At 33.2% G+C, this 115,343-nt stretch carries 113 protein-coding genes and 1 other RNA gene (1 of these 114 running past the window's edge); 52 read left to right on the plus strand and 62 right to left on the minus strand.

Annotated elements, in window-relative coordinates:
- Positions 1-123 precede the first annotated feature (123 nt).
- Positions 124-630, plus strand: a complete 507-nt coding sequence (locus BUE95_RS12190) for a hypothetical protein (protein ID WP_073584923.1) — start codon at positions 124-126, stop codon at positions 628-630.
- A 179-nt stretch (positions 631-809) separates the two neighbouring features.
- Here the strand turns inward: BUE95_RS12190 and BUE95_RS13695 are convergent, their stop codons facing one another.
- Positions 810-950 carry a hypothetical protein gene (locus tag BUE95_RS13695; protein WP_159433520.1) on the minus strand — a complete coding sequence of 47 codons (141 nt, stop codon included), beginning with the start codon at positions 948-950 and terminating at the stop codon, positions 810-812.
- A 140-nt stretch (positions 951-1,090) separates the two neighbouring features.
- Between BUE95_RS13695 and BUE95_RS12195 the strand changes: the two genes are divergently transcribed.
- The 11 genes from BUE95_RS12195 to BUE95_RS12245 all read left to right on the plus strand — a co-directional run bounded on the left by BUE95_RS12195 (position 1,091) and on the right by BUE95_RS12245 (position 12,944).
- Positions 1,091-1,645 carry a hypothetical protein gene (locus BUE95_RS12195; protein ID WP_143165300.1) on the plus strand — a complete coding sequence of 185 codons (555 nt, stop codon included), beginning with the start codon at positions 1,091-1,093 and terminating at the stop codon, positions 1,643-1,645.
- 524 nt (positions 1,646-2,169) lie between these two features.
- Positions 2,170-2,595 carry a hypothetical protein gene (locus BUE95_RS12200; protein ID WP_143165301.1) on the plus strand — a complete coding sequence of 142 codons (426 nt, stop codon included), beginning with the start codon at positions 2,170-2,172 and terminating at the stop codon, positions 2,593-2,595.
- Between the two features lie 341 nt (positions 2,596-2,936).
- The gene (gene acs / locus BUE95_RS12205; RefSeq protein WP_073584929.1) at positions 2,937-4,844 is read left to right on the plus strand and encodes an acetate--CoA ligase; all 1,908 of its coding nucleotides are present in this window, start codon (positions 2,937-2,939) and stop codon (positions 4,842-4,844) included.
- Between the two features lie 84 nt (positions 4,845-4,928).
- The gene (locus BUE95_RS12210; protein ID WP_073584931.1) at positions 4,929-7,406 is read left to right on the plus strand and encodes a zinc-dependent metalloprotease; all 2,478 of its coding nucleotides are present in this window, start codon (positions 4,929-4,931) and stop codon (positions 7,404-7,406) included.
- A 117-nt stretch (positions 7,407-7,523) separates the two neighbouring features.
- Positions 7,524-8,642, plus strand: a complete 1,119-nt coding sequence (locus BUE95_RS12215; RefSeq protein WP_073584933.1) for an NAD(P)/FAD-dependent oxidoreductase — start codon at positions 7,524-7,526, stop codon at positions 8,640-8,642.
- Between the two features lie 12 nt (positions 8,643-8,654).
- Positions 8,655-9,365, plus strand: a complete 711-nt coding sequence (locus BUE95_RS12220) for a methyltransferase domain-containing protein (protein WP_234977655.1) — start codon at positions 8,655-8,657, stop codon at positions 9,363-9,365.
- 34 nt (positions 9,366-9,399) lie between these two features.
- Positions 9,400-10,452: a type III polyketide synthase gene (locus BUE95_RS12225; RefSeq protein ID WP_073584935.1), complete on the plus strand. Its 1,053-nt coding sequence runs from the start codon at positions 9,400-9,402 to the stop codon at positions 10,450-10,452.
- A gap of 1 nt (position 10,453) precedes the next feature.
- Positions 10,454-10,876 carry a 3-hydroxyacyl-ACP dehydratase FabZ family protein gene (locus BUE95_RS12230; protein ID WP_073584937.1) on the plus strand — a complete coding sequence of 141 codons (423 nt, stop codon included), beginning with the start codon at positions 10,454-10,456 and terminating at the stop codon, positions 10,874-10,876.
- Positions 10,877-10,925: 49 nt separating this feature from the next.
- Positions 10,926-12,203: a beta-ketoacyl-[acyl-carrier-protein] synthase family protein gene (locus BUE95_RS12235; RefSeq protein ID WP_073584939.1), complete on the plus strand. Its 1,278-nt coding sequence runs from the start codon at positions 10,926-10,928 to the stop codon at positions 12,201-12,203.
- Between the two features lie 4 nt (positions 12,204-12,207).
- Positions 12,208-12,462, plus strand: coding sequence for an acyl carrier protein (locus BUE95_RS12240; RefSeq protein ID WP_073585175.1), 255 nt, complete (start codon positions 12,208-12,210; stop codon positions 12,460-12,462).
- Entirely contained in the window at positions 12,459-12,944 is a 486-nt protein-coding gene (locus BUE95_RS12245) for a 4'-phosphopantetheinyl transferase family protein (protein ID WP_073584941.1), read from the plus strand. The genes BUE95_RS12240 and BUE95_RS12245 overlap by 4 nt, the downstream gene beginning before the upstream one ends.
- Here BUE95_RS12245 and BUE95_RS12250 read toward each other — a convergent pair.
- The gene (locus tag BUE95_RS12250; protein WP_073584943.1) at positions 12,933-13,541 is read right to left on the minus strand and encodes a 3'-5' exonuclease; all 609 of its coding nucleotides are present in this window, start codon (positions 13,539-13,541) and stop codon (positions 12,933-12,935) included. The two genes, BUE95_RS12245 and BUE95_RS12250, sit on opposite strands and share 12 nt — an antisense overlap.
- Before the next feature lies 1 nt (position 13,542).
- Entirely contained in the window at positions 13,543-15,462 is a 1,920-nt protein-coding gene (locus tag BUE95_RS12255) for a DUF294 nucleotidyltransferase-like domain-containing protein (RefSeq protein WP_073584945.1), read from the minus strand.
- A 193-nt stretch (positions 15,463-15,655) separates the two neighbouring features.
- Here BUE95_RS12255 and BUE95_RS12260 point away from each other — a divergent pair, with 193 nt between their 5' ends.
- The 5 genes from BUE95_RS12260 to BUE95_RS12280 all read left to right on the plus strand — a co-directional run bounded on the left by BUE95_RS12260 (position 15,656) and on the right by BUE95_RS12280 (position 18,745).
- Positions 15,656-16,024, plus strand: coding sequence for a hypothetical protein (locus BUE95_RS12260; RefSeq protein WP_073584947.1), 369 nt, complete (start codon positions 15,656-15,658; stop codon positions 16,022-16,024).
- Positions 16,025-16,140: 116 nt separating this feature from the next.
- Positions 16,141-16,749 (plus strand): short-chain dehydrogenase, encoded by a 609-nt coding sequence (locus BUE95_RS12265; RefSeq protein WP_073584949.1) that lies wholly within the window; start codon positions 16,141-16,143, stop codon positions 16,747-16,749.
- Positions 16,746-17,030 (plus strand): DUF3817 domain-containing protein, encoded by a 285-nt coding sequence (locus tag BUE95_RS12270; RefSeq protein WP_073584951.1) that lies wholly within the window; start codon positions 16,746-16,748, stop codon positions 17,028-17,030. The genes BUE95_RS12265 and BUE95_RS12270 overlap by 4 nt, the downstream gene beginning before the upstream one ends.
- The gene (locus tag BUE95_RS12275; RefSeq protein ID WP_084530304.1) at positions 17,030-18,274 is read left to right on the plus strand and encodes a mechanosensitive ion channel family protein; all 1,245 of its coding nucleotides are present in this window, start codon (positions 17,030-17,032) and stop codon (positions 18,272-18,274) included. Before BUE95_RS12270 ends, BUE95_RS12275 begins: the two co-directional genes overlap by 1 nt.
- 84 nt (positions 18,275-18,358) lie before the next feature.
- The gene (locus BUE95_RS12280) at positions 18,359-18,745 is read left to right on the plus strand and encodes a glyoxalase (protein WP_073584953.1); all 387 of its coding nucleotides are present in this window, start codon (positions 18,359-18,361) and stop codon (positions 18,743-18,745) included.
- An 89-nt stretch (positions 18,746-18,834) separates the two neighbouring features.
- On the opposite strand, the gene BUE95_RS12285 is transcribed toward BUE95_RS12280, so the two are convergent.
- Positions 18,835-19,503: a DUF2461 domain-containing protein gene (locus tag BUE95_RS12285; RefSeq protein ID WP_073584955.1), complete on the minus strand. Its 669-nt coding sequence runs from the start codon at positions 19,501-19,503 to the stop codon at positions 18,835-18,837.
- A 73-nt stretch (positions 19,504-19,576) separates the two neighbouring features.
- Complete coding sequence (locus BUE95_RS12290; protein WP_073584957.1) at positions 19,577-19,966, minus strand: acyl-CoA thioesterase; 390 nt, start codon at positions 19,964-19,966, stop codon at positions 19,577-19,579.
- Between the two features lie 89 nt (positions 19,967-20,055).
- Between BUE95_RS12290 and BUE95_RS12295 the strand changes: the two genes are divergently transcribed.
- From BUE95_RS12295 to BUE95_RS12310, 4 genes are all read left to right on the plus strand, one after another.
- Positions 20,056-20,793 (plus strand): hypothetical protein, encoded by a 738-nt coding sequence (locus tag BUE95_RS12295; protein ID WP_073584959.1) that lies wholly within the window; start codon positions 20,056-20,058, stop codon positions 20,791-20,793.
- A 38-nt stretch (positions 20,794-20,831) separates the two neighbouring features.
- Positions 20,832-22,328, plus strand: a complete 1,497-nt coding sequence (locus BUE95_RS12300; RefSeq protein ID WP_073584961.1) for a hypothetical protein — start codon at positions 20,832-20,834, stop codon at positions 22,326-22,328.
- A 129-nt stretch (positions 22,329-22,457) separates the two neighbouring features.
- Positions 22,458-23,315, plus strand: coding sequence for a GIY-YIG nuclease family protein (locus tag BUE95_RS12305; RefSeq protein WP_073584963.1), 858 nt, complete (start codon positions 22,458-22,460; stop codon positions 23,313-23,315).
- A 25-nt stretch (positions 23,316-23,340) separates the two neighbouring features.
- Complete coding sequence (locus BUE95_RS12310; protein ID WP_073584965.1) at positions 23,341-23,916, plus strand: GldL-related protein; 576 nt, start codon at positions 23,341-23,343, stop codon at positions 23,914-23,916.
- 4 nt (positions 23,917-23,920) lie between these two features.
- Here BUE95_RS12310 and hisIE read toward each other — a convergent pair whose 3' ends face one another.
- The 26 genes from hisIE to ung all read right to left on the minus strand — a co-directional run bounded on the left by hisIE (position 23,921) and on the right by ung (position 51,682).
- Positions 23,921-24,520, minus strand: coding sequence for a bifunctional phosphoribosyl-AMP cyclohydrolase/phosphoribosyl-ATP diphosphatase HisIE (hisIE, locus tag BUE95_RS12315; protein ID WP_073585179.1), 600 nt, complete (start codon positions 24,518-24,520; stop codon positions 23,921-23,923).
- 72 nt (positions 24,521-24,592) lie between these two features.
- Positions 24,593-25,348: an imidazole glycerol phosphate synthase subunit HisF gene (gene hisF / locus BUE95_RS12320; RefSeq protein WP_073584967.1), complete on the minus strand. Its 756-nt coding sequence runs from the start codon at positions 25,346-25,348 to the stop codon at positions 24,593-24,595.
- Positions 25,349-25,648: 300 nt separating this feature from the next.
- Positions 25,649-26,374: a 1-(5-phosphoribosyl)-5-[(5-phosphoribosylamino)methylideneamino]imidazole-4-carboxamide isomerase gene (gene hisA, locus BUE95_RS12325; RefSeq protein WP_073584969.1), complete on the minus strand. Its 726-nt coding sequence runs from the start codon at positions 26,372-26,374 to the stop codon at positions 25,649-25,651.
- Positions 26,375-26,496: 122 nt separating this feature from the next.
- Entirely contained in the window at positions 26,497-27,126 is a 630-nt protein-coding gene (hisH, locus tag BUE95_RS12330) for an imidazole glycerol phosphate synthase subunit HisH (RefSeq protein WP_073584971.1), read from the minus strand.
- Positions 27,127-27,159: 33 nt separating this feature from the next.
- Complete coding sequence (hisB, locus tag BUE95_RS12335) at positions 27,160-28,299, minus strand: bifunctional histidinol-phosphatase/imidazoleglycerol-phosphate dehydratase HisB (RefSeq protein ID WP_073584973.1); 1,140 nt, start codon at positions 28,297-28,299, stop codon at positions 27,160-27,162.
- Entirely contained in the window at positions 28,271-29,332 is a 1,062-nt protein-coding gene (gene hisC / locus BUE95_RS12340) for a histidinol-phosphate transaminase (protein WP_073584975.1), read from the minus strand. The genes hisB and hisC overlap by 29 nt, the downstream gene beginning before the upstream one ends.
- A gap of 116 nt (positions 29,333-29,448) precedes the next feature.
- The gene (hisD, locus tag BUE95_RS12345; RefSeq protein WP_073585181.1) at positions 29,449-30,729 is read right to left on the minus strand and encodes a histidinol dehydrogenase; all 1,281 of its coding nucleotides are present in this window, start codon (positions 30,727-30,729) and stop codon (positions 29,449-29,451) included.
- 165 nt (positions 30,730-30,894) lie between these two features.
- On the minus strand, positions 30,895-31,752 hold the full coding sequence (hisG, locus tag BUE95_RS12350; RefSeq protein ID WP_073584977.1) for an ATP phosphoribosyltransferase: 858 nt from the start codon (positions 31,750-31,752) through the stop codon (positions 30,895-30,897).
- A 265-nt stretch (positions 31,753-32,017) separates the two neighbouring features.
- Complete coding sequence (locus BUE95_RS12355) at positions 32,018-32,518, minus strand: DUF2231 domain-containing protein (RefSeq protein WP_073584979.1); 501 nt, start codon at positions 32,516-32,518, stop codon at positions 32,018-32,020.
- 18 nt (positions 32,519-32,536) lie between these two features.
- Positions 32,537-33,238 (minus strand): VIT1/CCC1 transporter family protein, encoded by a 702-nt coding sequence (locus tag BUE95_RS12360; protein WP_073584981.1) that lies wholly within the window; start codon positions 33,236-33,238, stop codon positions 32,537-32,539.
- A gap of 32 nt (positions 33,239-33,270) precedes the next feature.
- Positions 33,271-34,383, minus strand: coding sequence for an efflux RND transporter periplasmic adaptor subunit (locus BUE95_RS12365; protein WP_073584983.1), 1,113 nt, complete (start codon positions 34,381-34,383; stop codon positions 33,271-33,273).
- Positions 34,383-38,723, minus strand: coding sequence for a CusA/CzcA family heavy metal efflux RND transporter (locus BUE95_RS12370; protein ID WP_073585183.1), 4,341 nt, complete (start codon positions 38,721-38,723; stop codon positions 34,383-34,385). The genes BUE95_RS12365 and BUE95_RS12370 overlap by 1 nt, the downstream gene beginning before the upstream one ends.
- Positions 38,724-38,811: 88 nt before the next feature.
- Positions 38,812-39,189 carry a hypothetical protein gene (locus tag BUE95_RS12375; protein ID WP_073584985.1) on the minus strand — a complete coding sequence of 126 codons (378 nt, stop codon included), beginning with the start codon at positions 39,187-39,189 and terminating at the stop codon, positions 38,812-38,814.
- A 67-nt stretch (positions 39,190-39,256) separates the two neighbouring features.
- Positions 39,257-41,167, minus strand: coding sequence for an LTA synthase family protein (locus tag BUE95_RS12380; RefSeq protein WP_234977656.1), 1,911 nt, complete (start codon positions 41,165-41,167; stop codon positions 39,257-39,259).
- A 68-nt stretch (positions 41,168-41,235) separates the two neighbouring features.
- On the minus strand, positions 41,236-41,592 hold the full coding sequence (locus tag BUE95_RS12385; protein WP_073584989.1) for a diacylglycerol kinase family protein: 357 nt from the start codon (positions 41,590-41,592) through the stop codon (positions 41,236-41,238).
- A 74-nt stretch (positions 41,593-41,666) separates the two neighbouring features.
- Positions 41,667-43,046 (minus strand): sensor histidine kinase, encoded by a 1,380-nt coding sequence (locus BUE95_RS12390; RefSeq protein ID WP_073584990.1) that lies wholly within the window; start codon positions 43,044-43,046, stop codon positions 41,667-41,669.
- Positions 43,047-43,048: 2 nt separating this feature from the next.
- A complete protein-coding gene (locus tag BUE95_RS12395; protein WP_073584992.1) occupies positions 43,049-43,933 on the minus strand; it encodes a cation diffusion facilitator family transporter in 885 nt (294 codons plus the stop codon).
- Between the two features lies 1 nt (position 43,934).
- On the minus strand, positions 43,935-44,600 hold the full coding sequence (locus BUE95_RS12400; RefSeq protein ID WP_073584994.1) for a response regulator transcription factor: 666 nt from the start codon (positions 44,598-44,600) through the stop codon (positions 43,935-43,937).
- An 11-nt stretch (positions 44,601-44,611) separates the two neighbouring features.
- Positions 44,612-45,934 carry a DUF3570 domain-containing protein gene (locus tag BUE95_RS12405; protein WP_073584996.1) on the minus strand — a complete coding sequence of 441 codons (1,323 nt, stop codon included), beginning with the start codon at positions 45,932-45,934 and terminating at the stop codon, positions 44,612-44,614.
- A 46-nt stretch (positions 45,935-45,980) separates the two neighbouring features.
- Entirely contained in the window at positions 45,981-46,190 is a 210-nt protein-coding gene (locus BUE95_RS12410) for a DUF4266 domain-containing protein (protein ID WP_073584998.1), read from the minus strand.
- A gap of 5 nt (positions 46,191-46,195) precedes the next feature.
- The gene (locus tag BUE95_RS12415; RefSeq protein WP_073585000.1) at positions 46,196-47,167 is read right to left on the minus strand and encodes an FAD:protein FMN transferase; all 972 of its coding nucleotides are present in this window, start codon (positions 47,165-47,167) and stop codon (positions 46,196-46,198) included.
- Positions 47,164-47,601: a thioredoxin family protein gene (locus BUE95_RS12420; RefSeq protein WP_073585002.1), complete on the minus strand. Its 438-nt coding sequence runs from the start codon at positions 47,599-47,601 to the stop codon at positions 47,164-47,166. Before BUE95_RS12420 ends, BUE95_RS12415 begins: the two co-directional genes overlap by 4 nt.
- Before the next feature lie 80 nt (positions 47,602-47,681).
- Positions 47,682-49,709 (minus strand): hypothetical protein, encoded by a 2,028-nt coding sequence (locus BUE95_RS12425; protein WP_073585004.1) that lies wholly within the window; start codon positions 49,707-49,709, stop codon positions 47,682-47,684.
- Positions 49,710-49,740: 31 nt separating this feature from the next.
- Positions 49,741-50,118 carry a four helix bundle protein gene (locus BUE95_RS12430; protein ID WP_073585006.1) on the minus strand — a complete coding sequence of 126 codons (378 nt, stop codon included), beginning with the start codon at positions 50,116-50,118 and terminating at the stop codon, positions 49,741-49,743.
- Between the two features lie 41 nt (positions 50,119-50,159).
- On the minus strand, positions 50,160-50,906 hold the full coding sequence (gene fabG, locus BUE95_RS12435) for a 3-oxoacyl-[acyl-carrier-protein] reductase (RefSeq protein ID WP_073585008.1): 747 nt from the start codon (positions 50,904-50,906) through the stop codon (positions 50,160-50,162).
- A 104-nt stretch (positions 50,907-51,010) separates the two neighbouring features.
- Positions 51,011-51,682: a uracil-DNA glycosylase gene (ung, locus tag BUE95_RS12440; RefSeq protein ID WP_073585010.1), complete on the minus strand. Its 672-nt coding sequence runs from the start codon at positions 51,680-51,682 to the stop codon at positions 51,011-51,013.
- A gap of 82 nt (positions 51,683-51,764) precedes the next feature.
- On the opposite strand from ung, the gene BUE95_RS12445 reads away from it, so the two are divergent.
- The 3 genes from BUE95_RS12445 (at position 51,765) to BUE95_RS13750 (ending at position 54,809) form a co-directional block, all read left to right on the plus strand.
- Positions 51,765-53,933 carry an endonuclease MutS2 gene (locus BUE95_RS12445; protein WP_073585012.1) on the plus strand — a complete coding sequence of 723 codons (2,169 nt, stop codon included), beginning with the start codon at positions 51,765-51,767 and terminating at the stop codon, positions 53,931-53,933.
- 236 nt (positions 53,934-54,169) lie between these two features.
- Positions 54,170-54,592, plus strand: a complete 423-nt coding sequence (locus tag BUE95_RS12450; protein ID WP_084530305.1) for a thiol-disulfide oxidoreductase DCC family protein — start codon at positions 54,170-54,172, stop codon at positions 54,590-54,592.
- Between the two features lie 73 nt (positions 54,593-54,665).
- The gene (locus BUE95_RS13750; protein WP_200778623.1) at positions 54,666-54,809 is read left to right on the plus strand and encodes a hypothetical protein; all 144 of its coding nucleotides are present in this window, start codon (positions 54,666-54,668) and stop codon (positions 54,807-54,809) included.
- 16 nt (positions 54,810-54,825) lie between these two features.
- On the opposite strand, the gene aroC is transcribed toward BUE95_RS13750, so the two are convergent.
- The gene (gene aroC, locus BUE95_RS12455) at positions 54,826-55,887 is read right to left on the minus strand and encodes a chorismate synthase (RefSeq protein WP_073585014.1); all 1,062 of its coding nucleotides are present in this window, start codon (positions 55,885-55,887) and stop codon (positions 54,826-54,828) included.
- Between the two features lie 19 nt (positions 55,888-55,906).
- Positions 55,907-57,073 (minus strand): proline dehydrogenase family protein, encoded by a 1,167-nt coding sequence (locus BUE95_RS12460; RefSeq protein ID WP_073585016.1) that lies wholly within the window; start codon positions 57,071-57,073, stop codon positions 55,907-55,909.
- Between the two features lie 93 nt (positions 57,074-57,166).
- On the opposite strand from BUE95_RS12460, the gene aroB reads away from it, so the two are divergent.
- The 5 genes from aroB to BUE95_RS12485 all read left to right on the plus strand — a co-directional run bounded on the left by aroB (position 57,167) and on the right by BUE95_RS12485 (position 61,366).
- The gene (gene aroB / locus BUE95_RS12465) at positions 57,167-58,234 is read left to right on the plus strand and encodes a 3-dehydroquinate synthase (RefSeq protein ID WP_073585018.1); all 1,068 of its coding nucleotides are present in this window, start codon (positions 57,167-57,169) and stop codon (positions 58,232-58,234) included.
- Positions 58,235-58,292: 58 nt separating this feature from the next.
- Positions 58,293-58,472 (plus strand): hypothetical protein, encoded by a 180-nt coding sequence (locus tag BUE95_RS13835; protein ID WP_073585020.1) that lies wholly within the window; start codon positions 58,293-58,295, stop codon positions 58,470-58,472.
- A 53-nt stretch (positions 58,473-58,525) separates the two neighbouring features.
- Positions 58,526-59,935 carry a type III PLP-dependent enzyme domain-containing protein gene (locus tag BUE95_RS12475; RefSeq protein ID WP_073585022.1) on the plus strand — a complete coding sequence of 470 codons (1,410 nt, stop codon included), beginning with the start codon at positions 58,526-58,528 and terminating at the stop codon, positions 59,933-59,935.
- Positions 59,936-59,946: 11 nt separating this feature from the next.
- Positions 59,947-60,921: a deoxyhypusine synthase family protein gene (locus BUE95_RS12480; RefSeq protein ID WP_073585024.1), complete on the plus strand. Its 975-nt coding sequence runs from the start codon at positions 59,947-59,949 to the stop codon at positions 60,919-60,921.
- 85 nt (positions 60,922-61,006) lie between these two features.
- Entirely contained in the window at positions 61,007-61,366 is a 360-nt protein-coding gene (locus tag BUE95_RS12485) for a DNA primase (protein WP_073585187.1), read from the plus strand.
- A 52-nt stretch (positions 61,367-61,418) separates the two neighbouring features.
- On the opposite strand, the gene BUE95_RS12490 is transcribed toward BUE95_RS12485, so the two are convergent.
- From BUE95_RS12490 to BUE95_RS12500, 3 genes are read right to left on the minus strand one after another with little or no spacing between them, the layout of a single operon-like run.
- On the minus strand, positions 61,419-61,928 hold the full coding sequence (locus tag BUE95_RS12490; protein ID WP_073585026.1) for a DinB family protein: 510 nt from the start codon (positions 61,926-61,928) through the stop codon (positions 61,419-61,421).
- Positions 61,929-61,974: 46 nt separating this feature from the next.
- Positions 61,975-62,454, minus strand: a complete 480-nt coding sequence (locus tag BUE95_RS12495; protein ID WP_073585028.1) for an Lrp/AsnC family transcriptional regulator — start codon at positions 62,452-62,454, stop codon at positions 61,975-61,977.
- A 57-nt stretch (positions 62,455-62,511) separates the two neighbouring features.
- Complete coding sequence (locus BUE95_RS12500; RefSeq protein WP_073585030.1) at positions 62,512-63,666, minus strand: M14 family zinc carboxypeptidase; 1,155 nt, start codon at positions 63,664-63,666, stop codon at positions 62,512-62,514.
- 300 nt (positions 63,667-63,966) lie between these two features.
- On the opposite strand from BUE95_RS12500, the gene BUE95_RS12505 reads away from it, so the two are divergent.
- Positions 63,967-64,428: a helix-turn-helix domain-containing protein gene (locus BUE95_RS12505; protein WP_073585032.1), complete on the plus strand. Its 462-nt coding sequence runs from the start codon at positions 63,967-63,969 to the stop codon at positions 64,426-64,428.
- 34 nt (positions 64,429-64,462) lie between these two features.
- Here the strand turns inward: BUE95_RS12505 and BUE95_RS12510 are convergent, their stop codons facing one another.
- Positions 64,463-65,017, minus strand: coding sequence for a 1-acyl-sn-glycerol-3-phosphate acyltransferase (locus tag BUE95_RS12510; RefSeq protein ID WP_073585034.1), 555 nt, complete (start codon positions 65,015-65,017; stop codon positions 64,463-64,465).
- Positions 65,018-65,073: 56 nt separating this feature from the next.
- Between BUE95_RS12510 and BUE95_RS12515 the strand changes: the two genes are divergently transcribed.
- Complete coding sequence (locus BUE95_RS12515; RefSeq protein ID WP_073585036.1) at positions 65,074-65,736, plus strand: spermidine synthase; 663 nt, start codon at positions 65,074-65,076, stop codon at positions 65,734-65,736.
- On the opposite strand, the gene kdsB is transcribed toward BUE95_RS12515, so the two are convergent.
- Together kdsB and BUE95_RS12525 are read right to left on the minus strand one after the other, a co-directional pair.
- Complete coding sequence (kdsB, locus tag BUE95_RS12520) at positions 65,728-66,453, minus strand: 3-deoxy-manno-octulosonate cytidylyltransferase (protein ID WP_073585038.1); 726 nt, start codon at positions 66,451-66,453, stop codon at positions 65,728-65,730. The two genes, BUE95_RS12515 and kdsB, sit on opposite strands and share 9 nt — an antisense overlap.
- Before the next feature lie 27 nt (positions 66,454-66,480).
- Positions 66,481-67,905, minus strand: a complete 1,425-nt coding sequence (locus tag BUE95_RS12525) for an ATP-dependent DNA helicase (RefSeq protein ID WP_073585040.1) — start codon at positions 67,903-67,905, stop codon at positions 66,481-66,483.
- A gap of 122 nt (positions 67,906-68,027) precedes the next feature.
- Here BUE95_RS12525 and BUE95_RS12530 point away from each other — a divergent pair, with 122 nt between their 5' ends.
- From BUE95_RS12530 to BUE95_RS12545, 4 genes are read left to right on the plus strand one after another with little or no spacing between them, the layout of a single operon-like run.
- Entirely contained in the window at positions 68,028-68,789 is a 762-nt protein-coding gene (locus BUE95_RS12530; RefSeq protein WP_084530306.1) for a hypothetical protein, read from the plus strand.
- Positions 68,773-69,585: a DUF3822 family protein gene (locus tag BUE95_RS12535; protein ID WP_073585042.1), complete on the plus strand. Its 813-nt coding sequence runs from the start codon at positions 68,773-68,775 to the stop codon at positions 69,583-69,585. Before BUE95_RS12530 ends, BUE95_RS12535 begins: the two co-directional genes overlap by 17 nt.
- The gene (gene rsmD / locus BUE95_RS12540) at positions 69,582-70,160 is read left to right on the plus strand and encodes a 16S rRNA (guanine(966)-N(2))-methyltransferase RsmD (protein WP_073585044.1); all 579 of its coding nucleotides are present in this window, start codon (positions 69,582-69,584) and stop codon (positions 70,158-70,160) included. Before BUE95_RS12535 ends, rsmD begins: the two co-directional genes overlap by 4 nt.
- Before the next feature lie 11 nt (positions 70,161-70,171).
- Positions 70,172-70,867: a DUF4328 domain-containing protein gene (locus tag BUE95_RS12545; RefSeq protein ID WP_073585046.1), complete on the plus strand. Its 696-nt coding sequence runs from the start codon at positions 70,172-70,174 to the stop codon at positions 70,865-70,867.
- On the opposite strand, the gene rnpB is transcribed toward BUE95_RS12545, so the two are convergent.
- An RNA gene (gene rnpB / locus BUE95_RS12550) (RNase P RNA component class A) lies at positions 70,865-71,185 on the minus strand. The two genes, BUE95_RS12545 and rnpB, sit on opposite strands and share 3 nt — an antisense overlap.
- Before the next feature lie 123 nt (positions 71,186-71,308).
- On the opposite strand from rnpB, the gene BUE95_RS12555 reads away from it, so the two are divergent.
- From BUE95_RS12555 to BUE95_RS12565, 3 genes are all read left to right on the plus strand, one after another.
- A complete protein-coding gene (locus BUE95_RS12555; protein ID WP_073585048.1) occupies positions 71,309-71,617 on the plus strand; it encodes a hypothetical protein in 309 nt (102 codons plus the stop codon).
- Between the two features lie 109 nt (positions 71,618-71,726).
- On the plus strand, positions 71,727-72,800 hold the full coding sequence (gene dnaX, locus BUE95_RS12560; RefSeq protein ID WP_073585050.1) for a DNA polymerase III subunit gamma/tau: 1,074 nt from the start codon (positions 71,727-71,729) through the stop codon (positions 72,798-72,800).
- 278 nt (positions 72,801-73,078) lie between these two features.
- Complete coding sequence (locus tag BUE95_RS12565) at positions 73,079-73,489, plus strand: DNA polymerase III subunit gamma/tau (protein ID WP_234977657.1); 411 nt, start codon at positions 73,079-73,081, stop codon at positions 73,487-73,489.
- A gap of 220 nt (positions 73,490-73,709) precedes the next feature.
- Here the strand turns inward: BUE95_RS12565 and BUE95_RS12570 are convergent, their stop codons facing one another.
- The 9 genes from BUE95_RS12570 to BUE95_RS12610 form a co-directional block, all read right to left on the minus strand.
- A complete protein-coding gene (locus BUE95_RS12570) occupies positions 73,710-75,248 on the minus strand; it encodes a rhomboid family intramembrane serine protease (protein ID WP_084530307.1) in 1,539 nt (512 codons plus the stop codon).
- 13 nt (positions 75,249-75,261) lie between these two features.
- Positions 75,262-75,717 carry a hypothetical protein gene (locus BUE95_RS12575; protein ID WP_073585056.1) on the minus strand — a complete coding sequence of 152 codons (456 nt, stop codon included), beginning with the start codon at positions 75,715-75,717 and terminating at the stop codon, positions 75,262-75,264.
- Positions 75,718-75,958: 241 nt separating this feature from the next.
- Positions 75,959-76,690 (minus strand): hypothetical protein, encoded by a 732-nt coding sequence (locus BUE95_RS12580; protein WP_073585058.1) that lies wholly within the window; start codon positions 76,688-76,690, stop codon positions 75,959-75,961.
- A 224-nt stretch (positions 76,691-76,914) separates the two neighbouring features.
- Positions 76,915-77,559: a hypothetical protein gene (locus tag BUE95_RS12585; RefSeq protein WP_073585060.1), complete on the minus strand. Its 645-nt coding sequence runs from the start codon at positions 77,557-77,559 to the stop codon at positions 76,915-76,917.
- A gap of 2 nt (positions 77,560-77,561) precedes the next feature.
- Positions 77,562-78,026 (minus strand): hypothetical protein, encoded by a 465-nt coding sequence (locus tag BUE95_RS12590; protein WP_073585062.1) that lies wholly within the window; start codon positions 78,024-78,026, stop codon positions 77,562-77,564.
- Positions 78,027-78,121: 95 nt separating this feature from the next.
- Complete coding sequence (locus tag BUE95_RS12595; RefSeq protein WP_073585064.1) at positions 78,122-81,787, minus strand: DUF7149 domain-containing protein; 3,666 nt, start codon at positions 81,785-81,787, stop codon at positions 78,122-78,124.
- Positions 81,788-82,479: 692 nt separating this feature from the next.
- On the minus strand, positions 82,480-83,370 hold the full coding sequence (locus tag BUE95_RS12600) for a Ppx/GppA phosphatase family protein (RefSeq protein WP_073585066.1): 891 nt from the start codon (positions 83,368-83,370) through the stop codon (positions 82,480-82,482).
- Between the two features lie 9 nt (positions 83,371-83,379).
- Positions 83,380-85,470 (minus strand): polyphosphate kinase 1, encoded by a 2,091-nt coding sequence (ppk1, locus tag BUE95_RS12605; RefSeq protein WP_073585068.1) that lies wholly within the window; start codon positions 85,468-85,470, stop codon positions 83,380-83,382.
- Entirely contained in the window at positions 85,451-85,954 is a 504-nt protein-coding gene (locus BUE95_RS12610; protein ID WP_073585070.1) for a SixA phosphatase family protein, read from the minus strand. Before BUE95_RS12610 ends, ppk1 begins: the two co-directional genes overlap by 20 nt.
- 185 nt (positions 85,955-86,139) lie before the next feature.
- On the opposite strand from BUE95_RS12610, the gene BUE95_RS12615 reads away from it, so the two are divergent.
- Positions 86,140-87,057, plus strand: a complete 918-nt coding sequence (locus BUE95_RS12615; RefSeq protein WP_073585072.1) for a PorP/SprF family type IX secretion system membrane protein — start codon at positions 86,140-86,142, stop codon at positions 87,055-87,057.
- Positions 87,058-87,067: 10 nt separating this feature from the next.
- Positions 87,068-88,966 carry an OmpA family protein gene (locus tag BUE95_RS12620; protein WP_073585074.1) on the plus strand — a complete coding sequence of 633 codons (1,899 nt, stop codon included), beginning with the start codon at positions 87,068-87,070 and terminating at the stop codon, positions 88,964-88,966.
- Between the two features lie 3 nt (positions 88,967-88,969).
- Here BUE95_RS12620 and pdxH read toward each other — a convergent pair whose 3' ends face one another.
- A complete protein-coding gene (gene pdxH, locus BUE95_RS12625; protein WP_073585076.1) occupies positions 88,970-89,614 on the minus strand; it encodes a pyridoxamine 5'-phosphate oxidase in 645 nt (214 codons plus the stop codon).
- A gap of 67 nt (positions 89,615-89,681) precedes the next feature.
- Complete coding sequence (locus BUE95_RS12630) at positions 89,682-90,362, minus strand: DUF4294 domain-containing protein (RefSeq protein ID WP_073585078.1); 681 nt, start codon at positions 90,360-90,362, stop codon at positions 89,682-89,684.
- A 108-nt stretch (positions 90,363-90,470) separates the two neighbouring features.
- On the opposite strand from BUE95_RS12630, the gene BUE95_RS12635 reads away from it, so the two are divergent.
- Positions 90,471-91,559, plus strand: coding sequence for a M42 family metallopeptidase (locus BUE95_RS12635; protein ID WP_073585080.1), 1,089 nt, complete (start codon positions 90,471-90,473; stop codon positions 91,557-91,559).
- A gap of 78 nt (positions 91,560-91,637) precedes the next feature.
- Here the strand turns inward: BUE95_RS12635 and guaB are convergent, their stop codons facing one another.
- Positions 91,638-93,110: an IMP dehydrogenase gene (guaB, locus tag BUE95_RS12640; protein WP_073585082.1), complete on the minus strand. Its 1,473-nt coding sequence runs from the start codon at positions 93,108-93,110 to the stop codon at positions 91,638-91,640.
- A 113-nt stretch (positions 93,111-93,223) separates the two neighbouring features.
- Between guaB and BUE95_RS12645 the strand changes: the two genes are divergently transcribed.
- On the plus strand, positions 93,224-95,725 hold the full coding sequence (locus BUE95_RS12645) for a cation-translocating P-type ATPase (RefSeq protein ID WP_073585084.1): 2,502 nt from the start codon (positions 93,224-93,226) through the stop codon (positions 95,723-95,725).
- On the opposite strand, the gene BUE95_RS12650 is transcribed toward BUE95_RS12645, so the two are convergent.
- The gene (locus BUE95_RS12650) at positions 95,722-96,585 is read right to left on the minus strand and encodes a hydroxymethylglutaryl-CoA lyase (RefSeq protein WP_073585086.1); all 864 of its coding nucleotides are present in this window, start codon (positions 96,583-96,585) and stop codon (positions 95,722-95,724) included. The genes BUE95_RS12645 and BUE95_RS12650 overlap by 4 nt on opposite strands.
- A gap of 178 nt (positions 96,586-96,763) precedes the next feature.
- Between BUE95_RS12650 and BUE95_RS12655 the strand changes: the two genes are divergently transcribed.
- Together BUE95_RS12655 and BUE95_RS12660 are read left to right on the plus strand one after the other, a co-directional pair.
- A complete protein-coding gene (locus BUE95_RS12655) occupies positions 96,764-97,375 on the plus strand; it encodes a hypothetical protein (protein WP_073585088.1) in 612 nt (203 codons plus the stop codon).
- Entirely contained in the window at positions 97,372-98,073 is a 702-nt protein-coding gene (locus tag BUE95_RS12660; protein WP_073585090.1) for a DUF3307 domain-containing protein, read from the plus strand. The genes BUE95_RS12655 and BUE95_RS12660 overlap by 4 nt, the downstream gene beginning before the upstream one ends.
- Here the strand turns inward: BUE95_RS12660 and BUE95_RS12665 are convergent.
- On the minus strand, positions 98,047-99,078 hold the full coding sequence (locus tag BUE95_RS12665; protein ID WP_073585092.1) for a quinone-dependent dihydroorotate dehydrogenase: 1,032 nt from the start codon (positions 99,076-99,078) through the stop codon (positions 98,047-98,049). The two genes, BUE95_RS12660 and BUE95_RS12665, sit on opposite strands and share 27 nt — an antisense overlap.
- A gap of 172 nt (positions 99,079-99,250) precedes the next feature.
- Here BUE95_RS12665 and BUE95_RS12670 point away from each other — a divergent pair, with 172 nt between their 5' ends.
- The 3 genes from BUE95_RS12670 (at position 99,251) to BUE95_RS12680 (ending at position 102,029) form a co-directional block, all read left to right on the plus strand.
- Entirely contained in the window at positions 99,251-99,805 is a 555-nt protein-coding gene (locus BUE95_RS12670) for a thioredoxin family protein (RefSeq protein ID WP_073585094.1), read from the plus strand.
- Between the two features lie 259 nt (positions 99,806-100,064).
- Positions 100,065-101,639, plus strand: a complete 1,575-nt coding sequence (locus tag BUE95_RS12675; protein ID WP_073585096.1) for an FMN-binding glutamate synthase family protein — start codon at positions 100,065-100,067, stop codon at positions 101,637-101,639.
- Between the two features lie 6 nt (positions 101,640-101,645).
- Positions 101,646-102,029: a GreA/GreB family elongation factor gene (locus BUE95_RS12680; RefSeq protein ID WP_073585098.1), complete on the plus strand. Its 384-nt coding sequence runs from the start codon at positions 101,646-101,648 to the stop codon at positions 102,027-102,029.
- Positions 102,030-102,058: 29 nt separating this feature from the next.
- On the opposite strand, the gene BUE95_RS12685 is transcribed toward BUE95_RS12680, so the two are convergent.
- A complete protein-coding gene (locus BUE95_RS12685; RefSeq protein WP_073585100.1) occupies positions 102,059-102,406 on the minus strand; it encodes a hypothetical protein in 348 nt (115 codons plus the stop codon).
- A 205-nt stretch (positions 102,407-102,611) separates the two neighbouring features.
- On the minus strand, positions 102,612-103,115 hold the full coding sequence (locus BUE95_RS12695) for a hypothetical protein (protein WP_073585103.1): 504 nt from the start codon (positions 103,113-103,115) through the stop codon (positions 102,612-102,614).
- Between the two features lie 181 nt (positions 103,116-103,296).
- On the opposite strand from BUE95_RS12695, the gene BUE95_RS12700 reads away from it, so the two are divergent.
- On the plus strand, positions 103,297-104,964 hold the full coding sequence (locus tag BUE95_RS12700) for an RluA family pseudouridine synthase (RefSeq protein ID WP_073585105.1): 1,668 nt from the start codon (positions 103,297-103,299) through the stop codon (positions 104,962-104,964).
- Positions 104,965-105,026: 62 nt separating this feature from the next.
- Here BUE95_RS12700 and BUE95_RS12705 read toward each other — a convergent pair whose 3' ends face one another.
- Complete coding sequence (locus BUE95_RS12705; protein ID WP_073585107.1) at positions 105,027-105,401, minus strand: GreA/GreB family elongation factor; 375 nt, start codon at positions 105,399-105,401, stop codon at positions 105,027-105,029.
- A 435-nt stretch (positions 105,402-105,836) separates the two neighbouring features.
- On the opposite strand from BUE95_RS12705, the gene BUE95_RS12710 reads away from it, so the two are divergent.
- On the plus strand, positions 105,837-107,456 hold the full coding sequence (locus BUE95_RS12710) for a M1 family metallopeptidase (RefSeq protein ID WP_073585109.1): 1,620 nt from the start codon (positions 105,837-105,839) through the stop codon (positions 107,454-107,456).
- A gap of 30 nt (positions 107,457-107,486) precedes the next feature.
- Here the strand turns inward: BUE95_RS12710 and BUE95_RS12715 are convergent, their stop codons facing one another.
- The 3 genes from BUE95_RS12715 to BUE95_RS12725 all read right to left on the minus strand — a co-directional run bounded on the left by BUE95_RS12715 (position 107,487) and on the right by BUE95_RS12725 (position 110,166).
- Positions 107,487-108,050, minus strand: coding sequence for a hypothetical protein (locus tag BUE95_RS12715; protein WP_073585111.1), 564 nt, complete (start codon positions 108,048-108,050; stop codon positions 107,487-107,489).
- Between the two features lie 89 nt (positions 108,051-108,139).
- The gene (locus BUE95_RS12720; protein ID WP_073585113.1) at positions 108,140-109,204 is read right to left on the minus strand and encodes an AMP-binding protein; all 1,065 of its coding nucleotides are present in this window, start codon (positions 109,202-109,204) and stop codon (positions 108,140-108,142) included.
- 44 nt (positions 109,205-109,248) lie between these two features.
- On the minus strand, positions 109,249-110,166 hold the full coding sequence (locus tag BUE95_RS12725; RefSeq protein WP_073585115.1) for a CPBP family intramembrane glutamic endopeptidase: 918 nt from the start codon (positions 110,164-110,166) through the stop codon (positions 109,249-109,251).
- Positions 110,167-110,211: 45 nt separating this feature from the next.
- Between BUE95_RS12725 and arsC the strand changes: the two genes are divergently transcribed.
- Both arsC and BUE95_RS12735 read left to right on the plus strand, forming a co-directional pair.
- Positions 110,212-110,556, plus strand: coding sequence for an arsenate reductase (glutaredoxin) (arsC, locus tag BUE95_RS12730; RefSeq protein WP_073585117.1), 345 nt, complete (start codon positions 110,212-110,214; stop codon positions 110,554-110,556).
- Positions 110,557-110,634: 78 nt separating this feature from the next.
- Positions 110,635-113,079: a TonB-dependent receptor gene (locus tag BUE95_RS12735; RefSeq protein WP_073585191.1), complete on the plus strand. Its 2,445-nt coding sequence runs from the start codon at positions 110,635-110,637 to the stop codon at positions 113,077-113,079.
- Positions 113,080-113,342: 263 nt separating this feature from the next.
- Here BUE95_RS12735 and BUE95_RS13755 read toward each other — a convergent pair whose 3' ends face one another.
- Together BUE95_RS13755 and corA are read right to left on the minus strand one after the other, a co-directional pair.
- Positions 113,343-113,513: a hypothetical protein gene (locus BUE95_RS13755; RefSeq protein WP_200778624.1), complete on the minus strand. Its 171-nt coding sequence runs from the start codon at positions 113,511-113,513 to the stop codon at positions 113,343-113,345.
- Positions 113,514-113,597: 84 nt separating this feature from the next.
- The gene (gene corA, locus BUE95_RS12740; protein WP_073585193.1) at positions 113,598-114,668 is read right to left on the minus strand and encodes a magnesium/cobalt transporter CorA; all 1,071 of its coding nucleotides are present in this window, start codon (positions 114,666-114,668) and stop codon (positions 113,598-113,600) included.
- 70 nt (positions 114,669-114,738) lie between these two features.
- On the opposite strand from corA, the gene hutI reads away from it, so the two are divergent.
- Positions 114,739-115,343, plus strand: the start of a protein-coding gene (hutI, locus tag BUE95_RS12745) for an imidazolonepropionase (protein ID WP_073585119.1). 631 nt of this gene lie beyond the right edge of the window; only the first 605 of its 1,236 coding nucleotides appear in the window; it begins with the start codon at positions 114,739-114,741; its stop codon lies off the right edge, out of view.

A 115,343-nucleotide genomic window follows, 5' to 3' on the forward strand; every position in this document is an offset into this window, starting at 1 on the left:
TTGCATGATTAAAAATACAAAAATTGTGTTTTTCTTACAACTATTTAGCTATATTTGTTAATAGGATTGTGAGGTTTTTTCACAGTCTGACGTTATACCACATTTTAAAAACGAAAACTGCAAATGGAAGAACTAGCAGAACAAAAATTAATAATCGATATCGACCTAGCACCTAATGTCGATGATGTTTATACCGGAAAATGTTTAGTAGCTAACTCTGAAATAGTCATGCTTCTTAATTTTGATGAAGAAGATGGAGAATTTGACGGATTTACTATTGTAAAAAATAGTGACGTTGAAAAATATAGAACTTGGGAAGAAGAAGATTATGCAGAATTAAAAAATGATAATTCAGAGAGATTGATAACCAATATTGATTTGAAAAATTTTACAGATTTAGAAAGTTCACTAAAAAGTCTAATTTCTGAATTTGTAGCAATATTTATTTACGGTGAAGAAGATGATTTTTTCGTTGGGAAAATTTTATCAGTAAAAAGCGATTCAGTAGAATTACATTTAGTTGACGAAGATTCTAAATGGAATGAGATAGAAATTATAAAGTTTAGTGATATAAGTTATCTTGGTTTTGACACGGAATACGAAAGAGAAATAAAGAAAAACGTGGTATAATAGCTAGAGTTTCGTTGCGTGCGAAGCACGAACAATGAAACTCCTGTTGAACGGAACTGATTACTGTCTATCCACTAAGGGGATTTCGATATGATTTGATAAAGATTTAGAAGAGGATGTAGTTTCCTCTTTTTATTTGAAGTGTATTCATTGGTTTTTTAGTGTGTTTTCCTTCACTTTTAGGCATTAATACCCTTACCCGTACAATTAGTTTTATAGGTACTTGAATTTTGGTTATTGCTAAGATTATCATATGTAATCTTATCTTCTAAACTACTCATTTGGAGTTGATGGCGAGAAATTCCTTGGATATGTTGCATGATTAAATATACAAAATTTGTGTTTTTCTTACAAGTATTTAGCTATATTTGTTAATAGGATGGTGAGGTTTTTTCACAGTCTGACGTTAGCTGTTATGTTCTGAAAACGTGCGTATTAAAAACAAATAAAGAAATCAAAAATGGGTTATGGTGTATTTGTTATGATGATTTTTGCAGTAATATTATTAATATTATCATATCTTATATTCATCTTTTTAAAAAAATTACAGAAGAAAAAACTTGGAATAATTATAGGTTCTATTTTAGCATCAATAGTTATTACGCCAATTCTGTTTTTGACATTTGAATCTCATTTTTATTTTAAATCTGACGCAATTGAAGATTTAAAAATTGCTGAAATTACTCTAAATGATAATTTTAAAATTATTGGAAATAAAATCACTGGTTTGCCTGAATATTATCAATTCACAAAATTAGAAATTTCTAAAAATGACAGAAATAGAATTATTAATGAAATAAGAAATAGTCAAGACTTTTTTGTTCACGATAACTATAATTTTTTATTGAATGCAAATAACAATATTGAAAGTGATAAATTAATTGCAAATTATCGTTTTGAAAATGAAATTATTAGAGAAACGTTCGAAAAGAAAACTGGTTTTGTGCCAATTTCTTTAATGGTAATTTTAAATGAAAAGTCTAACATTTTAGAAATACGAAGAATTGAGGATTAATAAACACAACAGCTAATAGCTAGAGTTTCGTTGCGTGCAAAGCCAACAATGAAACTCCTGTTGAACGGAACCGATTACTGTCTATCCACTATGGGGATTTCGATATGATTTGATAAAGATTTAGAAGAGGATGTAGTTTCCTCTTTTTTTATGAAGTTTATTCATTGGTTTTTTAGTGTGTTTTCCTTCACTTTTAGGCATTAATACCCTTACCCATAAAATTAGTTTTTATAGGAACTTGAATTTTGGCTATCGCCAAGATTATCAGCTGTAATCTTGTCTTCTAAACTACTCATTTGTAGTTGATGGCGGGAAATTCCTTGGATGTGTTGCATGATTAAATAAACAAAATTTGTGTTTTTCTTACAAGTATTTAGCTATATTTGTTAATAGGATTGTGAGGTTTTTTCATAGTCTGACGTTGTACAACATTTAAAAAACCGAAAGATATAATGAAATATTTGATATTTATTTTATTCATCACATTTCAAATTAGTGCTCAAAATTTTTCAAAAAAAATTGAAATGTCTACTTTAGAATATCGAAAATTATTCTTGACAAAAGACTTTTCAAAACTTTCAGATTATGCAAGCCCAAAACTAATAGAATACCTAAAAACAAAAGAAGATTTTGTTTATTTATTAACAGAACTGAATAAAAATATTGAGTCTATAAATGCTAAAATTACAAACATTACATTTGGTGAAAACTCAGAAATATTAAATCATAACGGACAACTACAATGTTCAATTCCTTTTTCTTTAGAAATGGAAGATGAAAAAAAAATAGTAATTATTAATGCGGGAATAGCTTTGGTTTCATTTGATAAAGGAGAATCTTGGTTCTTTACATTCAAGATTGAAAAAGACCAAAAATTGAATAATGAAATATTAGACCTAAACGAAAAGGTAATAATTCCTGAAAGGTCTCAAAAAATAGTAAATAAATAAAAACGTTCTATAATAGCTAGAGTTTCGTTGCGTGCGAAACACGAACAATGAAACTCCTATTGAATCCTCCAAGCTCCACAATCCCAAAACTTTCGAGATTACACAGCTGGATGTTCTGATTTTCTGATTTTAGCCACTAGGAGCACGAAGCAGGCACGAAGTACACTAGGCTTTTTACTGAGACTAAAAACCGAGACTGCGACTAAAAAATGGTTTTGGATTGTAATTTGACTTTGGATTTAGTTTTAAATTTATAGCTATATCTATTTTGCAAGAAATTATAAAATTCTTAAAAAAGATTGGTTATATTTACATTATCAATTATAAAATAAAGCTATAAAATGAGTTATTATAAAATAAAAGATTTAGAGAATTACTTTAAAATGTATAAAAAATCGGTACGTGAACCTAGAAAGTTTTGGGATCGTATCGCTGATGAAAACTTTACTTGGTATCAAAAATGGGACAAAGTTTTTGAATTTGATATGCAGGAAGCACAATTCAAATGGTTTTTGAATGCGAAAGTAAATATCACTAAAAACTGTATTGATAGACATTTAGCTAAAAGAGGGGATAAAACGGCTATTATTTTTGAGCCTAATGATCCTAAAGAGGAAGCCCAACACATCACGTATAACGAATTATACGTTCGTGTGGCTAAAATGGCGAATGTTTTACAAGAGCAAGGCATTAAAAAAGGGGATAGGGTGTGTATTTACTTGCCTATGATTCCAGAATTAGCGGTTGCTGTTTTGGCTTGTGCTCGAATTGGTGCAATTCATTCGGTTGTATTTGCTGGATTTTCGGCTTCTGCTGTAACTGCTCGAATTAATGATTCTGAGTGTAAGATGGTCATTACTTCTGATGGAGGGTATCGTGGTAATAAAACTATTGATTTAAAAGGAATTATTGATGAAGCTTTGGAAAAATCTCCTTATGTTGAAAAGGTTTTAGTGGTGAAACGCACCAATGAACCTGTAAATATGAAAGAAGGTCGTGATTTATGGTTACAGCCTTTGTTAGATGAAGCCTTAGGAAATCATGTAGCAACGATTATGGATGCAGAAGATCCTTTGTTTATTTTATATACTTCTGGTTCGACCGGAAAACCAAAAGGAATGCTGCATACAACGGCGGGTTATATGGTCTATACGGCATATACTTTTAAAAACGTTTTCAATTATGAAGAAAATGATGTGTATTGGTGTACAGCAGACATTGGTTGGATTACGGGGCATTCCTATATTTTATATGGTCCATTATTGAATGGAGCAACAACTGTAATTTTTGAAGGCGTTCCTTCGTATCCAGACTTTAGTCGTTTTTGGGAAGTCATTGAGAAGCATCAAGTAAATCAATTTTATACCGCACCTACAGCTATTAGGGCGTTAGCGAAAGAAAGTATCGATTATGTTCAACGATTCCAATTGGACACCTTGAAAGTAATTGGTTCGGTAGGAGAACCGATCAACGAAGAAGCTTGGCATTGGTACAACGATCATGTAGGAGGGAAGCGTTGTCCCTTGGTTGATACCTGGTGGCAAACTGAAACAGGGGGAATTATGATTTCACCAATTCCATTTGTAACGCCAACAAAACCAACCTATGCCTCATTACCTTTACCCGGAATACAACCGGTTTTAATGGATGAATTGCGTAATGAAATTGAAGGCAATCAAGTTACGGGTGCGTTGTGTATTAAATTTCCTTGGCCTGCAATGGCAAGAACTATTTGGGGTGATCATCAACGTTACAAAGAAACCTACTTTTCAGCCTTCCCTGGTAAATATTTCACTGGAGATGGGGCTTTGAGAGATGAAGTGGGGTATTATAGAATTACCGGTAGAGTAGATGATGTAATCATTGTTTCAGGTCATAATTTAGGTACGGCACCAATTGAAGATGCTATCAACGAACATCCAGCAGTAGCAGAAAGTGCTATAGTAGGATTCCCTCATGACATCAAAGGAAATGCTTTGTATGGTTTTATTATTTTGAAGGAGTCTGGTGAGAGTAGAGATCGAACCAACTTAGCCAATGAGATCAATCAGTTGATTTCGGACCAAATTGGGCCTATTGCTAAATTAGATAAAATACAGTTTGTTAGTGGTTTACCAAAGACACGTTCTGGTAAGATTATGCGTAGAATTTTAAGAAAGATTGCTGAAGGAGACTTCTCTAATTTTGGAGATATTTCCACTTTATTGAATCCTGAAATAGTGGAAGAAATAAAAAATGGTAAGCTTTAGATTTTAGTTTTATTGGTTAAAAACTGCTTCAGCAATGGAGCAGTTTTTTTTTATTTACTATATTTGGTTTGAAAAAAATTAAATATGAAAAAAATAACATTCCTATTACTTGTGGCGCTGTTTTTTCAAGTAAACACCACGCATTCACAATCTAAAAGAAAGCTAAAAGAATTGGCTGAAAAAGAGCAATTGCTTAAAGCGCAAAATGAAAAAAAGAAAGAGACAAAAATTAAAGATTACCATCAAGTAATTACCAAGCAAGCCATTTCAGATGATGGCTTATTTAAAAGTCACAAAGTAGAAAATAAATACTATTTTGAAATTCCAAATTCGCTTTTAAATAAAGAAATGTTGTTGGTAAGTAGAATTTCTAAACTTCCTTCAGGACTTGGTGGCGGTTATGTAAATGCAGGTTCATCGGCTCATGAGCAACTGATTGTTTGGGAGAAGTTTCAAGATAAAGTTTTAATTAAAGTTAAATCATTTGCCTCTGTTGCAAACGATAGTTTGCCTATCAATATTTCGGTAAAGGCAAATAATTACGAGCCAACTTTATATGCTTTTGATATTGTTGCCTTTGCAAAAGATTCTTCAGCAGTTGTAATTGATGTCACGAAATTTTATTCTAGTGATGTAAAAGCATTAAGTGGGTTATCAACGCAAATGCGCGAAACATACAAAGTAAGGAGTTTAGACGATTCGAGAAGTTTCATTACTTCTGTAAAATCATTTCCACAAAATATAGAAGTCGTTCAAGATTTTACTTATGTGGCTTCCAATCCTTCTATGTTACAGCATACAGAAACCATTAGTTTACAAATGAATCAATCCATGATTTTATTGCCCGAAGTTCCGATGCAACCTAGGCTTTTTGATAATCGTGTAGGATGGTTTACCGTTAATCAGTATGATTATTCTAGTGAAGCTTTAAAATCCGATAGAAAAACATACATCAGAAGATGGCGTTTGGAGCCAAAAGATGAAGCTGCTTATAATCGTGGGGAATTAGTAGAACCTATTAAACCCATTGTTTATTATTTAGATCCTGCAACACCTGAAAAATTAAAAAAATACATCAAAGCAGGTGTTGAAGAATGGCAAAAACCTTTTGAAGCTGCAGGTTTTAAAAACGCGATTATTTGCAAAGAAGCACCAACAAAAGAAGAAGATCCTGATTTTAGTCCCGAAGATATTCGTTATTCTGTCATTCGTTATGTAGCAAGCACCACTCGAAATGCCGTAGGACCAAGTGTTTCAGATCCAAGAACTGGCGAAATTATAGAGAGTGATATTATTTGGTACCACAATCATTTGCGTTCTTATAGAAATCGTTATTTATTGGAAACTGGCGCTGCGAATGAAAAAGCAAGAACGTTAGCTACTTCAGAAGAAGATATGGGCGAAATGATGCAAATGGTTATTGCCCATGAGATTGGACACGCATTGGGATTTCCTCATAATATGGGAGCCAGTTGTGCTTATGATGTAGAAAATTACAGAAAGCCAGCTTTTACTAAAAAAATGGGAATTTCAGCGAGTATAATGGATTATGCCCGTTACAATTACATAGCGCAACCAGGGGATAAAGATGTTCGTTTCATTCGTCAAATGGGACCTTATGATTATTATGCTGTTAACTGGGGGTATCGAAAAATTCCTAATGCAACAACACCTGAAAGTGAAGTTAAAGTTTTAGATCAATGGATTGAAGAAAAAGCAAACGATATTACGTATAAATTTGGAAGTCAAGGCAGTAGCTTTGATCCAAGTTCACAAACCGAAGATATTGGAAATGATGCGATGAAAGCCAGTACCTATGCTTTAAAAAACTTGAAAATTGTAGCTGAAAATTTAGAAAATTGGACCAGTACCAAAACAAATAATTATGAAGACTTAGAAGAGTTGTATGATGAATTGTTGGGAACTTGGAACCGTTATGTAGGTCACGTAGCTACAAATATTGGTGGGGTTTATGAAACCTATAAAAAACCAAATCAATCGGGTACTGTTTACAACAATGTTCCCAAAGCAAAACAACAAGAAGCGCTAAAATGGTTGCAAGAGAATGCCTTCAGTAGCCCAACTTGGCTCGTTAACACATCTATTTTAAAGAATACGGCTCATACGGGATATCTGGAGAAATTTAGAGGATTACAAGTTCGTGTTTTGAATAAAATTTTGAGTTTAGAAACGTTAGGCAGACTTCAAAATGCGACTGTTATTGATCCAAATAGCTATAAACCCGTTGTGTTTTTACAAGAATTAAGAGTAGGGATTTGGAGTGAATTAAATACCAATCAAAACCTAACCGTTTACAGAAGAAATCTACAAAGAGCTTATTTAGAACGAATGGAATTTTTAATGAAAGAAGAATTTAGAAACAATGCTTCATCAGAAAGTTATAATGTATCACAATCGGATGTAAGAGCTTTGGTTCGTGGCGAATTGACTTCGCTTAAATCGCTTATACAAATTAAAAAAGGACTACAGACAACAACGGAAAATAGATATCATTTAGAAGATTGTTTGGCTAGAATCAATGCTATTTTAGATCCAAAATAATTCGACACCTTAATCCTATTAAAAACTGCTTCAGTAATGGAGCAGTTTTTTTTATTAAACAGGTGTTAATTCCGAACTTTTCGTGTTTTTTTACTTTAAAATCCCTAATTTAGTGAAATGAATACAACGAATGAAATTTCAATTATTGGCGGTGGATTGGCTGGCTTAACAGCTGCAATAGATTTACTGAACAGAAATTTTAAGGTTGTTGTTTTTGAAAAAAATGAATATCCAAAACATAAAGTTTGTGGTGAATTCATATCTAATGAAGTTTTACCTTATTTGGAAAAATTAGGTTTACAAATAGAATCACTCCAACCCACGCAAATAAATAAAACGGAGTTATCTACACACTCAGGTAAAATTATAGAAGCAAAATTACCCTTGGGAGGGTTTGGAATCAGTCGTTACAAATTAGATGCTTATTTAGCAGAAAAAGTAATCGAAAGGGGAGGAACGATTGTTTTTGATACCGTAACGGCTGTTGCATTTTCAGAAAATAATTTTTCTATTGTAACGCAATCTAATGAAGTTTTTCAGTCTAAAGTAGTATTAGGTGCTTTTGGAAAAAGATCTAATCTAGACAAGGAATTAAAGCGTGGATTTATGCAACAAAAATCACCTTGGCTGGGGGTAAAAGCACATTATAAAGGTAATTTTCCAAATGATTTAGTTGGATTGCATAATTTCTATGGAGGTTATTGTGGTATTTCAAAAGTTGAAAATAACACCATTAATATTTGCTATTTGGTTCAATTTGAATCGTTTAAAAAATATAAAAACATTACTGATTTTCAAGAAAACGTACTTTATCAAAATAAAAAAATTAAAAAAATATTGAAAGAAGCAACCCTTGTTTTCGATAAACCTATAACCATCAGTCAAATATCTTTTGAAGATAAATCAAAAATTGAAAACCATATTATCATGTTAGGCGATTCGGCAGGGCTCATTCATCCTTTGTGCGGAAACGGGATGGCAATGGCAATTCACAGTGCGAAGATAGCCTGTGATTTGGTTTCAGACTTTCTTCAAAATAAAATTACTAGACCTGATATGGAGACCCGTTACGTTGAAATTTGGGATAAAATGTTCAAAAGAAGACTTCAATTTGGAAAATTTTTATCCAAACTATTATTAAATCCGTATATAACTCAAGTAACCCTGAATGTACTAATTGTTTTTCCTTTCATATTACCTATAATTATTAAAAAAACACACGGAAGACCTCTGTAATTTAAGTATCCCATGACGACCAAAATCAATACTAAATATCGAACGGAAGAAACAGAAATCATGGACGATTTCAGTCTACAGGGGGAAGAGCTTCGAGATGCTTTGGATAAAATTGCTTCAATAAATCAGTTACTTGGTGGAAATCAGTTAACTTTACAAGGGGTTAAAAAATTAATTCCAACACAAGATGAAATTACAATTGTGGACGTAGGGTGTGGCAATGGTGATATGTTACGAACTTTAGCTGATTTTGGCCTTAAAAACAATTACAAATTCAATCTTATCGGGATCGATGCTAATGACTTTACTATTAATTATGCTGCCAAATTATCCGAAACGTATTCCAATATTACCTATAAGTGTGAAGATATTTTTAGTGAATCATTTATGCAATTACAGTATGATATTATATTGTGTACTTTAACGTTACATCATTTTAAAAATGATCAAATAAACTATTTGTTACAATTATTTTATAAAAGAGCAAGAATAGGAATTGTTATCAATGATCTGCATCGAAGTATAATTGCCTACCGAGCGTTTCAATTGATTTGTTTTTTATTTCGATTAAACAGAATGTCTAGAGAAGATGGCCTAATTTCTATTTTACGAGGTTTTAAAAAACAAGAATTAATAGATTTTTCAAAAAAAAATCAATTTAAAAATTATACCATTCACTGGAAATGGGCATTTCGTTACCAGTGGGTCATTAAAAAAATCTAAATGCTTAAAATTCGAATATCTGAAACCTATATTTATGTCAGTTAAAATAATAAATGTTGCTACCCAATTACCCGATTTTTCTCGAGAGACTAAAGATATTATTCCGTTTTTAGATACTTGGTTGGTTAATCAAGATGAGCGATTTGTTAGGAAAGTAAAAAAAATATTTGAAGGTGCTAATGTAGACAAACGCTATTCGATAATGGATCCAAAAGATGTATTCTCGATGCTATCGTTTGAAGAACGCAATGCAATTTATGCTCGAGAAATGATTGTTTTAGGGGAAAAAGTATTAAAAAAAGCATTGAATAAAGCGAATTGGGAACCAGAGACCATCGATTATATTATTACGGTAAGTTGCACTGGAATAATGATCCCGTCTTTAGATGCCTATTTGATTAATAAATTGCATTTACGTCAAGATATTGTTCGCTTACCTGTCACTGAAATGGGCTGTGTTGGTGGTGTTTCTGGGATTATTTATGCAAAAAATTTTCTAAAATCTAACCCAAATAAAAGAGCTGTAGTAATTACTGTTGAGAGTCCAACAGCTACATTTCAAATCGATGATTTTTCTATGGCTAATATTGTTAGTGCGGCTATTTTTGGTGATGGAGCAGCTTGTGTTTTGCTTTCTTCTTGTGAAAATGATCAGGGCGCGACGGTATTAGATGAATCAATGTATCATTTTTATGATAAGGAACACATGATGGGGTTTGAACTTACAAACAAAGGATTAAAAATGGTACTTGACATTGAAGTTCCAGATACTATTGAAGCACATTTTCCATCTATAATTCATCCATTTTTAGAACGGAATCACTTAAATATCAACGATATTGATCATTTAATATTTCATCCTGGTGGAAAAAAAATCGTTACCTTAATCGAAGGATTATTTTCCGGTTTGGGTAAAAATATTAATGATACAAAAGAAGTACTTCGTTTGTATGGAAATATGTCTAGTGCTACAGTTTTATACGTTTTAGAACGAATAATGGAGCATGAACCAAAAAAGGGAGATAAAGGAGTAATGTTAAGTTTTGGCCCAGGATTTACAGCTCAAAGAGTTTTATTAGAATGGTAAAATGACAAAAGAAGAAATCATAACAAAATTGCCTTATGCTAAACCTTTTTTGTTTGTTGATGATCTTATAGTCATCAATGAGAATGGTGTAGAGGGAACTTTTACTTTTGATTCAAATTTAGATTTTTATAAAGGACATTTTAAGAATAATCCTATAACACCTGGTGTTATTTTGACGGAAACAATGGCACAAATAGGATTGGTTTGTTTAGGAATTTATTTAAACGAGGGAAAAGAGATTCAAAACATAGGATTTACCTCCTCAGAAGTCGAGTTTTTAAAACCTGTATTTCCAAATGAAAAAGTAACCGTTATTTCTGAAAAAGTATATTTCCGATTTGGAAAACTGAAGTGTAACGTAAAAATGCTAAACGAGAAAAGGGAAGAAGTTTGTTCCGGAACTTTAGCAGGAATGATTGTTTAGAAGGCATTAAACTTAAAAAAATTGGAGTTTATAAAGATATAAATAAAGTTTGAAAAAAAGAGTCGTTATAACAGGTTTAGGAATTGTTGCTCCAAATGGAGTAGGGCTAGACGCGTTTACAAATGCGATTAAAAGTGGAATTTCTGGGATTAGATTTGATGCTGAATTAGAACGATTAAAGTTTTCTTGTCAGATTTCGGGAACACCAGAAATTTCTGATGAACTCAAAAGGCAGTATTTTACCGAACTAGAATTGAGAAATTTTAACGCTACAGGTATTTTATATGGGGTAATTGCTGGTTTAGATGCCTGGAAAGACGCTGGTTTAACTATTGAAAACAACAGTGAAAATCCAGATTGGGAATCTGGAACGATTTTCGGAGCTGGAACTTCAGGAATTGAAATATTTAGAACATCGATTTATAAAATAGATGCTTTTGAAACTCGAAAACTAGGGAGCACAGTCGTATCACAAACTATGAACAGTGGAATTTCGGCATATTTAGGAGGAAAATTAGGTTTAGGAAATCAAGTAAGTACAAATTCTTCTGCATGTACAACTGGAGTTGAAAGTATTTTGATGGGATTTGAGCGCATTCAACAAGGAAAGGCCAAACGAATGTTGGTTGGTAGCACAAGTGATTCAGGCCCCTACATTTGGGGCGGATTTGATGCCATGAAAGTTTGTACTTTTAAATATAATGAGCAACCTGAAAAAGGCTCAAGACCAATGAGTACAAACGCTTCTGGATTTGTACCAAGTAGTGGAGCAGGAGCATTAGTAATTGAAGAATTGGAAACTGCTTTAGCTCGTGGAGCGCGAATATATGCTGAAATTTTAGGGGGAAATATAAATTCTGGCGGACAACGAGGTGAGGGAACAATGACAGCTCCTAATTCTGTTGCTGTTCAAAAATGTATAACTGATGCTTTGCAAGATGCGATGGTAAATCCGAATGAAATCGATGCTATAAACGGTCACTTAACCGCAACTTCAAAAGATGCATTAGAAATTAAAAATTGGAGTGAGGCTTTAAATAGAAGAGGAGCAGATTTTCCACAAATAAATTCACTGAAATCAATGGTTGGCCATTGTTTATCAGGTTCAGGAAGTGTTGAATCTGTGGCAACAGTACTTCAAATTTATAATGGTTTTATCTTTCCCAATATCAATTGTGAAGATTTGAATGAAGCAATAAAAACTATTATTTCAGAGGAGAGCATTCCGCAAATGATGGTTCAAAAAGAATTAAATATAGTTGCCAAAGCAAGTTTTGGATTCGGCGATATAAATGGTTGTATTATTTTTAAAAAATATAAAAAATAAAACTATGAATAAGGAAGAAATAATAGAAAAGTTAAAACCGATCGTAAAACCGTTTGTAAAAGACGAAACAGCTTTTAATGCTATCAACGAAAAAACTCATTTTATTACCGATTTGAATATCAATTCGGCAAACTTAGTTGATATCGTTTTAGATGTTGAAGAAGCCTTTTCGATCGAAATAGACAATGAATCGATGGAAAAAATGCTTGATTTGGAACAAACGATTTTAATAATACAAGAAAAATTAAGTACAAAATGATTGGAAACGATGTAGTTGATTTGGATCTTGCTTTAAAAGAAAGTAATTGGAAACGAAAAGGTTTTCTAACTAAAGTATTTACAGATTTTGAGCAAAATCTTATTCAAAAAGCTACGAATAAAGATGAAATGGTTTGGACACTTTGGAGTTTAAAAGAAAGTGTTTACAAAGCTTCACAGCGAATATTTTATGTACAAGGTTTCTTTCCAAAAAAAATAGCAGTTGTTGCATTAAATAAAAATAAAGATTCTGTTACGTTTTATGACAATAAAAAGTTTTATGGAAAAACAAGCATAGAACGAAATTGTTTACACTCGTTTGTTGTTATCAAAAAAGAAGATTTTAATTTTATTTTGAATTTAGAATCAAAAACTTACGAAAAAGATGGTAATGGTTTACCTTTTGAAAAAGAATCTAAAATACCTTTATCGGTTAGTCACCATGGTCAATATTTAAAAATAATTGGCTTATCAAATCATTAGTTGCTTTTTCATTTTTAAAAACAAAATTGCAGTTATAAAAGCATCGCCACTGGCTGTATGGCGGTCTGATTTTTTAATTTTATAAATGTCACACAATTCATCTAACGATGCATGCTGCTCTTCGGGTAAATATTTTAGCTTTTGATACATTACATCCGTATCCATAACTTGATTTTTCAATCTTCCTACCTCTAATCGATCCAAGGCTTGGTTGATCATTTCTATATCGAAGGCTACATGATGTCCAACAAGTGTGGCATCTTTAACAAAATCCAAAAAACGAATAACTGCTTCAGCTTCAACAATTTTTTCTTCTTTTCCTTCCTTTAAAATTCCATGAATAGGAACTGATTCAGGTTTAAAGATATCTTGTTGTAAAAAAACTTCCATAAAATCCCCCACGATAATTTGATTGTTTTGAATTGCAACAGCTCCAATAGAAAGAATTCTATCCGTTTCAGAATCCAATCCCGTTGTTTCGCAATCAAAAACCACATAGCGTTTGTCTTTACTCTGATTCTCATCAAAATAAGACAAATAGGTTTCCCAAAATTTAGGATAATCTTTAATAATTTTCTTGAACCAATTGAACTTCATATTAGGTAAAATAGGTTAATTGGAAACGGTTTTTAATGACTTCTTGAATATCGTTAATGGGCTGAAAATCGTTTTTAAGTTTTACTTTATCTAACTTTGATAATTCGCTTAAATTCAAGTACCTACCATCACTTTCATTTTTTAAACCTTCTTCAGTTCTAAACTTTAATAATTCAGCAAAAGCATCCGCACAAGCTTCATATACAGGAGCGTTTTGTGGTTCTAATTCTGCTAATTTAGAGTATCTAGAAATGGTGTTGGCTACATTTTTAATACCTTTGCTTAACGATAAAATTCTTGCAGCGTCAATTAAAGGCATTAAGGCTCTCCCTTTTAAATCGAATGTATCTTTATGTTCGCCATCGCTTTCCACTAAGAATTGACGGAAAAACCCAAGAGGAGGAGGATTTTTCAAAGCATCCGCACCCAAATAGGCAAAAAACAACTGGTTGTCATGCGTTTCTTCATGAATGGTATGGCTGATTGCATCGACCAAGTCTTCATTTCCATAAACAAAATCATAATCAAAGAAAATCGTACACATTAAAATTCCTTTTTCGCCAGGCGCATTAATCCATCCTTTGAATTGTTGTTGCCAATCGGTGACTGATTTGCACCACAATGGGTTATTGGCCATCATTTGTGCGGGACAAAATTCGTACCCCACTTTATTTAAAGTTCTTGTTACTTTCTCCGCTAATTCTAAAAAGTATTGTTTAACAGCATCGTATTTTTCCTCAGGAACATCTTCAAAGACAATAGCATTATCCTGATCCGTTAATAGCAATTGTTCTTTTCTTCCTTGGCTTCCCATATTCATCCACGCAAATTGGGCAGGAGGCGGGGCATCCATTTTATCTATAGCCAATTCAATTGCGCGTTTTGTAATGGCTAGATTGATTTCACCAATGATTGAGGTGATATGGCTAATAGGGACATTTTTATCTAAAGAATGTTGGATTAAATCCGTTAATTTTTCTCGAATCTCTTTTAAATCGGCCGATTTTTGTGCTCGTTTAGATTGTTTTAATAAAACCCCTGGATTATTTGCCTGAGCCACTACAATATCGTGTTCGGTGATAATTCCAGTGATTTCGGAATCATTTGTACCATCCAGCGTTACACATAAATGCGAGACATTATGCTTTAACATCATAATTTGTGCTTCAGCGATGGAAAGGTTATCAGCAACAGTAATGACAGGAGATGACATAATTTTATCAATAGTGACATCAATTGAGAATAGACCTGTAGCGATTTTAGAACGCAAATCTTTGTCTGTGACAATACCTATGGGTTTATTATTCTCGTGTATGATCATGCTTCCAATTTTGCTACTTGCCATAGTTTGTGCTACAAATTTGACAATATCTGTAGGAGAAGCCGTTATGGGATTGGAAGTATATTTAATCGGTTGGTAGTATTGAATTTCAGAACTTTGATCGTTGTAAATGACATTTTCAGAAACCAATTTTCCTTTGTGATGTTTATCGTAAGGATTTCGGGTATTGGAAGCAAAACTTTCCAATAAAAAGTTTAAAACTTCAGAATTTGCAGCCACAAAAGGTTTGAAATTTTCAATAGGAATTGCGTAAACAATACTTTCTTCACGCGCTTTAGCTGTCATCAAGTAATTGTTTTTGGCAAAAAATGGACGTAAGCCTAAAATATCGCCTTCATCACATTTATCGATTAGAATATCATCCGCATCGGAAGTTACTGACAAACCAATAGCGCCAGATGCTACAACATAAAAAAAAGCATGTGTAGTATCGTTAATTTTGAATAACGTTTGATTCTTTTCTAAATACAACACATGACAAGCCTTTGCTATTTCTAGAAGACTCTGATACGTAAGGCTAGAAAATGGAGGATAGTTTTTTAAAAAATCGGTTATACGTTCAGCAATTGGATTCTTCATTTGTACATCGTTAATTAAAGCGAAGGTACGAAGATTAAGTATTTTAATAAAGTAATTTTTAGAATATTCTATTTTACATAATGCATATTATATGTTAATAATAAATATTCCTAAAAGGGATTAAAATACTAAGGAAAACGTTTGTGTAAAATTAATAGAAAGTTTAGTTTTGCATTCCTTTATTAAAAGTATCATGGAAAACAGACAAGCCCTAAAATTGATCGAAAAGATTCAGAAAGAATTGTTTAAAGAAAATTTTGAAGTTTCTGAGATTGTAACCGATTTGAAAAAACTAAGAGAAATTACTTTAGAATTAAATAATCCTGTAGTAACTAAAGCTTTACGATTAGCTTACGAACACATAGAAAACAACAATGGTTTCTTTATTGGCATTCCTGATGATGAACCTTTAGACAGCAAAGATAATGAAATTAAAGCTAACATTTCCGATGCTAATAATGTTGAAAGTTTTGATTATTTTCTATCTTTATTAACCGATTTGGCTAAGAAAAACAATTTATTAGATTTAAAAGAATACAACAAAGCCTTTTTAGCTTTTTAGGTCTTTTTAAGAGCTATTTTACATAATATAAATCGGTAATCCAATTACCGATTTTTTTTTGTTTTTATTAACGCATTTCTAATTTCCATTCAATATTTTTGTTCAAAATTTTAATCATGTCCCGAGTTAAAAAACCAAAATACAAACTCCTACATCAATACTACAAGTATACTGGATTTTATTCCTTTATATGGCAAGGTGTTAAAGGTGCGATATTGCCTACAGCAATCATTGTAGCGATTCTTTTTTATGTTAATTACAAAGTCATTAATCTAAACGATGCGATTGTTTACATTACTCAAAATTTCAGTGATTTCTTTATTTTTGGTGTATTCTTAGCCTCTGAGAGTGTATTGGGATTAATTCCGCCCGATATTTTTATCGCTTGGACAAAAAACACGGATAGTCCACTACTCTATTTGTCTATTTTGGCTATTTTATCATATTTAGGTGGCGTTATTGCTTATTTCATGGGAATGGCTATTGCGGCAATACCTTCCATAAATCACTACTTGTATGGAAAAATGACGAAACACATCATAAACATGCAAAAATGGGGCGGATTCTTGATTGCCGTTGGCGCCTTATTGCCTTTACCATTTGCTATTGCGTGTTTGGCCGCTGGAATGATTAACTACTCCAGAAAGCATTTCTTTTTATTTGCTTTACTACGATTTTTCCGTTTCATTATTTATGGATTTGTAATTTATTCTGCTTTATCATGATAAAATTTTTTAAGGTAATTGCTTTATTAGAAGGTGTTTCACTATTATTATTGTTTACGAATATGTTATTGGTAAAGCCCTTTTTATTTAGCTTATATAAAACATTATTGTTTCCTATTGGAATGGCACATGGAATTTTATTTATAGCATACATTGCTTTAGCGACACTGCTAAAAATGGAACAAAAGTGGGATTTTAAAAAATACTTTATTATTTGTTTAGCATCTCTTTTTCCATTTGGAACCTTTTACATTGAAAAAAAATATTTACAAAATAAATAGTGAAAATATTTAACTGGGCATATCAATTATTCCGTCAAATGGATTTTAGCGAAGATATTTCGTTATATCTCAATTTGTTGGTTAACATTATAATCTTAATACTCGTTTCGTATGTGTTGGATTATATATTTAAAAAACTGTTTATTGTTTTTCTTGCCATTATTGCAGCTAAAACAAAATCCAGTTTTGATGATTTTTTAGTTGCTAACAAGACTGCAAAATATATAGCCCATTTAATGCCGCTTTTGTTTATCTACAAAACGGTACCCGTTATTTTAAAGCGATTTACGTATTGGGAAGATTTTTTTGAGAAAGGAGTCAAAATCTACATTATTATTCTTTCTCTATGGATAACCCGTAGTATTTTTAATGCCTTAAAAGATTATTTAAAACACAAACCAAGGTTTAGTGACAAGCCTATAGATAGTTACATTCAAGTAATTATGATTGTGTTGTGGACCTTTGGTATCACTTCTTTTGTGTTGATCATGTTTGATACCAACATGAAAACGCTATTAACCACTTTTGGAGCTATTTCGGCATTAATTTTTCTAATTTTTAAAGATACCATCTTAGGATTTGTGGCTAGTATTCAAGTATCGGTTAACGATATGGTGCGCATTGGAGATTGGATTACTATGGAAAAATTTGGTGCAGACGGAGACGTTATCGAAATTAATTTAGCTACTGTAAAAGTTCGAAATTTTGATAATACGACTACTACCATTCCAACGTACAGTTTAATTTCTGATAGTTTTAGAAACTGGCGTGGCATGCTTAACTCAGATGGTAGAAGGATAAAACGCCATGTTTTAATTAAAGCGCAATCTGTCCGTTTTATACAACCCGAAGAGATTGATACCTTTAAAAAGATACAACATTTAACTTCTTACATTGAACATCGCCAGGCCGATATCGATAAATATAATGCCAATAATAGTATTGATAAGAGTGTGATTGTTAACGGTAGAAATCTTACCAATTTAGGTTTGTTTCGCAAGTATATCAATCAGTATATCTTATCGCATCCGGGTATTAATAAGGACATGAGTTTGATGGTGCGTCATTTACAACCTACAGAGAACGGGATTCCGCTAGAAATTTATTGTTTTTCAAAGGATAAAACTTGGTTGAACTATGAGCACATCATGGCAGATATTTTTGATCATGTTATGGCATCAGTGCCTTATTTTGATTTAGAAATATTTGAATCGATCAGTACACCTAACACACTCAGTAATTAACAACTGATTCTTAATAACTTAAATAGACCTTCAAGAAACTGGAGGTTATTTTTTTTACATTTATTACAAATAATTCCTATTGCTATGAAAACAAAAGATGAATCGCTTTTAGAAATTAGAGGGGCTAGTATTGGTTTGATTACAGCGCAATCAAGTTCTGAAGAGAAATTTCAAAATCAAACCTTACGCCCTATTTTGAAATTTCAAAATGAATTGTTCATTGAAGTTTTTAGGAACTACGCTCAGAAGCAAAAAGGGGTGTATTTTACACTTTCTCCAGAGAAAAAAGAAAATTATATTGAAAATGCTATTCAACGTGATATTAAATTTCGTAATGCATTAAAAGGAATCGTTTTTGGGTTGTTTACTGTTTCTGAATACAAAGAATATATTCAAAATTCGTCAAACCTTAACAAGCGCATGATGAATTTATTAATTGAGCGTTTGAAAAGCCAAATTCAGATTATTTAATGAGCCAATGTGGCAATGAGCCGATTGGGTATTGTGCCATTAAATCAATGTGCCAATAGAAGACAATAATTGGCACGTTGAAAAATGGCCTAATTATACAAAGATTCCCCGTTCAAATCCGTACTTAATACATCGCTCATATAATCGAAGAAAGGACGCATTGCTTGAAAAGTAGCTACGACTTCTTCTTGAAAATTTGGGGCCAATACTTCTTTGTCTGTAAAACTTCGAGTAAGTAAATATTGTTTTTTGCGAATCAAATCGATCGCAGGATGGGTTTTATCGAAACCTTTTGGAGCTGTTTTTAACTCCTCACCTTTTAATTCGCCAAAGAATTTCTTGAACGCCTCATCCGCTATAATCGTTCTAATTTCGTCATCATCCATTTCAAATTCTTTTCGAATGCGATGCAAATCAGCTGCATTAGGCTCCCAAAAACCACCACCTACAAAACTTCCTCCAGGTTCTATATGCAAATAGTAACCACCACGAAGCAAAGGTTTTGTTCGGGTGAATCCAACGCTAAAATGATTTTTATAGGGTGCTTTATCTTTTGAAAAACGCACATCCCTATAAATTCTAAAAATCTGAATGCGTTCGATGCTATCTATTTTTCCCAACTGCTCGCCTACCGCTGTGAAAAATGATTTGGCTAACTTTTGTTCGGCATCAAACGCTTTTTTATTTGCCGCAAACCAATCGCGGTCGTTGTTTTCTTTGAGTTTGTTTAGAAATTCTAAGGTTGACTTTTGTAGCATATTCTATTAGGTTTAAACACAAAGACACAATAGTTTTATTTTAATCTATGTGATTATGTGTTTTTAGAAACAATTATTTTTTCAATCGGTCTTCAATAAATTCGATTTGAGTTTTACCATGTGGTTTTGGTTTTCCGTCTTCGCCTAAATTGACCATCGTAATGTTCTCAATCGTTATGATTTTTTCGCGTGTCATCATGTTACGAACTTCACATCGCAATACTAGTGACGATTTTCCAAAATGCACTACATCTAAGCCAATTTCTACGATATCGCCTTGTTTGGCAGCGCTCATAAAATTAATTTCACTCATAAACTTGGTCACCACTTTAGGGTTTTCCAATTGGACAATAGAATACAAAGCCGCTTCCTCGTCTATCCAAGCCAATAATTTCCCGCCAAATAAGGTTCCGTTGGCATTTAAATCTTCGGGTTTAACCCATTTTCTTGTATGAAATCGCATCTTTATTTTTTATTTATAAAGGTAAGAATTTTTAGTAAAAAGTTAGGTATATTTGTCGCCATTTAGCTTTTGACTGAAATCGTAGTAAAATGGAAAAGAAAAGTACAGCAACCAGCACACTAACGTTTGTCAAAGATGCTAAATCTGATAAACTTATAAAAGAGGCCATTTTATTGGTACATCCCGATTCGCGACTGGATACTGCTTTAGCAAAATTTCACCCTATGTGTGATTCCAGTATCCCCTTTAGAGATGTAACAGATGCAACTACCAAACGCGAAAGTATTCGAAAACTTATAGACAAATTAGATGTCTCCAAGAGTGAACGGTATCAACGCACAATTGAAGACACCTATTGTAATGTGTATTCTTTCGATTTTTGTTATTTTTCTAAGGTGTATTTGCCAACCGTTTGGTGGACAGAAGAATCCATTATAAAGTTACAAAACGGAGAAGATGTTATTCCTGTTTTCAATGAAACGGTACTTCCTATCTACTCTAGCGCCATTCACGATTGGTTTCAAAAATGGGGTCCAAGCTTTGGTTGGAAAAAAATGACAAATCTTGATGAAATTCAAGAAAAAGTGAATGCGGAAGGAGGCGTTGGCATCATTTGTGCCAAGCGTAAAATTGTAGGCCTTTCTGGGCATATCGTACCAATAGTTCCAGAAACTGGCAAAAGAAAAGCATATCGTGAAAATGGCAACGTTATTTATCCCTTGCAATCTCAAGCAGGAAAATTAAATTACAACTATTTTTCAAAAGCAAGAAAAGACTGGTGGAATCATGAGCGCTATTCGTCTCATGTTTTCTATTATCATGACTAAAATTAGTATTAATTACGTTACCAAGCCATTTTAAATAAATGAAATTAAATCAGAAGCATAATTATTATTGGGGAATAGGATTAGAAAATGAAACGTATCTGCAATTTGAGGCATCGAGCATCGTTTCAGGCGCATTTATTCAAGAAAAAATGGGTTGCGAACGCTATAGTATTGATTATAGAACTTGTTATAAAGAAGGAACTTTAGCAACACTTTTGGAAACCGCTTTTGATAAAAAAAAGAATTACAAAGTAAGCAGAATGATGAACAGTCATTCTCTTGACAAACTAGACCTTAATTTTGAACACAAAACATTACCGCACACACAACCTTTAGTAGATAATCCTGAATATCAAGGAAAATCAATTGTTGAAGTTTTTTTAGAAAAACAACCTTATAATATTCAGAGTATGCTAACTCAAAAAAACAATCCTATGGGATCTGTAAATTTTGATGGCGATTCGATTGAATTTGTAACAAAATATTTTGAAAATAGAACCATAACCGATTCGTGTGAGGAACTTAAGGCAACAAAAGAATTGTTCCTTGAAAAAATTAACGAATCAGGCATTCTCTCTGAAAAATTACATTTTCCTAATTATAATATGGGAATCAATAGGTTTATGTCGAACCAGGAAAATCTTGTTTTATTTAATAACGGAACCTATCATTTTCACCTTACACTGCCTACCCTTACTCAAAATAGTAGAATTATAGATTATGCTGGTTTTGAATCCATTCACAGCAATGCGATCTATTTACTACAATGGTTTGAACCTTTTTTTATCGCCACATTGGGCAGTCCAGATATCATGGCCGTAATTAGCAAAAAGTATCATTTGAATGAAAAATTTGCTGGAGGCTCAATGCGAAATGCTATGTCGCGGTACACTGGACTAGGTACCTTTAACAAGGTAATGGCAAAAGGAAAAATTCTAACCTATAAAGTTGATGCGTTTCGAAAACTTTTGCGATTTACAAAAGAAGATAATATTTGGTGGCGCGATCAAGTTGAATCCAATCTGGGGTATGCCTTACTTGAAGACATTGGTCTTGATTTTAATCAGGAAAAAATGTATCAAAGTGGCTTTGAATTTCGAAGTTTTGACGAATTTCCATCGAGTTATTTAAACGATGTATTATTAGCCATTGTATTGATTTGCGAGCACTCTTTACATCTTCCAAATGTTCCATGGGGACACGATAGTGTGGTTTGGAATAATTTAGTTTTTAAATCCTTGAAACATGGTTTTGAAACCAAAATTAATGACGAAGAAAAGCAAGCAGTTTTAGAAGTATTACATCTTTTTGACACCGCTGAAGAAAGCAATATTTTACAGGCGGAATTGCATGCAATCGATCAACTCGATGCCTTTTTCTTTAAAATTCTAGCCCTTTTACAGGACAAATACAAAGATAACAACACGTGTATAGATGCCCTATGGGGACAAAAAACGACAGCACCACCTGCATGGGAGAATTTTAATAAATTCCAAGTAGAACAGCACTTAAAGCAAATGGAAGCGTTAGATTAAACGTTTTATGGGCATTCAAATTTTTTGGTTTTACTCCTTTTCTTGCATGAAATCGTTTCTTGAATTTTTATTTTAAGTAAGAATTTTTGGAGGACTTTGGGTATATTTGAAGATATTAAATTTTGTAAAATGAAATTCGGAAAGACAATAAAAATATTTTTAATAGATGGTGAGCCTAATGGAAGAATGAGTTGCGAACTTTCAAATTGGTCTGGTAAAGCATATAAAATTCCTAGAATTAAAGTAAAAGATTGTTCTGACAGAATTGACTTAATTAGTACAGGAGTTTATCTGCTATTTGGAAAAGATGAAGAAGGAAAAGATTTGGTTTATATTGGTGAGGCTGAGTCTATTTTAAAGAGAATAACTCAACACTTAAATCAAAAAGACTTTTGGAATGAAGCAATCATTTTTATTAGTAAAGATGAAAATTTGAATAAAGCTCACGTAAAATATCTTGAAAACAGATTACATGATATTGCAATTAATTCAAAAAGATATAAAATAGAAAACTCAATAACTCCGACATTATCATCGATTTCTGAGTCAGATAGAGCAGAAATGGAAGAATTTATTGAGAATATTAAAATGTTAGTAAATACTCTTGGTCATAAAGTTTTTGAAGAGAAAAGAGAGTATAAGTCAAAGCAAAAACAAGAAGTCTTTTTTATAAAAGCTGCAAGAGGAGCTGATGGATTAGGTGAACCTACATCTGATGGCTTTGTTGTCTTTAAAGGTTCGAAAGCTGCTTTTACAGTTGTAAATTCTATAACTTCAAATTTTATTAAACTTAGAGATAAATTAATTGATGATCAAATACTTGTAAATAAAGGTGATTATTTTGAGTTCTCTGAAGATTACATATTTAGTAGTCCATCAACTGCTGCTGTAATTGTTATGGGAAGAAATGCAAATGGTTTGACGGAATGGAAACTTAAAAGTGGTAAAACTTTAAAAGAGTTTGAAAACAACGAAAAGTTGAAATAGGTATTACCTAAATTTGTAACGAATCATGAAAACAGAAAAAACATTATCAATCGTATTTATTATTTCGCTAGTTTTCAAGCTAATGCATTGGCCTGGAGCTGGAGTTTTAATGGTATTATCGTTATTAGGTCTAGCATTGTGTTATTTTCCGCTTGGATTTTATTTTTTAAGCGATAAAAATTTTAAAACACAAAATATTGGAATCTCAATAGTTTTTGGTTGGTTACTTTCTGTTTGTATTATTGGAATTTTATTTAAGTTGATGTATTGGCCTGGATCTAGTCCAATGCTGTTAATAGGAACATTGACAGCTGTTCCTTTAATTGGAGTTGCAATACTTTTATATGCAAAATCAACTGATGTTTTAAAAAACTATTACAAAAACTTATTAATTAGAACTTCCGTTTTATTCATATTATCATTATTATGCTTTTTATTGCCAAATAGTGTTTTAATCAATCATTATTATTCCAACGAACCAGAGTTGAAAGAGCTGTATTTAAAAGAACAGGAGAATCCTGAAGATGAAAATATTCAAAATGAAATTCAAGCCTATAAAGCCAAACAATATGAGCGTGAAAATGGGTGGCAAAGAAACTAATAAATCACTTCTCCCTTCCCTTCAAAACCTCTACTACATCCTTCAACTCAAACCCTTTCGCCTGTAATAAAATTAGGTAGTGAAACAATAAATCGGCACTTTCTGATAGGAACAAATCGTTGTTATTGTCTTTCGCTTCAATGACCACTTCAACCGCTTCTTCACCTACTTTTTGTGCTATTTTGTTGATCCCTTTTGCAAACAAAGAAGCGACATAACTCTTTTCAGCATCAGCATTTGCTTTACGAGTAGCAATGGTATTTTCCAATTTTGATAAAAACCCAAAATTCTGATTGTTAGCTTCTTGCCAACACGTATCTGAACCTGTGTGGCAAGTAGGACCAACGGGTTTTACTTTCACTAAAAGGGTATCGTTATCACAATCTTCTTTAATGGAGATCAATTCTAAAAAGTTACCACTCTCCTCACCTTTTGTCCACAATCGGTTTTTGGTGCGACTGAAGAAGGTTACTTTGTTAGTAGCCAATGTTTGATCTAATGCTTCTTGGTTCATGTAGCCCAGCATTAAGACGTTTTTGGTTTCGTTGTCTTGGATTATGGCTGGGATAAGATTGTCTGGGGTTTTGTTGAAGTTTACTTTCATGTTTTTTATTTTTTTGAAACACATAGTTACATAGTTTTTTTTAAAATTTTCTATGTATCTATGTGTTTAATTTTACATTCTTACTGCAATATTTTGATTTTTTAAAAACTGTTTCAATGCTGGAATTTCAATTTCTTGATAGTGAAAAACACTAGCGGCTAAAGCGGCATCGGCTTTTCCGTTGCTAAAGGTTTCAGCGAAATGTTCCATAGTTCCCGCACCACCAGAAGCGATGATAGGAATGTTTACGATTTCGGATAATTTCGCTAAAGCTTCGTTAGCAAAGCCATTTTTTGTACCATCGTTATTCATCGATGTAAATAGGATTTCTCCTGCACCACGCTGTTCTACTTCCTTTGCCCAATCGAATAAATTCCATTCTGTTGGAACTTTCCCTCCTACCAAATGAACGATCCAATCGCCATCGATTTGTTTGGCATCTATCGCCACAACGACACATTGACTTCCGTATTTTGCCGCAATTTCGTTTATTAAATTTGGATTTTTTACCGCTGAGGAATTAATCGAAATTTTATCTGCTCCATTGCGAAGTAAAACATCCACATCAGCAACGGAAGCAATACCACCACCTACAGTAAACGGAATATTGATTGCAGCGGCTACTTTTCGCACCAAGTCAATTAAAGTAGCACGACGTTCTTCTGTAGCCGAAATGTCCAAAAAAACAAGTTCGTCAGCACCAGTTTGCGCATATTTCTTGGCTAATTCTACTGGATCCCCAGCGTCTTTTAAATCCAAGAAATTGACTCCTTTAACGGTTCGACCGTTTTTGATATCTAAGCAGGGAATGATTCTTTTTGTAAGCATGATTTAGTGATAAGTGATAAGTGATTAGTGATGAGCGATTAGTGATAAGTGATTAGTGATAAGTGATTAGTGATTAGTGATAAGTGATTAGTGATTAGTGATTAGTGTTAAGTGATTAGTGATTAGTGATAAGTGATTAGTGATTAGTGATAAGCGATTAGTGATAAGCGATTAGTGATTAGCTTTACAGACTTTCCACTTTTTACTTTTCACTTTTTACTTTTTACTTTTCACTTTTTACTTTTTACTTTTCACTTTTTACTTTTTACTTTCCACTTTCCACTTTCCACTTTCCACTTTTCACTTATTAATAATATAGTTCTCTAACTGTTTTAAACTTATTCTTCCTTCGTAAATAGCTTTCCCTATGATGGTGCCTTCGCAACCTAATTCGGCTAACTTGGGTAATTCCTCAAAAGTTGAAATACCTCCAGAAGCGATTAATTTCAAATCTGTTGTTTGCTCTAATATTCTTTGATACAATTCAAAACTAGGGCCTTCTAACATCCCATCTTTGGAAATATCGGTACAAATTACGTATTGTATTCCTTCTTTTTGATAGCTTTGGATAAATGGAATTAATTCTTCTTGGGATTCTTCCAACCAACCTGATATGGCTACTTTTTCGTTCATTGCATCGGCTCCTAATATGATTTTATCAGCACCATATTGTTGAATCCAACTTTTAAACACATCGGATTGTTTGATTGCTATACTGCCTCCTGTAATTTGGTTCGCACCATTCTCAAAAGCAATTTTCAAATCGGCATCGGATTTTAATCCCCCACCAAAATCAATTTTTAATTTTGTTTTAGAAGCAATTTGTTCTAATACTTTGTAATTTACAATTTGACTAGATTTGGCTCCGTCTAAGTCCACCAAATGTAAATATTCAATTCCGTGAGCTTCAAAGGATTTGGCAACCTCTAAAGGATTTTCGTTATAAATTTTTTTCGTATCATAATCGCCTTTAGAAAGTCGGACGCATTTTCCTTCTATAATATCAATTGCGGGTATAATTCTCATTTTCTATTTATTTTTTGGATGACGGATTGTAAAAATTTGAGAAATCTTTAAAATCTTACAATTGTTTAAGATTAAATTTTTGAAATTTCTTGTATTTCTGAAATCTGTGTTCCTTTTTTTAATTAAAGGTTTAAAAAGTTTTTCAAAATTTGTTCTCCGAATATGCCACTCTTTTCTGGGTGAAATTGTACTCCGAAGAAATTATCACGTTGTAAAGCGGTGCTATATGCCAGTTCATAATTTGTTGTAGCAATTGTATTTTCCGATAATGGCGCATAATAACTGTGAACCAAATACATAAACTCGTTTTCTTTTATTCCATCAAACAATGCCGATTTTAGGTTGTAAATCGTGTTCCAACCCATTTGAGGAACTTTTACTTCGTTAGAGAATTTCACCACATTGACATCAAAAATTCCTAATCCATTCGTGTTTCCTTCCTCTGAATGTTGGCACATCAATTGCATGCCCAAACAAATTCCTAAGACGGGTTGTTTTAACGTTGGAATTAATACATCTAAACCACTATCTTCCAACATTTTCATGGCACTACTCGCCTCGCCTACACCTGGGAAAATTACTTTATCTGCAGCTTTTATCGCATTCCAATCGTTGGTAACATTTCCTTCAAAGCCAAGTCGCTCCAAAGCGAATAAGACGCTTTGTACATTTCCTGCTCCGTAATCTATTATTGCTAGCCCCCCAGCCCCCAAAGGGGGAGTTTGACTCACTGTATTTACATTCTTTTTCATAATCTTTTAATTCCCCCTTTGGGGGTTAGGGGGCTACAACATTCCTTTAGTACTTGGCAAAATCATTTTCTCTGTATCGCGTTTGACAGCCACTTTAATAGCTTTTGCGAAGGCTTTGAAAATTGCTTCAATCTTGTGGTGTTCGTTTGTACCTTCTGCCTTGATATTTAGATTGGCTTTAGCACCATCGGTGAACGATTTAAAGAAGTGGAAAAACATTTCTGTTGGCATTTGACCAATCATCTCACGTTTGAATTCGGCTTCCCAAACCAACCAATTTCTTCCACCAAAATCGATAGCTGCTTGTGCTAAACAATCATCCATTGGCAAACAAAATCCGTAACGTTCAATGCCTAGCTTATTTCCTAATGCTTTAGCAAAAACTTCCCCTAGAGCAATCGCAGTGTCTTCAATAGTGTGGTGTTCGTCTACTTCTAAATCCCCTTTTACTTGAATGTCTAAATCCATTTGACCGTGACGGGCAATTTGATCCAACATGTGATTAAAAAAGGAAATTCCTGTGTTGATATTGCTTTTTCCTGTTCCGTCTAAATTTAATGTGATGGCAATATCAGTCTCATTAGTTGTTCTTGAAAGGGATGCTGTTCTTTCATTTAATTTCAAAAACTCATAGATTTTTTGCCAATTGGTCGTTTGTAAAGCGATTACATTTTGTAACACTTCCCAAGCAGTGTCCACTTCATTCCCACCTAAATTTGCTTCGTTTTTGATAAAAATAGCTTTCGAACCTAAGTTTTTTGCTAATTCTATATCGGTGATTCTATCCCCAATTACAAATGAATTTTCCAAATCATATTCCGGATTGTTCAAATATTTAGTTAACATTCCAGTTCTTGGTTTTCTTGTTGGGGCATTATCTTCAGGAAAACTTCTGTCAATGAAAATTTCGTCGAAAGTTACCCCTTCATTTTCAAATGCTTTTAAAATAAAATTCTGGGTTGGCCAAAAGGTATCTTCAGGAAAACTAGCTGTTCCCAAACCGTCTTGATTGGTTACCATAGCCAATTCAAAGTCTAATTCTTTAGCGATTTTACTCATGAATTGGAAAACCTTAGGATAAAATTCCAATTTTGTCAAACTATCCAACTGGTAATTTTCAGGTTCTAAGGCTAACGTTCCATCTCTATCGATAAACAATACTTTTTTTGACATCATCAAAGTTTTTAATTAGTTCTACTATTTGTTCGGTTTCTTCTTTTGTTCCAACGCTAATTCGCAAACAATTTTCGCACAACGGTTGGGTACTTCGATTTCTAACTACTATCCCATTATCAATAAATTGTTGGTATCTAAAATTAGCATCATCGACTTTAATTAAAATAAAATTGGCATCAGAAGGATAGATTTTCTCCACAAATTTACATTTGGAAAGGGCATTCACTAACTTAGTTCTCTCGGTTATTATTTTTTTTACCTGTGCCGGCATAGTACTTTGCAATAATTTCTTTACCGCTGTTTCCTGAGACAAACCGTTGATGTTATAAGGAGGCTTAATTTTATTTAAAACGGAAATAATTTCTTTAGATGCATATAAAATTCCAATTCGTAAACCTGCCATAGCATAGGCTTTTGACAATGTTTGTGTAATGATAAGATTTGGAAAATCTTTTAAAACGCTTAACCAACTCTCGTCTTTAGAAAAATCAATATAAGCTTCATCTAAAACTACAAAACCCTTGAACTGATTTAAAATTTTAATCACTGCAGTATCCGTAAAAGAATTTCCCGTTGGATTGTTTGGCGAGCACAAAAAGATGATTTTTGTATTTGCATCTACAGCTTCTAAAATAGCGTCAACATTGGGTTGAAACGCTTCATTTAACAGTACTTCTCTATTTTCAATGGCATTGATATTCGCCAAAACACCATACATTCCATAAGTCGGCGGCAACGTTATAATATTATCCCGATTCGGTTCGCAAAAAGCTCTAAAAATTAAATCTAAGACTTCATCACTACCGTTTCCTAAAATAACATTGTCTTTAGGTACATTATTTCTATCTGCAATTATTGCTTTTAACTCTTTCTGTTGGGGATCTGGATAACGATTCATTCCATTGGAAAACGGATTTTCATTGGCATCCAAATATATCATAGGTTTAGTAAATTGCTCAAACTCGTCACGTGCTGAAGAATAAGGGCTCAGTTTTTTTACGTTTTCTCGGATTAAGTTTTCTAAATTCATATATCTTTATTTTTAAACACATAGTCACATTAGCTATTTTTTTGTGTTGATTTTAGTCGTTTTACTTGACATAGTTCACATATTTCACTAATTTTAAATCTATATGTCTATATGTTTTAATTATTTTTTAGTCGTAATGATACAGCGTTTTTGTGTGCTTGTAAACCTTCGGCTTCTGCCATAACTTCTATTGCTTTTCCAATATTTTGAATACCTTCGTTTGATATTTTTTGGAAGGTCATGGCTTTCAAGAAACTATCTAAATTGACGCCGCTATAACTTTTTGAGTATCCATTTGTAGGCAACGTGTGATTTGTTCCTGAAGCATAATCTCCTGCACTTTCAGGGGTGTAATTACCAATAAAAATTGATCCTGCGTTCTGAATTCCGTCTATAAAATAATCTTCATTTTGAGAACACAAGATAAAATGTTCTGGACCGTATTCATTGATTAAAGATAAGGCTGTTTTTTCCGTTTCTACAAATATCAATTTGGAATTGTTGATGGCTACTTGCGCAATCTCTTGTCTTGGAAGTTCTTTTAACTGTTTGTATACTTCTTCTTCTACATCATTTAGGATGTTTTTATTTGTAGTAACTAAAATTACCTGACTATCTTTTCCGTGTTCGGCCTGACTCAACAAATCGGAAGCTACAAAACTTGGAATAGCGGTTTCATCCGCATAAACCAATAGCTCACTTGGTCCAGCTGGCATATCAATTGCAACTCCGTTCTGTGTTGCAAATTGTTTAGCTATGGTTACAAATTGATTTCCAGGACCGAAAATTTTATAGACTTGTGGAATGGTTGCTGTTCCGAATGTCATACCAGCAATAGCTTGAATTCCACCAACTTTATAAATTTTAGTTACGCCACACAAATCAGCAGCATACAAAATAGCAGCATTTATTTTTCCATTTTTATCAGAAGGCGAACACATCACAATTTCTTGACAACCTGCCAGTTTTGCTGGAACAGCTAACATTAAAACTGTCGAAAATAAAGGAGCTGTTCCTCCAGGTATGTATAAACCAACTTTTTGAATGGGTCTTTTTTCTTGCCAACAAGTAACCCCGATAGCTGTTTCAACCTCAATTTTACCTGTTTTTTGAGCGGCGTGAAACTGTTCAATATTTGATTTGGCTAATTGAATGGCTTCTTTTAATTCGTTTGAAACTTCCTTTTTTGCTATTTCAATTTCTTCTGAAGTTACTTGAATATTTTCTAAAGTTACACCATCAAAAAAAGAAGTGTACTTTGCTATTGCTTTATCCCCTTTCTGTTGTACTTCTTTAAAGATTTGCTTTACCGTTTCTTCAACATCTGTGAAGGTTTGAGTAGGTCTTTTACAAATATCTGACCAAGTTTCGGGTTGTGGGTTGTATATTTTTTTCATGATTCTATTTTTTAATTTTTGAAACACATAGCCTCATAGTTTCTATTTTTAATCTAAAACTCCAGACGTTTCACTTTAGATAGATGACATAGCAATGTGTAAAATGCAATACTTTTTCAGATTTCTAATTATCAAAATTTCTATGTGCTTATGTGTTTAATTCCTTTACAATACCATTTTTTCAATTGGGCAAACCAATATACCTTCGGCTCCAGCCTCTTTTAATTGGTCGATAACTTCCCAGAATTTATCCTCATCAATTACCGAGTGTACACTGCTCCAACCTTCTTCTGCTAAGGGCATTACTGTTGGACTTTTCAATACAGGTAAAATTTGACTAATCTCTGCAATCTTATCATTGGGAACATTCATCAAAATGTATTTTGATTTTCTGGAACGTAAAACAGCTTGGATTCTAAATTGTAGTTTGACAACTAATTTTTTAGCTTCTTCAGAAATTTGAGGTGATACGGCCAAGACGGCTTCGCTCTTAAGAATAACTTCTACCTCTTTTAATCCATTTTTGAATAAAGTACTGCCGCTGGAAACAATATCTACAATGGCATCCGAAAGTCCAATATTGGGGGCAATTTCAACAGAACCAGAAATTTGGTGAATGTCTACTGAAATTCCCTTTGAAGAAAAATAGTCAACTACTGTCTTGGGATAAGAAGTTGCCACTCGTAATCCGTTTAAATCTTGAATGGTGTTGTAATTAAAATTTTTAGGTACTGCAACCGAAACTTTGCATTTTGAGAAACCTAGCTTTTCCGCAATTTCAATGTTCTGTCCTTTTTCTACCAATAAATTATCCCCTACAATGGCAATGTCGACTACGCCATCTATCAAATATTGAGGGATATCCGAGTTTCTTAGATAATAGACTTCTAAAGGAAAATTAGAAGCGGTTACTTTTAGTTGGTCGTTACCATTGTAAACTGAAATACCGCAATCTTTTAAGATTTGAATACTTTCATCGTGTAGACGTCCTGATTTTTGAATAGCAATTTTTAAGGTGTTCATTTTATTTCACTTTAAAGTTTTAAAAAAAGTACACCAAGGGGTTTTAAAAAATGCTTAACAACAAAAAACCCGTTTGATGTACTCAAACGGGTTAATAGTTTTATATGATTTCATTACATATCATCACTACCTCGCTTGAGCGTGGAACAAATGATGATGATGATGTAATTGATTTAAAAACATAATTTCTGTTATTTTTTAACAATGCAAATGTAACAACTAATTTTTGGAATAAACAAAATGTTTTTGAAATTTTATATTTTGTTTAATGGTTTTCATTGTGTGATTCTTCTTGATAATTCGCGTCTGGAGTACTACTATTACTGGTGTTTTCTCTGATTTCGGTATGACGAATTTCCCCTCCAGAAGTTCCAACATTTTTAGACAAAACCGCTGCACCTATTGCTAAAATCAAAACAATATAGGAAACAATTGCTGCTTTTGCCTGTTTTTTAAAATTGACAATTAATCCTAAAATAGCTAAAATACCTAATCCATAAAGTACTTTCATGAACGTTTCGGCAATCTCTTCATGTATGTGAATGATGTCATGTGAAATGCCTAATTCTTCTACAATCTCTTCTGCTCCCTCACCAGTCATCATAGTGGCTTTCGCCATAATCATACAAATGATAAACATGACATAGGCTGTATTAATTAAAATCGTTTGCTTTTTTAAAATTCCAAAGCTTAATATTCCTATTCCAAAAAATAGACCAATGATTGGAAAATGGTTTACGACCATGTGTAAATGCGCTTCATTCATGTTATTTAAATTTTAAAATTAAACACTAACGCCAAATAGATAGCCCACTAAAGCAGATATTACCATTGCAATTGTCCCCCAAATGGTAACACGAAGAATGGCTTTGATTACATTTGAACCACCTGTTTTTGCGGCTGTTGCCCCCAAAATAACCAAGAAAAAAATAGTCGAACCATACAACCAATATTCCATTCCTTGTAAAGGTAAAAAAAGCACAACTAGAAGCGGTAAAATACCACCAACAGTAAAAGCAGTACCTGAAGCAAAAGCTGCTTGAATAGGTTTTGCTTGGCTTATTTCATTGATCCCTAATTCGTCTCTGATATGTGTTCCTAAAGCATCGTGTGCCGTTAATTCTTTAGCAACCCGTTCGGCAGTTTCTTTGGTTAGTCCTCTTTTTTCATAAATCTGTGCTAAAATTAGAAGTTCTTCCTCTGGAGATTCATTCAACTCTTTTTTTTCTCTATCAATATCTGCTTTCTCTGTATCCGTTTGTGAACTTACAGATACATATTCTCCAGCTGACATCGATAATGCACCTGCTACCAAACCAGCAATTGTAGCCAATAAAATGGGTTCTTTATCCGAACTTGCAGCTGCCACACCAACTGCCAAACTTGAAATCGAAATGATTCCATCATTAGCCCCTAAAACAGCTGCTCTAAGCCAATTGCTTCTGTGAATGTAATGACTATCTAAATAATTATCAATAGTTAGCATTTGATTTCAAATTTGGATTGAATGTACTTAAATTAATTTAAATCGAAGACTCCTTTTACCAAAATTTTTGATTCCTGATGTACGTTTTCATCAGAAATAATCTCGGTATGATGTTCAGATACTTCTCCTGTTGCTACTAAGGTTTTACGAAAACTAAACTGGTTGTTTTGTTCCTTAACAAGTAAAAGCACAAAACTTTTATCATTTTCTTTGATAATAGCATCATTTGGCACACTTAATCCTTTCTTTGTGGTAAGAATAATACTAGCTTCTACAAACATACCTGATAGCAATTTTTCTTTTAATTCAGGTTGTAATACACCTAAAACTGAGATGCTTCTGTCTTTATTCTCAATCGATTTACCTACAGCTTTTACTTTAGAATGGTACACCTCTTTTGAAGCTTGAGGAATAGTAAATTCAATGTTTTGCCCTTCTTTAATTTTTAAAATATCGCTTTCAAAAACGTTTAAGTTTAATAATAAATGTTGGGTATCCACTACTTCCATAATCACATCAGAAGGTGACATAAACATTCCTACATTGGCATTCATTACCGTAATATCTCCTGAAATCGGTGCTTTTAAAGTTATTACCGAAGTAAATTTACCTTTCTCAACATTAGTAGGATTGATATTCAATAGCAATAATTTCTCACGTAAACCTTGATACATTCCTTTAGCTTGACGATAATCGCTTTCTGCTTTTAAATAGTTTTTTTGCGAAGTAATTTTCTCATTGTATAACGTTTTTTGGCGCTCAAATTCAGATTTTAAGTAATTGATTTGTTCGGCAATTGCTACATACTCTTTTTGAATATCCAAGTATTCTGTGTTTTCTAGGGTTACTAAAACTTGTCCTTTAGCCACTTTATCTCCCACGAGAAAGGAAGATGATTTTACATAACCACCAATAAATGGTGTGATTTTAGCACGATATTGTGGTGGAACGTCAATTTTTCCAGAAGCGGAAACCGTTACATTAAATTCGTTTTCCATCAAAGTGGCAATCTCCATTTTAGAAGATTGAAATTGTTCTTTAGTAACCGTTATCAATCCGTTGTTTGGTGTGACCACCTCGGTTTTTTCTTCTTTACAAGAGATGAATAATCCGATTAGTGCTATTAAAATGCTATTTTTTATCATTAGTTTTCGATATTTAGGTAATATAAATCTAAAATAGTGGTGTTGTATTGCATTACGGCATCCAAGTAATCCACTTGAATGGTTGTGGCATTTTCTAAACTTAAAATGTATTGAAAAAAGTCTATTTCGCCGTGTTTGTAACTGCTGTCAGCTACTTTTATGATTTCTTCTGATACTTTTTTTCCATACTCATTGTAGTAAGATATGGCTTCTTGTTGCTGTTCAACTTCTTGTTGTTTTTGTTTGATATAAGCATCTATTTTAGTTTCTTCCTGTTTCTTTTGGGCTTCCCAAGCTTGTGTTTCTAGTTTGGCAACTTTTGATTTGGTACTATTTCCGCTGAATAAGATGGGTACTGATAATCCAATTTGAAATCCATATAAGGATTGGGATAAGCCGTTATTTTTTCCTTGAAAATATTCCAAATTCAAATCCGGTAACCAATTTTGTTTTTGCAAACTTTGATTTGATTTGTAAATATTAGTAAACGATTCTAGATGTGATAGATACAAATCTTTACTTGAACTTAATGTTACAGTTGAAATAGGTTCGGATAGTTGATTAGAAATTACAATTTCTTCTTCACTTTGGACTAAAGATTGCAACACTTCTACTTGTGCTTTTTTTTCTTTTTCCAATTGTGACAATTTGGTTTTGATCTGACGAAATTTAGCTTCAGCTGTAATTTTTTCTAAATAATTGGTTTCGCCTAATTCAAATCTTCTATTGCTTGCTTTAGAAAAATTTTGGTACAAGCTATCCAAATAGCGGTATAATTTTTCTTGGTGTTGCACATTTACAATTTGGTAATACACCTGTGAAATTTTTAATTTGAGCTGGTTTTGCTGAATTTCAAATCCGGTTTTCTCTTTTTCATATTCCGCTTTATATAATTTCTTTTTAGCACCATAAACCGTTGGGAAAGCAAATTTTTGTTGGGCACCAAAGACTTTCAAAGGCATCTCATTTAAAGCTAAGTTGTTTTGATCATAACTATAATACACATTTGTTTTTTCGAAATCATAGGCCAATTTTATAGCTTGTTTTGCTTTTTCAATCTTCACTTGTCCTGCTTTAATTCCTGCATTGTTTGAAATGGCTTTCTGAACCAAACCGTCTAATTCAGGATTTTTTTGTTGTGAAAAACCTATAATTGGCAACACCATAAAGATCAGTAAAAGAGCTGCCTTTTTTCCCTTTTTAAATTTTGGTTTTTTGAATTCCTTTTCATCAAAAATTTTAAATAAAATAGGCAAAACAATCATGGTTAAAAGAGTTGCAGTAAACAATCCACCAATGACAACTGTTGCCAAAGGACGTTGTACCTCTGCTCCTGCTGAAGACGAAATAGCCATGGGTAAAAATCCAAGAGCTGCAGCCGAAGCAGTTAATAAAACGGGACGTAATCTGTCGGTTGTTCCTTTTAAAATAAGTTCGTTCATATTCGTCATACCTTGGTGTTTCAATTCTTTAAAATGTTCGATTAATACGATTCCGTTTAACACTGCAATTCCGAACAGCGCAATAAATCCTACTCCTGCTGAAATACTAAAAGGTAAATCGCGCATCCATAAGAACAAAATACCTCCCACTGCTGATAATGGAATAGCAGAATACACCATCAACGCTTCTTTTACTGAGCCAAAAGCAAAGTACAACAAGATGAAGATTAAAAATAGAGCAACCGGAACGGCAATTAACAATCGGGCTTTTGCACTTTCTAAATTTTCAAATTGCCCCCCATACGTTACTCGATAACCATCGGGTAAATCAATTTTGGTTGCAATAATTTTCTTCACATCATCCACAACACTTTGTAAATCGCGGTTACGAACGTTGATTCCGACTACAATTCTACGATTGGTGTTGTCTCTTGAGATTTTGGCAGGACCTTCCGTGTATTCTATTTTGGCTAATTCACGTAACGGAATTTGTTCGCCATTTGGTGTGGTCACATATAAATTTTGCAAGTCTTCTAAGTTTTTACGATTGCTTTCGTCTAAACGAACTACCAAATCAAATCGTTTTTCCCCTTCAAATACATTTCCTGCTGTTTTTCCTGCAAATCCTAAAGCAATCATGTCATTCAAATCGGCAATATTCAAACCAAATTGCGCTATCTTACTTCTATCGTATTGTACAAACATTTGAGGTAAACCTTCTGTTTTTTCAATAATAATATCTGAAGCCCCTTCAACATTTTTAATTGCTTTTTCAATTTCGTGTGCTTTTTTGGCTAAAATATCAAGGTCTTCACCAAATATTTTAATGGCTACATCCGAACGAGAACCTGAGATCAATTCATTGAATCGCATTTCGATAGGTTGTGTAAATTCAACTTCCATATTGGGAATTTGTTTTTCGATAGCGGCTTTGATTTTATCGGCTAATTCGTCTTTTGTTGCAGCTGAAACCCATTCTGATTTTGGTTTCAGCTTCACAATCACATCACTTTCCTCCATACTCATAGGATCGGTAGGTACTTCTGCAGCACCAATTCGCGTAACTACTTGATCAACCTCGGGGAAATTCTTTAGAATGATTGTTTCTATTTTGGTTGTGGTTTCAACTGTTTTGGTTAAGGAAGTTCCCGTTTTTAAAACGGGTTGAATCACGAAATCCCCTTCGTCTAATGTGGGGATGAATTCGCCTCCAATTGAAGTAAATACGCCAATTGCTAAAACCAATAGTCCGACAGCACCATAAATTACTTTTTTGGTATTATCTAAAGCCCAAGTAATTACAGGTAGATACCAAGAATTCAATTTGTTAATCAAACGATTGGAAAATGAATTGGGATTTTCTTCTTTAGGTTTTAAAAACATGGAAGACACTACAGGAACGTAGGTAAAGCAGAATAACATTGCTCCAATCAAGGCGAAACTAAACGTCATTGCCATAGGTTTGAACATCTTACCTTCTACTCCAGAAAGCGATAAAATAGGAATGAATACAATTAAGATGATCAACTGTCCGAAGATTGCCGAATTCATCATTTTTGAGGCACTTTTATAGGTGATTTGGTCAATTTCATCTTGACGCTCTTTCTTACTCAAACCCACCAATGTGCTTGATTTCGAAGCGATTTGAAAAGCAATAAATTCGACAATAATTACGGCTCCATCAATAATAATTCCAAAATCGATAGCCCCCAAACTCATTAAGTTGGCATCGATTTTAAAAATATTCATGAACGAAATGGCGAATAGTAAACACAGCGGAATTACAGAAGCCACTACCAATCCTGAACGCCAGTTTCCAAGTAAAAGCACTACTACAAAGATTACAATCAAACAACCTAAAATTAAGTTTTCGGCAACTGTGAAAGTAGTTTTACCTACTAATTCACTTCGTTCTAAAAATCCGTTGATGTAAACACCGTCTGGTAACGTTTTCTCGATTTCTGTTACGCGATGTTTTACGTCATCAATTACTTGTTTCGAATTAGCTCCTTTTAGCATCATCACTTGACCTAACACCTTCTCTCCTTCTCCATTTCCTGTGATAGCTCCAAAACGGTTGGCATGACCAAATTTTACTGCTGCAATATTCTTAACGTAAACTGGATTTCCGTTTACATTTTTAACGACTATATTTTCAATATCTTCTAATTTCGTCACACGACCTTCACCTCGAATAAAATAACTTTGATTCGTTTTCTCGATATACGAACCACCTGCAATGCTGTTGTTTTTTTCAATCGCTTCAAAAAGTTCGTTAACCGAAATATTCATCGCTTTCAAACTCGAAGAATGAATGGCAATTTCGTATTGTTTTAAGTACCCACCCCAGGTATTGATTTCTACAACCCCTTTTATTCCTGATAATTGTCGTTTTACTACCCAATCTTGAATGGTACGCAAATCGGTAATGGTGTAACGATCTTTGAATTCCGGTTTCACTTCTAGGGTATATTGATAAACTTCCCCTAAACCTGTTGTAATTGGACCCATTTCGGGTGTACCAAAACCTTGAGGGATTTTTTCAGAAGCGGTTTTGATTTTTTCAGCGATCAATTGTCTTGGTAAATAGGTTCCCATATCTTCTTCAAAAACGATGGTAACTACGGACAACCCAAATTTTGAAATCGAACGAATTTCTTGTACACCAGGTAAATTCGCCATTTCTAATTCCACGGGATACGTGATATACTGTTCGATATCTTGAGTGGATAGATTTCGTGACGTAGTGATGACTTGCACTTGATTGTTCGTAATATCTGGAACAGCACCAATCGAAATTTGGAAAACGGAAAAGATTCCGTAACCTAAAACTCCTAATGTAAAAAGGAGAACAATTAGTTTGTTTCGCAAACTAAAAGCAATTATTTTTTCTAACATTTTATTAAAATTATAATAAACAATAGTATTTATCTGGCGAACCGATAAACACATAAGCATCAATAAAAATGATTATTTACAAAAAATGTTAGGCTATTTTAGGAGGTAACCAAATAGTCGTAATTAAATGCGATTTGAAAGACTGGTGGTAAAAATACTTCTGTTTGGTTGTAATTACAGCTTTTACAGGCTGAATTTGAAAATTAGAATTGTTAACCAATACGAAAACAGTTGAAGCAATTTCAAAGGTTTTAAAAGGTAAATCTTGATGTTCTTCTGGATTGTTTTCTGCGTTTTTAGAGTAATGCAATTCTAGAAAATCGATAAAAGAAATTGAAGTAGTAGCCAACTCGTTTTTGTGCTCATTATAATGTTCGATTAAATTCGGAATTTTCAATAACTGCCCTATCGATGTGTTGGCACACATAAAAACAGTAATTAAAAAAAGGGCTATTAGCTTGTTCATTTTAATCGAGTTATCTAACTACCCTACAAAGGTAAAGAATAAAATTAAGATATACCTTAAGGACTGCTTAATGTTGATTAATCAATTTAACTTCCATTTTTCCGTTTTTAAATCGTTCACTTGCAATTTGATAATAGGAAATAGTTTTGTTTTTTGAGGAATCGTTATGAATCCGTTTTGGTTCTAATATTTTATTTTTTGCATTCCATTCATATTGATTTACTTTTTTTCGGTCGTTAATTTCAGTAAAAGTAATTCCTTCTAACAATCCTAAAGTTCTGTAGTTTCCTAAAAATGCTCTTTGCTCAGAAGTTTTCATCTTTGAAATATCCTTACCAAAGAAACTGGAAGTATAATTCCAATTTAAATAACCAAAAAGTGTTGGCATTAAATCAATTTGTGAAACCAATTTATCAACTTTTTCATTTTTGGTGTTTAAATTGTAAATTATAGCAGGTATGTGATGTTTATCTACATTAATTTCCCATTTACCAGCGCTACTGGCACAATGATCTGCCACTATAACAAAAACAGTGTTTGAATACCATTTCTTTGTTTTTGCTTGTTTTATAAATTGTCCCAATGCATAATCGGTATATTTCACCGCTGCTTCACGGCTTCCTTGTTTTAAGTTAACTTTATTATCGGGAAAAGTATAAGGTTTATGATTTGACGTTGTCATTATAAATTGAAAAAAAGGGTGATTGGAAGTAGCTTCAAAATCTGCTCTTTTTAGTGCTTGTTTGTAAGTATCCTCATCACAAATCCCCCAAGCATTTTCAAATGTAACTTCGTTATCTGGAATAGCTGTTCTCGTCGTAACTATTTTATCAGATAATGGATTTCCTCTATCTCTATCAATTATATTAAATCCTTGACCTCCGAAAAAAGTATTCATATTATCAAAATAACCATCTCCTCCATAGATAAAATCAAGTTGATAGCCTTTTTGTTTTAAAATAGTGGCAATAGAAAATAAGTTGTCATTATTTTGCCTTCTCACGATACTATTTCCTGGGGTTGGAGGTACACACAATGTTAACGCTTCCATTCCTCTAACCGTTCTAGTTCCAGTTGCATACATGTTTTGAAAAAAAATTCCTTCATTTGCAAGTTGGTTGATATTAGTAGTTAAATTTTCAGCATTTCCAAATTCACTCAAAAAATCAGCACTTAAACTTTCTATGCAAATTAGAATGATATTAGGTGTTACTTCATTAATTTTACCTGTTACAACTCTCGAAATATCATCGTAATTATCAGAACTAAATTTTTCATCTGATGCTATTAAATCAGACTTTACAATTTTATAAGCCAACTTTTCATCCAATTTTGTGTAAAATAAGTCATAATCTAATTCGTTGGAACGAAAAGCAGCAAAAAAAGAAAAAACACCATTTTTAGATAGTTCATTTTGATAAATATTGGAGCTCCATTCAGCGGATTTATTTTCTAAAACTGAAAACAAACTGATAAGGAAAAGTAAGTAAACAAAAAGGATTGAAAGTCGGTTTGACAATTTTGGTTTTGAACTAAATACTTGTTTGAAAATTTCGTTCTTCTTTAGCAAATAAAAAATTAATAAAATACAACAAAGTAAAACTAAAACGATAGAGGGTATTGGATAAGATTGATTTATATTCTCAACAACTTCATAAGTATATATTAAATAATCAACAGCAATAAAATTAAATCTTGTATTGAATTCATCCCAAAAAGGAAACTCTGAAAATGAAGAAAATAATATAACGAAAAATAAAAGAAAAAGTATCAAATATGTTAATACAATATCTATTTTTTTTCCAATCCATTTTGAAGGAAGAATTGTTAAATAAAAGATGTAAAATGTTATAAACGCAAAACCGATAGCGATATCAAAAAGAAAACCTTTACCAAAAATAATGAATGAAGTATAAAAGGATAAATCTAATTTATCAATTGAAAGGATAGCTAAAATAGTTCTGGTTATTGTAGCCAAAATTAAATACCCGATAAAAAAACAAATAGCCACCAAATAGCGATTGTAAAGCGATTTTAGATTCATAATTACAAATAAGAAGAATAAGTTAAGTACAGAATGACAATTGAAATTACAACAGCAAAAGAAACAGCACCAGCTGCAATATCTTTTATAAATCCTATTTTATGATGATAGTCTGGATGAATAAAATCACATAATTTTTCTATAGCAGTGTTTAAGCTTTCAATAGCCAATACAAATGCCATACAAAATAGCTGAACAATCCAATCTAATTTGGAGAGTCCCACATAAAAGCCTGAAGCTATTAATAACAGTGAAATAAGTGATTGAGTAATTATTGCATCTTCTGTTTTTATCAATAAAAACATACCATACAAAGCAAATTTTAGACTTTTTATTCGTCCAAATACAAATGACTTCATAAATTAAAATTTAATCAAATGTATTGGTTTAAAATATAGAAATGCTTAAGATTTACTTAATATAAAATTAAGATTTATTTAAATTTAAGGATAAAACTAGTACCCTCATTTAATTTACTTTTTACTTTAATTTCAACATTAAGTAAATCACATAAACGCTTTACAATTGATAAACCAATTCCAGTTCCTTTGATTTCTGGATGATTGGAAATATCGGAGCGATAAAAAGAATTGAAAATTTTATTCACATCTTGTTCAGAAATACCAATTCCATTATCGGAAACGGTAAAGATGATTTCTGTTGGTGTTTTCTCTAATTGCAATACAATTTCGCCATTATCCTGAGAATATTTAATTGCATTTGAAATCAAATTACTAAAAATAATGGAAACCAAATAATTATCCGATTGAATATAATAATCGTCTGTAAAATCAGTTTTTATTTTGAGTTTTTTACTTTCCGTTTTATCTGAAAACCGTGTTAAATTGTCTAAAATTAAGGCATTCAAATAAATCGATTCTTGCTTCACATTTTGTTTTTGATTTTCAAATCGGGCCAACAATAACAACTGGTCCACCATGTGGTTTAAGCGATCAACTTCCGAAATACAGAACTGAATTTTCTCTTCATATTCGTGTTGGTTTCTCGGTTTTCGGATTAAAACCTCCATTGTTCCTTTGATAACAGCAAGTGGCGTTCTTAATTCGTGTGAAGCATCTGAAGTAAACTGTTTTTCACGGTCTACCGCATCTTCTATTCGATTCAAAAGATTGTTGATGTTTTCGGATAAAACAAACAATTCGTCTTTGTTTTGTGGCAATGGAATTCGCGTATTTAAATTATCTTTAGTAATTTGACTAGACGTTTCGATAATGGTTTTAACGGGTTGTATGCTTCTTCCTGCAAAAAATCGGGCAATTAAATACAAAACTATTAAGATTAAAGGAATGGAAATCAATAAGATATTTCTCAAATTCCCTATTACCATCTCGGCATCGTCAAGCGACATGGCTACAACCAAATGTCCAATAATTGCCTTTTCTTGCAGCACTGGGACTTGAATTTGACGAATGGGTTTCTGATTTAACTGGGTATCCATATATTGATTGTCTTTATCAATAGGAAATAATTTCAGATTTAAATTCTTCAAATTGGGCGACTTATCAATTAACTGGTTGTTGCTATCATAAAACTGCACAAAAACAGGGTTAACATCAACCGTATTGTGTTCACGAGCTCTCCATTGGTCCACTTGAAGCAAATAGGTTTCTTGCGAATCCAAACTAATCTCTTCTAGATGTTTTTCCACTTCAACAGCAATATCGGTATTGATATGATTGTAAACGCTGTATTTTACAATTTGAAAAATCACTAGAAATACCATCGAAATCAACAAAGCAGTACTCACAATGTAGTTGAAAGCAATTCTATTTTTAAAGGAAAATGAAAACATAATTAAAGCGTAATAGATTCAAAATTAGGCTCAATATGTATCAAAACATGACCTAATTCCATAAGTTCTTTTCGTAAAGTATCTTTTAAATGATGCGCAATATCATGACCTTCTTTCACTGATTTATTCCCATCAACCATTACATGTAAGTCTACGTGATATTTCATTCCGGCCTTTCTAATAAAGCATTTTTCAATACAAATGACCCCTTCAACGGTTTGAGAAATTCGTTTAATTTCAACCTCCAAATCTTGGTACAAATGTTCGTCCATAACTTCGCCTAAAGCGGGTCGGAAAATTTTATAACAATTGTACAAGATAAATACAGAAGCCAATAAAGCGGCCCAATCATCTGCAGCTTCATACCCTTTCCCGAAATAGAGTGCGATGGAAATTCCAATGAAAGCTGCAACTGAAGTAATGGCATCGCTTCTATGGTGCCAAGCATCTGCTTTTAGTGAACTACTGTTGGTTTCAATGCTCTTTTTCATAACAATTTGAAACGAAACTTCTTTCCATAAAATAATAGCACCGAGAACTAAAAGCGTAAAAGGTTTCGGCAATTCGTGTGGCGTTTGTATGTTTTGAACACTTTCGTAAGCAATAACAGTAGCCGAAGTAATTAAGAAACCCACCACCAGGAACGTAACCAAAGGTTCGGCTCTTCCATGACCATAAGGATGATTTTCATCAGCGGGTTTGTTCGAATATTTAATTCCGAAAAGCACTAAAAAAGAGGCAAAAACATCTGCTGTAGATTCAATAGCATCAGCAATCATAGCGTACGAATTTCCAAAATATCCTGTAATCCCTTTTATTAAAGCTAATAAAGAATTTCCAATGATACTAAAATAAGTCGCTTTGATGGCTTTTTCTGTGTTTGGCATGCTAAATTTCGTTTGCGATGTACCCTACTCCTCTAATGGTTTTAATTAAATCTTGGTCCTTAGTCAAATTCAATTTCTTTCGGATGGAGTTCATAAACACATCAATTACTCCCGTATCGTATTCAAAATGAATGTCCCAAACGTCTTCAATGATGTTTGTTCGGGTGCAAACCTTACCTTTATTTTTAATTAGATATTCGAGTAATTCAAATTCTCTTTGTGTCAAAGATACTTCTTTATTGTCAACAAAAACCTGAAACTTAGACTTGTCAATCGTAATATTTCCTAAAGTTAATACTTTTATTTCATCTTTTGTTCGGAAGTGAATTTTGATGCGCTCCAACAGTTCGTCAAACGAAAACGGTTTTTTGATATAATCGTTAGCACCTGCTTTTAAGCCTTCTATAGTTTCTTGTACCGTATCTTTTGCCGTTAGGAAAATGATAGGCAAATTATTTTTCTCTAAACGGATATTTTTACAAACGTCAATACCTTGCATTTTGGGCAACATCCAATCGAGCAATACTAAATCTACAGGAAGTTCAAGTGCTTTTTTCAAGCCTTCCACACCATCATAAGCCGTGGAAATGGTGTAATTTTCCTCTTCCAAGCCTTGTTTTAGAAAAGCTACAATTCCTTTTTCGTCTTCAACAATTAAAATATGCATGCTACCGAACTTTATTGAACAAATTTTACTCCGAAGGTAAAAATATTTGCTGATAATCCGTCACTTCTATCGTAATGATTGAATCTAAAATCGATATTTTTTAAACCAAATTTCCAAATTTTTGTATTGGTAAAGATATCCGTATAGCCCAACCCAAAGCCATATTGATTGGCTGTGAAGGTTGACAAATCATAATCGGAAGTGTAAAACGCTTCAGTAGAAGTATGCCCTTCGTATGGCGCAAAATACTTCGATTGCTGTTGGGAGTAATAACGGAACATTGGAATAACCGTAAACTTATCCGTTAACTTATACGGAATTTCAATATTGAACGTATGCGATGAAATATCCCAATCATCAAAATAGTAACGATAATAGGTTCTCAAAGTAAATTTTTCATTCAAATAGAAATTCCATCGCGTACCAATTGGCAACTTGAATCGATTGTCTGGTAAACGCTCGATATCATCTGCTAATTGAAACTCATTGATAAAGAAATCCCCTCTGTCTGCAAAATAAACACGTTGGTAAGGGGTTGAAAGTAAACCGTTTTGGTATAAGACATCCATAAAAATAGAGCCTTGAATTTTTTTAGTTACCACTTGAGAAAACGTCAAACTCAACGCAAAAGAATTTCTGTTTTTTTGATCGTGTTCTTTGAAATTTGAAGGATTGTATATTTCAGAAGAAATTTGACCTGGTGTAATTACAAAATCATCATAGATGCCACCATTCATGCCGTTATAATCAACAAAATCTTGTAATTCTTTGGGATAAATTGGTCTCCAAGTATCCAAGTAAACATTTGCGTTAACCGAAACCTCTGAATTTTTTCCGTTAAATAATTTTGAAACACCACCACCAAAGCCTACCGAAGCATAATCATACTCAATAGAACCTGACACGTGACCGTTCCAAATTGTATTTCTGTCATCCGAACTGTGGCTGTAATTTAAAACCAAAGAAGTCAAAACATCCTGAGCTGATGCCCCAGAACTCGCTTGCCATGGACTTGGTGTATTGCTATCAAAGGGATTGATATTTCCTGACGAAGCAGAAGAATATGCCGAAATTCCAGCATCAACCGTTAATACATCATCATCATTAAGTGGAATAGCTACCACAAATGTTGGTGTGATATTCGTTAATTCCTCCATACCATTACCCCCCGAAACGGCAGAGTGAATTCCGTCTTGTTTGTAGTAGCTCATCAAAAAGTCTACTTCAATCGATTCTAAAACACGTTTTTTATAGACTACTTCAGTCGAATCTTTCTCTTGCGAAAAACTCAACGTAGTAAAAAAAACAAAAACTATTATACTTATATTTTTCATAAATTAATTACCCATTACCTATTACCCATCACCAATTACCCATCACCTAATTACATCCGCAACCTCCACCTGTTTTTCCTCCATTAGCACCCGAAGCCGCTTCACGATAAACTTGAAACGTAGTTTCAAAACGCTCTGAACTTCTAGCCGAAAGTTTCATATCAGGGTCGTTAATGTATTGTTTGTCGTATTCTTTTACGGAGTTGCAAGAGGTGAATCCCAAAACTACTATTGCGATTAAAATGACTTTTTTCATACTTGCTATTTTTTAATGTCTATATTTTTTGATGTGTGAATCACGCCTTTATCATCTACTATGATACAACCAATTCCGTTTAGTTGATTGATTAAATCCAAACCTACTTCGACTCCTAAAACGAAAATTCCGGTAGCCAAAGCATCTGCGATTTCGGTTTGTTTTGCAAAAACAGAAACACTTACAATTCCGCTTGCTGGATACCCTGTTCGTGGATCAATAATGTGAGAATAGCGTTTACCCTTGAACGTAACAAACTTCTCATAACTTCCAGAAGTTTCCACAGCAGCATCGTCTAAAGGAAAAGTAGCGAACACTTTATTTTTATTCATAGGATTGACAACACCTACGGTCCAGCTTTGTCCATCAGGTTGTTTACCCCAAGTATTGATGTCGCCTGAAACATTCACTAAGCCTGATTTACATCCTTTTATTTGAAGTAACACTTTAATCTTGTCAGCGATGTAACCTTGACCAATTCCGCCAAGACCTAATTTCATTCCTTTATTTTTAAGGAAAATTGTTGTATCCTTTGGATTTAGAATGATGTTTTGATAGCCCACTTTTTCAACGGATTTTTTGATAGCTTCTTCCGATGGCATTTCTTTCATGCTTCCGTCGAATTTCCAAATCTTATCCATTGAAGCATATGAAATATCAAAAGCTCCAGAAGTCAGTTTGGAAATCTTAATCGCGCGTTCCACCAAATCATACACTTCTTGGTCTACTTTTACAGGTTGAATGCCTGCATTCTGATTCACCAGAGAAATTTGAGTGGTTGGAATCCAATCCGAAATTAAGTTTTCTATTCGCTTCACTTCATTAATGGCTAAAGCGGTAAAATAATCTCCTTCTACAGTATCTTTAGCAACCACAGTTATTTCAAACGGACTTCCTAACAAACTTTGCGTTTTCTTGAAAATTTGCTGGGCTAAACCTAATTGGGTAAGCAAAAGAAAAACGACTATTTTTTTCATTTTTTGTCAATTGCGTGAATCATTTTGATATACTCTTCAGGAGCAACATTTTTAAAGCCCATTTTTCCTAGAACTTTTCCGTTTTTATCCAAAATTACTACCAAAGGAAAACTACCTTCACCGTTATACTTTTCGGCTAATTTTCTATTGTGTTCGGTTTGTTCTTTAGATAATACATTTGCTTTTTTTCTCGGAAAATCGGCACGAACAACCACCCACGATTTTTCAGCTTCATTCTTAAAGATTTGGGATTGCCAAATGGTTTTGTCTAACTTAATGCAAGGCGCACACCAATCAGAACCAGAAAAAACAACAATTATGTTTTTATCTTGCTCAGAGGCTTGTTTTTTAGCATCCTCAAAATTATAACTCCACTCCTGAGCCACTATAAATTGGGAGATGGAAAGAGCAATTAAAAGAAGTAACTTTCTCATTTCATTTAAATTTACATCAAATGTAACAAGAAAAGGTATACGCTTGTCCTTGCGTAAACTGAAATTAAGCTAAAATTAAGTTAGGGTAATCCGTTGTACTTTCTTGAAAACCATTCTATTGTTAGTGCTAAAATGGCAATTATTAGCAACCAAACCCAATCAATTAAAGGTGATTTTTTGATGGTTTCTTTTTGAATGGGAAGATAATTTTCATTTTCAATCAAATCTTGTATAGCCTTGTCTAATTGATTTGGGTAATATACTTTTCCATTTGTATTACTAGCTAATTGAAGCAATCTATTTTGATCAGGATTTACAAATTGTTTTTCAATTTCAAAATCTAAGACTTCGAAACTTCCCGAAAAATGGGTGTTGGATTCTTTTTCAGTTACTTTAAAGGTATAATTGGCTGCATCTAATCCATCTAAATTTACTTTGTATGCATTAGTCGTTTTAAGAAAATCGTATTTTTTGGTCGCTTTTGTTTTTGAATTGGTGACTTGAATTGTCAATTGTGCATTTTCGTCAAATTCGTAGTTTTTATTGAAATATTCTGCTGTAATTTCGATACTTTCCCCAGAGTTGTAGAAACTTTCGTAAGTAACATTCAAGTTCTTTTTTGAAGCATTTGAAACTAAAAACTGAATAATTTTATCTGTAAACCTATCAAAATCTTCAAAAGACTTTTTGTTCAAGTGGTTTTCCAAACGCCATTTCCAAATATTTTCACCTAATAAATATGCTTTTCTTTCAGCACCGCTTTCGGTAAAAGTAACCATTGGATGCTGTACTGGAACATTTCGAACTCTAGCTGAAAGCAGTGTATTAGTATTGTTTTTTGCCGTAATTGTACCAAAATTATGTTCCAACGGTGGGAAATTTTCAAATCCAATATTGGATTGAGCAAATAAATTAAAATTGGATTCAAACGTAGCTAAATAATCCTCTTTAGCACTCGTCATTTTAAAATTCAAATCGTTTTGAACCTGATTCAAAAAGGTAAAATCGGTTGCGGTACCGGTAATCACAAACGTATTGATTTGTGCTATCTTATTTTGATCGAAAACCGATTTAAAAGCTGGATTGGGTTGGTACAAAATCAAAACATTATACGATTGTAACGATTTGATTTCACTTGGCTTTACAATAGTAACTTTTCGTTGTTGATTGGTTTCAATACTTCGCTTTAAAGCTCCTAAATCAGGATGATTGATGGTTGTAATTAATGCGATTTCGCTTTTTTGATCGATTACTTCAACTGCAAAATTCTTTGTATTGTTAACGCTATTTTTTTCTTTTACACTAGCAGCAATAGTTGCTTTGTATTTTGACAAACCTACTTTATCCGCATTTAATAAAACGGTTACGGATTGTGCTTTTTTGTCTTTCGAAAAAGTAACCGCTTGTTTGTAAACCGTTTGATTTCCTGATTGAATGGAAAAATTTGAAGTAATAGTCTCATTTCCATTGTATTGCAAAAATACTTCAACCGGAAATTTATTCTTTAAAAAAGCGTATTTGTTAACATTGATTTGATTAATTTTCAAATCCAGCACCTTAGTGGTATCCCCTAAAACAATTGGTAAAACACTGGTATTTTCTTGAAAACTAAAGACATAATCGTTACCCATTGTTTGATTTCCGTCGGTAAAAAGAACTATGGGATATTTGGCATTCCTATACAATTGCTTTACATTTTTTGCAACACCATCAATATGCGATTGATTTCCTTTAAAATCCAATTTTTCTAAAGATTGAAAATCCTCAGCAAACGAAAACAATTGTACATCATATTTTTCTAAAATAGCCTTATTTTCAGCAATTTTTAAATATAATTCGGATGCTTCTTTAGTAGCTTTTAATTCGGAAATCGATTTGGAATCGTCTACAACTATTGGCAAAGGTGTTTTCTGTATGTCTGTTATTTTCCGACTAACAATTGGATTAATCAGTAATAAGAAAACAGATAATAGACTAACAAAACGCAAAAAAGCCAAAAACCAGTACAATTTAGACTGATTTTTGACTTTATACAAGTATTGATAAAACGACAATCCAGCAGCAATTAGTACTGATAAAATAAGAAGTAAAATTGTGCCTGTTGTCATTATAAGTTTAAAAGTTTATAGGTTTAGAAGGTTAAGAGTATTGATTCGCTTTCATCATTTGTGATTTGTACAAACCATCAATTAGCATATTAACTTCTGTATTTTTTTCTCGAACTAATAAGTATTCGTTTTCATTTAAGTACTCAAAATCATAGCATAAAATAACTTGATTTAATAATTCTAAAGAAGAACCATAAGCTATTTCAGAAAATCTTGCTTTGTCTTTATATGAATTTCTTCCAGAACCTTCTGCTAAATTTGATGCAATAGATATTGAGCATCTTCGCATCTGACTAGTTAAACCAAAAGTTTCATCTTTAAGAAATTGTTTTGTAGTCTTGTAAATTATTAAAGCTAATTCTCTACCCTTTTGCCAAGCAATTAACCTTTCAAAACTAAAAACGCTCATTTCTTATCTTTTAAACTTATAAACTTTAACCTTTTAAGCTCCTATGTTAGCATTCCACCATCAACGTTAATAACTTGTCCCGTTACATAGGCACTCATGTCAGATGCTAAGAACACACATACATTGGCTACATCTTCAGGAGTTCCACCACGTTTTAATGGAATAGCATCACGCCAACCTTTGACTACATCTTCGTTTAATTTCGCTGTCATTTCAGTTTCAATAAAACCTGGAGCAATAGCGTTGCAACGGATGTTTCTTGACCCTAATTCTAATGCGATTGATTTCGTAAATCCGTTCATACCTGCTTTTGAAGCAGCATAATTCGCCTGACCTGCGTTACCTTTTACGCCTACAACACTACTCATATTTACGATAGACCCTTTGCGATTCTTCAACATGATTTTTTGAACTGCCTTAGTCATGTTGAAAACCGATTTTAAGTTGATTTCGATTACTTTATCAAAATCTTCTTCTGACATGCGCATTAATAAGTTGTCTTTTGTGATACCCGCATTATTGATTAACACATCGATTGTTCCGAATTCAGCAATTACGTCATCTACCAACTTTTGTGCTTCGTTAAAATCTGCAGCATTTGATTTATATCCTTTAGCTTTAATTCCTAAAGCGTTTAACTCATTTTCTAAAGCCATAGCGGATTCTACAGATGAACTATATGTAAAAGCAACATTAGCGCCTTGTTCTGCAAAAACTTTTGCTATTCCGCTACCAATTCCACGGCTAGCCCCTGTGATGATGGCCACTTTTCCTTCTAATAATTTCATGGTAAATACTCGTATTAGTTTGTTTAATAATTTGCTCCAAATATAGGAATATTTTGAAGCATAATAAAAAAGATGTTGCTATTGCCTTTATTTGAAATTTCGAATCACAGTTCCCAATTTATAACCTCTTTACCCTTTTCTTTCAAATAGGCATTGGTTAATTGAAAATGATTGTTTCCAAACCAAAAGCCTCGATTAGCGCTAAGCGGAGATGGATGACCGCTTTCTAAAATCAAATGCTTATTCTTGTCAATTCGTTTTCCCTTTTTTTGAGCAAAACTGCCCCATAATAAAAATACCACATTTTCCGCATTTTGATTGATTAAGTCAATTACTGCGTCGGTAAAAAGGTTCCATTTTAAGTGTTTATGACTGTTAGCTTCGTCTTTTCTTACGGTTAAAGTTGCGTTTAACAACAAAACACCTTGTTTGGCCCAACACTCTAAGTTGCCTGATGTTGGAAAAAGAATTTTATGGTATTCGGTATTGATTTCAGTAAAAATATTTTTCAAGGAAGGAGGAATTGCAATTCCATCATTTACTGAAAAACACAAACCATTTGCTTCTCCAGATCCATGATAGGGGTCTTGACCAATAATAACCACCTTAATGTCTTGAAAATCAAATTGTTCAAAAGCTGAAAAAATTAGCTCTTTTGGAGGAAAACATATTGAAGTCGCGTATTCATGCTCCACTTGTTCCATTAGATCTCTAAAATAAGGCTTTTGAAATTCCGTTTTTAGTAAAGCTTGCCAACTCTGATTCTTGATAAACATTTTATAATTTTTATCAAAAATATAAATTTCTATTGCAATATGGATTCATTACTTTGTAACTTTGACCTACAGAAAAAGAAAAATGATTTCGATTACAGAAAAAACACTTCAAGATTTAGAATTTAATACGGTTTTAGAAACCATTGCCAGCCGTTGCAATACCGATATTGGTGAAGCAAAAGCCATGGCGATAACTCCGTTTAAAGACAAAGAAGCCTTGCTAATCAACTTAAAGCAGACTTCGGAATATTTATCTTCGTTTACCAACAATAATGCGATTCCAAATCACGGATTTGAAAACATCAACTACGAACTAAAGTTTTTAGCCATAGAAGATAGTTTCTTAGAAGTGGGAAGTTTCAAAAAAATTGCTAATCTTTCGGAAACAGCAATTACATTGATTCAATTTTTAAAGAAATTCGAAGATTACTATCCCACCCTATATCAAAAAGCTTCCCAAATTGACGTTGTAAAGTTAATTATCCAACGTATTGATGAAGTGGTAGATAAATTTGGTATAATAAAAGATAATGCTTCCCCTGATTTAGTAGATATTCGCCGAAATATTAATGTGGTACGTGGGAAAATTAACCAAAGTTTTGGCATGGCACTGAGTCAATACAATTCGCTTGGTTATTTGGATGATATCAAAGAAACAGTAGTTGAAAACCGCAGAGTTTTAGCCGTTTTAGCTATGTACAGAAGAAAAGTAAAAGGTGCTATTTTAGGAAGTTCTAAAACAGGTAGCATCGCTTACATCGAACCTGAAGCAGCTCAACGTTATTCTCGAGAACTGAATAATTTAGAATACGAAGAACGCGAAGAAATCATGCGCATTTTAAAGCGCTTGACAAATGAAATTCGTCCGTTTATCGAAACAATTGCCGCTTATCAAGACTTTTTAAGTGACATTGATGTAATAGCTGCAAAAGCGAAATATGCCAATAAAATCAACGGTATTCTTCCCAATATCATCGAAGAAAAACGAATGTTTTTTAGGGAAGCCTTCCATCCTATTTTATATTTGAACAATAAGGAAAAGAAAGCCGTTACTTATCCCCAAACCATTGAATTGCATAACGAAAGCCGTATTATTGTGATTTCGGGACCCAATGCGGGTGGAAAAACAATTTCCTTAAAAACTGTTGGATTGTTACAATTGATGTTACAAAGTGGGATTTTGATTCCGGTTCACGAGCGCAGTGAAACCTTTTTATTCGATAGGATTTTAACGGATATTGGTGATAACCAATCCATTGAAAATCATTTGAGTACCTATAGTTACCGATTGAAGAATATGAATTATTTCTTAAAAAAGTGTAACGCAAAAACCTTATTCCTAATTGATGAATTTGGAACCGGTTCGGATCCAGAATTAGGAGGAGCTTTAGCCGAAACCTTTTTAGAAGAATTCTATGCTCGTGAGGCTTTTGGTATTATTACAACGCATTACAGCAATTTAAAAATACTGGCGAATGAATTGCCTTATGCATCGAATGCGAACATGATGTTTGACGAGAAATCCTTAGAACCCATGTATAAATTGATTTTAGGTCAGGCTGGAAGTTCGTTTACCTTTGAAGTAGCACAAAAAAACGGCATTCCATTTGGATTAATCAATCGTGCGAAAAAGAAAATTGAAGGCGGAAAAGTTCGTTTTGATAAAACTATAGCAACCCTTCAAAAAGAACGTTCTAAATTAGAAAAAACGTCTTTAACATTAAAAGAAGAGGAAAGCAAAGCGCGTGAAGAAAGTAAGAAAATGGAAACCATTAACGCTAAAATTCAAGAGAAATTAGAGCGTTATCAAGAATTATATGATGCGAACCAACGTTTGATTTACATTGGACAAAAGATTGATGATATTTCAGAGAGTTACTTCAACAACAAAGACAAAAAGACGTTAATTGGCGAATTTTTAAAGATGGTTGAAATTGAGAATTCGAAGCGCAGAAAGCTTTCAGCCAAAGAGAAAAAGGTCAAAGAAGTTATTCAGAAAAAGGTAGCAGAAGAAGTCAAAGTTAAGGTAGAGGAAATTCGCACTGTTAAAAAAGAAAAGAAAATCAAAGCTAAAATAGAAGAAGAAAATAAGCCAAAAGTAGTTTTAAAAGTTGGGGATCGAGTGCGAATGAAAGACGGAAAAGCCATTGGTACTATCGATGTTATTGAGAAATCCAAAGCGACGGTAAATTACGGTATTTTTACTTCAAAGGTGAGTTTAGAGCAATTGGAATATGTGCAACCCGTTTAATTTTTACAGTGTTTGGCCGCGTTTATTTGCTTATTTTTGTATTGATTAGAGCTCCACTAAGACGTTTTACTTTTTTAAAATCTATAGTTAAAAAAGAAAGTCTTTTATGAACTTTTGCTCACTAGAAGCTATAAGGTTAAAAACTTATACGTTTTATTTTACACCGATCATAGATTGTTATTATTTCTAAAATTTTAATAATCTGTGTTCCTCAATTTTGAACTTGAAATTAAAAAATGGAAATACAAGACTTACCACAAGATAAGAAAATCATATTGTTCGATGGTGTTTGCAACCTTTGCGATTCCTCCGTTCAATATGTTATCAAGCATGACAAAAAAGATCGCTTTCGGTTTGTTCCTCTGGAATCGGAATTGGGTCAAAAAATCTTAAAACACATTGGGATTAATCCGATTCATACCGACAGTATTGTTTTATACGAGCCGGGTATTTCATACTATTATAAATCAACTGCAGCTTTAGAAATTGCGAAAGGATTAAGTGGAATTTTTACATTAGCCGCTGTTTTCAAAATATTACCTACTGGAATAAGAGACGCTGTTTATGACTATGTAGCCAAAAATAGGTACAACTGGTATGGCAAAAAAGAAGCTTGCATGATTCCTACACCCGAATTGAAAGCAAAGTTTCTGGAATAAACTTACATGATAATTATCAGGAAATAAATTAGAGGTTACTAGTATCTTTGTTTAAATTCTAACCTTTTTAAGTATGACAAATTTATTCGTACCCCTTTATTCACACGGCAATGGCACCTTTATCATGTCTATTGTTTTTGGATTGGTCTGTTTGGGCTTAGTAAGCGCCGTAATTTTGATGATGAATAGTGATAAAAAGAAAAAAAACGACCAATAATTTTGGTCGTTTTTCATTACAAGTATATTTTGTTTTGCAAAAAATAGTCTGCTATTACTAATGCTGCCATAGCCTCAACAATGGGAACGGCTCTTGGTACCACACAAGGATCGTGTCGTCCTTTCCCGTGTTGTTCTCTAATTTCTCCACTATTGGTTAATACCTCTTGTTTTTGTATTAATGTGGCAACAGGCTTGAATGCTACTCTAAAGTAAATATCCATACCGTTTGAAATGCCTCCTTGGATGCCTCCTGATAAATTACTTTTTGTTGAACCATCAGCATTGTATGCATCGTTGTGGTCGCTACCTTTCATTTTGGCACCACAAAAACCACTTCCAAATTCAAAGCCTTTCACGGCATTAATTGACAACATCGCTTTGCCTAATTCAGCATGCAACTTATCAAAGACAGGTTCTCCAAGTCCGATGGGTACGTTTTGAATTACACACGTAATGGTTCCTCCAACCGTATCCCCTTGTTTTTTGATTTCTTTGATGTATTGCTCCATTTTTTCGGCTGATGCGGTGTCAGGACAGCGAACAGGGTTGCTTTCAATTTTAGAAAAATCCAGGTCTTGATAGGGTTTATCAATAAAAATTTCTCCAACAGAGGATACAAATGCATTGATCTTTACTTCTGGAATAATTTGTTTGGCAATAGCGCCCCCCACTACTCTACAAGCTGTCTCGCGAGCAGAACTTCTTCCACCTCCGCGATAATCACGGATACCGTATTTTTTCTCATATACATAATCCGCATGACTAGGACGATATGAATCTTTTATATCGGTATAATCATTAGACTTTTGATTGGTATTGGGAATGATAAAACCTATAGGAGTTCCTGTTGTTTTTCCTTCAAAAATTCCAGACAAAAATTGTACCTCGTCCTCCTCTTTTCGTTGGGTAACAATTGCAGACTGTCCTGGCTTTCTTCTTTGCATTTCCGACCTAACAAAGTCGAAATCCAAATCAATCCCTGCAGGACATCCATCTAAAATTCCTCCTAAGGCTTCTCCATGAGATTCACCAAAAGTGGTTAATTTTAATAATTTTCCAAAACTATTTCCTGCCATTGATTTCCTCCTTATCGCTTTATAATTTTCTTCTTTCCTTTTCTTTCTTGATAAGCGTCAATTCTCTACTTGTTTGACCTGCTACAGAAGTATTCTCTTCTGCTCTTCTAATTAAGTAGGGCATTACATCACGAACGGGTCCGAAAGGTAAATATTTTGCTACATTGTAACCTTCAGCGGCTAAATTGAAGCTAATATTATCACTCATTCCTAATAATTGTCCGAAGAAAATACGGTTATCGTTTTTTGCAATTCCTTTTTCTTGCATCAATTGCATTAATTTATACGAACTTTCCTCATTGTGCGTACCTGCGAAAACGGCCATTTTGTCTAAATGATCAATCATGTAAGAAACAGCTGCATCATAATTCGTATCGGTAGCTTCTTTAGATACACAAATTGGGGATTTTTGACCGCGTTCAGCTGCTCTTTCATTTTCTTTTTCCATGTAAGCACCACGAACGAGTTTCATCCCAATATAAAATCCGTCTTTTATTGCTTCTTCGTGAAGGTTTTTCAAATAATCTAAACGATCCCAACGGTACATTTGTAGGGTATTGAAAACAATAGCTTTTTGTTTGTTGTATTTACGCATCATGTCGGTTACAATGGCATCAGCAGCGTCCTGCATCCAACTTTCTTCAGCATCGATTAACAACAAAACATCTTTCTCAAATGCGGTCTTGCATGCAATATCAAAGCGTTCGACAACACGGTTCCATTCTTTTTGTTCGTTTTCAGTTAAATAAGCTTTCTCGCCTACTTTCTCGTACAAGGCCAATCGACCAAATCCAGTAGGTTTAAAAACCGCAAAGGGAATTGCTTCTCTTTCTTTAGCGAATTCAATTGTCTTTAGAGTCATGTTTAAAGCAGCATCAAATTGCGCTTCTTCTTCTTTTCCTTCAACGGAATAATCTAAAACCGAAGAAACGCCTTTCGTATACATTTTATCCACTACACGAAGGCAATCCACTTCATTAACGCCTCCACAAAAATGATCAAAAACGGTTGAACGAATTAATCCTTCTACTGGCAAGTGGGCTTTTAATGCAAAATTGGTAACCGCAGTACCAATTTTAACTAGAGGTTGGCTATCAATTAGTTTGAATAAAAAATAAGCCCTTTCCAATTCGGTGTCACTTTTTAATGCAAAAGCGACTTCTGTATTATTAAATAGTGTATTCATTGTGTTTTAAATAAAGTGATACAAATATACGCCACAGTTATCGAATAATAAATAAAAAATGACGTATTTTGCAGTCAAAATTTACACTTTTTCATGCAAACAATACAAGCTACTAATTATTCCGTATTTTTTAATGAAACAGGCTATGAAAAACTAGCCTCTTACCTAACTGCCTCAAGTTATTCTAGAATTTTTATTTTAGTTGACGAGAACACTTCGCAGTATTGTTTACCTCATTTATTGAACCAATTAGCCACTGATATCGAAATCGAAATTATCGAATTGGAAGTTGGTGAAATACACAAAAACATTACAACTTGTACTGAGGTTTGGGGTGCTTTATCGGAATTAGGAGCGGACAGAAAAAGCATACTTCTTAATTTAGGGGGTGGTGTCATTACCGATTTGGGCGGTTTTGTAGCTTGCACCTTTAAAAGAGGGATCGATTTTATTAACATTCCGACAACCTTACTTGCTATGGTGGATGCCTCTATTGGAGGTAAAAACGGTGTGGATTTAGGAAATTTAAAAAATCAAATTGGAATAATTCGCGAACCCAAAGCCGTAATCATTGACCCTTCCTTTTTGAGCACGTTACCACAAAGAGAAATGCGTTCTGGATTAGCAGAAATGCTGAAGCACGGTCTGATTTATGACAAACTGTATTGGGATAAATTTAAAAACTTAACTAACTTAAATACTGATGATTTAAACGAATTAATTCATCAATCCATTCAAATAAAAAACACTATTGTTTGTGAAGATTTAACAGAAAACGGAATTCGAAAAGCTTTAAATTTTGGACATACATTGGGGCATGGTATAGAAAGCTTTTTTTTAGAATCTGAAGATAAAAAAACACTGTTACACGGAGAGGCCATAGCTGCTGGTATGATTTTAGAAAGTTACATTTCAAAAGAAAAAGGATTGCTTTCTAATGAAGAATACCATGAAATAAAGTATATCATTAATGATATTTTTGAACCTATTGTGTTTGAAGCTACCGACATAGAGAAAATTATAGCACTACTCATTTTTGATAAAAAAAATGAGTTTGGAAAAGTCCAATTTGCACTACTAGACGGAATAGGCAGAAGTAAAATCAACCAGGAATCTGATAACAAATTGATATACAAGGCTTTTGAAGATTATTTGTTGTAATTATTTTTTTATTTTTCTTTATTTGTAAGCCATTTTATTTTTTTAACTTTGCCCCCTAATGAAAGAAAATAAAAAACAATCCGATTTCAACAGAACACTTGATAATAGAAATACAGACATTTCTATAATTGGGCGTCTCTTCTTTTCTATTTTTAGCTTTCACATTATTGATATTTTTGAAACATCAAAAGCTTTTAGTGAAAAATTACTGATTCGCTTTGCCAATATTAGAGTTTGAAAATTTTTGATTATTGCTAATTAAATCTTTTTAATTTAATCTAAATTTTCAAAATGAACACAAGATATTACGACCTTATCAATCAAACTTTTTACTTCCCACAAGAAGAATTTACTCTAAACAAAGATAATTTACAGTTTCATGGTATTGATTTAATGAAGCTTGTTGAAGAGTACGGAACCCCGTTAAAGTTCACCTATTTACCTAAAATATCACAGAACATTAATCGCGCTAAAATGTGGTTTAGAAATGCCATGGAAAAGCACGATTATGACGCCAAATATTTTTATTGTTATTGCACAAAAAGTTCTCATTTTCAGTTTATTTTAAATGAAGCTTTAAAAAATAACATTCACATTGAGACTTCTTCCGCTTTTGACATAGATATTGTTGAAACACTTATGGAAGAAGGAAAAATTAACAAGAATACGTTTGTTGTATGCAACGGATTTAAAAGAGCGCAATACATAACAAATATTGCTCGTTTAATTAACAACGGACACAAAAACACAATCCCAGTAATCGATAACTTCGAAGAGTTAGACTTATTACAAGAGGAAATTGATGGAAAATTTAAAATTGGAATTCGAATTGCGGCAGAAGAAGAACCGAAATTTGAATTTTACACATCGCGTTTGGGTATTGGTTACAAAGACATTGTTCCTTTTTACAGAAAACAAATTGCAGATAATAAGAAAGTAGAACTTAAAATGCTTCACTTTTTTATAAACGCAGGTATTCGTGATACGGCTTATTATTGGAATGAGTTGCTTAAATGTATGAAAGTGTACATTGCTTTGAAAAAAGAATGTCCTTCATTAGACAGTTTGAATATAGGTGGCGGATTTCCGATTAAAAATTCATTGGCTTTTGAATATGATTACCAATATATGGTAGATGAAATCTTAAATCAAATCAAGATAGCTTGTGATGATGCAGAAGTTGCTGTGCCACATATCTTTACAGAATTTGGTTCGTTTACCGTTGGTGAAGCTGGAGGTGCTATTTATCAAGTACTCTATCAAAAGAAGCAAAATGACAGAGAAAATTGGAACATGATTGACTCCTCTTTCATCACTACCCTTCCTGATACTTGGGCAATTAATAAACGTTTTGTGATGATGGCAGTTAATCGTTGGAACGACACCTACGAACGAGTGCTATTAGGAGGCCTTACATGTGACGGTGATGATTATTACAACTCTGAACAGCATATGAATGCCGTTTATTTACCAAAATACAATAAAGAAAAACCGTTGTATATCGGCTTTTTCAACACAGGAGCCTATCAAGAAACGATTGGTGGTTTTGGCGGATTAAGCCATTGTATTTTACCACAACCGAAACATATTTTAATTGACAAAGATAAAAACGGAATTATTGCGACCGAAGTATTTTCGGAACAGCAAAAGGCGGAAGACGTTTTAGAAATTTTAGGATACAACAAAAGAAAAGAACAATAAATCGAGAAATAATGAGCAAAGGACCAATTAGTCAGTTTATAGAGAAACATTATCTTCACTTTAACTCAGCTGCTTTAGTAGATGCAGCAAAAGGATATGAAGAACATTTATTAGACAACGGAAAAATGATGATTACCTTAGCTGGAGCAATGAGTACAGCTGAATTGGGGAAATCATTAGCCGAAATGATTCGTCAGGATAAAGTACACATTATTTCTTGTACGGGTGCTAATTTAGAAGAAGACATCATGAATTTGGTTGCCCATAATTCGTATAAGAGAGTCCCTAATTACAGAGACTTATCTCCTCAAGAAGAGTGGGATTTATTGGAGAACCATTACAATCGTGTGACCGATACTTGTATTCCAGAAGAAGAAGCTTTCAGAAGATTACAACAACACTTATTTGATATTTGGAACAATGCTGATTCTAAAGGAGAGCGTTATTTTCCACATGAGTTTATGTATCAAATGATCAACTCGGGTGTTTTAAAACAATATTATGAAATTGACCCTGCTGATTCGTGGATGGTAGCGGCTGCTGAAAAAAACTTACCAATAGTTGTTCCAGGATGGGAAGACAGTACTATGGGTAATATTTTCTCTTCTTATTGCATCAAAGGAGATTTCAAACCTTCTACAATGAAAAGTGGAATCGAATACATGATGTGGTTAGCGGATTGGTATCCAAAAAACTGTGCTGGTAAAGGAATTGGCTTTTTCCAAATTGGTGGTGGTATTGCTGGTGACTTCCCTATTTGTGTAGTACCCATGTTATATCAAGACATGGAAATGCATGATGTGCCGTTTTGGAGCTATTTTTGTCAAATATCTGATTCTACAACAAGTTACGGTTCATACTCAGGAGCAGTTCCTAATGAGAAAATCACTTGGGGAAAACTAGATATTACCACTCCTAAATTCATTGTAGAGTCTGACGCTACGATAGTTGCACCCCTAATGTTTGCTTATATTTTAGGCTGGTAATTTGTTGAAAAAAATATTTCAATTTGTTTGAAAATATAGTTTTAGGATAGTACATTTGGACAAAATACAAGATAAAACCTACCCAATGAAAAGAGTTATTGTTGATTACGCTAAATTAACAAATGAGATCTTAACCTTGCTAGTTGAGAAATTTCCTGATGGATATGATGATTCGGATATTATCCGATTCAAAAATGCTAAAAATGAGACAATTGAGGCTGTAGAAGTTCGCACATCTGATACTATTTTTTTAGTAAAAGTAAGTACAAAATTATCTGATCGTATTGAAAATTATGAAGAAGATGATATTATAGTTGAAGAAGTTGTTGTCGACAAAATTGCAGGCTTAAAAGAATTAGACATTGAAGAAGACGAGGATGAAGATGACGAAGACGATGACATGGCTAATGATGCTGAAGATTTAGATGAAGACGAAGAAGATTAATTTATATAAGGTTAATTCATAAAAAAAGGGAAATTGAATTTCCCTTTTTTTATTATAAATAACGTTCTACTATAATGTTTTTATGGTGCAATTCGTGCCCTAAAATACAATACCCGATTCCCCTTACCGAAACACTTGAATGAGATGCATTTCCTAATTTTTTCAATTCTAATTCCGTAAAATGCTCAAACAAACTTATGGTTGCATTTCGAACTGCGCTGTACTCATGCAATAAACTCTCAAAATCTCTTTCATTAGCCTTTGCATTAATTACATAATCATTTTCATCAAATCCAGGTAAAGGAGTAGCATCATTTCTAGCTATTCGTAAAGCCCTATAAGCAAAAATACGTTCTGCATCTATCAAATGCAATATGATGTCTTTAATTGTCCATTTGTTAGGAGCATAACGATATTCCTGTTTAAAAGTAGGAATTGAAGTAAAAAAATGCAACATTTCCTCTTTTTGAGAAATAAGGCCTTTCACTATATCTTCTTCGGGTACCAAACGAATGTAATTCATTTGATATGCTGCATATTCATTTGGTTGTAACTGTTTCATAAAAATTGAAAAATAAAAAAGCCTCAATATACTGAGGCTTAAAATATTAAAGTTCTTTAAAAATCGTATGCATCAATCTTTTCTTATCGTTGATACTTTCTTCAAGAGAAATCATGGTTTCTGTTCTATAAACCCCATCGATATCATCAATCATAAAAATAACCTCTTTGGCATGTTTGGTATCTTTGGCTCTAATTTTACAAAAAATATTAAACTTCCCTGTAGTAACATGCGCTACTGTAACATATGGAATTTGATTAATACGTTCTAAAACAAATTTTGTTTGTGAAGTATTGTGTAAAAAAACACCCACATAAGCAATAAAAGAATAGCCTAATTTTTCATAATCCAAAGTCAATGATGAACCTTGAATAATTCCAGCATCTTCCATCTTTTTTACTCTAACATGAACGGTTCCTGCAGAAATTAGCAATTTTTTTGCAATATCTGTGAAAGGAACTCTGGTGTTATCAATCAACATGTCTAAAATTTGATGATCAACTTCATCTAATCGAAACTTACTCATAAGTGCTTATAATAAATGTTAAAATTTTAATTTTTATTAAATATATTCGCAAATTTATTAAATAATATTCACACCGTTACGATATTCAATAGAATTATTCAATAAAAAATCTGCTTTTTTTCCAATTTCTGGAAAATTTGAACCTTCAGCACTAAATAGCATTTCTTTGCAATCGAATTCTAAATGCCCAAAATATCCTTCCAAATCCTCAACTTTTGAAATCCTAGCTACGAATTGTATTTCGTTGTGTATCAAGACCTCTTCAAATTGAGCGGCAAAGTTAATTATTTTTTCAACACTATTGTTAATAATTTTCACATTTTTATAAATTAAATCGTAAAATCTTTTATTATTTTGAGGAATATGCAAATATTCTTGTAATTCATTATCAACTATAACGTTTTCGTTATGACTTGATACTGAACTTAAAAGTGAGATAAAAACATATTTTCTACTTTCTTCTCGTTGGTAATCCTCTTGAAAATGCCCCGCTTCAAACAATATAGTAGGTGTGTTTTGTGTAGTAAAAAAATCCCCTGTACAGTTCACATTATAACTATCATCAAAACGCCCTACTTGGCCCGGTATAAACTCTTGCAGGACCTTATTCATAAGGTTTATTTTAACAATCGCCTTCATTCGGACATCGTTAAAATCTCTTTCTTCATTAAAGGCAGGCGCCAAAAAAGAGAGGGTTGCTGGTAAATTATAGTTATCCGTACCAAAAATAGTACGTTGGTCATGCAAATTGTAACAATAATCTGGTTGAAAGCTACCATAGACCTCATGTAAGACTTTCATTTCGAGTTGTGATACATTTAAAGCGTCTCTATTTAAGTCAACTTTATTGGCATTCTCACGCGTATAATGAAAGGCACCGTCAGGATTTAACATTGGTAAACATACAAAAGTATATTGCGCTTTGATTTTTTTCGCCAACTCAGATTCCACCGCCAAAAAATTAAAAAAATCAAACAGTCCTTTAGTTGTCGTGGGTTCGTTTCCGTGCATTTGCGACCACATTAAAATCTTAGTCGGACCGTTGCCAATTTTAACTTTGTAAATCACACGACCTTCAACCGATTTACCTGCAGATGTAACTTCAAAAACGTTTTCAAAAGATTTTAAAATTGGGGTAATTGCATCGAGCGTAATATATTTTCCTTTTAATCTCGTTTCTAAAAAGGAGGTTGCGAGTTGTAAATAATTCATAAAACAATATTAGATTACAAATGTAAACAACTTTATTTTTACAAATGTAAACAGTGTAAAGCGCTTTACTTTTTACTTCTGTAAACAGGTATTAACAGTACTTATTCATAGAGGTTTGCTTAATGTTTACAAAAACGAATAAATAAAATTGCAATAGCTAAATAACTTTATATCAATAGTTTAATAGTTATTATATAATGTGATAATTTATATTTATTTGCGTGTTTTACATTTGTAAACTTGTTTTATAGTGCTATTTTATTTACATTTGTAACGTTAATATATGGATACCTATTTACAATGTTAAACATAGACGATTTTATTAAACGGTTGGAAATTATCTTGGATTACTATGGTTTATCCGCTTCTGGATTTGCTGATAAAATCGGGGTGCAACGTTCTAGTTTATCTCACCTCCTTTCTGGAAGAAACAAACCGAGTTTGGATTTCGTTTTAAAAGTAGTTGAAGTATTTCCTGAAGTAGATTTGTATTGGATTTTAAATGGCGCTGGAAGTTTTCCAAAATCGGAACTTTCTGATCAAAATGTTTCAGCCCCTAGCAAAAAGACTTCTTCTTCTGCTGCGGCTGAAATTCCATCCGCCGAACCTGATTTGTTTTCATCAACAACAAAAGAAGCGCAATCCCTTTTTTCGGAGCAAGATGATTTAAACTCGTTTCAGCCTCCCCTTGAAAATGCAGAAGAGATTGAAAGAATTGTAATTTTTTTCAAAAACGGAACGTTTAAAAATTATAAAGCATAAAAAAACGCTGAATTTCTCCAGCGTCTATATCTTTTTAAATTGCCGTAAAGCTCTTTTCAGGAATTTTACCCACTACCCCTTTGTAATACAATTTTAGCTGTTTTAAATCCGCATCAATATTTCCTGTTGGATAGAACGGTTCATGATACACTACTTCTTTTCTGCCATAATCAAACGCTACAGGAACAATAGGAACATTCGCTTTTAACGCCATGTAATAAAATCCTGTTTTCCACTCTGATACCTTTTTTCTGGTCCCTTCTGGGGCTATAGCCAATCTAAAAACTTCTTTTTCTTGAAATATCTTAGCTATGGTATCTACTTTGTTTTCATTTTTTTGGCGGTTTAATGGGGTACCTCCTGTCCAAGTAAAAAAATAATTAAAAGGAAACACAAATAATTCTTTTTTAGCAACATAATTTATTTCCAAATTTAAAATGCCGCGTGAAAAAATGCCAAGAAAAAAATCCCACCAACTCGTGTGGGGAACCGCTATTAAGACACATTTTTTTATTTCAGGCGCTATAGTTCCAACAACTTTCCAACCAAAAACTTTACAGAAGATGAATTTGTATATAATTTGTTTCATATAAGACGATTTTGAGACAAAAATAAAATTATATTTACGATTACAAACAAAGTTATATGATTAAGCGCTTACTTAGTTTTTTATTTCCTTTAAAAATTCACGAACGAAAATCGGTTTACAGTAAAAATCTTGAAGTTACATGGAATAATGGGTATTTGGTTTTAGATTCTGAAAACACAAATTACTCCTTTGGTAGTTTACAACGCGTGTTGAAAAAAGGACTGAAATATATAGGTTATGAACGAATTCAGAATTTCAAGTCTATTTTAGTTTTAGGAGTTGCTGGTGGCAGTGTCATTGAAACCCTTAAAAGAGAAATTAAATTTGAAGGTCAAATTACTGGGGTTGAAATTGATCCTATCGTAATTGAATTAGCGAACAACTATTTTGGATTAGGAAATTACAACAACGTTACAATTGTTATTGATGATGCGTTTGCCTTTGTATTAAAAACCAAAGAAAAGTATGATTTAATCATTATTGATATCTTTCAAGATACGACAATGCCCAATTTTTTATTTGAAGATTTTTTTATAAATCGTATTAATTTTTTACTTAATGTTAATGGCTTTATCTTGTTTAATACCATGACTTTAGACTATAATGATAGAAGAAGGAATGCCTTGTATAAAAGTAAATTTAATAGCAATTATTCGGTGCGGTTGTATCCCAAAATTGAGGTACACAATGAATTGTTTACTATTAAAAAATTACAATAACTTTCTAGCTTTTTCCAAATCCTCTGGTGTATCAATTCCAATACTTCCATGAGAAGTTTCTACCATTTTAATTCGTTTTCCGTATTCTAAGTAACGAAGTTGTTCTAATTTTTCAGAAGCTTCCAAAGATAACATAGGTAAACGGTAAAAATCCATCAAAGCTTCTTTTCTAAAAGCGTATATTCCAATGTGTTTCATATAGCGAACACCCACATTTTCTTCCCTAGGAAAAGGAATAACCGATCGTGAAAAGTATAACGCAAAACCTTGTTGGTCGGTAATCACTTTTACGTTGTTCGGATTTTTAATTTCTTCTTTATCGGTAATTTCAAACATTAACGAACCCAAATCAACCTTCTTTTCAACATCATTTCTGAAAACTTGAATTAGCTTCTCTAACGGATTTTTATTAATAAATGGTTCATCACCTTGTACATTGATTACAACATCAACGTCCATGTTTTCAACAGCTTCTGCAATTCTATCACTACCACTTTCGTGCGCTTTTATCGACATGATGGCTTTACCTCCATTCGAGACAATTTCCTTATAAATTAGGTCAGAATCTGTTACCACAAAAACATCATCAAATAAGTGGGTCGAAATAGCCGCTTCATAAGTTCTACGGATAACGGTTTTGCCTCCCAAATCTTGCATTAATTTTGCAGGGAAACGAGTGGATGCATATCGAGCGGGAATTACAGCTATTATTTTCATGATGTTTTTTGTTTGATTACAAAAGTATTAATTTTCAAAAAACTCGTCCTTAAATCCGATTAAATATAATTTTTCTTCGGCACGCGTAATGGCTGTATATAACCAACGTACATAATCAACATCAATACCATCAGGTAAATAAGGTTGTTCTACAAAAACGGTTTTCCATTGTCCGCCTTGCGATTTGTGACAAGTAATTGCATACGAAAATTTCACCTGAAGGGCATTGAAATAAGGATTTTCCTTTACTTTTTGCATTTTTTTATATTGAAGGCGTTCTTCTTCATAATCCAATAAAACTTCTTGATATAATTTATTGGACTCTTCATACGTCAACGAAGGGGATTCGCTCATAATGGTATCCAATATAACCACCGTATCAAAGGGAATTTGATTTGGATAATCAACCATTCTAACTTTTACTGTTGCAAATTTGAATCCGTATAATTCTTGTATTTTTCTAATTTCAAGAATTTCTATAATATCGCCATTCGCAATAAAACCTGCCTCTGAATTTTCTTTCAACCAAAAATAATTATTCTTGACCACCATTAAATAATCGCCTGTTGAAATTTCACTTTCTTTGGCAAGAATAGCACTTCTGATTTGTTGGTTGTACTGATTGGCTCTTTTGTTAGAGCGTAAAATAAAAACGGTATCTTCTATACTATAATTGTCGTACGCTTGATGGATCGCATCTTGAATTTCATAGCCATCTTGCAATCGGACAATATCTTTGAATCCTTTTAACTTAAATTGAAAAGTATCCATAAATTGTGAATGTAATAATTCTCGCAATTGTGTAGCATTATATAAAATACCGGAATGTTCCGCTTGACGCATCACTTCGTCGAATTCAATATGATGCACATTTTTTTGATAGTGTAACGAAAGAGAATCAATATCCAAAGCTGGGCTTACGCTCATATTTACAGGAGGTAACTGAGCAGTGTCACCAATTAATAAAAGCTTACAATTCTTCCCTGCTTCCACATAAAAAAACAAATCGTCTAACAAAGAACCGTTCTCATACATTTTAGAATCCTGATTATTATCCGAAATCATAGAAGATTCATCTACTATAAAAAGAGTGTTCTTAAATTTATTTTGTTGCAAAGTAAAACTTACGCCACCCGCTTTATTTTTCTTAGGAAAATAAATACGTTTGTGAATGGTAAAGGCTTGTTTTCCAGAATAATTGGCTATAACTTTAGCTGCTCTACCCGTTGGAGCCAAAAGCACCGCTTTCATGTCAATTTCGGCCAAATTGTTAATAACAGTAGCAATAATAGTTGTTTTACCTGTTCCTGCATACCCTTTTAGCACAAAAACATCATCTGTTGTTGAATTCATAACAAAATCAGCTATTTTTTGGAGAAAAACATCTTGTTTTTGAGTGGGTTGATGGGGAAATTTTTTTTGTAATAAATTGTAAAACAGCTTGTAAGTCATAAAAATAGATTTGGCCAATATTAATTTTCAAATATACAGATGATTTTTACAAGAAAATCTTTTGTGAAGAAAAAAAAATTGTAAGTTTGCATTCCTATATATAACTAAAAAATATAAATCTAATGTTATTATTATTATTGTACGTCGTAATTACCTGCATTGTAGCAGTGGTTTTAGTAAAACTTATAGATAAATTTTTACCTTCTGGAGCAAAACCAATAATCTCTGTAGTATTGTGGGTTGTTTGCTTTGGTTTAGCTTATCTTATTTACGCATCAGTTATGAAACCTATTGAGTTTAAGCAAGAAAAAGAAGCTCGTTATGAGATTGCGGTAAAAACAATGCTTGATATTAAGAAACTTCAAACAGGTTATAAATCAGTAAACGGAAAATATGCAGATACTTTTGAAGAGTTAGTAAATTTTGTTGAAACAGGACAATTTGAAATTATTTCAAGAAGAGATACTTCAGTTGTAGATGCTGCTAAAAATGCTGCTTTTGGTATTAAAGTTGATGCTGACGGAGTTGGTGGTTTCTATAAAGACATTGTAATTACTGAAAAATTAGGAACGGTATCTGTAAAAGACTCTTTATTTAAAAATTCAGATCGTTATAAAAGATTAAATGTTGTTAAGGTTGGCGATTTTGAAGTTCCTGTAATCATGAAAACGGGATTAGTAAATAGAAATGACATGAATATTTCTACTTTTCAAGCTACTATTGATAAAAATGCCTTATTAAAAGATCTTGATCCTGAATTAATTAAAAACGAAAATAAAGTAGAATCAATTGACGAAATCAATGGTCCTCAAATTATTTTAGGTTCGTTAGATGAAGTAAGTCTTACAGGAAACTGGCCAAAAAAATATGGTAGTAACGAATAACGATATTACACAAAAAACATACAAAAAGTTGTCCATTCAGGTTTCCTTGGATGGACTTTCTTTTTGTGTCTTTGATTTACTATCCAATACGATAATTAACACCATGTCTATTACTTTTGAAAAAACTAAAGTAATTGAAGAGCAATTATGGCGCACATTTGTTGATTATCCTATTCTAACAAAATCATTTGATGAAGTCATGGTTATTCATGATAACAATCTGAATACTTTTGTTCCTTCCTCCCTATTTGATCCTCATTTTATAGCAAGTTACTTGCAGTATAACACCAAAGTTTTTGAAACTGATTTTTTCACACATGACATCATTTTTCCATACGAAATGAATAATGTTTATGTACCTTTTGTAAATATCAACAATTTTTTATTGGACCAATACGATACCTTTGAATATCAAAATGCGAACTCTTTTCTGGTAAAACAATTACTAAACCTCTCAAAAAATAAAGAAGAAAAACAAGTTTTTGTTCACCTTCAACAAGCGCATTTTGAAATTGTCGTGGTAAAAAATCAACAATTGTTGCTTTTTAATTCGTTTCAATATCAAACCGCAGAAGATTTTATTTATTATGTTTTGTTTACCTGCGAACAGTTGCAACTGAACCCAGAAATCATTTCGGTACAACTTTTAGGCAATTGTACAGCAGAGGATCCTTTTTTCAAGATTGTTTACAAATACATTAGAAATTGCAATTTACTTGACGTCAGCAACAAAGCCGCTATCTTAAATGTTTCAGCTGCTGAATTGAGAAAACACTTTATACTCTATCATTCATGAGAATTATTTCTGGAAAACACAAAGGGCGACGACTTGTTGCTCCAAAAAACTTACCTGTTCGTCCTACAACCGATATGTGTAAAGAATCGTTGTTCAATATTTTGAATAATTATTTTAATTTTCATGGATTGAAAGTTTTGGATTTATTTTCTGGAACGGGAAACATCAGTTACGAATTTGCATCGCGAGGTGCTGGTCCTGTAACAAGTGTGGATGGCGATATGGGATGTGTGAATTTTATAAAGAAAACGGCTAACGAACTCGATTTGGACATTAGTGCGATAAAAAGTGATGTTTTTAAATTTTTAGAAAAGAGCAAGACAAGTTACGATATTATTTTTGCTGACCCTCCTTATGATTTGAGTCAAGAGCATTTTGAAAAAATCATTCAACTAATTTTTGAAAACGAACTTTTGGATGAAGAAGGGATGTTAATCGTAGAGCATTCAAAACATACCAAACTGGATCATTTATCTAATTTTTCATTTTCAAAAGCCTATGGCGGTTCGGTTTTTTCATTTTATGAATTTGAAAGCGAAATCGAAGAAGAATTAGAAAATGAAGATCAAGGTTAAAAAATCACATCATGTTAAAGAATAATACGCAAAGAGCTAAAAATTTAATTATTGTTTTTGCAATACTATTTGTCTTAAACATAATATCCATAATTTCAGACCTGCTTCAGTATACGATGTTGCAATCTATTGAAGGATTTACTATAGAAGAGGCCGAATCAAATGATATTAGACAACGGATTATTGCTTTTATCACGTTAGGGGTATATGTCCTTTGTTATGTGTTTTTTATTCTTTGGTTTAGAAGAGCTTATTACAACCTCCATCAAGTTGTAAAACATTTAGAATTCACCGAAGGTTGGGCTGCCGGAGCTTGGTTTGTTCCGATAATGAATTTTTTCAGACCTTATCAAATAATGAAAGAACTTTACGTTGAAACTGAAAATTATTTATCAAAAGTAAAAACGGATTATGTCAAACGACTAAATGTAACTTTTGTTGGGATTTGGTGGACTTTATGGATAATTGCTTCGCTATTAGAAAGAATAGGAATGCGCTTGAATCTGAACGCCGAAACATTAGAAGAAATTACTCGTGCTACTGAGATAAATTTAGCAAACGAATTTTTCACGATTCCACTTTGTTTGATAGTGATAAAAGTAATAAAAGATTACAACAACGTTGAACAAGAATTGTTTGAAATTGAAAAAAATAAAAATCTAGAAGTTTCAGCGAATACAGAAGAAGTGATCACCACTATCGCATAAAAAAGCAGACCTATAAGCCGGATTCTGTCTCCAAGAATGGAGCCTTATCATTTATCTAGCCCCGATATTACTATCGGGATCAAGCTGCCTACCCTTCAACATCGGACGAGTCGCCCTTATTCTGATTGCTCAGAAACTGCTGATATACTTGGCATTTCACCGCATAGAGTTTACCTGGTTTCACTACAGCATTACCTGTACATACTTTCTGTTGCACTTGTCCTCACCTTTCGATGGATGGGCGTTACCCACTATGCTACTCTTTGGTGTCCGGACTTTCCTCTCCCGAAAATCGGGAACGATAAGGCGGTCTGCGGTGCAAACTTACAACATTTTAAATCGTTTGAGAAAATATTAATGGATAGTTTAACAGAAACTTTTGCTGAGTATGCAACAAATTTTGTAAATTTATAGGTCGCAAAATCATAATACATAATTCTCATGTCAACTATTTATCACTATGCTTCCGTCTCCGAAGCACTTCAAAAATTAAGAGACAAAGGGTTTACATTTGATTTCAATCAAAATGAACAAGACATTATTTTGCATCCCGAAAATTATTGCATCCATCATATTTACCATTACGAAGGCAATTCGAACCCCGATGACGAAGCTACCGTTTATGGCATCGTATCTAAATATGGTTTAAAAGGTGTTTTTGTTACCGGAACTGCTGCCAATTCATCGGATAAAAATGCGGCTGCTATTTCTAAACTTTCGATAAAAGACAAGCATTCCACCACACTCTAATGTACTAGGACCAAATTGTGAATAACTTTTATAAAGATTCCCCTCAATTTGGATTTTGGAATTTGTTTTTTGGAATTTCCCAACCTATATTTGTCTTTCAATAGCATTTATGGAACAATTTATCGTATCGGCTCGTAAATACCGTCCACAAACATTTAAAGATGTTGTGGGGCAACAGGCTATTACCAATACGTTGTTGAATGCTATAGAAACCAATCATCTCGCCCAAGCCTTATTATTTACAGGACCTCGTGGGGTTGGAAAAACAACTTGTGCTCGAATCCTAGCTCGAAAAATTAATCAAGAAGGTTATGATGATCCGTATGAAGACTTTTCATTCAATGTTTTTGAATTGGATGCGGCTTCTAATAACGGTGTTGATGATATCAGAAGCATTATCGACCAAGTGAGAATACCTCCACAAACTGGAAAATATAAAGTTTATATCATAGACGAGGTGCACATGCTTTCGCAAGCGGCTTTTAATGCTTTCCTGAAAACATTAGAAGAACCCCCTAAACATGCCATTTTCATCTTAGCGACTACTGAAAAACACAAAATTATTCCAACGATTTTATCGCGTTGTCAAATTTTTGATTTCAAAAGAATTACAGTTAAAGATGCGAAAGAACATCTAGCGGAAATTGCGAAAGAACAAGGAATTACCTTTGAAGATGATGCGCTTCACATCATTGCTCAAAAAGCAGATGGTGCAATGCGTGATGCTTTGTCTATTTTTGATCGTGTCGTTTCTTATTGTGGAAAAAACCTTACTAGACAAGCGGTTACCGAAAATTTAAACGTACTCGATTTTGAATATTACATCAAAATCACGGATTTAATTTTAGAAAATAAAATTCCAGATTTGCTTTTAGCTTACAATGACATTTTAGCGAAAGGTTTTGATGGGCATCATTTTATTGCTGGCTTGGCATCTCATTTTAGAGATTTATTGGTTTGTAAAAATCCGGCGACTTTATCTTTATTGGAAGCGGGTGAACATGCACAAAGTCTATATGCCGCTCAATCTCATAAAGCGATGCACGATTTCTTATTGAAAGGAATTGAATTAGCCAATGAGTGCGATTTGAAATATAAAGTCAGTCAAAACCAACGTCTTTTAGTTGAACTTTGTTTGATGCAATTGGCCTCTATCACTTTTGATGGAGAAAAAAAAAAGTAGCTAAATTTATCATTCCGGCTACGTATTACAAGCACAACTCCTACTCTATTTCAGAAGCTTCATCGTTAAAAACTCAAGTTCCTACTGAAGAAGTTAAACCTGTTGTAAAAACAGCTCCCGAAGTAATCGAACCCGTTGTTTCATCAATTCCACAAGTTCAAAATGAAGTAGTTGCTCCAATTGTTCCTGAAATTCCGAAACCCGTTTTAACCCATTTAAATCCGACAGCAACCAAAGTTTCGGCACTTTCTTTAGCGAGTATTAAAGCGAAAAAAGAATTGGAAGCCCAACAACAAACCGTTCAAAGACATCGCGAAGAATTACCTTCAGAAGCGTTTAATGAAACCGATATGTTGTTGCAATGGAATAAGTTTGCTCAAAAAATGGTAGACAGTGGAAAACGTTTGATGGCCACGTATATGCAAATGAATGATCCAACACTAGACGGAACAAAAATTACGTTAGAACTTCCCAACCAAAGTACGAAAGAGGAATTTTTATCGGGTTGTCATGAATTAATGGGGTATTTAAGAGGCAAATTACACAACCACGATATTACCATTGAAGTCGTTGTAAATGAAACTACTGAAAACAAATACGCCTTCACCCCACAAGAAAAATTTGAACGCTTAAAACAAATTAATCCGGCTTTAGATTTGTTGCGAAAGACGTTTGATTTGGATGTGTAGCTTATTGAAACTTGTTTTGGTAGCCCTTGAACAAGATCCTAAAATCTTTAGAAAACATCATTACACCTTTTCATTCCACCAAATAGAAACGTAAACTCAGCGAAACTAAATCTCCTACCCTAACTCGCTTTACGAAGTACAAGCTGTCATTCCGCCAAAATAGGAAACTCCTACAACGTAGGCTTTTGCTTTACGCAGTAAAGTTTAACAATCACCCAACCTATTTTTTCTTCTCCACAGGAAACAAAACACCATAACAAAAACCACTTACCAATCCCCCAATATGCGCTGCATTATCAATACCGCCACTTCCAATAAGCCCCATAACCAAATTAATTCCAACATAAGCTAACAAACTATACAAAAAGCCCGAATGCATTTTATAAGGAAACGATTGATAAATAATGGCCGCAATGAAATAACCATACAATCCAAAAATGGCCCCTGAAGCACCCACACTAATTGTAGCATCATACCAAATAAAACTAGCTAAACTAGCCGCTATACCAGTTACAATATAAAGCAACAACAAGCGCCACTTACCTAACAAAGATTCCAAAAAGAGACCCGCAAAAAATAGCGCCATCATATTCATAAGTAAATGAAGAAAACCACCGTGAAGAAAAATACTACTCAACAAACGCCAAATTTCACCCTGTAAAACCAAAGGTTTAAAATTAGCACCAAAATGCAACAAATCACTACCCTTAACATGCATAAAACCAAAGCCAAAGAAAAACAACAAAAGGAAAATCAATACATTTAGATGAATCAATATAGGAGTTGTAAAAAAGTCTTTTCGGGGAACTAATAAAATGAGAAAATCCTCCAAATCAGATTTTGTATTTAAAGTCCCTTTCTTATACTTTGTAATACGAGCTGGATTTAATTTAGCAAACAAAAAAATCAAAGAAATTACAAGGGTACCAATACCCCAACTATAAAATATCCACTCAAAAGTTGTCCCTAATCGCGATTCAAATGCTTCTTGGCGCCTTGCAAATACAATTACATCTTTTGAATCCGCATAAAAACCTCGAGCAATAGCAGCTTCATAACCTTCTAAATCGTCTGATTTACGGAACTTCTCTAAGTAGGTAAAATTGGAAAAATTAGTAGTTCTAAATTGACGCTCTGATTCTCGTAAAAATTCCTTTGCCAGTCTAGCTTTTTCATCGGGTGACAAACTATTTCTTATTTGTTTGGAATAATATTCCCCTATCCAATATTTACAGGCAAAACCATTCGTATCTTTAGCGGTATTAAACATAGGAATGGCAATATATAATTTAAAATTATAATACTGACCATACTTTCCAGAAACACTAGACGTTTTATACATTCCCAGATGAGTCGTATCTAAATAAAATATAGTAACATCATAATATTTCGATTCAGGTAACTTTGATATCTCTGTTATGCGATGCACTTTTGTAAGGGTTCCTGTTGCTTTATCAATATAATGTTGCGCAACTACTGTTGGAATACACAATGATAAGGCAATTAAAAACTGTATTCCAAAAGTGTCTTTCCCTGGAGCCAACTTTAGTATATGCAAACGGGGGCGAATAATAAAGTACACTATCAAAATAGAAATGAGCATCGGAAATATAAAATCGATATACATTTCTTTGATAGCCACCCATTTCGTATAAATACAAAAGAACCAATTCAAAAAAGTGTACCCCATTATAAAAAGCAGGGAAACCAATACATAAGGTAAAATAAGAATGGATAAGCGAACCGAAAAATACTTCATGAAAACTACTAAATTACTTCATCAACTTTTTCAATTTCTTAGTCGGTTTCATGTTGTTTTTCTCATTCTTACAATAAGCAACTAACAACTCCACTACTTTATTGTGAACTTCGTCTGCCGCTAATTCGGTGTCTTTATTTTCCAAAACCACTTTTGGCATGCTAGTCATATATAAGCCAAACAAATCATTGTTTCCATCGGTTAGCTCTACAGCCTTAGAATCAATATTAAAAGTATAATCCGTTCCTTCCATCCATTTTAAAATGTATTGCGTAGCAGACAAACGATTCAAATTATTTTTCTCATGAGGCGTTTGCAATAAGAAGTTAGCACACTCCAAAACTTTTGGCTCTGCTTTTACATAATCTTCCATCTTTTGTAAAGAACCCACATCTAAAGAAGTATAATCTTGAGCAAACAAATTCAAACTACTAAATACTAAAACCAAACATAAAATTACTTTTCTCATAAATATAAAATTAAAATTAATTATCACCTGTCATTCCGAGCCCGCTAAGAACCTCCTAACCTTAGGCACACGCTTTACGCAGTCAAAGCTGTCATTCCGCAGAATAGAAACGTAAGTTCAGCGAAGCTAAATCTCCTACAAAGTAGTCTGATGCTTCACGAAGTGAAGCCCTCCCTTATCCCTTCTCACTTTTAACTTCTCACTTTTAACTTTTTACTTTTCACTTTTTACTTTTCACTTCTCAATCCAAATAATACCAAGGAATCCCCAACAACCCCTCCTTATACTCCACTTCCACCTTATCATTAATCTGATACTGCTCATATTCCTCGGAAGAAACCGTGATACTCTCCGCGTCATAGTGGTGTCCCCAAGGTTTTACTTTAACATAGTACGTTCTTCTACCTTTACTACTTCTACTGATACGCTTATCAATCACCTCGGTATGATATTCCTTAGGTTCCGAATAATCAAACGTACAATTCACAGCCACAACAGCACTATAACTATAAATAAAAAAACTAAAAACTATAGAACCATAAATCCACCACTTGTCTTTATTCGAATCCGAAATTTGCTGATGCGTAACCAACAAAAACAAACAAATCCCCACAAAAGCAATCGTACCTGCAGTAATAACCGCTACAAAAGAATCCGTTTCATAATCTAACAAAGTACGAACTACAATAGCCCAAGCAGGTAAATCAATAAAATCCGCTACATCATACTCGTCTTTTGAATCACGATCAATTTCTACTAACGAAGTAATACTGGGCTTGTTTAAACCATTTAAAAACATTCCCACAAAAGGAAGTAACAACAACGATAGTAACAAATAGTCATAAGGTCTAGGATAAAACACAAACCACAAACATAGGCCAATAGAAATATATTCCAACCAATCGAGTTGGTGTAACTTATATACTATAATAGACTGATTTTTAGCTTTTTTATTCGTTTTGATAACTTTCATTTGTCTTTTTTTGTCATACTGTCCCGAAACTTCGGGATCATTTAACCTCGTTGTATCTTCGATTTCAGCAGCTCTCCTTTTGTCATGCTGAACTCATTTCAGCATCTCATTCCAGCATCTCCTCTCCTTTTGTCATGCTGAACTCGTTTCAGCATCTATTAACCATCTCATTACTAACTAAGCGAACGCGAAAGGATTCGCGCACGAGCGGGGGTTTAGTTTTACTATTGTAAGTATATGTTTTCTTTTTTATCAATTATTGCCGATATATTATATTCTTGATTACGAACATCGGTATATTTTCCAGTTATAAGAACGGTATAAATAGGAAAAGCAGCAATTGAAAAAACAGGAAGTGAAATAGAGTCTCCTTTTCGAAGAATTTCTGTTATTTTTAAAGTTGTCTTTTTTGATTCTTTGGCAGTAAGTTTTTTAATCTCAACAATATTTTTTGAGTTTTCAATTATAATTTCAATATCAAATGAAATCTGTTTTACTTCTGTATTTCCATAGTTTGCAATTGAAATACAATAGTAAACACCATCAAATAGACCAGGATCAGAAAGTTCTGGAAATGCTGTCTGCATAGAAATCTTCCAGTCATTACCAAAAGAATAATCTAAATAGTCTTTGTTTACATTAGGTTTAGTTAGTTCACCATCCTTAATGATTTTTGTATCAAATGATAAATGAGCTTTCAATTGCAAGTCTGTTTGTTTTCTAATTTCTCTAAATGTTTTTATTGTATAAAAAACATAAATTGCATTGATTATTGCAGCAATAGTGGTAATAATATTCATAAAATTTACTGAACACCAATCTACAATACCTATTGCCTCTAATTGAATTATTGTTTGAAGTAATGCCATGATTATCTCATATTAGTTAATAATGATGCTAATTGGTAGAGTTCTCCAATCCTTTCAATGTTTGTTTTGTAGAAATAATTATTTCCTGGTGAATAAGTAATAAGCAATTGCGCAAAGTATTCTTTTTTAACTATTTCTTGTTCGTTCTCCTTAGTTTTTGAAATAACAGGAATTGTTTGAATACCTACTTTTATAAGGTCTTTTATCCAAATTGAATTAATATCAATATTGTCTGTCCCTATTACTATGTCATAAAGTCTTTGCTCATCTACAATTAAACACTCAATAACAAGTCCTTGAAATTGTGGATTTGGATTTCTTGCAATTTGTATAAAGTGTCTTATAGGCTTTATATTCAAATTTGAACTTTCATTTAAAAAAGAATTGTAAGCCATAATTGTTGTCTCACTAGCTTTAATGGTTATGAGTCGTTTTGTTATGTCGTTAAAAATTTCTTGAATTGTCATTTGCTATTATGTTTGTTAATAAATTATATACTTAATATTTATTTTAAAATTACCACCAATTTGTTTGAAAAAGTTTATTTAAATAATTAAATTACCTAACTCCCCTCCACAATACTAATCTCCTCCTCACTCAACCCATACAATTCATAAACCATAAAATCTATCTCACGCTCTAAATCAGAAGTATCGGCTTCTGGGTTATCTTTTTTGAGCGAAAGAATTTGGTCGACTTTGTCTGTAAAAATTAACATCAATTTTTCATTTGGTTTTAAAAAGGGTAATGATTTAAGTTCATTAACCTTTATTTTTGGAAACAAATCATCTTCTTCTGAATAGAATTTCCTAAAATAAAAACCATATAATTTTGAATTAATCACTCCTAAACAAAATTCTAACGATATCTCATTATTTTCAGTCAAAGGAATAATTATATATAGAGATTGATCGGCAATTGAATTTGTTTTATCAATTGAAGCGATAAAAGATTTTCCAATTATTTGTCTAATTAATATTTTAGGTTGGAAATAATATTTTTTATCTTTAGGAGACATTAACCAATTACCCCATTTAATATATTTCTCTGTTTCTTTTGTAAAATATGGTATTATATCTTTTCCTTTTAATTCTAAATAATAATTATCATCAATTTTATTATCAGCATGATAAATTCTATTTTTTACATCATTCACCGTAAATGGTTTATTTTCTAAATTTTTACCATACCCAGCTTGGTATGGTTTACAACCATTTGTAATATCAAAAAAATCAGAGATTTTTGTTTTAGTACTAGAAATTTTTAATAATAATTCTTGTAATTTAAAATTTTCAGAGAAATTTATAACTCTATTTTCATTTTCTAACCATACTTCCGAATTAAATTCATACTTGTCATCAATTGACTGCCCAACATTTAGTAATTTATTAGAATGAGATTTATTTACAGTAACAATACAAGTTTCAACCTGAGCATCTTCAAATATTATTTTTTGATTAAAATTTATAATTTCCAATAAATTATAATCTTTAATTAAAGATTCTCTCAATGCCTTAGCGTATTTATTTGACAGCCAAGCATTTGGAATGATAAATGATAAAATTTGGTTTTTTCTTAGTATTCTATTTAATCCCAGTTCAATGAACATGTAATATACCTCAGAATGTCCAATAATTAAACTATATTTTTTTCTATAATAATCAATTTCGTTTTCAGATAATGATACACCATAGGGAGGATTCCCAATCACTACATCAAAGCCTACAAAATCGCCATCGTCGTTTAATACTTCAGGAAACTCAAAGCGCCATTCAAAAGCATTTTCATAAATTTTGTTGCTTTTCACTTCTTCAAAGTGCTTTTCAATTTTATCTATTTCTTTTTCTAATTTTTCTTTTTCAGCTTTACGTTTCTTCTCTAAATCCTTTTCACTTTTACCATAAGGCGTTTCAGGTTCAAATAAAAATGTTCCTGTAAAACGGTGATATAACTCACTCGATAATTTTTGAAGTTTTGTTCTTAATGGGTCATTCAAACGTATTTCTGAAGAAAAGTTTTGTTTAACTGATAAAATAAAATCTTCCATCGCTTTTTTCTCTTCTTTAGAAGAAGCATTATGATACGTTTTTACTGCATTTTTGTAGTCAGCAATTGTTTTATTTGATTTCTTCAACGCTTCTTTCAAGTCAGCATCCAATCCAAAACGAGCAATTAATGAGTTTCCGCATTTAATGTTAATATCGATGTTGGGTAAGGTTTCTAGCCCCCTAACCCCCGAAGGGGGAACTTCAACCTGGTAATAAGAATTTTTAAGTAATTCAATCCACAAACGCAAACGGCAAATTTTAACGGAGTTCGGGTTAATATCTACCCCAAACAAACAGTTTTCAATAATAGTTTGCTTTTCATGAAACAAGGTTTCTTGTACCCGTTGGCTTTCTTTACTTTTAGGGTTATAGGTAAACGGTAAACCATCTTCATCGGTTACAATTAACTCATCGTTTACAATATCTACTTGGTATTCTTTTAAGCGTTTGCCTTCGCGGTCTACCAACACTTTTAAATCGTGCTTAATGGCAATCATTTCATTCAGCGCCGAAACCAAAAAGTGTCCAGAACCCACCGCAGGGTCGCATATTTTTACGCTGTTAATAATGGCGTTAGCTTCTTTAGTGTCTTCAATTTTGTTGTATAAGGCATCAAAGTCTTCGCAGTTCCAACCTTTGGTTTCGTTAAATTTTTGCACCACCGCACGGCGTATGGTTTCTTTACACATGTACATCGTAATGAAACTTGGCGTGTAAAACGAACCATCTTTATAGCCATTAATCTTTTCAAAAATCAATCCCAATACCGAGGCATTGATTAAGGTTTTGTTGTCTTCTTGTATTTCCTCGCTGCCTTCACTCGCAAAATCGTAAGCGTCTAAAAAGTCAAAGAAATACTCAATAGCTTTATGCGTACCCGTTAGTTTTTTACCATTGGCATCTTTCAACACCGTACCGCTTACAATAGGCAGTTGGATATCATCCTCTAATCCCGAAATAAACAAGGTTTGATGTTCTAACTCGGTAGGCTCAAACAACGAACTATTTAAGTAAGGCACTTTGGCAAATAATGATTTTACGCGGTCGTTTCGTTCTTCTGGTTTCTTTGCTAAAACCATAAAGAACAACGCATTCAAATTATCGTAATCGTGCAACAAATCTTTGTGCAAAAACGCATAGCTTTTATCGCCCTTATGGTAACTAATCAATTGCGCTTCTAACAACTTTAAAAACAAAATACGATTTACCCAAGTAATACATAATTCCAAACCAACGGTAAACAAGCGTTCTTCATGCGTGTCGCCATATTGTTTTACATTCGGTAAACGTGATAATTTATCTAAACTATCCAATTGGTTAATCACGTTTTCTAATAAAGAACCGGCATTTCGCTGTCCTACTTTTGGGCGTTCAATTAACTTCTTCCCTCCTTCTTTAGTTTCGGTTAACCCAATTAAATGCAGTAATTCGTTATAAAAGTTTTTATCTAAGGAATTACTATCATTCGCAAACGACAATTTTAATAAATGCTCTGGCGAAAGTAATTTGTATAAGACAATTAATTTCGCATCATCGAGTTTGTCTTCGTTTCTTAAAATTTTGTCATACGAAGCCAAATCAAAATAGGTATATTCTAATTTGTCTAGTACAGTTTCAATGTAAGGTTTGGCAATTTCTTTATAGAAAAAGTCGGTATTCGTTCCAGATAATTTGCCTTCTTCAAAGTCTTGAAATTGTTTAACTAAGCTTTTGTTTTGAGCAAAAAGTTTATCAAACAATTGGGCATCAAAAATGTACCATTCGTTAACGTTGGTCGCCACTACATTTTTAACTTCAAGATTTTTATGAGTGATACGTTCACGTAAGAAATACAACACCATTTCTTGCAATGCCTTGCTATTGATATTCTTTTGCGAAAGCATTTCGGCTTTATTCGTTGGGCTTTTTGCTTCAATAATAACGCCTACATTACTCTTAGCCTCTTTGCCAATATGAATCACTAAATCGTTTCGCCCTTTCGTATTAATAAAATGATTCGGCGAATAATAAGTATTCTTCAAGAAATCCGAAATCAAATTCTTGTGAAACTCCTCCGATTCTTTATCCTTAATACTATCTAAAAGCAGAATTAAGTTTTGTTTAAATAACTCAATACCCGTTCTATTCGGTTTAATCTTTAAAAAGGCTTTGTTTAAGGCTTTGCGCGGTTCTAGTAACATATTCTATAAGGCTTATTGTATCTTTTCAAACATACCAAAAAAAAAGCACCTATACAACCCATAAAACTACCTGATTTTCATACCCGTTAGTTACACGGAGGTGCCATTGAGAGCTAAGGTAAATAAAGGGATTGAGATAAAAATGAGGGAAACCGTAATTGGGGTTGATTTTTTTGGTGATGAGTGATGGGTTATGGGTCAAGGGTGATGGGCTGTTGTTTTAAGCTACGCTTAAAAGTTAGCCTACTGTGTAGGAGATTCCTAATAGGCGGAATGACAAAAGTGGGGAGCCTACTGGTTAGGAGATTTAGCTCCGCTGAACTTACGTTTCTATTTTGGCGGAATGACAAAGAGAGCGCCTACTTCGTAGGAGATTTAGCTCCGCTGAACTTACGTTTCTATTTGGCGGAATGACAAAAAAAAGATGCTGAAACGAGTTCAGCATGATAAGGACTTAGTCATCACAACATCTTTTTTGGGTATATTCTAAGGCAATTTTAGGCTTTCTGCTGCAAATTGATTTTTGAAAGTTCCTCTATGAATTCTGGGAGTAGCTAATATAAAAACAGGGCTGTTTCAGATGCGCTACTCCCTAGCAATAGAAAAATAATCCAACGCTTTTATCGCTAAAGGAATTGTTTCTTCTATTGAGATTACGTCTCTATGCGTCTAAATGACGGAATGGAAAGGTATCAAATTCTTCCATAATACATTGCCTTCACGATACCATCGGATAATCCAATTTTTGGTACATAAATATGTCTTGCGCCACTCCATTTCATAGCATTCAGATAGATTCTTGTTGCAGGAATAATTACATCGGCACGGTCTGGATTTAAACCCATTTCGGCAATTCTTTGCTCGTAGGTCATGCTGTTCAATTTTTGGTATTGCGAACTTACATATACATACGAAAGTGGTTTGTCTTGTTGCTTTTCAGATAATTTAAACAGTTTATTGATATTCCCCCCAGAACCAATTAATGTGATATCTTCAAAAGGTACGGTATTGGTTTTGATCCATTTTTCAATTTCATGCCAAACGACCTCGTTTACCATGTTATTCAACAAACGAACGGTTCCGTTTTTAAACGATTTGGATGCGATAATTTTGCCTTCGTAAAACAAAGAAAATTCGGTACTTCCTCCCCCAACATCTACATACAAATACGCTTTATCGGTGCTGATGAATTGTTTTAAATCGGACGCAGCAATGATAGCGGCTTCTTTTTTACCATCAATAATATCAATTTTAATATCGGCTTTCTTTTTTATGATTTCGACTACTTCTCTCCCATTATAGGCCTCACGCATGGCCGATGTAGCACAAGCTTGATATTTTTCTACCTTATGTACTTTCATTAATAACTTGAAAGCTTTCATGGCGTCAATCATTCTATCGATATTCTCTTCGGTGATTTCGCCCACTGTGAAAGCATCTTGTCCTAAACGAATAGGAACACGAACTAAAGAACTCTTGTTAAATTGTGGTGGTTGTCCTTCTTGCTCTACAATATTCGTCACCAATAAGCGCATGGCGTTTGAACCAATATCAATAGCTGCATATTTTTTTATTGTAATCATCTCGTTTCTTTATTGCACATTTTCTGCAATGACATCTAATTTGTTTTGGTAATAGGTATACATTTCTTGTTGGGCTCTAAACGGTTTTTCATCCCCTCGCTTTCGATAACGGTTTAACAAATCGGCAGCATGAATTCGCGCTTTTACGTTGGCTTTCCAACCTATTTCGAAGGTATCAATAAGCTCTTGTCGTATTTCTGGATCATATATTGGACAAGTCACCTCTACTCTAGCATCTAAATTTCGGGTCATGAAATCGGCAGATGAAATAAAGACTTCGGGGTCACCCGCATTACCAAAAATATATATTCGAGAATGCTCTAAGTAGTTATCTACGATACTAATAGCTTCAATATTTTCACTCAATCCTTTAACCCCTGGAATCAAACAACAAATGCCTCTGATGATCAATTGAATTTTTACCCCTGCTTTGCTTGCCTCATACAGTTTATCGGTCATTTTAAAATCAGAGATACTGTTCATTTTTAATTTAATATAAGCTTCTTTACCTGAGAGCGCATTCAAAATTTCTCTTTCAATCAATTTATTAAAACGACTTCGGGTGTAATGAGGGGAAACAATTAGATGTTTGTAACGATGCACTCTATAATTCACATCAAAAAAGTCGAAAATTTTGGCGGCATCCTTTAAAATTTCGTTATTACTTGTAAAAAGGGTGACATCCGTATAAATTTTGGCCGAATTTTCATTGAAATTCCCTGTAGAAATAAAACCATATCGTTTTACCCTGCCTTCTTCAACTCTTTCAATCACACAAATTTTACTGTGTACTTTCAAGCCTTTTACTCCGAAAATAAGCTCAATACCTTCTGTTTGCATTTGTTCGGAATACGAAATATTACTTTCTTCATCAAAACGGGCTTGTAGTTCAATTTGTACTGTTACTTTTTTACCATTCTTAGCGGCATTTATTAAAGAACTAACGATTTGGGAATTCTTTGCTAATCGGTATAAAGTAATTTTAATAGAAGCTACTTTTGGATCTAAAGCAGCTTCTCGAAGAAATTTAATGATGTATGAAAAAGATTGATAGGGCGCATATAACAAATAGTCCTTCTTTTTAATACGTTCTAAAATACTACCTTCTAATGACAATCCCGGAATTGGTAATGGCATGTTACCTCTGTAGAGTAAATCGTAACGTCCTAGATTTGGAAAACTCATATAATCACGTCTGTTGTGATATCTTCCACCAGGAATTACGCTGTCAGAACTGTCAATTTTCATCCCTTTTAAGAAAAAATCGAGGGTATCTTTACCAATAGCTTGATCATAAACAAATCGAACTGGCTCTCCCACACGGCGCTCTTTTACAGAAGAGGATATTTTTTCAATCAAACTCTTACTCAAATCGCTATCAAATTCCAATTGGGCATCACGCGTGATTTTAATCATGTGTGCGGAGATACTTTTGTAATCAAATATGTTGAATATATTATTTAGATTATAACGTATAACATCGTCTAAAAGAATAATATATTGTTTTTCTTTAACCGAAGGAAGCACCACAAATCGATTGATTGTATTTGGAATTTCTACCACGGCATAACGGATTTCTTCCGAAGCAGCATCGGCAGTAGAATTCATAATCAATTTAACAGCTAAGTAACCCGAGGTATCTTTTAAAATAGGAAATTCATCCAAGTCATTTAACATGATTGTTACAACAGCGGGACTTACTTTCTGAATGAAAAAATCATGAATAAATTCTTCCTGCTCTTTGGTAATGTCATTTTCGCTTATGATAAAAATATTTTCCTTTTCTAACTTTTTTTCAATTTCATTGAGAATCCTTAAGCTCTCCGATTGTTGTTCAATGACAATCTCCGTTATTTCCTTTAATAATTGCTCGGCTGGAACCCCTAGAATTTTCTCTGTTTCGATTTGCTCGAAACTAAGACGTCTAATAGCGGCATAACGAACTCTAAAAAATTCATCTAAATTGTTTGAAAAAATTCCTAAAAACCGAAAGCGGTCTAAGAGGGGAACACTCTCATCATTAGCTTCTTGTAGTACACGGGCATTAAAAGTTAACCAACTTTTTTCTCTATCTATATAATTATTGTTTGAACTTATCATTTTTAAATTGGCTTGGAAATAATGTTTTTGTTGTTTTTCCTTTACTTAAATTTTTCCAGTCATCAGTATCAAATTCTAAGAAAACTATCCCAGTAGTAGGAACATTCTCAATGTAAAGGTCTCCAAATTTATTAACAAAATTTGTAATTGCTTCATTGTGTCCAAAAAGAATTAGATTATCATATAAATTTTCACATTTATTTATCATTTTTTCTAAGTTCTTGACCTCAAAAGTATACAAATCGTCTAAATATTGAATGGTTTCGGGAGGTATATTCAAATATTGTGAAAAAATGTAAGCGGTTTCTGTTGTTCTTTTGGATACACTACTCCAAACGATATAAGAATTAGGCAATTCGTTCATCAAGTGAAAAGCCATCAAATGAGCATCTTTAATTCCTTTGATTGACAATGATCTGTCGATATCTTTTATCGGAATATCCCAACTCGATTTTGAATGTCTTATTAAAATTAAGTTCTTCATAAAGCGTTTGTTTAGACCATTAAGTTAATCATTTATTTTTAAATAATGACAAAAACATTAAATTTAAGCAGAATATTTTAGTACATTAGATTTCATTTATGTATCAAATGCAGTGGTTTACAAGTAAAAATTGGTTTTTCTTTTCTAGTTAAAAACTCAAATTAAAAGTGTTACGATTACGAAGTATGATAAAAAAAAATACCTATCGCTATTTAATCTTAAATGTAATCTTGAATGTTTTTTGCTACGGTCAACAAGACTCTCAATATACACAATATCTGTACAATACATCGCAGATTAATCCTGCTTATGCTGGTTCTCGAGAAACAATTTCGGCTTTTTTACTGCATAGAAATCAATGGTTGGGTCTTGATGGTGCGCCAAAAACCAATAACTTTTCGTTAAGTTCGCCTTTGAGAAATTCCAACTTTGGATTAGGTTTATCCTTTACAAACGATCATATTGGACCAACCTCAGAAAATGAAATAGCTTTTGACGTATCCTATTTTATTCCTATAGCTGAAAATTATAAACTAGCGGTTGGCATTAAAACAACTGCAAATCTCTTTCATTTGGATGTGAATAAATTAACTATATACGATCCTACGGATCCTCAATTTCAAGCTATTTCAACTGAATTTTCCCCCAATATTGGAGCAGGACTCTATCTCTCTTCTGAAAAAAATTACATTGGCATCTCCATTCCAAACTTTTTTGAAACCTATAGATACAATGATAATACTATTACCATTGCTAAGGAGAAAATGCATTTTTACTTGATTGCTGGGCACGTTTTTCAAATGAATCAAAATTTACAATTCAAGCCCGCTATTTTAACTAAAGTAGTTGAAGGGGCACCACTACAAACGGACCTTACAGCAAACTTTTTATTTTTTGAAACCTTAACTCTAGGAGCAGCCTACAGGTGGAATTCGGCACTTAGTGGCCTCGTTGGTTTTCAAATTTCTGACTCATGGTTTATAGGTTATGGTTATGACAGAGAAACCACTCGTTTGCAACGATATAACTCAGGTTCTCACGAGTTATTTCTTCGCTTCGAGGTCCTAAAGAAAACAAAAATAACGGCACCTAGATTCTTTTAAAATTGAAATCATGAAAATTAAATTTACGCTTTTTATAAGTTTTACTTTGTTGTTTTTATACGGTCAACCCAATCGGTTGAAGGCTGCAGATAGAAAATATGAAGCCAATGCATTTATTGATGCGGCTAAAATTTATGAAAGTGTAGCAGAAAAAGGCTATAAATCGGTCGATTTGTATCAAAAAATAGGGAATGCTTATTATTTTAATGGCGATTTAAAAAATGCGGTAAAATGGTACCGTCATTTATTTTCTTTGCATCAAGAAGTTGAAGCTGTATATTACTTTAGATATGCCAATGCACTGAAATCTCAAGAGCAATATGATGAATCTAACCAATACATGGCTATGTTTTATGAAAAAAATATAGCAACTAAAGAAAATCTTGCGCTCTTAAATAAAGACTACTTATCGGATATTGAAGCCGTATCAGGATTACATCAAATTGAAAAAACCAATTTCAATTCGGAATTTTATGACTATGGGCCTTCCTTTTATGAAGACAAAATAGTGTTTACTTCTTCAAGAAGTGATGCAAATTCGCATGCTAAAATTCACCAATGGACAAACCAAAATTTCACCGACTTGTTTGTTGTTGCAAAAGACACGAACGGATTGCTAAATCAAGTTTCCAATTTTTCAAATGAAATCAATACAAAGTACAATGAATCTTCTCCCGTTTTTACAAAAGATGGAAAAACAATGTATTTTACCCGAAACAATTATAACAATGGTAAGGAGAGAAAAAGCAGTGATAAAGTAAGTATTTTAGAAAAAATTTATAGCGCACAATTAGTAGACGGAAAATGGACGAATTGTAAAGAACTCCCCTTTTGTAGTGATGATTATAGTACGGCACACCCCGCATTAAGTCCCGACGAAAAAACACTCTTTTTTGCTTCAAACAGACCGGGTAGTCTGGGAATGTCGGATTTATACAAAGTACAAATAGATGAAAAGGGAAATTTTGGTAATCCAGAGAATCTAGGAGCTGTTATAAATACACCGGGTAGAGAAACGTTTCCTTTTGTAGCTGAAAATAACACGCTATATTTTGCTTCTGATGGCCATCTCGGTTTAGGAGGACTTGATGTTTTTGAAACCCGAATGGTAGAAAACGCCTTTGGCATCCCAAAAAATATTGGCAAACCCATAAACAGCAGTAGTGACGACTTTGGTTATGTTCTAAAAAATGATGTAGGTTTTTTTACTTCTAACAGAGAAGGTGGTCTTGGATTTGATGACATTTACCGTTTTAAAATATGCTATAAACCCCTAATTGGAACTATCGTTGATTACAAAAACAAAAAGGCCATACCCAATGCAAAAATTACTTTGTTTGATGAGGACATGAACGTAGTAAACGAACTATTTTCATCCCCTTCAGGAGGATATGAATTAAAATTGAAATGTGGTTCAAAATATATCCTAAGAGTTTCAAAAGAAAATTATGAAACGGAAGAACAAATATTCATCGCCAATAACGCCCCTGAAAAAATACATTTAGAATTGAAACAAAATACTTATGAAATTAAAGAAGGAACGGACTTAGCTAAAGTATTTGATATTAGTCTAATCTATTTTGATTTAGACAAATGGAATATCCGAAGTGATGCTGCGGAAGATTTAGAAAAAATAATCGCAGTTTTAAAAGCATATCCAAATATGAAAATCGAAATTAAGTCGCATACAGATAGCAGGCAAACCCACCAATATAATGAAATTTTATCGGATAAAAGAGCTAAAGCAACACTAGAATTCATGGTAGAAAAAGGAATTGCTGGAGACCGCCTCCATGCCAAAGGATACGGAGAAAACCATTTGATAAACAACTGTTCCGATGGTATCATTTGCAGTGAAGAAGAACATCAGAAAAATCGTAGAAGTGAATTTATTGTTGTAAAGATGTAATCCTTAAGGAGACAAACGTTCTATCTTCCAATCAAAACCCTCTTGAAGTTGGTAACGAATTCTATCATGCAAACGATTGGGGCGTCCTTGCCAAAATTCTACAGAAACCGGTCTTACTAAAAAACCGCCCCAATTTTTCGGTCTTAAAATCTCTTTTCCTTCAAATTCTTTTTCCAATTGTTTCAAATTATTTTCTAAAAATTCGCGATTTGGAATGACTTCACTTTGCGGGGATACAATTGCCCCTAACTTACTCCCATCGGGTCGGGAAGCAAAATAATTGTCGGAAAGGGTGGCTTCTAATTTCTCAGCAACACCTTTAATAATAATTTGGCGCTCAACTGTAGGCCAAAAAAAAGACAAACAAACATTGGGATTATTCAATATGGATTGTCCTTTTTCAGAATTATAATTGGTATAAAAAACAAAACCTTCTTCATTAAACTTTTTAAGTAAAACAACTCTCGATTTTGGGAATCCATCGGTTCCAATAGTTGAAACTGTCATCGCATTTACTTCATCCGCTGCGTTGAATTCCTCCGCTTCATAAAACCATTTGTGAAAAAGATTGATAGGGTCTTCTGGAATTTGATTTTCTAACAATTCGCTTTTTTCGTATGATTTTCGGTAGTTACTTAAATCTTTCATATTCGTTTAACTTTGGAATACAAATATACAAAGTGAATGCCTTAAACTGGTAAAACAAATTCTAAATTTAATTGGCGTTTTTAATGGAAGATGATTTCATTTTGGATATCCAATACGAACTTAGTTCGTCAAAATTAATTGGCTTAGAAGGCTCTTGACGCATTAATTGATTTTGATTAAAAGCCGCATTTAAAATGGTTTCAATTTGAAAATCTTCATTTACTTCAAAGGGTTGATATTCCGTTTTTAAATCGATGCTGAAAAGCCTCGCCGTTGAGTTGGCCCAAAAAGCTTTCCAACCGCTTTTGTAATCTTTAATTAAGTCATAAGTAGACTGACCTGTTTGCCTATAAATTAGTTTAACTAAAATCTGACCATCTTTACGAGATAATTTTTTTAGTTTGGGTTCAAATTCGTCTTCTAAATATTTTTCTACAATTTTAAAATACTTCTTTTTCTCTTTATTCGTCTTCAACTTAGCCATAGTAGCATTTAGTTGGGTAAGTTTATCCGCAGTCAACTTTGCATAAGGATACACTCTAAAAATTCTTCGTTTTAAGATTAATTTTGCTTTTTTATCTTCATCTGAATTATAAACATTCCCGGGGGTAAACACTATTTCACGTAACTCAATCGAATATACAATAGAAGAATCTTGAGTAGTCATTTGTAAGGTATCTTTCTTACTTTGACCAAATACAGAAAAAGTCAATAAAAAGAATACACTAAAGAGGAAATTATTTGGCATGTTTAAAATTGGTTATTTTGTAATGATTGCTAACAAAAAGTAAATCAAAAGTATTAATTTTATGTTTAATTCTTGCAACAATTCATTATTTTAGCTAAAATTTTTAAAATGAAAGTAAAATCGATACTGAATAAGTCGTCTATGACTTTTTTAGAAAATTATTTAAACAACGCTTCCCCTACAGGATACGAATCAGAAGGTCAAAAAATTTGGATGAATTATTTAAAACCTTATGTAGACACCTTTATTACAGATACTTATGGTAGTGCGGTAGGCGTTATCAATCCGGAGGCACCCTACAAAGTTGTAATTGAAGGACATGCCGATGAAATTTCGTGGTATGTAAATTACATAACCGATGATGGTTTGATCTATGTAATTCGAAATGGAGGAAGCGACCACATGATTGCTCCTTCAAAAAGAGTTAATATCCATACCAAAAAAGGAATCGTCAGAGGTGTTTTTGGTTGGCCAGCCATTCACACAAGAGGACGAGGTAAAGAAGAAGGGGCACGAATTGACAATATTTTCATCGATTGTGGCTGTACGACCAAAGCAGAAGTGGAAGCATTAGGGGTACATGTAGGTTGTGTTATTACCTATCCCGATAATTTTGAAATTCTAAACAAGGACAAATTCGTGTGTAGAGCCATCGATAATCGTATGGGAGGATTTATGATTGCAGAAGTTGCTCGATTATTAAAAGAAAACAAAAAGAAGCTTCCTTTTGGACTATATATTGTAAATTCTGTTCAAGAAGAAATTGGCCTTCGTGGTGCCGAAATGATTACACAAAGAATCAAACCTAACGTAGCCATTGTTACTGATGTTTGTCACGACACCTCTACCCCAATGATTGATAAAAAAATTGAAGGAGATCTTAAAATGGGCAAAGGGCCTGTAATTGCCTATGCCCCAGCGACTCAAAATATTCTTCGTGAAATGATTGTGGATACAGCAATTGAACATAAAATTCCGTTTCAACGTCACGCTTCATCAAGAGTTACCGGAACTGACACCGATGCTTTTGCATATAGTAATGGTGGTGTTGCCTCTGCCTTGATTTCGTTACCACTTCGTTACATGCATACCACAGTTGAAATGGTACATAAAGAAGATGTAGAAAATGTAATAAAATTGATTTACGAAAGTTTATTAAAAATCGAAAACAACGAAACGTTTTCTTATTTCAAATAGATAAAAAAACCTGATAGCTTACAACTATCAGGTTTCTATTTCTAGTAAACACTACTCACTAAGCACTGACCACTTACATTATCTCGAATAATTCGGAGCTTCTTTTGTAATGGTTACATTATGTGGGTGACTTTCGCCAATACCACTAGCTGTAATTCTAATGAAACGCCCTGTTTCTTGTAAGGTTGGAATATCTTTTGCACCACAATAGCCCATTCCGGCTCTTAAACCTCCGATGAATTGTTGCATACTTTCATTTAATTCTCCTTTATAAGGCACACGACCTACAATTCCTTCTGGAACTAATTTCTTCACATCGTCTTCTACATCTTGGAAATAACGGTCTTTTGAACCTTCTTGCATTGCCTCAACAGAACCCATTCCACGATACGATTTGAATTTTCTTCCTTCAAAAATAATGGTTTCTCCTGGTGATTCTTTTGTACCTGCTAAAAGAGAACCTAACATCACACAATCAGCACCCGCAGCAATAGCTTTAGGGATATCACCTGTGTAACGAATTCCACCATCAGCAATAACAGGAACTCCTGAACCTTTTAACGCTGCAGCCACTTCTAAAACAGCTGAAAATTGAGGAAATCCTACACCTGCTACAACTCGTGTTGTACAAATAGAACCAGGACCAATTCCAACTTTCACCGCATCAGCTCCGTTTTGAGCTAAATATAATGCTGCTTCTGGAGTAGCAATGTTACCCACTACCACATCTAAATCAGGGAATTTTGCTTTTACTGCTTTTAACACATCTACTACGCCTTTTGTATGACCGTGTGCGGTATCAATAATTACAGCGTCAACTCCAGCAGTTACTAAAGCAGTTGCTCTATCTACTGCATCAGCCGTAACACCTAAAGCCGCAGCTACACGTAAACGACCAAATTTATCTTTATTAGCAATTGGTTTTTGGGTAAGTTTGGTAATATCTCTAAAGGTAATTAAACCTACTAATTTATTATGGTTGTCAACTACTGGTAATTTTTCAATTTTGTTTTCTTGCAAAATTCCCTCTGCTTCTTGTAAGGTTGTCCCTTGAGCAGCAGTTACTAATTTTTCTGAAGTCATTACTTCTAAAATCGAACGCGTATTTACTTTTTCGAAACGTAAATCTCTATTCGTTACGATTCCTTTTAAAATTCCGTTTTCATCTACTACTGGAATTCCACCAATACTAAATTCTTTCATTGCCATTTTGGCATCACCCACAGTAGCTGTTAAAGGCAACGTAACCGGATCGATAATCATGCCACTTTCCGCACGTTTTACTTTCTTTACTTTAGCCGCTTGTTGTTCAATCGTCATATTTTTGTGGAGAACACCAATACCTCCCTCTTGCGCCATCGCGATTGCCATAGAGCTTTCAGTTACGGTATCCATTGCAGCGGAAACGATAGGAACATTCAACGTAATATTTCTCGAAAACTTCGATTGAATACTAACTTCGCGTGGTAAAATTTCGGAATAATTTGGAATAAGCAAAACATCGTCGTAAGTAAGACCTTCGCCAACGATTTTAGTTGTGTGTGCTTTCATGTTGCAATTTGTAGTTGTTGTTAAATTGCGTGCAAATATAGTAAAACTTAGGCTAATAATCTATTTCTTTTAAGAATAAATTATGTAACTTGCATATTAATTTTTCATCTTCAATGAGCGATTCTAAAAAAAATATTACAGGCCTATCCGATTTAGAAGTTTTAGAATCCGCAAAAAAACACGGAACCAACTCCGTCGAACATCAGAAAAAAAACCATTTTCTGAACTCCATTTTAGATATTGTAAAAGAACCCATGTTTCTTTTATTATTGACCGCTACCAGTATTTATTTCATAACAGGAGATTACGGCGATGGTATTTTCATGGCTTTTGCAATTATTTTTGTTATGGCAATTTCGGTTTTTCAAGAATCTAGAAGTCGTAATGCCATTGAAGCTTTAAAAAAACTAACCCAACCAAAATGTAAAGTCATTCGAAACAGTCAATTAATCGAAATTCCAACCGAAGAAATTGTGATAGGTGATTATATTCAACTAGAAGAAGGTGCTTTTATTCCTGCCGATGGAATAATTCTCTCTTCCAACGATTTTTCGGTCAACGAATCAATCTTGACAGGTGAATCCTTATCGGTTTTCAAATCGAATGCATCTGAAGACAAGCAGGTTTTTCAGGGTACGATTGTAGCGTCAGGACTTGCAATTTGTGAAGTAACCGCTATTGGAAGTAAAACCCAATTGGGAAAAATTGGTTCTAGTTTGAATGCAATTGAAGAAGAGAAAACGCCTCTGCAAATTCAAATCGGAAATTTTGTTACCAAAATGTCTGTAATCGGTTTGGTTATTTTTGCTATTGTTTGGGCAATTAATTATTACAATTCCAGAATCGTTTTAGATAGTTTGCTGAAAGCATTAACCTTGGCAATGAGTGTTATTCCAGAGGAAATTCCGGTTGCGTTTACTACATTTATGGCTCTAGGCGCTTGGCGTTTGATGAAAATGGGCATCATTACCAAACAAACAAAAACAGTGGAAACCCTAGGAAGTGCCACCGTAATTTGCACCGACAAAACGGGAACCATTACCGAAAACCGAATGAGTTTAGCCGAATTGTATCTTTTTAAATCCAATTCGATAGTGGCAACTTCTCAAAAACTAAATCCGGAAGCAGAGGAAGTCTTAAAATATGCCATGTGGTCGAGCGAACCCATTCCGTTTGATGTGATGGAAATTGCGATTCATGAAGCCTATTCGAATTTTGAAAGTGAGGACGAGCGACCTTATTTCAAATTGGTTCACGAATATCCTTTAGGTGGAAAACCACCGATGATGACCCACGTTTTTGAAAACGAATCGGGTAAAAAAATTATTGCGGCTAAAGGTGCGCCTGAAGCTTTAATCGCAGTGAGTTATTTAACTGAACCGGAAAAAAATCAGATTTTAGAGGCGATGAAAACCATGACTAAAAAAGGATTCCGCGTTTTAGGAGTAGGTGTTTCTGACTTTGAAGGAACGAATTATCCAGCAACCCAACAAGCATTAAAATTCAACTTCAAAGGATTAGTGGCATTTTACGATCCGCCAAAGCACAACATTCAAACCGTTTTTGAAACATTTTACAAAGCAGGAATTCAAGTAAAAATCGTTACAGGCGATAATGCAGAAACGACTTCTACCATCGCAAAACAAGTTGGGTTTAAAAATGCGGATAAAGTATTGAATGGTGACGAATTGATGGCAATGGACGAAACCACTTTACAAGAAAAAGTAATGGAAACGGCTATTTTCACGAGAATGTTTCCAGAAGCCAAACTTAGAATTATTCAAGCACTCAAAACAAACAACCAAATTGTAGCAATGACGGGTGATGGTGTAAACGACGGACCCGCATTGAAGTCAGCACACATTGGCATTGCAATGGGTAAAAAGGGAACCGAAATTGCGAAACAAGCTGCGAATTTAATTCTGGTAGACGACAATTTCGAACGCATGACTGATGCGATTGCTATGGGAAGAAAAATCTATCTCAACCTAAAAAAAGCCATTCAGTACATTATTTCCATCCATATTCCGATTATTTTAATTGTGTTCATTCCATTAGCTTTGGGTTGGGTGTATCCCAATATTTTTACTCCGGTTCACATTATTTTCTTAGAGATTATTATGGGCCCAACTTGCTCTATCATTTACGAAAATGAACCTATGGAAGACAATTTGATGTTACAAAAACCAAGACCGCTAACGACAACTTTCTTTAACATAAAAGAAGTATTGATTAGTATCATTCAAGGATTAGTCATTACGTTCGGATTGGTCTTTATTTATCAATATGCGGTTGGAGAAAACATGTCTGAAAACGGCACCAGAACCTTGATTTTCTTAACCTTAATTACTTCCAACATCGTATTGACATTAGCCAATCGTTCGTTCTATTATTCGATTTTCAAAACGATTCGGTACAAAAATAATTTGGTAGGATTGATTATTGGAATCACCATTTTGTTAACCGTATTGTTATTGTTTGTTCCAGCCTTTTCTAACTTCTTCTTGTTTGAAATGGTTACTGTTTCCCAAATAGGATTATGTATTTTAGTAGGAAGTATTTCGGTACTTTGGGTAGAAATTTATAAAGCTTTTAAACGAAGAAAATCGAATTAATGAAATTCACCAAACAGTTTTGTTGCTTCGTTATAAGCACTTTCAAAGCTCATGGGACTCGTATTCGTATTTTCTCTTTTTGTTGTGAAATACGACAGTAATTTTTCCGTAGGCATGTTTCCTGTCAAATCGTCTTTTGCCATGGGACAACCACCAAAACCTTGAATCGCGCCATCATAACGACGACAACCTGCGTTGTAAGCGGCATCAATCTTTTCAAACCATCTGTCTGGTGTCGTGTGCAAATGCGCACCAAATTCGATGTTTGGATATTTCGGAATCAAATTAGAGAACAAGTAATCGATTACTTCTGGAGTCGAACTTCCCACGGTATCGGAAAGTGATAGGATTTTCACCCCCATATTCGCTAATTTTTCGGTCCATTCCCCCACAATTTCAACATTCCATGGATCGCCATACGGATTTCCAAAGCCCATTGAAATGTATGTCACAACTTCTTTGTTTGATTTATCTGCGATTTCTAAAATCTCTCGTAAAGTAACCAAACTTTCGGCAATTGTTTTGTGTGTATTTCGCATTTGAAAGTTCTCCGAAATCGAAAAAGGGAAACCTAAATATTGAATTTCTTTATGAATCGAAGCATTTTGAGCCCCTTGTGTATTAGCGATAATGGCCAACAATTTACTGTTTGTTGCAGACAAATCCAACTGTGCTAAGACTTCAACGGTGTCTTGCATTTGCGGAATCGCTTTGGGTGAAACAAAACTTCCAAAATCAATAGTATCAAAGCCTACTCGCAATAACGATTGGATATATTTAACTTTTCTCTCGGTTGGAATAAACGGTTTGATACCTTGCATGGCATCGCGCGGACATTCGATAATTTTGATTTCGTTCATAGCTTCAAAGATAATAAAGTATTCTATTTTACGAAATCGTTTTTTTATATTCTTTAAAATACACTATTACACTTTTCGGTAATAATTCAAAATATTACGTATTTTGGTAATAATTTATAATATTACGTATTTTGGTAATAATTTAAGTTTTATAAAAATATTTTAGTACATTTGACTTATGATTGTGATACTTACAGCCGATATAATCAAATCGAGAAAGCTTTCATCTAAAAAATGGATAGATGATTTGAAAGCTTTATTGCTCACTTTTGGAAAAGCTCCAAATGATTGGGAAATTTACCGTGGTGATGAGTTTCAAATGGAAATTAAAAATCCCGAAGATGCTTTATTGATTGCGTTCCAAATCAAAGCCTTCTTCAAATCTATTGATTTAGATGTGCGAATGAGTTTAGGATTTGGAGATAAAACCTACAAAACCAGAAAAATAACAGAAAGTAATGGAACCGCTTTTATTCGCTCTGGAGAATCGTTTGAAACCTTAAAAAAACAGAAATTAAATTTAGTACTAAATTCGGGCAACGAGGCTTTTGACGAAGAATTGAATTTGATGCTAAAACTAAGTTTATCATTTATGGACAGTTGGTTGCAACAATCGGCGGAATTTGTTTTGGTTGCGATTCAAAATCCGAATCTTTCACAGGAAGAAATAGGCGTAAAACTGGGTATCAATCAAGCCGCTGTGAGTAGACGGCAAAAACGTTCAAATTTTGAATTATTAATGCAAGTGGAACACTATTATAGAAAAAAAGTTAAAACTTTAGAAAAATGATTGTATTCGTAAAATTACTTTTAGCACATTTACTTGGCGATTTTTTATTGCAACCCACTACTTGGGTTTTAGATAAAGAAGCCAAAAAACATAAAAGTAGTTTCTTATATATTCATGTTTTGCTTCACGGTATTTTAGCTTTTGCACTTGTCTTTGAAAGCGATTTTCTTTGGTATGCACTACTATTAACTGTTCTGCACGGGATAATCGATTATGTTAAATTACGATATCAGACAAAAAAGAGCAAACGTTTCTGGTTTCTTTTGGATCAATTCTTACACCTCATAACCCTTGTGGGGATTGCCTTTTTTTACACAAATGCTTCTATAGATTATAGTCTTTTGAACGCTAATTTTTGGATTATCGTTACGGGGATTGTCGTATTAACAAAACCTGCATCCGTAATCATTCGAAATATCATATCCATTTGGACGCCTGAGAAAAACGCAAAAGACAATTCGCTGGAAAATGCTGGAAATTATATTGGGATTTTAGAACGATTGTTCATTTTTTGTTTCCTTTTAACCCATCATTTTGAAGCTATCGGATTTTTATTAGCTGCAAAATCCATTTTTAGATTTGGTGATTTAAAAGCCGCAAAAGACCGAAAGCTCACCGAATATGTACTTATCGGAACTTTATTAAGTTTCGGAATCGCATTGCTAATTGGTTTACTCGTTCAATTCGTGATGCGCTAAAATCTTTTTGTTAATCGCTTTCACTAAGGCAGGACCTTCGTAAATAAAACCCGTATAAAGTTGAACCAAACTAGCACCTGCGTTCAATTTTTCAATCGCATCTTCTGCCGTGTGAATACCTCCTACTCCAATGATTGGAAACGACTTATTGCTTTTTTCCGAAAGAAAACGAATCACTTCTGTAGCACGTTTCGTTAATGGTTTTCCAGATAAGCCGCCCATTTCGGATTTGTTTTCCGATTGTAAACCTTCGCGAGAAATCGTTGTATTGGTAGCAATTACACCTGCAATTTTGGTCTCGTTGACGATATCAATGATATCTAAAAGTTGCTCATCAGTTAAATCGGGAGCGATTTTTAGTAAAATTGGTTTTGGTTTTGGTTTTGTGTCGTTTTGATTTTGAAGTGTTTGCAGCAAGTCGGTCAAAGGTTTTTTATCTTGTAATTCACGTAGATTGGGTGTGTTTGGCGAACTCACATTCACCACAAAATAATCTACGTATGGAAACAAAGCTTCAAAACAAATTTCGTAATCCTTTACCGCTTCTTCGTTTGGCGTGACTTTATTTTTTCCAATGTTTCCACCGATTAAAACGCCTTTGTTTTTTTTCAAACGTTCGACTGCTTCTTTAACACCGCCGTTATTGAACCCCATTCGGTTGATAATCGCATTGTCTTCTTTTAAACGGAACAAACGTTTTTTAGGATTTCCTTCTTGTCCAACAGGCGTCAACGTTCCAATTTCGATAAAACCGAATCCAAAATTTGATAACTCTTTATACAACTTTGCATCTTTATCAAATCCTGCTGCTAATCCAACTGGATTTTTGAATTTAATCCCGAAAACTTCTCGTTCTAAACGCGCATCTTTTACTTCGTAAAGCGCTTGAAATAAACTTGAAAAACCTGGAATTTTATTCAGAAAACGAATGAATGAAAAGGTAAAATAATGTACTTTTTCTGGATCGAAACAGAAAAGTAACGGACGAATGAAGCTTTTGTACATAGTGTGTTGTGTTGTTGTGCAAAAGTAAGAAAATGCCTTTCCAAAAAAAAGTATTGACGCATTTTGTAACAATAAAAGATTTGGTGCGTATAATTACTGATGTAAATTCCAAAAGACAAAAAACAAATTCCAAATAAAAAGCTAATTTCTAAAATTTCAAATCCTAAACATAATGGCTCAAACTCCTTCCAACATGTTACCTTTGGGCACAATTGCTCCTGATTTCAATTTGAAAGATACTAATGCTACTGATTTTAAAACTTTTGAAGATTGCAAAGGTGAAAAAGGAACAGTCGTAATCTTCATTTGCAATCATTGTCCGTTTGTACATCATGTGATGGAAGAGGTAATTCGTGTGGTGAACGATTATCGTGTGCAAGGAATTGGTTTTGTTGCGATTTCAAGTAATGATGTAGTGAAATATCCGCAAGATGCTCCTGAATTAATGACCGAATTTGCCTTTGAAAACGGATTTGAATTTCCGTATTTATATGATGAAACACAAGAAGTAGCCAAAGCCTACAATGCCGCTTGTACACCTGATTTTTATCTTTTCGACAATCGAGATAAATTGGTTTACCGTGGACAATTAGACGATAGCCGACCGGGAAATGGTATTCCGTTGAGTGGTTCTGATTTACGAAGCGCAATTGATGGCGTGGTGATGAATAGAAGTATCAATCCGGATCAGAAACCGAGCATTGGGTGTAATATAAAATGGAAGTAATTTTTTTATCTCATTAGTTTCCTTAACTTTGTACTCAAATTAAATTCATTTCTTTTGAAATACCTAGTTTCAAATATTACTTTAATTTCAAATGCTGTTACAAAAGTAATTGCATTTACCCACAGCAAGGCCTTTATCAATTAGGCCTCCGTCTACCCTATTCCTAATTCTCAGACGGAGGATTTTTACTTAAATCATTTATTTAATCCTATCAGAAGCATCTTCTGATATCCTTATTTTTTTTTAAAATTCCAGCATCATGTCACAAAAAAATCTTTTGGGAAAATTATATGCACGCCATATCATTTGGTTGGTTACATTATCCTTTTTCATTGGGACTCTTTTTTTGGTTGCGTATTATAAAGTGCATCCTGTTTTTCTATCTGCTCCTTTCGTCATGTTAATTTTAGTTACCATTGATAGCTTGCAATCCAAGCATTCAGTACGCAGAAATTATCCATTAGTAGGACGTTTACGCTACTTATTTGAATCCGTTCGTCCTGAATTTCGCCAATACTTTTTTGAAGGCGAATTGGATGGAAAACCATTTAACAGAAGACAACGTTCCATTGTGTATCAGAGAGCAAAGAATCAGAAGCAAACCATTTCGTTTGGCATGCAAGACGAGCCTAATAGAATAGGATATGAATGGGCAGCACATTCGATTTATCCTAAAAAGAACGATTTTAGTCAATTCCGAGTAACCATTGGAAATTCACAATGTTCAAAACCCTATAGTGCTAGTATTTTCAACATTAGTGCGATGAGTTATGGAGCCTTGAGTAAAACTGCCATTTCTTCTCTGAACGAAGGGGCCAAAATGGGGAATTTTGCCCACAATACAGGAGAAGGCGGCATCAGTGATTACCATTTAAAAGGAGGCGATTTGATTTGGCAAATAGGAACAGGCTATTTTGGTTGTAGGGATGGTAGAGGGCATTTCAATGACGCACTTTTTGTGGAAAAAGCGAATTTAAAAGAAGTGAAAATGATAGAGCTAAAGCTATCTCAAGGAGCAAAACCAGGACATGGAGGTTTACTCCCTGCTGAAAAAAACACGCCAGAGATTGCCAAAATTAGAGCTTTAGAACCCTATACAACAGTTCATTCCCCATCCGCTCATACAGCGTTTTCGAATGCCACTGAATTGTTGTATTTCATACATAAATTGAGAACCTTATCCAATGGAAAACCGGTTGGGTTTAAGATTTGTATCGGTAAAAAAGAAGAGTTTACCGAAATATTAGAAGCCATGATAAGCACCAATATCCTTCCTGATTTCATAACTATTGACGGTGCTGAAGGCGGAACTGGAGCAGCGCCTTTAGAGTTTATCGATTATATGGGAATGGCGTTATCGGATGCCTTAGTATTTGCTCATAAATCCTTATTAGATTATGGTTTACGCAGCGAAATTAAATTACTAGCGTCAGGTAAAATTATTTCGGCTTTTGATATTGCTAAAAATATGTCTCTGGGAGCCGATGCTTGTTACAGTGCGCGAGGTATGATGTTTGCGCTAGGTTGTATTCAAGCGTTGCAGTGTGACAGCGGAAAATGTCCGGTTGGAATCGCAACCCAAGATAAATCGCTTTATAAAGGTTTGGATATTAGTGATAAGCGCGTTCGTGTAGCAAATTTTCACAAGAATACCCTGAAAGCGGTAGCCGAATTCATTGGAGCATGTGGATTTGAACTTCCGGATGAAATTACACCGGAAACCTTTTACAGAAGAGTACATCATAATACCAACTTAAACTTTAAGGAAATCTATTTTACCAATCCAGAAACCAAAAGCAAAACATTAGATAAAGAAACAATATTCTTAAATTAAAATAATATGAAACCAATACCAACATTTACATCAAGCGATCATAAGCTGCTTAAAAAAATTACTAAAAGTAATCTATCTGCTACGAGTGCTAAAGAAATCAATCTGTTAACTCAAGAATTAGACAGAGGTAATATTGTAGAAGATAATGCCATCGAAAACGATGTTATTCGAATTAACTCGGAGGTAATTATTGAAGATATGAGTACGCAAAAACAAATGAAATTTCAAATTGTTTTACCTTCTCAAGCGAATATAAAAGAGAGTAAATATTCCGTTCTAGTTCCGCTTAGTGTGGCGATTATTGGCTTTAAAGTAAACGATCAGGTAGATTGGGAATTGCCTGCTGGTAACAAAACTTTAAAAGTTATTGCTGTAAACAATGGCAACTAATTTAATAAACACCTTTTTGAGGTGTTTTTTTATTTTAAAAAATCGATAATAAAAATTATAAGAATAAGCAATCCAACTACAAGTAAGTAAACTAAAACATGAAATCTCTGAACCATTCTCTCTACTCTATAATCGGAAATCATAATAGTTTCTGTACTGGCTATAATTTCATTATCAATAAGTAGTTGATCAATAATAATTCTATCTTTATCCAACAAAAAGAAACGAGTTCCATCACTAATATCAGAATTTTCATTACTATTATGATAGTAATCTATATTATTTTCAAGTAACAAATTTTCAAAAAGGATGTAGTCTTTAAATAAAACATTGAGCTTGAAATGGTCTTGGAATTTTACATCTATTGAATTTGCCATTTAAAACTACTTTTTTATAAAAAAATGAATTATCATTAAAACAATAGATGCAAATAAAAGCAAAATAGCTTGAATTGAAAATTGAATTCTAATGGTATTCCAATACATAGTTTCTGTTTTATCATAATTAAACTTAACAATTGAAATTAAGAATAAAACAAAAAATACAACAGCCAAATAAATAAAAAGTTTTTTCATGAACTAATCACTTTCTAACCAAAATCACTTCAATAGGATTATTACTTCTAGGGCCGAAAGTTCTGGCTTGGCGTTCGTTTTCACTCGAACACAAAATATACATGTTAAACGCTTGCAATTGTACTAATTGCTCTTTGAATTTTCCTTTAGTATCTTGAATTTTGATATAGAATTCTTCCGCAGGAAAGGTATTCGTAACCGAAAGCAAATACGTATCACCAGCATACGGGAAAAACCATTTTTCGGGTTCGTTTGGCTTGCTTATTAAATGATTTCTTGCAAAAACTAACGCTTGATTGCCATATTTCCAACTGTATTTGTTGTTTTCGTTAATAACATCTTCGCCTTTTTCGTTGACTAAGGTGATTTTTAAATCGGGAATATTATCGGACTTTCCTTCCTCGTGGGCTTTTACTACTAAATACGAGGTAAAATCAAAACCGCAATGCGGCACTTGTCCGAATGAGAACAAAGAAAAAAGAAGAAATAAAAAAGATAATTTAGTTTTCATAGCTTTTAGTGAACTGTAAAAATACAAAAAGAATGCCAATCGAGAGGAATGTTTTCAATCAACTTTGCTTTAATTTGTTTTAATCCATTTGCATTCTAAATTATTTTTCCACCCTGCTCATTATTCCTGAGTCCTTTTTTAAAATGATAGATTGTGACCACAATTCTTTTATCTTTGTTCCATGTTACGATCCCTTTTCCAACCCTTCAAAACCAATGTTTCAGGAATTTCATTGCCTGAAAAGTTTACGTTTCCATTTTATTATGAACCACATGAGTTGAGCCGTATTGCCGCTTATGAATTGCAAGAATATCTAGCGACACAAACTGACTTTGAGCATAACTTTGGTTTAGATGAACACCAGAAAGGCTTGATAATTGGAAAAATGTTTGGTGTTTTAGTCTGTCAAAATCAAGAAGGTGCAATAGGTTATTTATGGGCTTTTTCTGGAAAATTAGCTGGTGTAAATCACCTCCCCTATTTTGTTCCTACGATTTTTGATATGTTACACGAAGATGGTTTTTTCCGAAAAGAAGAAGAAGTATTGAATGCTATGAATCGTAAAATTGAGATTTTAGAAAATTCAAACGAACTTCAAAATTGCAAAAAACAATTCGAACTAATAAAAAAAGAAGCTTCAACGGATATTCAAAATCAGAAAGCGAAAATCAAAAGATTGAAGGTGGAGCGTGATGAAAAACGAATTTCTTTTGCCAATTTATCCCCGACAGATATGGAGCAATTAGAATTGGAACTCTCCGAAGAAAGTAAAAAAGAAAGTATTTTGCTCAAAAAGATGACAAAATATTGGAATTTTCAAATGGAAAAGGCACAAAAAGAAATCAATTTTCTTTTAGATGAGATTAACCAACTTAAAGAAGAACGCCGCCAAAAATCGGGTGCTTTACAGCAAAAATTATTTGCTGAATATTCCTTTTTGAACCAATTTGGGGAACGAAAAAGCATAGGAGAAATCTTTAACAACAACCCGCCTGCTGGCGCTGGAGAATGTGCTGCACCCAAGTTGTTACATTATGCTTTCGAACATCATTTAAAACCTATCGCTATGGCTGAATTTTGGTGGGGACAATCGCCAAAATCAGAAATTAGAAAACACAAACAATTTTATCCCGCTTGCAAAAGTAAGTGTGAGCCTATTTTGCTATCGCACATGCTGAAAGGTTTGGATATGGAAGCGAATCCGTTTCAAGAAAATCCTGCAGAAGGAAAAGACATTGAGCTTGTTTATGAAGATGAATTTTTAGCGGTAATAAACAAACCTGCAGAATTTCTATCAGTTCCAGGAAAGATAATTTCTGATTCGGTTTTTCAAAGAGTCAAAAGCTTATATCCAAATGCTACGGGGCCTTTAATTGTTCATCGTTTGGACATGTCAACTTCAGGATTGATGTTGATTGCAAAAGATGAAGCAACCTACGTAAAGTTGCAAAGTCAATTCATCAAACGCACCATTAAAAAACGCTATGTGGCTTTATTAGATGGAATTTTAGAAGAACAACAAGGGTATATCGATTTACCCTTACGAGTTGACTTAGACGACCGACCAAGACAATTGGTTTGTTACGAACATGGAAAACCAGCACAAACCAAATGGGAAAAAATTGAAATTCGAAATCATCAAACCTTAGTATACTTCTATCCTATTACGGGGAGAACCCATCAATTACGAGTACATGCTTCTCATGAAATGGGCTTAAAAACACCTATTCTTGGTGACGATTTGTATGGAAAAAAAGCTCATCGTTTGCATTTACATGCAGCGAGTTTAACTTTTGAACATCCCGTTACAAAAGAGAAAATGACAATAACAAAAGAAGCTAACTTTTAAAAAAGTGAGCTTCATACTTTAGAAACTCACTTTTTATTTAATTGTTTTTTATATGATTAGAACTAAAATCTTTCCACTTTAATTATTTCAAAATTTCGCTCACCCGTTCCAAAATCCCATTTTATTTGGTCACCAGTTTTATTACCAACTAAAGCTAATCCAATATTTCCTACAATGGATTCCGTATTATTTCTTCTTTTAGCCTTTGCTGGTGCTACAAAACTAAAATCTTGCAATTCATTAGTTATAAGATCTTTAATTGTGACTTTGCAATCAATAGTTACTACATTATCTGGTAATTCGCTACGTCTAATTTGTTTCGCACGTTTTAATTGCACCACCAATTGGTCTTCCACAAACGGAGTCACTTTTTTTCTTCTGAGTAAATCTTTAATTAAATCATAAATTCCTGTTGTCAATATTATGTCTTGATTCATTTTTTTATTTTTTTGATAAATGCCTAATTGAAACCTAAGAAATACCCAACCAAATTCAAAATTGAATTTGGCACAAAAGCATCAAAAGGCAAATGATTATTAGTTATTTTGTATAAGAAAATGGAGATTTCCCTGTCTTGGGCTTGACAGGGATTATTTAATGAAGACTTTAGCCCTTTTTAAAAATGAATCATCATGCAAGTAGTTCAAAGTGACTAAACTTCGAACTTCAAGTATGTAAAAAAGAGAACATGGATTCATTTCTAATAAATAATATCAAATTTAAAACTATTTCATGCGATTAAAAAATATTTAACAATTCATTATCCTTTACTACGCTAAAAACATCTCTTTTAGCAAAAATTAGGAATACAAGTTTATTTCTATAAATTATAAAATTTAAACTCTTATATTTAGATTTTGAAATCAAAATTTATGAAAAACAGTTTTTTAGTGGTGCTATTAGTATTAGGAATACAGCAAATCAATGCCCAATTTACACGTCGCGATTCTTTACAAGGTGGTTTGCGAATTGAAAGAACCTCTTATGATGTGAAACGTTATGATTTGAACATTACGATACACCCAGAACAAAAAAGCATCGAAGGATTTAATGAAATTACGTTTGAAGTGTTAGTGCCAACACAAAAAATTCAATTGGATTTATTTGATAATATGAAAGTAGATTCGATTGTTTGGAATACCAAAAAATTACAATACCAGCGCGAGTATGACGCTGTTTTTATAGCTTTTCCTGAAAAATTAGCTTCAAAATCAAATCACAAGTTACAATTTTATTATTCGGGTAACCCTAAAATCGCAAAAAATGCTCCTTGGGATGGCGGATTTGTTTTCAAAAAAGACAGTAATGGTAAAGACTTTATTGGAGTAGCAGTACAAGGAACAGGTGCTAGTTTGTGGTATCCTGTAAAAGATTCTCAAAGTGACGAACCCGACTTTGGTGCATCTATTAAGGTAGCGGTTCCAAACGGGGTTATGAACGTTTCTAACGGTCGTTTTTTAGGATCCGAAGATTTAAAGAATGGTTATACTCGATGGGATTGGGAGGTTAAAAATCCAATCAACAATTACACTATAACGGTAAATATTGCTGATTATGTTCACATTCAAGATAAAATGCCCGATTTAGATTTAGATTACTATGTTTTGAGAGAAAATGAAACCAAAGCACGTGAACATTTTGCAGAAGTAAAACCAATGATGGAATGTTTTCAATCGAAATTTGGTCGTTATCCGTTTTGGGAAGATGGGTATAAATTAGTGGAAACGCCCTATTTAGGCATGGAACATCAAAGTGCCGTAGCTTATGGCAACAAATACAAAAAAGGATACATGGGTTTTGACTTATCGGGAACAGGCGTTGGGATGTTTTTCGATTACATCACAATTCATGAAACAGGGCACGAATGGTTTGGAAATAGCATCACGAGTACGGATATCGCCGACATGTGGATTCATGAAGGATTTACGACGTATTCTGAAACCGTATTTGTAGAATGCATGAAAGGGTATGATGATGCGATGAAATACATAAATGGTCAAGCTAGAAATATTAGAAACGACAAGCCTATTATTGGTCAATTTGGCGTCAATAACGAAGGTTCTGGTGATATGTATTATAAAGGTTCTTTGCTGTTAAATACCCTGAGACATGTAATCGCAGATGACGAAAAATGGTGGAAACTATTATATGATTACACTGAGACTTACAAAAAGAAAATAATTACAACGGAAACCGTTATTACCTATTTCAATGAGGCTTCTGGAATGGATTTAACCCCTATTTTCAATCAGTATTTGTATACAAATAAAATCCCAGTTTTAAATTATGAAGTCACTGGAGATTATCTAAATTATTCTTGGTCAAATGTAAATGAAGATTTTAATATGCCAATAGACATTGATTTTGAAGGTAAAAAAATGAGATTGTACCCAACTCTTGAAAACCAAAAAATAAAGCTAAAAAAACTACGAAAAAGAAGTTTTCAAATCTATGACAACCAATTTTTTATAAAATTAGAAGAGAAAGATTAAATCTTTCTCTTTTTTTTTTTTAATGTTGGTTTAAAAAGAATATCCTAATCTAAGGTTTAAATTAATTGCGATTTCCCCTTCGTTTTCTAAATAACCCGCTTGCTTTGCAAAAAAATAACGATATCCCAGTCCTACACCTGTCTCATAAGTAAAGTGATTTCCTAAAGTTCTTTTAATACCCCATGTTGGTACGACCCCAATATCGGTAATAATATTTACGGATTCATTATTTGAAATTACAAACCAATCGGGATGGTAATAAGTTTCGAGCGAGAAGAAATTACCACTATTTTTATCAATTTTTTTAGATTTAGAACGTCTTTTTTCTAGATTATAATACCAACGAGGCTCAACACGAAGAACAGGAGCAAAAACAAATCCTGTTTTTTCATAATATTTCCCTGCCCAAATACCTGTATCGAAACCAATTTCAGACCTTAATACGATTTCGGATGTTAATTTAGTTTCATTGTGAACCCAAATACCTAAAAAACCTGTTTGCACACCATAAATGGATTTCGCAACACTTGTTTCCTGAGAATGAGTACAATGAAAAAACAAACTCATCAAAAGGGCAATACCAATTTTTTTCATAGCCTATTTAATATTAAAAAGCATTTCTCTGAGGAAGACGTAACGGAACAACAATTCAAAATCTGCTTTGGATATGGAATTACTTCTGTCTAGGATACGTTAACTTTTATTTTTTTTAATGTTTCCGTTCTATTAATTTTAGTAGTTTCTGTTCTTTCAAAATGGGAAACCAAGTAAGTGGCTTTGGGTTTTTCAAATTTTTCTAATCCGTCAAATATCTGGGAATCCAAAGAAATTTCTTTATCTGATTCAAGGACTAAAATAACTTTATGTCCTAAAATAGGATCCGGTTCCGAAGCAATAAAAAAAGGGACCCCAATTTGAGAGGCAAGTTTAGCCTCAATTTGTTCGGGAAACAATTTTATACCACCACTATTAATTACATTATCATAACGGCCTAACCATTGAAATTGGCGGTTATTTTGAATTTCAACGATATCATTTGTGATTATTTTTCCATCTGTAATAGTTGGTGCTTCTATAACCAAACAAGCTCTCTCGTCTTTGGATATGGACGCGTGTTCCAAAACATTAAAAAAAGGCTCTCCGATTTTTCTTGCCGCGATATGCGTCAGTGTTTCAGTCATGCCATAGGTTTCGTAAATATCAGATGGAATTGTTTGTAGTTTTAAAGCTAAATCATCTGAAACTTTAGCACCTCCAATAATTATTTTCTTAAATTGATGTAGCTTATCCAAACTGTTTTCAGCTTGAAGAGGAACTAAAGCTGTAAAGTCATACTTTTTATTAGGTAACAAATCATTTAAATGACTGTTAGGAGCTATCAAATCTATTTCTAAGCCAATAATTATTGCCCTAACCAACATCATTTTTCCAGCAATATATCGTGATGGTAAAGCATGTAAGATGGTATCCCCTGGTCGTAGATCAAAGAAGTTGGCCGTTGCAATAGCTGAATTAACCATCGCTTGTTTGTTCACAGTGATATTCTTTGGCATCCCTGTGGTCCCAGAAGTAGTCAAAACAATGGTCTCCTTATCATCAATCCAATCCAATAAAAACTCGCCAAACTCTTTTTCAAAAGAAGCTCCTTCTTTAATTAAACTATATGCCAATTGAAACAACGATTGTTTTTCAATATGAAATCCGTTAATTTTAAAACGATTGTGAATATTTCGATAATGAGGTATCATGATGATAAAAGTTTAAATAAATTAAAAAAGTGAGCTAATTAATTTTAATCCTCTTGATGGTTACCTAGTAACTTTTCTTTCCAACTGCTCCATTTGTAAATTTTAGAAAACACAAAGATTAAAATTGGATATATAATAAATACTGGTAAAAAAGCTTCATAATCTAAAGAAGGTTCTGACAAATCTTTAAAAACAGAGTATGTTTTAAAAACTGTAAAATCAGATGTTATTAACAAAGCCGCTGTCATGTTGTTGGCTGCATGAAAACCAATCGCCAATTCGGTCCCCTCATCCATCAAAGTAATAATCCCTAAAAAAAGACCGGTTCCAATGTAATACACCAAAATGAGATAGCCCATTTTTTGAACTTCTGGATTAAAAATATGCATGACACCAAAAATAACAGATGTCATCACTAAAGGAAACCATTTGTTTTTTGACAAATTAAAAAAACCTTGCATTAAGTAACCTCTAAAAACCAATTCTTCGGTAGTGGTTTGAATGGGCATCAAAACCAACGTAATTAATACCAATAATAAAAATGGAACTAAATTAAACTGCAATTGTATTTGAGAACTGTCAGTAAAATACGAAATTACAATTAGCGTTGAAGAAAACAGTGCCCAAATAGTGAAGGCTACAAAAACGCGCTTCCAATCAATTGAATTCCTTGATGTTACAATAGAAAGAAACGACTGATGATGCCCTTTTTTTACAACAAAAATTAGCGTTAAAAAAGCAAAAACAAAAGATATTAATATTAAAAACAAGAACAAATTTGAATCAAACATGGCATAGAGATCCTTCTCCGATGTTGGCATCTTATTTGTTGAAAAACCAGTTATTATAACCGCTAATCCAAGTGGAATTTGCCCTACTAAAGAACCTAAAAAAACCAATATTGAACCTAGGAGATACTTCCAAAAATCATTTTCTTTTTTAAAACCTTGTGCTATAAACATATTGTAAACTATTACTTTTGTGCAATAATAAACAAAAAATACGATATGATTACCATTTACCACAATCCAAAATGCAGCAAATCGAGAGCAGGTTTGTGCGAAATAGAAACTTTAAATCTACCTTTTACTATAAGACGCTATTTAGACCATCCTTTAACGAAAGAAGAACTTGTTGCGCTCCTAGAAAAACTTCAAATGAAACCAATTGAATTGGTCAGAACAAAAGAAGCTATTTGGAAAGAACAATATAGAGAAAAGGAAATGAACGATGACGAAATCATAGATGCTCTATTAACTCATCCTAAGTTAATTGAAAGACCAATTGTTGTTTTTGGAGATAAAGCAATAATTGCGAGACCTATAGAAAAGATTAACGATTTGCTAGGGTAGTTTTAACAAAGAATTAGGAAAGTTAGGTGTAACCAAAGGCTATTTTTGTCCACTTATTGATAAAATAACAAATTGATGATGAAAAAATTTCTTTTCGTGACCCTATCGCTACTATTTGGTGTGGCTACTTACGCTCAAAGACCTGAAGGTAAAAAAATCACTATTTCAGGAAAAGTCCTAGAAAAAGGAACAAATCTTCCTTTGGAATATGCAACTATTGTTTTTGAAGATGTTACAACTAAACAATTGTCGGGAGGTATCACAGATGAAAATGGTGTTTTCAAATTTGACATTGTAGCTGGTAATTATAATGCTAGAGCCGAATTTATCTCATTTAAAAATGCTCCTATAGCGCAAAAATCTTTCAGTGAGGACACTAATTTAGGAACCATTTTTTTGGCTCCAGATGTTGCTGAGTTAAACGAAATTAACATCATAGCTGAAAGATCAACCGTTGAAATTAAGTTAGACAAAAGAGTTTATAACGTTGGTAAAGACATGATGGTAAAAGGAGGAACGGTTAGTGATGTGTTAGACAACGTGCCTTCTGTTACTGTAGATGCTGAAGGAACAGTAGCACTTCGTGGAAATGAAAATGTAAAAATTTTAATTGATGGAAGACCTTCAGGTTTAGCTGGAATCAATATCGCAGATGCTTTAAAATTATTGCCTGCTGATGCTGTTGAAAAAGTAGAAGTTATTACCAATCCATCGGCACGTTATGATGCTGAAGGTGGTGGTGGAATTATCAATATTGTAATTAGAAAAGGGAAAGCAAACGGTTTGAATGGTTCTATCATGGCCAATGTAGGAGATCCTGAAACGTATGGTGTGAGTGCCAACTTAAATAAAAAAGGAGATACCTTTAATTTGTTTTCAAACTTTGGTTACAACTACAGAAACAATCCAGGAAATTCTTTAACAGACGCACAGTATTTTAATAATGATGGTACAACCAATGGTTATGTTTACGAAAGACGAACCAATAAACGATTATACGAAGGATACAATGCTAATTTTGGTATTGATTTAAATCTAACCAAATCATTAGTTTGGACAAATGCCTTAACTTTTAGAGAAAATACTGGTAAAAATCCTGATAATGTGTTTTTTAACAATTTTGACGCTAATTTAAATCCTGTTTCAATCAGAAATCGTTTTAACAATCAAAAAAGCGACGAATTTAGTATAGAATACGCTTCTAATTTTGTGAAAAAATTTAAGAAAGATGGTCACCAACTTAATGTAGACATTGCCATTTCAAAAAACAATGAAAACGAATTTGCTACAATTACAGATCAAGTTTTAGGAGATCCATCTAGTTTAGATATTGATCTAACAACAAACATAAATAAACAACAAAGAAATTTATTTCAAGCAGATTATGTATTACCAATTGGAAAGGATGGAAGATTTGAAGCAGGATATAGAGGAAGTTTCTTAAACAACTTAACTGATTTTGCGGTTACCCCAGATACTAATAACTTTTCAAACGAACTGGAATATGTTGAAAATGTAAATGCTTTTTATGCCCAATATGGGTCTAAAATTAATAAATTTTCTTATTTCTTAGGATTGCGTTTTGAGGATAGCAACATCGAAGTCAATTCGATTTCCTTGGACGATTACAACACTAAAAAATACAATAATCTATTTCCTTCCGCTACCTTAAACTATGAATTTTCTGAAACTAGTTCATTTAGCTTAAGCTACAGTAAAAGGATTAATCGTCCTAGAGGTCGTTTCTTAAACCCTGTATCTTCTTTAGCAAGTAATATTAATATTTTTAGAGGAAACCCAGATTTAGACCCTTCTCTAACGGATGCATTTGATATTGGGTATTTAAAAAGATGGAACAAATTGACTTTTAATACTTCTGCTTACATTAATATAACCAACGATTCGTTTCAATTTGTAAGAATCAATTCTGGAATTGTAGATGGTGGTATTCCTGTAATCTTTAGTTCTCCTATTAACTTAGCAAAAGAATATAGAGCTGGTTTTGAATTCAATTTAAATTATACACCTTACAAATGGTGGCGATTAAACGGTAACTTTAATGCCTTCCGAAATGAAACACAAGGAGATTACAGCTATGTGGATCCAAATGGAGTTATTGATATTCAAAATTTTGACAACGTAGCGTATACTTGGTTTGCTAGAATTAACTCTAAAATTACTTTGCCATACAAAATCGATTGGCAAACAAACGGTTCTTATATCGCACCTCAAACCAATGCTCAAGGAAAATCTTTAGGAATTGCTTCTATGAACTTGGCTTTCAGTAAAGATATTTTAAAAGACAAAGCTACTATTGCTTTTAATGTGAGTGATGTGTTTAATTCTAGAAAAAGAATCATGGAAACGCAAATTCCTAATGTTGTAAGTTCTTATAGTGAAATGCAATGGAGAGAAAGACAAGTTATGTTGACGTTTACTTACCGTTTTAACAAACAGAAAAACGAAAGAGATAGACAACCGAGAGAAGATAATGGTGGTGAGGAATATATGGGAAAACCATAATTCAAGACATTTCATAAACTTTAAAAAGTCCCGATATTATTGGGACTTTTTTTATTCTAATGCTATTTTTTATTTAAAAAAATAGGCAACTAATTCTAGCATTCAATTGGCTACCTTTATAAGGAGTATCATAAATAGATTATTACCCTTTGCGCTCTCCTATCAATTTAAAAAATATTTTTAAATCAATTACCGAAATGGTAAGTGTTAAAAACAAAAAAGTCCCGATTTACATCGAGACTTTTATTTTTAAAACTAAAAAATTAATTTTCTAGTTCAGCTTGTCTTTTTGCTCTTTTCTCTTTAATCAATTCCATGATAGCACCGCCCAACCAATAGTGAACAAATCCTACTAAGAATATCATCAACCAAAAACCGATAGTTAAAATGGTTAAGAAAAGTAAAAAACCTAGGTACTGTTGAAATTCAAACATGATTTTTCCGGAATTTATGAATTCTTGTCAAAGATAAACCTAAATTTTATTTTTAACAATATAATATAGTAATAATTTTAAGAACTAAAACCATTTCTTCATTTTAAAATAGACAAACATAAACACCACCACTAAAATCATAACACCCCATATAATGAAATATCCATTTTCCCACTCTAGTTCCGGAAAATACTTAAAGTTCATACCATAGACACCAACAATAAAAGTCAAGGGTAAAAAAAACATCGAAACCACTGTTAACGATTTCATCACTTCATTCATCTTATGGTTTTGTGCCGAAAAAAAATAATTTGAGGCACTATCTAGTGTAATTAAATCTGATTCAATTTGTTCTAAAAGCTCCAAACACTTTTGATGTAATCTTGAAAAAAACGAATAGTTTTCAGCCTGAATATCATTAAAAACATCATCATCTTTCATGCTCTTAATCGAATATAATGAATCGCGCAATGGAATGATAGAACGCTTTAAAAAATTAAAATTATCCCGATGCTTTTCAATCAATTCTAAGACTTCTGGTTTCGTACTTGTCTTCGATAAATTAATAATTTCATCTACCCGATCTTCTTCACTTTCAATAGTTATGTAAAAATTTTCAATAATGGCATCCAATAATAAATACAATAAAAAGTCTGCTTTTTTGGTTCTTACTACCCCCGAATTGGTTCTAATTCGTTCTCGGATATGCTTAAAAAAATCACTTCGTTTCTCTTGAAACGATAGTAAAATAGTATCTTTTAATATAAAGCTAATTTGCTCATAATTGATATTATCAGAGTTTTCAATGGGCAATAATGATTTCACATTGAAAAACAAAATATTATGATATTCCTCTAACCTTGTTCGCTTTGTCGTATTTAAAATATCTCCAATAATAAAATTATCGGCTCCAAAAGTTTCACCCACTTTTGCAATAATATTGGGTTCATTTAGACCATGAATATTAAGCCAATTTACCTTTGAAAAATCTATTGAATGTTGAATATCTGATTCTTGAAGCTGATGAAATTCTGTAACATCTTCAGCATCATAGACAAACAATTGTATTTCTGTAGGGGTATCTTTATGACTACCTGTATATTCTAAAACGCTAGCTTGTACTTTTCTTCCTTTCTTATACTTAATTTTTCTCAAAACAAACAAATTTTATATAAAGATAGGAGTTTTTAAAATTGAGAAGTATTTTTACAGAAAATTATTTTCAATGAAAACGCTATTCATCAATATAAAAGAGCTATTACAAATTAGAGCCACTGGGATTGATAAAATTTCGGGTTTCGATATGGCCGTATTGCCTAAAATCGACAATGCCTATCTTTTAATAGAAGACAATGTTATTACCGATTTTGGTTTGATGGAAGCTTGTCCAAAAGTTTCAGATGCAGCAATTTTTGATGTGACAGGTCAGGTAATATTACCAACATGGGTTGATAGTCACACCCATATTGTTTATTCAGGAAATAGAGTTCAAGAATTTGTGGATAGAATCAATGGATTATCCTATGAAGAAATAGCCAATCGAGGTGGTGGCATCTTAAATTCGGCCAAAAAATTAAACGAAACTTCGGAAGACGAACTTTACGAGCAATCCAAATTGCGTTTAGAAGAAATCATGCAACAAGGAACGGGTGCCGTTGAAATCAAATCGGGTTATGGACTAACAGTGGAAGGTGAATTGAAAATGTTACGAGTTATTAAACGTTTAAAAGAGAATTATCCTATTGCGATAAAAGCAACTTTTTTGGGGGCTCATGCTTTTCCAATTGAATATAAAGAGAATCATTCCGGGTATATTGATTTGATAATTAA

Source organism: Flavobacterium cucumis (assembly GCF_900148835.1).
Taxonomy (GTDB): domain Bacteria; phylum Bacteroidota; class Bacteroidia; order Flavobacteriales; family Flavobacteriaceae; genus Flavobacterium; species Flavobacterium cucumis.

Bases quoted from the DNA above. Each gene is read 5' to 3' on its own strand.
- arsC (WP_073585117.1), top strand. From the start codon at position 110,212: ATGATTACCATTTACCACAATCCAAAATGCAGCAAATCGAGAGCAGGT.
- BUE95_RS12425 (WP_073585004.1), bottom strand. From the start codon at position 49,709: ATGACAACAGGCACAATTTTACTTCTTATTTTATCAGTACTAATTGCT.
- aroB (WP_073585018.1), top strand. From the start codon at position 57,167: ATGCAAACAATACAAGCTACTAATTATTCCGTATTTTTTAATGAAACA.
- BUE95_RS13750 (WP_200778623.1), top strand. From the start codon at position 54,666: ATGACAAATTTATTCGTACCCCTTTATTCACACGGCAATGGCACCTTT.
- BUE95_RS12210 (WP_073584931.1), top strand. From the start codon at position 4,929: ATGAAAAAAATAACATTCCTATTACTTGTGGCGCTGTTTTTTCAAGTA.
- BUE95_RS12260 (WP_073584947.1), top strand. From the start codon at position 15,656: ATGGAAAACAGACAAGCCCTAAAATTGATCGAAAAGATTCAGAAAGAA.
- rsmD (WP_073585044.1), top strand. From the start codon at position 69,582: ATGAGAATTATTTCTGGAAAACACAAAGGGCGACGACTTGTTGCTCCA.
- BUE95_RS12385 (WP_073584989.1), bottom strand. From the start codon at position 41,592: ATGAAGTCATTTGTATTTGGACGAATAAAAAGTCTAAAATTTGCTTTG.
- hisH (WP_073584971.1), bottom strand. From the start codon at position 27,126: ATGAAAAAGAATGTAAATACAGTGAGTCAAACTCCCCCTTTGGGGGCT.
- BUE95_RS12545 (WP_073585046.1), top strand. From the start codon at position 70,172: ATGTTAAAGAATAATACGCAAAGAGCTAAAAATTTAATTATTGTTTTT.
- BUE95_RS12685 (WP_073585100.1), bottom strand. From the start codon at position 102,406: ATGGCAAATTCAATAGATGTAAAATTCCAAGACCATTTCAAGCTCAAT.
- BUE95_RS12280 (WP_073584953.1), top strand. From the start codon at position 18,359: ATGAAAACAAAAGATGAATCGCTTTTAGAAATTAGAGGGGCTAGTATT.
- BUE95_RS12480 (WP_073585024.1), top strand. From the start codon at position 59,947: ATGAGCAAAGGACCAATTAGTCAGTTTATAGAGAAACATTATCTTCAC.
- BUE95_RS12595 (WP_073585064.1), bottom strand. From the start codon at position 81,787: ATGTTACTAGAACCGCGCAAAGCCTTAAACAAAGCCTTTTTAAAGATT.
- BUE95_RS12355 (WP_073584979.1), bottom strand. From the start codon at position 32,518: ATGAATGAAGCGCATTTACACATGGTCGTAAACCATTTTCCAATCATT.
- BUE95_RS12390 (WP_073584990.1), bottom strand. From the start codon at position 43,046: ATGTTTTCATTTTCCTTTAAAAATAGAATTGCTTTCAACTACATTGTG.
- BUE95_RS12665 (WP_073585092.1), bottom strand. From the start codon at position 99,078: ATGTACAAAAGCTTCATTCGTCCGTTACTTTTCTGTTTCGATCCAGAA.
- BUE95_RS12450 (WP_084530305.1), top strand. From the start codon at position 54,170: ATGGAAATACAAGACTTACCACAAGATAAGAAAATCATATTGTTCGAT.
- BUE95_RS12415 (WP_073585000.1), bottom strand. From the start codon at position 47,167: ATGAAAAAAATAGTCGTTTTTCTTTTGCTTACCCAATTAGGTTTAGCC.
- BUE95_RS12230 (WP_073584937.1), top strand. From the start codon at position 10,454: ATGACAAAAGAAGAAATCATAACAAAATTGCCTTATGCTAAACCTTTT.
- BUE95_RS12575 (WP_073585056.1), bottom strand. From the start codon at position 75,717: ATGAGAAAAGTAATTTTATGTTTGGTTTTAGTATTTAGTAGTTTGAAT.
- BUE95_RS12675 (WP_073585096.1), top strand. From the start codon at position 100,065: ATGTCACAAAAAAATCTTTTGGGAAAATTATATGCACGCCATATCATT.
- hisB (WP_073584973.1), bottom strand. From the start codon at position 28,299: ATGTCAAAAAAAGTATTGTTTATCGATAGAGATGGAACGTTAGCCTTA.
- fabG (WP_073585008.1), bottom strand. From the start codon at position 50,906: ATGAAATTATTAGAAGGAAAAGTGGCCATCATCACAGGGGCTAGCCGT.
- BUE95_RS12310 (WP_073584965.1), top strand. From the start codon at position 23,341: ATGAAAACAGAAAAAACATTATCAATCGTATTTATTATTTCGCTAGTT.
- BUE95_RS12555 (WP_073585048.1), top strand. From the start codon at position 71,309: ATGTCAACTATTTATCACTATGCTTCCGTCTCCGAAGCACTTCAAAAA.
- BUE95_RS12645 (WP_073585084.1), top strand. From the start codon at position 93,224: ATGAGCGATTCTAAAAAAAATATTACAGGCCTATCCGATTTAGAAGTT.
- BUE95_RS12485 (WP_073585187.1), top strand. From the start codon at position 61,007: ATGAAAAGAGTTATTGTTGATTACGCTAAATTAACAAATGAGATCTTA.
- BUE95_RS12225 (WP_073584935.1), top strand. From the start codon at position 9,400: ATGTCAGTTAAAATAATAAATGTTGCTACCCAATTACCCGATTTTTCT.
- BUE95_RS12200 (WP_143165301.1), top strand. From the start codon at position 2,170: ATGTCTACTTTAGAATATCGAAAATTATTCTTGACAAAAGACTTTTCA.
- BUE95_RS12695 (WP_073585103.1), bottom strand. From the start codon at position 103,115: ATGAAAACTAAATTATCTTTTTTATTTCTTCTTTTTTCTTTGTTCTCA.
- BUE95_RS12420 (WP_073585002.1), bottom strand. From the start codon at position 47,601: ATGAGAAAGTTACTTCTTTTAATTGCTCTTTCCATCTCCCAATTTATA.
- BUE95_RS12735 (WP_073585191.1), top strand. From the start codon at position 110,635: ATGAAAAAATTTCTTTTCGTGACCCTATCGCTACTATTTGGTGTGGCT.
- BUE95_RS12700 (WP_073585105.1), top strand. From the start codon at position 103,297: ATGTTACGATCCCTTTTCCAACCCTTCAAAACCAATGTTTCAGGAATT.
- BUE95_RS13755 (WP_200778624.1), bottom strand. From the start codon at position 113,513: ATGTTTGAATTTCAACAGTACCTAGGTTTTTTACTTTTCTTAACCATT.
- BUE95_RS12635 (WP_073585080.1), top strand. From the start codon at position 90,471: ATGAAAGTAAAATCGATACTGAATAAGTCGTCTATGACTTTTTTAGAA.
- hisF (WP_073584967.1), bottom strand. From the start codon at position 25,348: ATGCTTACAAAAAGAATCATTCCCTGCTTAGATATCAAAAACGGTCGA.
- BUE95_RS12400 (WP_073584994.1), bottom strand. From the start codon at position 44,600: ATGCATATTTTAATTGTTGAAGACGAAAAAGGAATTGTAGCTTTTCTA.
- BUE95_RS12710 (WP_073585109.1), top strand. From the start codon at position 105,837: ATGAAAAACAGTTTTTTAGTGGTGCTATTAGTATTAGGAATACAGCAA.
- BUE95_RS12265 (WP_073584949.1), top strand. From the start codon at position 16,141: ATGTCCCGAGTTAAAAAACCAAAATACAAACTCCTACATCAATACTAC.
- hisIE (WP_073585179.1), bottom strand. From the start codon at position 24,520: ATGAAAGTAAACTTCAACAAAACCCCAGACAATCTTATCCCAGCCATA.
- BUE95_RS12445 (WP_073585012.1), top strand. From the start codon at position 51,765: ATGATTTCGATTACAGAAAAAACACTTCAAGATTTAGAATTTAATACG.
- BUE95_RS12395 (WP_073584992.1), bottom strand. From the start codon at position 43,933: ATGCCAAACACAGAAAAAGCCATCAAAGCGACTTATTTTAGTATCATT.
- BUE95_RS12305 (WP_073584963.1), top strand. From the start codon at position 22,458: ATGAAATTCGGAAAGACAATAAAAATATTTTTAATAGATGGTGAGCCT.
- BUE95_RS12255 (WP_073584945.1), bottom strand. From the start codon at position 15,462: ATGAAGAATCCAATTGCTGAACGTATAACCGATTTTTTAAAAAACTAT.
- BUE95_RS12720 (WP_073585113.1), bottom strand. From the start codon at position 109,204: ATGATACCTCATTATCGAAATATTCACAATCGTTTTAAAATTAACGGA.
- BUE95_RS13695 (WP_159433520.1), bottom strand. From the start codon at position 950: ATGCAACATATCCAAGGAATTTCTCGCCATCAACTCCAAATGAGTAGT.
- pdxH (WP_073585076.1), bottom strand. From the start codon at position 89,614: ATGAAAGATTTAAGTAACTACCGAAAATCATACGAAAAAAGCGAATTG.
- hisG (WP_073584977.1), bottom strand. From the start codon at position 31,752: ATGAACACCTTAAAAATTGCTATTCAAAAATCAGGACGTCTACACGAT.
- BUE95_RS12375 (WP_073584985.1), bottom strand. From the start codon at position 39,189: ATGAACAAGCTAATAGCCCTTTTTTTAATTACTGTTTTTATGTGTGCC.
- BUE95_RS12405 (WP_073584996.1), bottom strand. From the start codon at position 45,934: ATGAAAAATATAAGTATAATAGTTTTTGTTTTTTTTACTACGTTGAGT.
- dnaX (WP_073585050.1), top strand. From the start codon at position 71,727: ATGGAACAATTTATCGTATCGGCTCGTAAATACCGTCCACAAACATTT.
- BUE95_RS12500 (WP_073585030.1), bottom strand. From the start codon at position 63,666: ATGAATTATTTACAACTCGCAACCTCCTTTTTAGAAACGAGATTAAAA.
- aroC (WP_073585014.1), bottom strand. From the start codon at position 55,887: ATGGCAGGAAATAGTTTTGGAAAATTATTAAAATTAACCACTTTTGGT.
- hisC (WP_073584975.1), bottom strand. From the start codon at position 29,332: ATGAATTTAGAAAACTTAATCCGAGAAAACGTAAAAAAACTGAGCCCT.
- BUE95_RS12190 (WP_073584923.1), top strand. From the start codon at position 124: ATGGAAGAACTAGCAGAACAAAAATTAATAATCGATATCGACCTAGCA.
- BUE95_RS12285 (WP_073584955.1), bottom strand. From the start codon at position 19,503: ATGCTACAAAAGTCAACCTTAGAATTTCTAAACAAACTCAAAGAAAAC.
- BUE95_RS12490 (WP_073585026.1), bottom strand. From the start codon at position 61,928: ATGAAACAGTTACAACCAAATGAATATGCAGCATATCAAATGAATTAC.
- BUE95_RS12270 (WP_073584951.1), top strand. From the start codon at position 16,746: ATGATAAAATTTTTTAAGGTAATTGCTTTATTAGAAGGTGTTTCACTA.
- ung (WP_073585010.1), bottom strand. From the start codon at position 51,682: ATGTTTATCAAGAATCAGAGTTGGCAAGCTTTACTAAAAACGGAATTT.
- kdsB (WP_073585038.1), bottom strand. From the start codon at position 66,453: ATGAAAATAATAGCTGTAATTCCCGCTCGATATGCATCCACTCGTTTC.
- BUE95_RS12360 (WP_073584981.1), bottom strand. From the start codon at position 33,238: ATGCTAACTATTGATAATTATTTAGATAGTCATTACATTCACAGAAGC.
- BUE95_RS12220 (WP_234977655.1), top strand. From the start codon at position 8,655: ATGACGACCAAAATCAATACTAAATATCGAACGGAAGAAACAGAAATC.
- BUE95_RS12725 (WP_073585115.1), bottom strand. From the start codon at position 110,166: ATGTTTATAGCACAAGGTTTTAAAAAAGAAAATGATTTTTGGAAGTAT.
- BUE95_RS12295 (WP_073584959.1), top strand. From the start codon at position 20,056: ATGGAAAAGAAAAGTACAGCAACCAGCACACTAACGTTTGTCAAAGAT.
- guaB (WP_073585082.1), bottom strand. From the start codon at position 93,110: ATGAAAGCACACACAACTAAAATCGTTGGCGAAGGTCTTACTTACGAC.
- BUE95_RS12370 (WP_073585183.1), bottom strand. From the start codon at position 38,723: ATGTTAGAAAAAATAATTGCTTTTAGTTTGCGAAACAAACTAATTGTT.
- BUE95_RS13835 (WP_073585020.1), top strand. From the start codon at position 58,293: ATGAAAGAAAATAAAAAACAATCCGATTTCAACAGAACACTTGATAAT.
- BUE95_RS12215 (WP_073584933.1), top strand. From the start codon at position 7,524: ATGAATACAACGAATGAAATTTCAATTATTGGCGGTGGATTGGCTGGC.
- BUE95_RS12610 (WP_073585070.1), bottom strand. From the start codon at position 85,954: ATGAAGAACTTAATTTTAATAAGACATTCAAAATCGAGTTGGGATATT.
- BUE95_RS12430 (WP_073585006.1), bottom strand. From the start codon at position 50,118: ATGAGCGTTTTTAGTTTTGAAAGGTTAATTGCTTGGCAAAAGGGTAGA.
- BUE95_RS12530 (WP_084530306.1), top strand. From the start codon at position 68,028: ATGTTATTATTATTATTGTACGTCGTAATTACCTGCATTGTAGCAGTG.
- BUE95_RS12650 (WP_073585086.1), bottom strand. From the start codon at position 96,585: ATGAACGAAATCAAAATTATCGAATGTCCGCGCGATGCCATGCAAGGT.
- BUE95_RS12570 (WP_084530307.1), bottom strand. From the start codon at position 75,248: ATGAAGTATTTTTCGGTTCGCTTATCCATTCTTATTTTACCTTATGTA.
- BUE95_RS12535 (WP_073585042.1), top strand. From the start codon at position 68,773: ATGGTAGTAACGAATAACGATATTACACAAAAAACATACAAAAAGTTG.
- BUE95_RS12365 (WP_073584983.1), bottom strand. From the start codon at position 34,383: ATGATAAAAAATAGCATTTTAATAGCACTAATCGGATTATTCATCTCT.
- hisA (WP_073584969.1), bottom strand. From the start codon at position 26,374: ATGAGAATTATACCCGCAATTGATATTATAGAAGGAAAATGCGTCCGA.
- BUE95_RS12300 (WP_073584961.1), top strand. From the start codon at position 20,832: ATGAAATTAAATCAGAAGCATAATTATTATTGGGGAATAGGATTAGAA.
- BUE95_RS12585 (WP_073585060.1), bottom strand. From the start codon at position 77,559: ATGGCATTACTTCAAACAATAATTCAATTAGAGGCAATAGGTATTGTA.
- BUE95_RS12475 (WP_073585022.1), top strand. From the start codon at position 58,526: ATGAACACAAGATATTACGACCTTATCAATCAAACTTTTTACTTCCCA.
- BUE95_RS12680 (WP_073585098.1), top strand. From the start codon at position 101,646: ATGAAACCAATACCAACATTTACATCAAGCGATCATAAGCTGCTTAAA.
- BUE95_RS12515 (WP_073585036.1), top strand. From the start codon at position 65,074: ATGATTAAGCGCTTACTTAGTTTTTTATTTCCTTTAAAAATTCACGAA.
- BUE95_RS12655 (WP_073585088.1), top strand. From the start codon at position 96,764: ATGATTGTGATACTTACAGCCGATATAATCAAATCGAGAAAGCTTTCA.
- BUE95_RS12600 (WP_073585066.1), bottom strand. From the start codon at position 83,370: ATGATTACAATAAAAAAATATGCAGCTATTGATATTGGTTCAAACGCC.
- BUE95_RS12245 (WP_073584941.1), top strand. From the start codon at position 12,459: ATGATTGGAAACGATGTAGTTGATTTGGATCTTGCTTTAAAAGAAAGT.
- BUE95_RS12705 (WP_073585107.1), bottom strand. From the start codon at position 105,401: ATGAATCAAGACATAATATTGACAACAGGAATTTATGATTTAATTAAA.
- BUE95_RS12460 (WP_073585016.1), bottom strand. From the start codon at position 57,073: ATGAATACACTATTTAATAATACAGAAGTCGCTTTTGCATTAAAAAGT.
- BUE95_RS12660 (WP_073585090.1), top strand. From the start codon at position 97,372: ATGATTGTATTCGTAAAATTACTTTTAGCACATTTACTTGGCGATTTT.
- BUE95_RS12195 (WP_143165300.1), top strand. From the start codon at position 1,091: ATGGGTTATGGTGTATTTGTTATGATGATTTTTGCAGTAATATTATTA.
- BUE95_RS12615 (WP_073585072.1), top strand. From the start codon at position 86,140: ATGATAAAAAAAAATACCTATCGCTATTTAATCTTAAATGTAATCTTG.
- BUE95_RS12410 (WP_073584998.1), bottom strand. From the start codon at position 46,190: ATGAAAAAAGTCATTTTAATCGCAATAGTAGTTTTGGGATTCACCTCT.
- BUE95_RS12250 (WP_073584943.1), bottom strand. From the start codon at position 13,541: ATGAAGTTCAATTGGTTCAAGAAAATTATTAAAGATTATCCTAAATTT.
- BUE95_RS12290 (WP_073584957.1), bottom strand. From the start codon at position 19,966: ATGCGATTTCATACAAGAAAATGGGTTAAACCCGAAGATTTAAATGCC.
- BUE95_RS12510 (WP_073585034.1), bottom strand. From the start codon at position 65,017: ATGAAACAAATTATATACAAATTCATCTTCTGTAAAGTTTTTGGTTGG.
- BUE95_RS12620 (WP_073585074.1), top strand. From the start codon at position 87,068: ATGAAAATTAAATTTACGCTTTTTATAAGTTTTACTTTGTTGTTTTTA.
- BUE95_RS12590 (WP_073585062.1), bottom strand. From the start codon at position 78,026: ATGACAATTCAAGAAATTTTTAACGACATAACAAAACGACTCATAACC.
- BUE95_RS12495 (WP_073585028.1), bottom strand. From the start codon at position 62,454: ATGAGTAAGTTTCGATTAGATGAAGTTGATCATCAAATTTTAGACATG.
- hisD (WP_073585181.1), bottom strand. From the start codon at position 30,729: ATGAAAAAAATATACAACCCACAACCCGAAACTTGGTCAGATATTTGT.
- BUE95_RS12580 (WP_073585058.1), bottom strand. From the start codon at position 76,690: ATGAAAGTTATCAAAACGAATAAAAAAGCTAAAAATCAGTCTATTATA.
- acs (WP_073584929.1), top strand. From the start codon at position 2,937: ATGAGTTATTATAAAATAAAAGATTTAGAGAATTACTTTAAAATGTAT.
- BUE95_RS12240 (WP_073585175.1), top strand. From the start codon at position 12,208: ATGAATAAGGAAGAAATAATAGAAAAGTTAAAACCGATCGTAAAACCG.
- ppk1 (WP_073585068.1), bottom strand. From the start codon at position 85,470: ATGATAAGTTCAAACAATAATTATATAGATAGAGAAAAAAGTTGGTTA.
- BUE95_RS12715 (WP_073585111.1), bottom strand. From the start codon at position 108,050: ATGAAAAAAATTGGTATTGCCCTTTTGATGAGTTTGTTTTTTCATTGT.
- BUE95_RS12630 (WP_073585078.1), bottom strand. From the start codon at position 90,362: ATGCCAAATAATTTCCTCTTTAGTGTATTCTTTTTATTGACTTTTTCT.
- BUE95_RS12505 (WP_073585032.1), top strand. From the start codon at position 63,967: ATGTTAAACATAGACGATTTTATTAAACGGTTGGAAATTATCTTGGAT.
- BUE95_RS12670 (WP_073585094.1), top strand. From the start codon at position 99,251: ATGGCTCAAACTCCTTCCAACATGTTACCTTTGGGCACAATTGCTCCT.
- BUE95_RS12525 (WP_073585040.1), bottom strand. From the start codon at position 67,905: ATGACTTACAAGCTGTTTTACAATTTATTACAAAAAAAATTTCCCCAT.